Genomic DNA, 115,343 nt, shown 5'->3' on the forward strand with positions numbered 1-115,343 from the left:
AAACATAGAACACCACCTGAAAAAGTATTTTAGATAGTTTTCCTCTGAACTGATAAACGTTACCGCCTTATTGCATATACGAAGTACCCTGAAAGGGTCAACATCCAACTTATTCGTAAACTGTTTATCAGACAGAGGCATCAGTCTTTCGATAACGAGGTCATAAAAATGCCTCAAGGAGAAATCGATGTCACTCTATCTAATACAAACATTATACAGAAACATTCTGTATAATGATACAGTTAATAAAGGGTTATAGGTTACCTTTATCAACCTAAATATATTATATAAGGAATTATAAAAATGAAGTATATTAGACCAACAGCTAAAGTTGTAAAAAGAATCAAGTGTGAAAAACCTGATGCGGCATACTGTGGATGCGCGTGCTAGTTATTTGATTAAATGTGAAAGAGGTGAAATCGTGTTAAAGAAAAAAACAAAACAAAATATTAAGAAAGACAAAAAGAATAAAACATATGAATTACCATCTATGTTAGATAAAAACGAACACAGTAAACTATAATACATCAGTGTACAAGAAATGGTTAGTATATAAGAAACTAACCATTTCTTGTAATATTTTGGAGGAGAGTATGAATTATAACTTAAAAAAATACGTTAAAAAAAGATTAATGATAGTATTATATTAGTTCCTATTGATGATAATGTTGAGAGAAATTTTATTGAATTGAATGATACTGGTGCTAACATTTTTGAAAAATTAGAAAATGGGTATTCAATAAATGATATTATAAATGAATTGAAAAAAATTTACATAGAAGAAACTGAAATCATTAAAAATGATGTCGAAGACTTCTTGTTATCGTTATTTAATTATGGAATTTTATCGTTAGAAGATCATGATATTGGTAGATATGATGAATTCGAATATGATATCACGGATGTATATAGCAAAATGCAAACATATTATTTTAAGAATAATATACCTTTTAAATTCTTTTTAGAATTAACTTATAATTGTAATCTAAGATGCCCTCATTGCTATATTCAGGAAGATCTAACAAAAGAAAACGATTTTATAGATAAAAATATTGTATTTAAAACTATAAATCAAATTGAACAATTAGATGGTGTGGAATTGATCATAACAGGCGGGGAAGCAACATTGCATCCAGATTTATTTGAGATTTTAGAATACGCTACTAGCAAAAATCTTCTTGTGACATTACTCACTAACGGATTAAACTTATATGATGAAGAATACTTCGAGAGATTGATAACACTTCCATTAGTTGATATTAGGATCTCGTTATACGGAATAAGCAAAATTCATAATAATTTTGTACATAAAACACAAGCTTTCGAAAGGTCATTCGAGGTTCTTAAAAAATTGAGAAAACGAAAGGGCTTAGGTACAGGAGTATATGTACTAACTAACTTTAATATAGATTGTCTAGATGAAGTGGTTAAGCTTGCAGAAACAAACGGCGTACCTATAGTAATCACCCCTACAATTATGGCTACCGCAAAGGGGGATAAAAAGCCTCTAGATTATCGCTTAAGCTATGACCAATTAAAATATTTTACAGGAAAATACTTAAAAAATTTGAATGGTTCTATATGTACAGCTGGTATTAGCCGATTCAGAATTACTCCAATGGGAGATGTTAACCCTTGTGAAATGATGAGGCATGTTAAAATCGGTAATATACATGATAATGATTTATTTGAAATTATGGAAAGTAAGTCAAGAAAAGAGTGGATTACATATTTTCATAAAATGAATAATGAACATGAATGCAACAATTGCAGTAAAAAGAAATTTTGTAACTATTGCCCTGGGTTGTTTCATGTCGAAAATGGTTCGTTTTTAACAAAAAGTTCTTTTGTATGTATGTTTACAAATCTTAAAAATGAATATGTACTTTCGATAGGAGAATAGTATGGAGATGCTAAAAGATATAAAATTTAATAATACTTTTGTTTTTCAAGGATTAGAAAAATATTTTGGATTAGATTGTGAATATTCTTATGAAGATAAAAATGATCCATATATTGTACTTTTTGTTACAGATGAATGTAATTTAGATTGTAAATATTGTTTCTGTAAAAATAGTACAAGTATTAAGAATCATGTTCCTAAATATTCTTATCAGGATTTAGTTGAATTTTTAAATGTAAATAATTTTGATAATGGAACAATACGTTTCTTTGGTGGAGAACCATTACTAAATAAGAAATGGATATTTGGATGTATTCAATATATAAAACAAAAGGGCTTAAACTTTAAGTACAACATTTTTACTAATGCAACACTAATTGATAAGAACTTCATAGAATTGTGTAAAAAAGAGGATGTTATACTGTTCTTAAGTATAGAACCTAACATTGCCATTAGTAGTAGAATCGATAAAGAGGGAAATAATATTTATAATATTGTATGTGAAAATATTAAAATATTAAAAGAAAATAATTATTTAAATAAATGCATAATAAGAGCAGTTTACGATATTGATAAGAGTATGGATTTATTTGAGTTTGCAAAACAAATTATCGATTTGGGATTTCCAATGATTTCAATAACAATTCCTTGGACAACAAAAGGGACAAATATTATATTAAATGATGAAAAACTATTAATATTTAGGGAGCAATTAGAACAATTTGTTAAGCACTACATTGAAAATATATTTAACAGAAATTTTAAGTATATAGGTATTCACCCATTTTGTTCTTATATCAATTCCTGGTTTTCAGACGATGTATATTTAGATATTAATTCTTGTGGAGCAGGTAAGGACTTATATAGTATATCTACAGATGGAAATATATATCCATGTCATTCTTTTAATGGTATTGAAAGTTTTATAGAAGGAAATATAAAAAGCAAGGATAAAGTCAGGAGAATATTTGATGATATTAGTGCTTTAAATATAGATAATTGTACTAATTGTATACTTAAGTATACTTGTAGATCAAGATGTTTAGCTGATTCATATTATTATAATGGTAGTATAGTAAAACCTAATTTATATAAATGCTTTATAGAGAAAGAGATAGTTGCTGCTAGCGCACATATTTATCAAAATATAAAGAAACATACTAAATTACTAAATGTATACAAAAGATTGGTATCAAGGGGGTCAAATTATTATGGCGGAAATAACTGATGAGATAATTATTTTACATAAAGTAACTAGTATTGAAGAAATGACTATTATAGATGAATATTGTAAAGAATATGATTATAAAAAATATGTTGGGAATTCCAACTTAAATGAAACAAAATGCTATATTATTAAATATGATAATTCACCAATTGGATTTTGTGGATATTCAATTAAAAGCGTAAATGATCAAATTATTACTTATCCATATATATACATAAAAAATAAAATAGCTAATCTATCTATCAGCAGTATGTTTAAACTTATATCTCATATATTTAATGAAGAAAAATGTGATAAAATATTATTTACCGTATATTCGAATAATAAAAATATGATTGGTATTTTAAAGAAATTCCAGATTAAATGTGAAGGAATTTTTAAAAAATCAGTTATAATAGAGGATACATTATTGGATAAATATATTTATTCTATTCTATTTAGTGAATTTGAAAAATATAAAAATTTGGTGGATAATTTTATATGGAAGAAATATTCTTTTTAATATTTATATTTATATTTATTTTTAATAACAAAAAAAAATATATTATATTATTTTCGATTGCATTAATAATTATTACAAATTATAAGCTTGATATAAGTTTTTATAAAATAGTATTCTTTTTATTAGGTATTATAATAGCGCCTATGGTAACCAATTTAACGTATTTGTTAACATATAAAAAAATTCTACCTTTAAATAAAAAGTATTTTAAAAAAGTATATATTAAATTAGATATAATTATAGATGTATTATTTGAGGAAATAATATGGAGAGAAATTTTCATCAGATATATAATTAATAAATTTAAAAATGTATATCTAGAATTAATTATTATTTGCTTTTTAAGTTTTCTATTTGTAATAGCACATAAAATAAGAAGTAAATTTCAATTTACTGAAATGTTTTTATATACTTTATTATTATCTTTTTCATCTTTGCTTTTAAATGGTATTAATTTTGGATTGCATTTGGGAAGAAATAATTATGTCTCTTTTTTAGAAAGTGTGTGGAAAGATTATGAATAGTTTTAAAAATATAATATTTGATAAAAGCTTAATTAAATTTAATTGGAATTCCATTAATTTTAAAATGAAGAATGCAAAAGTCATTAAGATTAAAAAAGATCAAACTAATGTATATTTAAAATATAGCGTAGAAGGATATTGGATTAATTGTGTATTCGGAATAATTGAAATTAATACCCAGTTACAGGATGCTTTAATACACGCATGTAATTATTTGTTTAAAAAATATGTTGATGTTTTTAAAGTTACAATTTGCATATGGGAAGATGACCAAGCTAGTAGAGACTTTTTAACTAATATAGGATTTGAGCAAGAAGTAATAATTCGTGATTATATTATATTTGAAAATAAAAAATATAGCATAATTATTATGTCGATTTTTAGGGAGGACAAAAATGATCAAATTAGTTAATGTAAATAAAAAAATAGGTAATGAATACATTCTTAAGAATGTTAATATAAGTTTCAATAATGGAAATATATATGCACTAATTGGACCAAATGGAGCGGGAAAAACTACAATTATAAGTATATTGTCAAAATTAATGGAACCAGACACAGGTGATTTAATATATGAAAACGGGAGCAAGAATGTTTATTTGTTATTATCCGGTGAAAGAAATCTATATTATAAAATAACTGTGAAAGAGAATATTTATTATTTTGGAATTATAAGAGGTCTTTCTAAAAAGCAAATCAAAAATAATATAGATACCTATAAGGTAAAATGTGAAATAGAACAATTATTTAATAAAAAAGTTGAAACTTTATCCTATGGGCAAAAGAGAATTGTTGCCACATTCATAGCTATGGTTTGTGGTAGTAAATGTATTATTTTAGATGAAGTAACAGAAGGATTAGATGTTGAATCAAAAACAATTTTGTCTAAAATGCTACTTGAAGTTAAAAAAGATAAAATTGTGATATTGGTTTCTCATGATTTGGAATTTATCGCAACTTGTACTGATTTTAATGTTTTTATAAAAGATGGAACGATAATTACAGTTAATGATAAAGTAGATGAACTAAAAACATTATATAATCAATATATGCAATCAAAGGGGGAGTTACAATGAGGTATATAAGAGCAATATTTGAGGAATATAAAATTAATATTCTAGAGTCTTTTAGCTATAAATTCGGGATTATTTCTGACATTCTAGTCTTTGGAATACTTCAAGTTTTCTTATTTTTTGCTAACACAGGTTCATCATTATCGAATACTTATAATTACAATAATAGTAAAGAACTTCTGCTTATTGGGTATATAACATGGATGCTTTCCTGCACGTGTATATCAAATATAGGTGGTGAAATTAAAAATGAAATGGCAATAGGAACCTTCTATCATAAAATAAATGTTGCGATACCTATACATATATTATATATTGGTAAGTTACTAGCTTCTATTACTATGCAAGTAATAACAATTAGTACATTAATAATAATGTCAAATATTTTATTTGGTGTAGAGCTTAGTTTTAATTTTTATATAATTATTACTATACTGGTATGTATGAGTGGTATGTATGGCATCGGGTTAGCAATAGGTGGTTTCGCGGTGTATTATAAACAAATAAGTAGTATAATATTTATAATTCAATTGCTTTTATTATTTTCAACAGATGTATTAACAAAAAGTTCAATGTCATTATTCAAGTTTATACCATTAACATTTTGTATAGATCTGATTAGAAAATTAGCTTCAGGAGTGCATTTTAGCTCTTATGAGTACCTACTATATATTATTATATGCTTTATTTTTTATTTATTAGGAGTTTTCGTGTTAAAATTTATGATAAAGTGCGCAAAAAGAAAAGGAAATTTACTACATTTTTAAATTTAAATAATATAATTAAAAGGAATGTATATATGAAAATAATGAGTATTTTACATGGTTCTTCATTTGGTGGAACAGAGCAACATATCCTTAATTTATTACCAGGGCTATCTAAAGGAGGAGTTGATTGTTGCGTATTAACGGATCAGCAGGATTTAATTAGAAAACTATGTACTAAGGGTATCGAAAATAGACATATAAGTTTTAATAATCCATATAAGGCAATTTTAGAATTAAGAAAATATATTGATAATAGGTGTGATATTGTGCATGCCCATAGAGTGGATAGTCTTGCATTTGTAGTTTTTGCACTAACAAATATAGACATCCCGATTATATGTACTATACATAGTATCTATAAAGATGAAATATTGCAAGTTACTGATCCTAAAAGTGGAAAAGTAATCTCTTTTAGTAGTAACTATTTGTTAAATAGAGTAAATACAATAGTAGCAATTTCAAACGCAGTAAAGCAGTCACTAATAAATGCAGGCATTAATGAACATAAGATTAAAGTTATATTTAATGGTGTAGAAAAATCGTCTTGTGTAAAAACTTCTAGCAATTATAACTATACTATAGGTTTTGTCGGAAGATTGCACTATGAAAAGGGTCCAGATATTTTAATAGATGCTTTTAAAATCTTAAACGATAAATACCCTAACTTAATGAGATTACATATTATTGGAGATGGTCCAATGAAGTCACAATTGATAGGATTTGTTAAAGCAAATGGTCTTGAGAGTTTATGCAAGTTCGAGGGTTATGTTTCAAATCCAATAGAAAAGTATTGTAATTTAGATGTCCTTGTATTACCATCAAGAGAAGAAGGAATGGGTTTAGTACTGCTTGAAGCATTTAGTACTAAAGTACCTGTAATCGCAAGTGAAACTGGAGGAATTAAAGAACTGATTAATAATAATACGGGAATTCTTTTTGAGTGTGAGAATAGTAAAGCATTGGCTGAAAGTATAGAGTTGCTGTATAAATTTCCTGAGATATCAAAAAAACTAATTCAGAGTGCTTATGAATTATGGAAAAATAATTATACTGTGAATCATTTTGTACAGAAACATATAGATTTGTTAAATTGTATATAGTGAATACAAATAATGTTCTTTATTATATCAAGCAAAATAGTTTACTTTAGATAAATAGTAGTTTGTATTATTGTAATTGTATATTAATAAAAATGAGGGCAAGGAGAGATATTTAATAAATACACTCTTTTTATCATGCTGAAGTAAATGGTGGTTTATGTGTAATTAGACAAAGAATGCACCATTACTGGCGGTACATACCTGATTATTTAGCAACACTGGTTTGTGACATTCCTCAGGAAGTATTTCTGACCATTGTAGTAATTCTTTTATGAAATACAGGCGTATATCCTCCTGATGTTTCTTATTTTAGTGAGCAGATTTCCTGCTGTAGTTTATACAAATATTTTCGGCTATTTGGTTTTATCTTTCTAAATAGTCCACCCATTCAGCTTTTAATTCCTCATAATTTTTTTGAAATACATCTTCACATTTTTCCATGTAGTACAGTAACTTAATACGGTATCAAAAGAATATGATATATCTGTGTATTTATATACTTCCCCTCTCAAGATATTAAATAGAGTATCTTTAGAAAACTTCTTTTAATCTCCTTTGGATATAAATGTACGATATCTTTTTTCAAGTAAGCATAGTAGTAATATACAATAGCTTACCTTTACTTATATTTATTTCCAATATTTACGTTGATGAGCTCTCATCTTTTTTATTTGGAACCTTTTACGTTGTAGAATTTTATTATAAGCAGCAACTTTAAAAGATAAGATAATTTCTTGTTGGTTTGTCAAACATATGTTACACCATACTTCAAGAAATTCATGAGAGTAGTTCTAGGAGATTTCCATCCTAGAGGTCTCATTGGAAAGTTATTATAATCCCTTCGGTTATATATACTTAGCTGCTTTGAGAAGTCATCAAAAGAAAAGAAACTGTGTGTAGCATAGAATCTTTCATTATCTTTCCGATGACTGCGTTCCACTTTACCATTATGTCTTGGTGTGAATGGACGGATTAATTTATGCTTAATTCCTAAAGATTGTAGCTTTTTTTCAAACATGGAAGGGTCTGTCTTATTACTTCCAAATCTCTTTGTGAATTCAAAGCCATTGTCTGTTTGTATACACTCAATGGGCATAGGGAAGGCCTTAATCAAATGCTCAAGGAATTGAGTAGAAGTATAAGTGCTGGACTCGTTAAACGCCTCTACAAAACGAAATCTGGAGTATTCATCAATAGCAGTGTATTGATAGAATTTCTGTCCTTTCGCATCACCAACGATACAGGCAGTTGGAACGTGTTTCACATCGACTTGTACACGCTGGCCAGGATATTTCATTTGCTCATAAGGCTTGGGAATATATTTTGGGTTAGGTGGTTTAACAGCCATTAACTTTTCTTTTCTAAGAAAGCGATATAAACCCGGAATAGAACGTTTGTATCCACGTTGCATGAGCTTTACCCAAAAGACAACAAGGCCTTCATGTGGATTACGGCGCCGCATATCATGAATAAGTTTTATTTCAGCCTCGGTATGTTGATTGGGGTGTGAATGAGGTCTACGTGATAGATCTCGTAAAGACTCCATAGAGCCATCAAAGCGACGTTTCCAACGGTAGATGTATTGTCGGTTGGTCTTATATTTGACAGCAGCTTTGGTTACACCAAATTTTTCAGCATATTTAATTAATGATAGACGGTATCTCATATCTTGTGTTATACTAGCCATACGGAAACGCTCCTTTGTTGATGTTTTGGTTGTGGTGATTAAAATATAACACAAAAGAGATGTTTCCGTATTTTATTTTCTTTTAAATGTAACACATGTATTGTAATCCTACACAACTTTAAAAGATAAGATAATTTCTGGTATTGACATTGTGCAAAAATGTTATTATAATGAGGATAATATAAAGATTATTATTCAATTTATTTATATAAAGTTATTATATAATCGCAAATAAGTTTATAGTGCATAAATACGGAATTAAATATTTACACTAGTTTGTGCATTTTTATTTTGCATGTTATCCATTAGGCTGTTTAATACATATTACATACTGAGTAAGGAGATCCATTATAATGAAGCTTACTTTTTATTATCCAAAGTTATTTGCATTTCGCATGTAATTGATTATTTAAGATACCTTTTAAATAATTATTACAATATATATCAATAAGGAGGATAAGTATGAAGAAAATGTGGAACAAGATAGTAATGATCTTATTTGCTATGACATTACTAGCAATTTTTACCGTAGGATGCAGTAAAAAGGAAGATAAGACAAAATCTACGGATGCAAATTCAACCCAATCAAATGAAAAAAAGGAAGAAGCGGGGGCAGGAGAAGAAGCAAAAGAGAAGACAACGAAAGAAAAAACAATAGTTACTGTTTACACAGGCCGTGATAGTGCAGTTCTTGAGTATATTGAACCATTATTTGAAGAAGCACATCCGGAATATGATGTAGAATTCCTAAATATGGGTGCTCAAGAGATTTTAGAGCGTGTCCGTGGTGAAAAAGAAAATCCCCAGGGTGATTTCTGGTGGGGAGGTACACAAGCAGCATTTGAAATAGCTTCATCGGAAGATTTACTAGAAGTATATCGTCCAAGTTTTGCAGATAGTTTTCCTGAAGAATATAAAGATGCTGGAGATCGCTGGTATGGTGAAATTCTTCTTCCGGAAGTAATTATGTACAATACCGACATGTTAACCGGTGATGATATTCCAAAGGACTGGGAGGATTTACTGGATGCAAGATATAAGGATCAGATATTGATTCGTAATGTTCTACCTTCCGGAACTATGAGAACTATTTATAGCTGTATGATTGCAAAAGAAGATGCATCCAATCCTGAAAAAGGTTATGAATGGCTTAGAAAGCTGGATGCCAATACCAAAGAATATACCCAGGACCCTACCAATCTTTATTTAAAGATGACTCGTCAGGAAGGTTCTTTATCCTTATGGAATTTACAAGATATTATGATTCAGAAGATGACCAATAATCAACCATTTGGTTATGTAATGCCAGAAAGTGGTGCACCAATACTGGTAGATGCCGTTGCAATTGTAAAAGGTGCTAAGAACTTGGAAGGTGCAAAAGCTTTTTATGAATTTATTTTTAATGATAAGATTCGTCTGGATTTAGCAGAGAATATGTTCCAGATTCCAGCTCAGGCTAATATTCCAAAAGAACAGCTTCCTCAATGGATACAAGATTTGGATTTAAGAGCCATGGAAGTGAATTGGAAGGTTATTGCTGAAAAAGAAATGGAATGGATGACTTATTGGGACGAGAATATAAAAGATAAAAATTAATACTGATACATATTGGAGAAGGGCACATAGGTTAACCAGCCCGCCCTTTTCCCTTTATAAGGAGAGAACACCATGGCTGATGTAATATTAGAACATGTGAATAAAAAATTTGGTAAGTTTACGGCGGTACAGGATGCAGACTTTCATATTAAAAGCGGAGAATTCTTTACCTTTCTCGGTCCCAGTGGTTGCGGAAAGACTACTACATTGCGGATGGTAGCAGGATTTAGTTATCCAAGCGAAGGCAGAATCCTATTTGACCAAAGGGATGTAACCACCCTTGCACCAAACAAAAGAGACATTGGTATGGTTTTTCAGAATTATGCATTATTTCCCCATATGACAATTGGAGAGAATGTTGCTTTTGGCTTAAAAATTCGTAAAATAAATAAGCAGGATATTAAGAAACGTGTTGCAAGAGCTTTGGATTTAGTTCATTTATCCGGATATGAAAATCGAAAAGTTCATGAAATATCAGGTGGGCAGCAGCAAAGAGTGGCATTAGCCAGAGCATTGGTTATAGAACCTAAGATTCTGCTATTAGATGAACCTCTCTCTAATTTAGATGCAAAATTAAGAGATGATACAAGAAGTGAAATTAAAAGATTACAAATGGAGCTAGGAATAACAACCATCTATGTAACACATGATCAGTCAGAGGCAATGGCAATTTCTGACCGTATCTTAATTATGAAAAATGGTATTATGCAGCAAATTGGTACACCTTATGAAGTGTATGCAAAACCAAAAAACAGTTTTGTTGGGGAATTTATTGGAAAACATTCTATTTTTATAGCTTATATAGAGAAAATTGAAAATGATAAGATATATATCAAATTAAAAGATGGAACAAGTTTAGTAGGGTTGAAAGAAAATGCGGTTTCGGATATTCAATTAAAGCCCACAAAAGAAGTTTTGGTAGCTATACGTCCGGAGTGTGTAGAACCTTACCTTAATCAGGAGATAAATAGATTGGATACGAAAGTGATCCATTCCGAGTTTACGGGAATGAGTGCTAATTACCAGCTTGACTTAGCAGGAGATACTCTTAAGGCAACGATTATAAATCAAGGGGAAGTTCTTAAGAAGAAAGGTGAAAGTCTGGCTGTACATATACCGGTAAAGAGTTTGTACTTCTTAAATAAGGAGGTCAACCATGAAGAAAGATAACAGTAGTTTTTCTGTTACTAAACTTCCCATTAGCGCAAGACCTTGGTTTATATATATTATATTGGCTCCAATCTTTTTTATCTTATTAGGTTATGTTGTATATCCATTATATCGTGTATTTATTGACAGTTTTTATGTAGATGGAAAGTTTAGTCTGGAACTTTATAAAAGATTTTTTAGTTTATCCAGTATGACCAATATACAAGCTACCTGGAATAGTTTATACATATCTGTTTTAAGCGTAATCAGCTGTGGTATCGTCGGCACCGCTTTGGCTTTTCTTTTAGAAAGCTATGAATTTCCAGGTAGAAAGGTACTAAAGGCTTTTGCTGTAATTCCCATGGCTCTGCCATCCTTAATCGGAGCCATTTCTTTTGATTTCTTATATGGAAGCACCGGAATTATTCCAAGGGGATTAAAAGAAATATTCGGACTTGCAAATGTCCCATTTTATCTAAAGGGAATAGCAGGAGTTATTGTAGTACATACCTTTACTATGTATACCTATTTTTATTTGCCAATATCGGCGGCTTTACGTAACAGGGACAGTTCACTGGAAGAAGCGGCACTAAATTTAGGTGCCTCCAAAGGACAGGTTTTTCGCAGAGTGACCCTGCCGATGTTAACACCTTCTTTAATAGCAGCCTCTTTACTGGTTTTTATGATTTCTATGGCTTCCTATACAGCGCCTTTAATATATGGAATCGATAGAACTTTAACAATGCAGATTGTATTATCCAGAACCAACGGAGATTTGGGAATGGCATCTACTCAATCTACAATTCTAACTGTTATTTCGGTAGCCTTTTTGATCATTATGCGTTTGTATGAGGGAAAACGAAATTATGCCAGTGTAAGTAAAGGGGCAGCAGTACATAGAAAAGAAGTAAAAAGTCAATTTAAAAAGACATTGGCTATTGTAGCCTCTATTATTGTTGTGATCATTCTGCTTTTACCTATTTTAACTATTATATTAATTTCTTTTTCTGAAGATGGAACTTGGACATATCAAGTTTTGCCGCCGAAATATACAATTACCCATTATGTTGAATTGTTTACTAATGCTAAAACCTGGAGGCCTATTAAGAATAGTTTAATTATGAGTTTAATTGCTACTACAGGTAATGTAATTTTTGGTGTCATGGTTGCTTATGCAGTAAACAGAGTAAAATTTAAAGGAAAAGGAATCATTGATAAATTAATTATGGTACCTTGGGCACTTCCTGGTACAGTAGTGGGTATTAGCCTTATCGCAGCATTTAATGTTCCCTCTGTATTTAGCTTTGGTAAAGTTATTGTAGCAACTTTTTGGATTATACCGTTAGCTTATTTTGTAAGACATTTGCCATTGATTTACCGATCTACCTATGCGGCTTTTTCCCAAACAGATACATCCTGTGAAGAAGCAGCCAGAGGCCTTGGGGCAAACTGGTGGTATAGTTTTTGCAGAGTGGTTCTTCCAATGGTAGCAGGAGGAATTGCATCTGGAGCCATCTTAGGCTTCGTACAAGGAATTGGTGAATTTGTAGCTTCCATATTGTTGTACACTCCAAGAAGTGTTCCTATATCCGTAGCAATTTATCAAAAAATGTATTCCTTTAATTTTGGAACGGCCTGCGCATATGGTGTATTGCAAATTGTGTTAGTTGCTATTTTATTACTAATATCTGAAAAACTAAAAGGTGATTCGAAAATATCTGCAATCTAACTTCATCGGGGAAGTCCTCCCATCTGTAACAGGGGGCAAGGACTTGCCTGTTTTATCAGGAGTTAGAGTGATAGCTATATAATTGAATTTAGAGAAAGAAGGTAGTTCATGAATATGAATTCTTATGAAGAAATGAAAGAAAGGGTAAGGCTTGAAGACGGAGATAAGTTTCCGGCAAAGTCTTTTACAGAACTGGTTTTAAAACCTGCATATGATAATGCAAAAGAGAAGTTATTGGATCCCATGATGGAAGTAAACTATGCACATTTGATTATGCTGTATGAACAAAAGCTATTAGGTAAGGAAGATGCAAAAAAGATTGGAAGAGCTTTAGAGGAACTAGATTTAGACCGGTTTCGAAAGGGAGATTATACCGGAGAATACGAAGACCTGTTTTTTGAAGTTGAAGATGCATTGCTAAAATCTGCTGGTGATATTGCTGGAAACTTGCATCTTGCACGCAGCAGAAATGATATGGGAGTTACCATGTATCGAATGGTAATGAGAGAATATTTGCTGGAAGTAATGAAATCTTTACATAAGCTGATAGAGACCTTTACCTGTCTGGCAGAAGAACATAAAGATACTGTTATGGTAGCTCATACCCATACACAGCAGGCACAGATTTCAACATTAGGTCATTATATACTTGCAGTTTGTCAAATACTAAGCCGTGATATGGATAGGCTGAAACATGCATTTAAGACAGTAAATAGAAGCAGCATGGGAGCCTGTGCCATTACAACAACAGGATTTCCAATTGATAGACAGGTAATGGCAGATTTGCTTGGATTTGATGAAATGGTTGTAAACAGTTACGATGCCATCGGTGGCGGAGATTATTTAGGTGAAACAGCAACTGCTATTATGCTGGCGGCTATTGACGCAGGAAAGGTAGTTCAGGACTTTCTTTTGTGGGCCACACAGGAATTTAATGTTTTACGAGCCGGGAATCCTTATGTACAAGTAAGTTCCATCATGCCTCAGAAACGAAATCCGGTTTCCATTGAACATTTAAGATCCCTCCTTTCCACATCCATAGGTAATTGTCAAACTTTATTAACCATGTTGCATAATACGCCTTATGGAGATATTGTTGATACGGAAGATGATGCACAGCCATATGGCTGGATGGCCTGTGAAATCTTATCAAAATCATATATCTTGTTTTCAAATGTAATGTCAACTATTGAAGTGAACAAAGAAGTATTGCTTCAACGTGCCTATAATGGTTTTGCCACCATTACAGAATTAGCGGATACCTTGGTAAGAGAAACAGGTGTGCCATTCCGGAAAGCTCACAGTGTGGCAAGTAAACTGGCAGAAGAGTATGTGGCAAAAGGTAAATCCATTCAGGATATGGATGAAGAACATGTTAAATCAGTATTTGAACAAGTGACCGGTTCAAAATGGGAAATAGATTATGCAAAAATAAAAGAAAGCATTGATCCAAAGCATTTTGTAAATATACGTAATATAAAAGGAGGCTGTGGGCCTGAGGCAATGGAGGATATGCTTAAGGAAGCTTATAAAACCAATGATTCACATAAAGAGTGGATATCTAAAAAACAAGAATTAATAATAAATGCCCACAATGACTTAAGAAATCGTATTCATAGCTTATTGGACAAATAAGCTAGTAAAATACTTATAAAAAGGCAGATATTTTATAGTTTGAAAATTATACTTTGGCAGGTGTTATAATGAAATATATAATGGGAGTCGATGGTGGAGGTACACATTCCAGAGTACTGGTAACAGACTTAAATGGTAATGAAATATATCAGGGAATAGGTAAAAGTACAAATATAGAAAGTAATTCTTTGGAAACTGTACAGAAGAACTTCAAGGATTTGTTTCAGGAATTCCATAACAAATCTGATTATTCCAAGGAAGAGTGTATTTCCATCTGTGTAGGTACAGCGGGAGCAGATACCCCGGAAGCAGTGGATTTGATTACCGGCTTAATTAGTAATTTAGGTTATACCTGTTTCATAGAAGTTTTAAACGATTCAGAAATTGCTTTAGCTGCTGAAACAAAAGGGAAGCCCGGAATTATAATTATATCCGGTACCGGATCCATTGGATTTGGTGTAAATGAATTTGGAGAAAAGTGGAGAGTTGGTGGTTTTGGGTACCTGGTAGGGGATGAAGGCTCCGGTTATTGGGTAGCTCGCAAAGGTATCGGAGCTGCTTTACAAGATTTTGACCATTCAGGGGATAAAACCATGTTAACAGAAATGTTAAAGGAACATTTAAAATTAGAACGTTTTGATAAAATTCTGGATTTTATTTATAGTGCTAATAAAAGTGAAATAGCTAAATTGGCAACTCTTGTTATACAAGGATGTGAGCAAGGAGATATTGTATCAAAAGAAATAATGGATAGCGCGGCTGCTTACCTTGCCAGGATGGTAATTACATTGGCTAGGGAATTGCAAATGACGACCCAATCCTGTCCGGTTATATATGGTGGGGGTTTTTTAACCAACTCAATGTGTTTGTGTTCTTCTATAAGTGATAGGATACTCACCAAATATCCCTTATTAAAACCTTTTCTGTTAAAGAATGAAGCACAATGGGGTGCTATTTATATAGCAGCAAATAAGGCAGGAATAAAGATTTAATAGTCTTTATTCCTGCCTCTTTTCATAAACATCTTTCATACATTGCATTTTTGCAAATTGTATTATAACTATCTTTCACAAGTACCTGTTACAAATATCTTTTACAGAATCCTTTATAAAGTATCTTTTACAACACAATATTTTAATATTCTTTGCTGAATACCTGCACAACCGCCTAAAATTACTGGCTGTTCCAGTTCAGAACTTTTCATAAAAATAGGGTTAGGTGTTTTATCTGTTACTTTATTTAAGATTTGCTCCATGTAATTATTTCCGCTTTTCATAACACCGCCGCCAAGAACAATTAAATCAGGATCAAACAGGGTGTTCACATTAACTAACGCCATAGATAATTTATCTATAAATTCTTCTACCATATTTACTGCCCAAGGAGCGTTTAATTCAGCATAACGGAACACATCCCGTGCTGTTATGGAAGCCAGTTCTTCTGTGTTAAGGCTGTCTTTTAGTATTTCTTTGGCTCTTTCTCCCAATCCATAACCTCCGATGGTGGATTCTAAAGCACCGAAACCTGGGTATCTATGTAATAAATCGCTTCTATCAAACATTCCATAGCCCAATTCCCCGGCTCCATTATGAGCACCCCGTAAGATACAACGATCAAGAATGATTCCCATACCAATACCGGTTCCTATGTGAATATAAATTAAATTGGAGCTTGTACGGCCATGGCCAAACCAAAGTTCTCCAAGGGCTTCTAAGTTAACATCGTTTTCTACAAGTATTGGATATGGATATTTTTCTTGAAGATATATACCAAGTGGAAGGTTGTCCCATCCTACACTAGGGGCAGCCAACACCTTATTGTCTCGTACAACACCAGGAACCCCTACAGATATTCCCCGTAATATTCGATTTTCCACAAAAGGGAACATGTCATCGATTAAGGATTCAACCAGTTTAATGCAGCTTTCCCCTGTACAATGATGGTTGTTAATAGTTTTGATTTCTAAGATATTTCCTAAAATATCACAAAGAGCAACTGATGCCTTAGTACCGCCGATGCCTACAGATATAATGACATTATGAGAATTATCAATTTCAATTAGCGGTCTTCTTCGTCCGCCGCTAAATTCAAATTCTCCGGACATACGTAAAAGCTTATCTTCCATTAGTTCATCAATAATACGAACAATGGTGGATAAGTTCAGATTTAAATCGGAAGCTATGGCAGAACGGGATACTATACCATTTTGCCGAACATATTCTAATATTGCTGTCCTGTTAATATCACGCATTTCTTTTGGAACGATAGATTTAAGTACAGACATAAACTTCTCCTATTAAGATTTCTATATACTTTCCCTAATTAAAATCAGGAAAATACCTGCCAATTTCAGTGTTTAAGAAAATTATAATATAACTCCATTTAGAAGTCAAAGGAGAAGATTTTATCTCATTAGCCTGTTCAAATCTTCATAAAAAGCAGGATAGGATATATTTACACAATCAGCTCCCAGCACATCTACAGGACTATCTGTAACAAGTCCTGCAATAGTAAATGACATGGCAATTCGATGATCTGCTTTACTATCAATAGCAGCACCATGAAGAGGTAAGCCCCCATTGATAATCATGCCATCTTCAGTTGCTATAATATCTGCCCCCATAAGTGATAAATTATTAACCATAACGTCAATTCGGTTAGATTCTTTCACTTTAAGTTCGACCGCATCTTTAATTACGGTTTGCCCTTTTGCGAAACATGCCATAATAGCGATTATCGGAATTTCATCTATTAAGGTAGGTATAATGGGGCCGCCTATTTCAGTTCCTTTTAATTGGCTGTAACTTACTATAATATCGCCTACAGCTTCCGTATCTGTGTTACGGATATTTTCAATTGCTATATCAGCACCCATCTGTTTGCACACGCGAATAATACCATCACGGGTGGGATTAATACCTACATTTTTAATTACCAACTGAGAACCGGGTACTATCAATCCAGCAGCAATAAAATAAGCGGCGGAGGAAATGTCACCTGGTACTTCAATCTTCCTGGCTGTTAATTTTGGGTTTGGCTGGATGGTGGCAGTAGTATCACTAATTATTAAATCAGCACCAAGCATTTTTAACATAAGCTCCGTATGATTTCTGGATACATTAGGTTCTGTTACGGAAGTAGATCCTTCGGCATATAGTCCTGCTAACAAAACGGAAGATTTTACTTGAGCTGAGGCTACCGGTGAATCATAGTGGATACCATGTAAATGGACATCTTTTCGTCCTGTAATATGAAGAGGGGCCAGACCTCCACCCGGTATACTCTCTACCTTTGCTCCCATCTGGGATAGTGGAGTAATGATTCTTCCCATAGGACGCTTTTGTATGGAAGCATCCCCTGTAATTACAGTATCAAAGGTCTGTCCGCTTAAGATACCGGACATAAGTCGCATGGTAGTTCCGCTATTGCCCACATCTAAGGTCTTTGCAGGCTGTTTTAAACCATGTAATCCTTTTCCCCGCAGGGTAACTTTATTTTGTTCAGGATTGTTTTCTATGGTAACTCCCATTTGGCGAAAACAATTTATAGTAGATAAACAATCTGCTCCTTGCAGAAAATGGGTAATTTCTGTGGTACCTTCTGCTAAAGAACCAAGCATAACTGCTCTATGAGAAATGGATTTATCCCCTGGGACTGTAATTTCACCACGTAAAGGCTTTATTTTATTGGTCATATTAGCTCCTATCTTCCTTTCCTGCTCATTCTTATCTTTCATATACAGTATAACGATATTTCTTTAGCAATTCAACCGCCTTTATTAGTGCCTCTCTTTCGTAGAACTCAATACGGAGAACACCTTGCTGGAATTCCCTGTTGTGAATGATTCCGATATTCTTTATACTGATTTGGTTTGAGGCTAATAAAGTGGCAACGGTAGCAATGGAGCCGGCCTCATCATAAATATCAATATAGGTCTCATATACATTTGCCAGTATACCCGAGGACTTATTGGGAATGGAGTCACGGTATTCGCCTGCAATATCAAATAGATCATAAATATATTTTTCGTTCTTTTCTTCCAATGCATAATATATTTCTTTTAAAGAAGCAATGTATTTATCTAAAAAATTTTGAATACTTTTTGTATTGGTCAAACAGATATCCTGCCACATAGCAGGAGAGGAAGAAGCAATACGGGTAATATCTTTAAAACCGCCAGCAGCCAGTGTCCTCATATTCTCCTCGGAATCATCGGATTCTTTTACTAGATTTACAAGGCTTGTGGCTATTAAGTGGGGTAAATGACTAATGGCAGCAGTAATATTATCATGTTCTTTATAGTCTAATACTAAGGGAATAGCACCCATGGATCCTACCAGATGATATAGGATTTCTGTAGTAGCAGGTGGTGTTTCATCAGTAGGAGTTAAGATATAGTAAGCATTTTCAAGTAATTTGCTATGAGAGTTCTCATAACCTGTTTTTTCAGAACCGGCCATAGGGTGACCGCCTATAAAATTGCTCTTTAATCCTATTTCCTCAACTGCCCTATGAATGCAGCCTTTAACACTGCCTACATCTGTAATGATACAGCTTGGTTTAATAATATCTTTTAATTGCTCTAAATATGTAATGTTGGATAACACCGGAGCACATAAGAAAATAATATCGCAGGAAGAGAAACCTTCCTGTAAATCCTTATAAACAAAATCCAGCACATGATCCTTTAGAGCATCTTCCAACCCTTTTCCCATATCACCAGTGGAATAATGATAGGATAGCAGAGTAAAGGTTGGATGAGCCTCTTTTATAGCCCGTGCAATTGACCCGCCAATTAATCCAAAGCCGATAAATCCAATTGTTAAATCATTCATTTTTTTCACCTATTCCATATCATAATTGTCTCAGATATGTTACTTTGTTTTCATAATGATTTTAAAATTTCTTACCCATTAATTTTGCCAATGGCCTGATTTCACCACATAATTCCTCAAATTGTTGAAAGGTAAGAGACTGTGGTCCATCGGATAGGGCACATGCGGGATTAGGATGGGTTTCTATCATAAGTCCGTCTGCACCTGCTGCTATAGCACTCATGGCAAGAGGTTTTACATATTTTCTGACACCGGTTGCATGACTGGGGTCTACAATAATAGGCAAATGACTTTTATGCTTTATAACCGGAACAGCACTAATATCTAATGTGTTACGGGTAGCTGTTTCAAAGGTACGGATTCCCCGTTCACATAATACAACATTAGGATTACCTTCTGCTATTATATATTCAGAGGCATTTAACCATTCATCAATAGTAGCAGAAAGACCACGTTTTAATAAAACTGGCAGACCTGTTTTTCCTGCTTCTTTTAACAAATAGAAGTTTTGCATGTTACGGGCTCCAATTTGAAGCATGTCTACATATTTAACTGCTGCTTCAATGGCAGCTAAACTGGTTACTTCACAAACAACAGCCAGACCTGTTTCATCTTTGGCTTCTTTCATAAGTTTTAACCCATCTTCTTCCAGACCTTGGAAAGCATATGGAGAGGTTCTTGGCTTGTATGCACCCCCTCTTAATATCTGGGCTCCGGCTTTCTGAATGGCCTTGGCAGTTTCCATTACCTGATCTTCGCTTTCTACAGCACAAGGTCCTGACATAATAATTAATTCATCACCCCCAATGGAGGCATTTCCTACTTTGATAATGGAAGGCTCCGGGTGAAATTTTTTATTTGCTAATTTGTAACTTTCAGTAACAGGAACAACTTTATCTACATCCTCGGCAATTTCTAAATTTTGATTCTGAAGTTTGGTTTTATCACCCACAACACCAATGATTGTAACTTCTTTACCATCAGAAAGATGAGCAGTCAGTCCATTATCTTCAATGATACGAATAATATTTTGAATTGACTCTTTTTTTGCTCCCGGTTTCATAACAATAATCATAATAACCTCGATTCTGGCGTTTTAACGCCTAATAAAATTAAGGAGAAAAATAATACTTTTTCAGCCTAGAATAATCTTTATTCTCAAATACTTGCAAAATAGCCACTCTAATCTTAAACCTTGTACAATCCTTTTTATGTTTATTTAATCAGATTTATTTTCTTTTTTAAAAATTAAAATAATAATCCCACCATATAATAGGGGTTTTAGAAATGTAAGATTCAAAATTTTTGACAAAATTATTGTACAATGAAATTTTATATATGTCAACACTGTGTTACTTTAAAGCGTTACGATTTAAAGTATAAAAGAAAGAGAGTATTTTAATAATTCGACAATATACTTAATATTATTGAAAAATACAGATATTTTCCATGAGAATACATTAGTATTTCAAAGTATATTGAAAATTATTTGTTAATCTCTTATAAAAGTATTGTAAAATCAGACATTTTTTAGTAAAATATAAACATGGATATTATATTTGGTGTGCAATCCATAATATTCAGTTAATAAGCAAGACAAAAATATTAAGTAATGGAGGAAAAAAGAATGAATGTTTACACTTCAGAAAAGATTCGAAATGTTGTATTGTTAGGCCACGGTGGCTGTGGCAAGACTACTTTAGTCGAAGCCATGGCCTACTCAACAGGAATTACAAAGCGTCAAGGTAGAATTGAAGAGGGGAATACCATAAGTGATTATGATAAGGAAGAAGTAAAACGTCTTTTTTCAATTAGTACTACAGTAGTACCCATTATATGGGAAGATATTAAGATTAACATTCTTGATACACCAGGATATTTTGACTTCGTTGGAGAAGTAGAAGAAGCAATGACAGCAGCAGATGCAGCAGTAATTGTTGTATCCGCCAAATCCGGAGTTGAAGTTGGTACCAAAAAAGCTTGGGATTGCTGTGAAAAGCATAATTTACCGAGAATGTTTTTTGTTACTGATATGGATGATGATAATGCAAGTTATCGGAAAGTTGTTGAAGAATTAACTGAACTTTATGGAAAGAAAATTGCACCATTTCACATACCAATTCGTGAAAATGAAAAATTTGTTGGATTTGTTAATGTTGTTAAGATGGGCGGAAGAAGATTTACAACTTTAGGAAAATATGAAGAATGCTCAATTCCTGATTATTCTATGGAAAATCTGAATAAATTCCGTGAAACTTTGTTAGAAGCAGTTGCTGAAACAAGCGAAGAATTAATGGATAAATATTTTAATGGAGAGGAATTTACTCAGGATGAAATTTCTCTTGCACTTAGAAATAATGTTATTGATGGCAGTGTAGTACCGGTTCTTATGGGATCGGGACTTAATGCACAAGGCCCTGTTATGCTCCTTCAAGCAATTGAAAAATATTTCCCAGCTCCAAATAAAAGTGAAATTAAAGGATTAAATACGAAAACTAATCAACCTTTTGAGGCAAATTACAATGAAAGCCTTCCTATGACTGCCAGGGTATTTAAGACCATAGCAGATCCTTTCATTGGAAAGTTCTCACTTATAAAGGTTTGTTCAGGAATCTTAAAATCAGATTCCAATATATATAATGCAGAAAAGGATACCGAAGAAAAACTTTCCCGCCTTTATGTACTAAGAGGAAAAGAGCAAATTGAAGTAAGTGAACTTCATGCCGGTGACATAGGAGCTATTGGCAAATTATCCAACACAGTAACAGGAGATACCTTATCTACAAAGGCTGTACCTGTTGAGTATGATAAACATGAGATGCCAAAACCATATACTTATCAACGTTTTATGACAAAAAATAAAGGGGATGACGATAAAGTATCACAGGCACTGTCCAAATTAATGGATGAAGATCTGACTTTAAAGGTCGTAAATGATAAAGAAAACAGACAAACCTTACTTTATGGTATTGGTGAACAACAATTAGAAATTACAGTAAGTAAGCTGCAATCCAAATATAAAGTAGAGATTGAAACCATGAAGCCTAAGGTACCATTTAGAGAAACACTTAAAAAGAAAGTAAGAATACAGGGTAAATATAAAAAGCAATCTGGCGGACATGGACAATATGGCGATGTTCACATTGAATTCGAGCCATCCGGGGATTTAGAGAAACCTTACGTATTCGAAGAGAAGGTATTTGGCGGTGCAGTTCCAAAGAACTATTTCCCGGCAGTTGAAAAAGGGATAGCAGAATGTGTTTTAAAAGGACCTGTAGCAGGATACCCAGTTGTTGGATTAAAGGCAACCCTGGTAGATGGGTCCTACCACCCGGTAGACTCCTCTGAAATGGCATTTAAAATGGCAACCATTCAGGCATTCAAACAAGGTTTTATGAGTGCATCACCAGTATTATTAGAGCCTATCGTTTCATTAAAAGTTGTTGTTCCAGATAAATTTACCGGTGATGTAATGGGTGACTTGAATAAACGCCGGGGCAGAGTATTAGGTATGAACCCTCTTCATCATGGTGGTAAACAAGAAATAGTTGCAGACATACCTTTATCTGAGATGTATGGTTATTCAACTGACCTTCGTTCTATGACAGGTGGAGCTGGTGATTTCTCCTATGAATTCAACCGCTACGAACAAGCACCGTCGGACGTTCAGCAGAGAGTGATTGAAGAAAGTGCTAAGAATGGAGAGAATGAATAAATAATCTCCTCATAATATAATTATAATAAATAAAAGCTGTTACAATTATATTACTAGATTGTAACAGCTTTTTCATGTAACTAAATTTAGTCAGCTTATCTTTCTAATACTATTCTTTCGCAAAGATCATTATAAGATATTCCAATAGCTTTTGCTTCCTGTGGCAACAAGCTGGTTGGTGTCATTCCTGGTAATGTATTCGCTTCTAAACAAAAGGCATTGTTATGCTTATCCAAAATAAAGTCAATTCTTGAATAAAATCCTAACCTTAATGTATCGTGAACGGCTAGTGCTTTTTCCTTTAATAAATTTGATATATCTTCTGAAATATTTGCAGGGCAAATTTCTTGTGTTAAACCAACTTGATATTTGTTTTTATAATCATAAAAGCCAGACAAAGGCTTAATCTCAATTACTGGCAAAGCTGTATTATTAAGAATGCCAACCGAGAACTCTCTTCCTTCAACTTTATCTTCAATAAGGATAGCGTCTTCATACTTTTTAGCCAATTCAATCGCATTCTTTAATTGATTCCCATTTCCTACAATATTAACACCTACACTGGAACCACAACTACAGGGTTTTACAACACAAGGATAGCTTATACCATCAAGAGTATATTCCTTATTTAAACATATGTATTTCCAATCTGGTGTTAAAATATTATTTGCTCGTATTATCTTCTTAGACAAATCCTTATCCATTGCTAGAAGACTTCCAATATAATTCGTCCCTGTATATCGTATACCATTCAATTCAAGTACTGCTTGTAACTGTCCGTTTTCACCGATTGAACCATGCAATGCCAGAAAAACAATATCTGCTTCCTTACATAATTCAATGACACCTTCGCCTATTAGACTGCTTTTATTATTTACGCTATTTTTGATTGATTCTAAATCAGGTTCATGTTCTGGCACGGAGTAAGAAAATCTGTAATCTGACTTATTATTTGTATATACTGGAGAAAATGTACGGTTATGTATTCCTAAATATAAATCAAGTAATAGAACATCGTGTCCTTTCTCAATTAAAGCATTTGATATTAACGTTCCCGAAGCAATTGAAACATCCCTCTCCGGACTAAGGCCTCCTACTAATACGACTATCTTCATACTATCCCCCTGGATCAATATAATTATGACAAAGTCTATATATTAATAACCAATTTATACTTTAGTACCATCATATTACTTTTTTAAAAAAATATCAATACAAATAGGATGCAATAAAACAAACCGTCCCTTGTTAAGTAGGACGTTAAAGGAAGCTTTATTCTATATAGCATAAAGTAAATGATTTTGTATCAAACTTAAAAGAGTAATGTAAAACAAACTCTTGAAAGGGAAAGACATGACTGAATTTTATGGCAGATATAAAAAACGTTCATATTTTGAGGGCTGGTATTTTAAGAATCAAAATGAAAGGGATACCATCTCCTTTATTCCGGCATTTCATATTGATCAGAATCAAAATAAATCCGCATCCATTCAGGTGATTACCAACTGCGCCTCCTATCACCTTGCTTACCCGATTAATGAATTTTCAGTATGGGATAAAAAATTTGGTATACGAATAGGAAAGAATATATTTACCGATAGGGGTATCAGTCTTGATATAAAAAGAAATAATCTCACTTTAAAAGGTAAGCTAAGCTATAGTGCTTTTACACCATTAAAATATGATATTATGGGACCTTTTCGGTATGTTCCCTTCATGCAATGCCGTCACAGTGTTTTCAGCCTTACACATAATGTAAATGGTACGATCGTAATGAATGGCAGAAGTATGAGCTTTCATCAAGGTATGGGCTATGTGGAAGGAGATCGGGGGACGAGTTTTCCCAAGAACTATCTTTGGACACAATGTAACTGGTATGATAGAGGAAATAATACAGTTATGGTATCCATAGCGAATATCCCCATAGCAAATTTCGCTTTTACAGGGTGTATCAGTGTTATATATTATGGTGGGAAAGAATATCGGCTTGCTACTTATTTAGGGGTAAAAATAAAGAAATACAATAAAAAAGAACTGTGGATACAGCAAGGTAAATATGATTTATATGTACAATTGCTTGAAGAAAATCCTTATAGTCTAATGGCACCGGAGAAAGGGAATATGATTCGTACTGTCCATGAAAGTATCAATTGTAAAATACGGTATCGCTTTATGGTAGAAGGTAACGTGGTTTTTGATTATACAGGTAATGGCAGCTTTGAAAATGGAATTATGGAGTAAATGGACCAGCTCTGTATTACGATATGTTCAAAGTATTATCTATGTATTCAATCTGAGCAGTTAATTCTTCCATGGTAGCAGCTCCTGGTTTCTGCACTCATTTCCTGTGAATTCACCATAATTAACTTATTAATTTTTTCATATTACTTTGTATATATTTAATGGCTCATAAAAATGTTAGAGAGGCTGTTATAATATCATTCCGAATTTATGTGATTTTAACAGCTTTTTACATATGACTAAACCGATTTCCTCATATATAAACTTTTACTGTGAAGGCTGATATATCAATTTTTACTTAACACACCATATTCCTTAAGGTGCAAAGGAAGTTGATCAGGGATAATAACACAGGAAATAAATTTTTATAAAAATGAAAACTGTCTCATTGCATAAAGAGAAAAGATAAATTATTATTTACCTATAGGAGGTATATTGGTATGGCAAATGAACAAAGCAAAGATTTCAATGCAATGCTGCATAATAGTAAGGATATGCCTAAAGTGCAACGTATTACTGATGAAAAAAGCATTGAAAAGTATGGTGGGGAGAGGATGTATTTTGCCCCGCCTATTGATTACGACCGAGTAATGAAGACAGTGCCTTTGGGAAAAGTTATTACAGTAGGACAGATTAGGGATTATTTTGCAAAGACAAACAATGCGGATTTTACAGATCCCATCACTGCAGGAATTTTTGTTTCTATTGCTGCATGGGCAAGTGAACAAAGAGACAATGATAAAACACCATACTGGAGAACACTTAAAGCGGGCGGTGAGTTAAATCCTAAATATCCAGGCGGTGTTGAGGTACAAAAAGAAAAGTTGGAGGCAGAAGGGCATATCGTTATTCAGCGAGGAAGAAGCAATATCAGATATTATGCAAAAGATTACCAAGATAGCTTATACTGTCTTTTTTAATTCGCTAAATTCCAATTTATCAGTGCACAATGTACAGAATAGGAAGCATTGATTCAATGCTTCCTAAAAGAATTATTGGAATTGTACTATTACTTATTTCATAAACTAAAAATCTTATAGCCAATATACATTAGTTTACTTTTTAATATTTTGGTGATATGATTCCATAAACAAGATAAGTAGACTTAGTTTAAGTGATATAATTCCAAAACAAGATAAGCAAACTTTACTGTTTAGCTTTAGCATAGATTAAAAAGATTATTAACAAATCATATGTGTTATGGTTCTGAAAATATCAAATCATTCGGAACATGGAGGTAAACATGATAAGACCGGAACATGATAGGTTAACACAAGGAACAGAATCAGATAAAAACGAAAAAGGCCGTCTGAAAATATATTTTGGTTATGCAGCAGGAGTTGGTAAAACCTATGCAATGTTAGATGATGCAAGAGAACTGCAAAAGCATGGTGTAGATGTGGTGATAGGGTATATAGAATCCCATACCCGTCCGGAAACATTGCAGTTATTAAAGGAGCTGCCTGTACTGCCTAGAAAAGCTGAAAAATACCAAAACGTAGAATTGACTGAATTTGATATAGATGGAGCTTTAAAAAGAAAACCCCAACTTATTATTATAGATAACTTATCACATACCAATATGCCTGGTGCTCGAAATAAAAAGAGGTACCAGGATGTGGAAGAACTTCTGAATGCAGGCATTGATGTTGTTACTTCTATGAGTGTCCAACACCTGGAAAGTCTGAAAGATGTTGTGGAGAATATTACTGGTATAAAGGTTAGGGATACCGTACCAGATAACATTTTTGAATATGCAGATCAGATTGAATTGGTGGATATAGAACCAGAAGAGCTGTTGTTCCGATTAAGAACGGGTAAAGTATTCAAGGAAGAACAAGCCGATAAAATTACACAACATTATTTTACGAAAGAAAATTTAAGAATACTACGTGAATTAGCTATGAGAAAAGCTGCCGATAGAATTAGCCATGATAATCAAAAGGAATCTCATTCATCAGAAAAAATGTCTAATTCTAAACTATTAGTTTGTATCAGCAGTTCACCTACTTCAGCCAAAAGTATACGCTGGGCTTCAAGAATGGCAGAATCCATGCATGCACCTTGGGTTGCTGTATATATAGATAAAGAAGAGAGTATTTTTGATAGGGAGGAACAGAAGAAAGCGCTACAAGCCAATATGGAACTGGCAGAGCAGTTAGGTGCTGAAGTTGTTACTCTAAATGGATATGACGTGGCAATTACCATATCCGAATATGCTAGGCTATCAGGTATTACCAATATTGTTATTGGAAAAAGCAGAAATAGAAAGACCATAAAGAATTTCTTTGAAATGGATTTAGAAGATAAACTGATTTCTTTGATGCCTAATATTGAAGTACACATAATACCAAATAGTAATATTTTAAGATACTATAAAAAGCCATGGAAAATATCCTTCCTTAACCAGTCTTTTTCTTGGCGGGATTCTATAATAACCAGTGTTTTATTAATAGGTGCCAGTGGATTATCATTATTTCAAAAAATTCTGAATATAGAAGAGCATAATGTTATTCTAATATTTATTTTATCTGTATTGATTATATCAAGAGTAACAAAAGGCTACTTTTACGGAATATTTGCCTCTATAATAAGTGTTATTATGTATAATTATATATTTGCAAAACCATATTTTGCATTTACACCCTTACGTAAGGAAAATTATATTACTTTTCTTATAATGTTATTAGTTGCGTTAATAACCAGTGCTGTGACCATACGTGCTAAGACCCAGGCGATCTATGCAGTTGACAGGGAGAGGCGTACGGAAATCTTGTATGAAATTAATAAGAAGCTTCTGGTAACAAGAGGTCTTGAGAATATAGTACAATTAACCAATGAATATATTACGAAAATATTTAGCCGTTCAGCTATTATTTATACAGAGGATCCGGATAAAGGCGGAGCAGGTTCCATTATGGCTGTAAATGAAGATATAAAATATATGGATACGGACTTTGAACGGCAAGTTGCCCATTGGGTGTATGTCAATCAAAAAAGGGCAGGTGCAGGAACGGATACCTTTTCGCAAGCAGTTGCTTTTTACATGCCTGTCTTATCGCAGGGAAATGTTTTAGGTGTAATTGGATTATCCTGTTTGAACAAAAATTATTTAACACAAAATAACCGCTCATTTTTAAGAATGATTGCTTCTCAAGTTGCTATGGCTTTAGAGCGGCAGAGGTTATCAGATGAACAAAGATTAATTTTAATACAAAGAGAAAAAGAAAAGATGCGAAGTAATTTGCTAAGAGCTATATCCCATGATTTAAGGACGCCTTTAACAAGCATATTAGGTGCAAGTTCCACTATTCTTGAAAATAGTGAAACTATTGAGAAGGAAACACAAAACAAATTGCTGTCCAATATTAAAGAAGAATCTCAGTGGCTCATTAGAATGGTAGAAAATCTTTTGTCAGTAACCAGAATCAGTGAAGAGACCTCTGAGGTTAAAAAGACCCCGGAAGCTGTGGAAGAAATAGTGGCGGAAGCAATTAGCAGAATAAGAAAGAGATTTAAAGACAGCAACATAAATGTACAAGTTCCAAAAGAACTTCTATTTGTTCCTATGGATGGAATATTAATAGAACAGGTACTTATTAATCTGATTGAAAATGGAATGAAACATTCCAGTGAAAACCCCACTATTGATGTAGTAGTAAAAAAGGATAAGGACTTCGCAATCTTTGAAGTAAGTGATAATGGTTCCGGTATTAAAGAAGAAAACTTCTCCTGTCTATTGGAGAGTTATGTACCCAATAGAAAGCATTCCTCAGATTCATCAAGGGGAATGGGAATTGGACTTTCCATATGTATGTCTATTGTAAAGGCACATGGGGGAAAGATGGAATTTGAAAATAAACAAGGTGGAGGAGCTGTATTTCGATTTACATTACCCCTGGATGGAGAGAAAAATAATGTCAAATAAATTATTAATATTATTAATAGAAGATGAAGTTCCAATACGAAATTTTATGTCTGCAATTCTGAATTCGAAAGGGTATCGTGTAATAGCAGCTGGCAGCGGAAAAGAAGGTTTATCTATGATAACTTCCCATTGTCCGGATCTGATTTTGCTGGACTTAGGCTTACCGGATATTGATGGAATAGAGGTGGTTAAGAAGGTCAGGTCATGGAGCGGTACTCCTATTCTTGTTGTATCTGCCAGAGGGCAGGAAAGGGAGAAAGTAGAAGCCTTAGACTTAGGGGTAGATGACTATATTACAAAACCTTTTGGTACTTCGGAACTACTGGCAAGAATCCGAACAGCATTAAGACATAGTAACAGGACAAATGGGGAAAACCTAATGGAACCGAAGGAGTTACGTATTGGAGATCTTACCATTGATTATACGAAGAGATTGATTAAAGTGAAAGAAAAAGAAGTCCATCTTACTCCTATTGAATATAAGATTATGATGATACTTGTAAAGAATCTGGGTAAAGTTCTTACTTACCAATACATTATTAATGAAATCTGGGGGCCTTATATGGAAGAAAATCAGACGTTAAGGGTGAATATGGCTAATATTCGCCGAAAGATTGAGGAGAATCTGGCGGAACCTAAGTATATCATTACGGAGGTAGGAGTAGGCTACCGAATGGTGGATGAGAGGGTGGACTAAGACCTGCGGGGCTTACACATGGAATTATTTTCATGGGAAAATCAGCATATCTTCCTTTCAGAAAATAAAAATTATTGTCGACTATTACAGAAAAGTAGGTTATACTTAGGTACATGCAATGAACCGGGCAATTAGAATACACAATTTAAATGTTAATTCTAACTAACAAAAAGATTTATCTTGATTATAAAGATAGTTTTAATAGATGGGATTTTTCTCCCAAAGGAGATAATTAATGATTAAAGATTTTTTACCAATTAGTAAAGAAGATATGGATAGACGCGGATGGGATCAGTGTGACTTCGTGTATGTTTCGGGAGATGCTTATGTTGATCATCATTCTTTTGGACCGGCTATTATCAGCAGGGTGCTGGAAAGTCATGGATATAAGGTGGGAATTATACCGCAGCCGGATTGGAAAGACAGTAATAGTATAACTGTTCTGGGTACACCAAGATTAGGCTTTTTAGTCAGCGGAGGAAATATGGATACTATGGTTAACCATTATACCGTTGCTAAGAAACGAAGACATAAGGATTATTATTCACCAGGCGGGGAAATGGGCAAGAGGCCGGACAGAGCTACCATTGTATACTGTAATTTAATTCGAAAGGTATATAAACATATTCCTATTATTGCGGGGGGAATTGAGGCCAGCTTACGAAGACTGGGTCACTACGATTACTGGAGTGATAAAGTAAAACGTTCCATTTTGCTTGATTCACAGGCGGATATTATCTCCTATGGCATGGGAGAACGTTCCATTGTTGAAATTGCGGAAGCATTAGAAAGTGGTATTGCAATTGAGGATATTACCTTTATAAATGGTACCGTTTATAAAGCCAAAGATTTATCCTCCGTATATGATGCAGTTACCTTACCCTCTTTTCAGGAAATATTAGATAGCAAAGAAGAATTTGCAAAAAGCTTTTATACACAATATTGTAATACGGATCCATATTCAGGGAAAAGGTTAGTGGAGAAGTATAAAGAAAATGAATATATAGTGCAGAATCCACCTGCAAAGCCTTTGTCCCAGGGGGAAATGGACAGGATATATTCTTTACCTTTTATGAGAGACTATCATCCTTCTTATGAAGAAAAGGGCGGTATACCGGCAATTGAAGAATTAAAGTTCAGTCTGGTTCATAACCGGGGATGCTTTGGAGGTTGTAATTTCTGTGCATTAACCTTTCATCAGGGAAGAATTATTCAAACCAGAAGTCATGAATCTATATTAGCGGAAGCAAATCAGCTAATCTGGGACAAGGATTTTAAAGGCTATATTAATGATGTTGGTGGTCCTACTGCTAATTTTAGATTTACGGCATGTGAGAAGCAAAATACTAAGGGGGCATGTATTAACAAACAATGTTTGTTCCCTGCTCCTTGCAAAAATCTAAAGATAAATCATGAAGACTATTTATCGTTATTAAAAAAATTAAGGGAATTACCAAAGGTAAAGAAGGTATTTATCCGTTCCGGTATTCGCTTTGACTATTTAATCAACGATAATGATGATACCTTTATCAATGAACTATGTGAACATCATATTAGCGGCCAGTTAAAAGTTGCTCCGGAGCATATTAGTGATAAAGTGCTGGATCTGATGGGAAAACCAACGAATTCTGTGTACAAACGGTTTATTACCAAATACAAAAAGATTAACGAAAACATTGGCAAAAATCAGTTTGTTGTACCTTACCTTATGTCTTCCCATCCAGGTTCAACTTTAAAAGAAGCCATAGAGTTAGCTGAATATATTAGAGATATTGGATATATGCCGGAACAGGTGCAGGATTTTTACCCAACTCCTTCCACTATTTCTACTTGTATGTATTATACCGGATTAGATCCAAGAACCATGAGACAAGTATATGTACCTAGAACACCTCACGAAAAGGCAATGCAAAGAGCATTGATTCAGTATCGTAACCCTAAAAATTATGATTTGGTAGTGGAGGCTCTTACTTTAGCCAATCGAACTGATTTAATTGGATTTGAAAAACATTGTTTAATCAGACCGAAATATAATGGAAAGAACGGATACGGGAATAGATCTGAAAGCAAACATACTGGCGGTAATAAGCATGGTAGTGAACATTCAACTAAGGGAAACGCCAATAAAAGGGGAAAAGCAAATAAACATTCATCGGATAGAAATACAAGCAAAAATACCGGTAAATATAGTAAAAATAGTAGGAATAATGATGGAATAAAAAAAGCAGGAAGAGGAGTTCAAAAGAACAACAAAGCTAAGGCTATAAAAAGATAACCAGAATAAGAAATTAGAGACATGTTTTTTCATACATGGTCTCTAATTTTTTTTGTATACTGTTATTTCAACATAGTGAACTATGCCAGGCGGTGAAAGTCTGACTGTGATACACCAGTGACCATATAACCAAACTGGTATGTTCTGTAAGATAATTAAGCAGATGGGTAAAATCCTCCGAACTTACCAATAGCTCAAAAAGCAGCAGCATATAATGGCCCGTCAGGCATATGTTGGCTTTGTCAAATCCTGCTGAGCTGGTAATGTCAAGCCACATTCTTATTCTATGTTTATTGATAGAAATAATATGTACAACTTAGTATGTACAAGTTGTAATAAAAATTATTTTTCAAATAAATTAGTAAATAAAAGAGGACAAAATTGTTCAATACGTACAACTTATATTTAAGTTGTACGTATAAAATTATATAAAAGTTATAAAAAAATAGAATAAAGGTATTGACAAGTTGAATAATCCATTATATATTATACATATAAATCAAACCTGTAAAGTGTAAAAAAACAAAATAATACACAAGGGATACTCCGATTATAAATACAATAAATAATTGAAAATACTATAATATATAATGAAAAGAAATGTTATTTAGTTAAAATGTACAATAACATGTATAAAGCATGAGTTGTATATACAAGTTATTTATTTAATAGTACGTATTACATGTTCTATTTTAATTAAAAGGAGGAAGTAAAAATGAAAAAAGTTACCAGAAAGCTTGTAAGTGTATTATTAGCAGCGACAATGATTATTTCTTTGGTTGCTTGTGCTAAGAATGAGACACCAGCTACAGAGCCTGCAAGTACCTCAGAGAAAACAGAAAAAGAAGAGTCCAAAAAACCGACCCAAGAGACCAAAGTTAAAAAGATAGGTGTAGCCATGCCTACTCAGTCTTCTCAACGTTGGATCCAAGATGGTGATAACATGAAGAAGCAACTGGAAGCTTTAGGCTATGAAGTTGATTTGCAGTATGCAGAAGATGATGTTCAAGCGCAAGTATCACAGATAGAGAACTTAATCACAAATGGAGCAGATTGTCTAGTTGTGGCAGCAGTTGATTCTTCTGCTCTCGTTAATGCACTTGCAGAAGCAAAAACAAATAATATTCCAGTTATCGCTTATGACCGTTTATTAATGGATACAGATGCAGTTTCTTACTACGCTACTTTCGATAATGAAGGCGTTGGCCGTGTTATTGGTGAATATATCGAAGAGAAAATGAATTTAAAAACAGCAGCAGATGAAGGAAGAACCTACAATATAGAATTTTTTATGGGCTCCCCAGATGACAACAATGCAGTATTTTTAGACAATGGTATTCATAAAGTATTAGATCCTTATTTGGAGAGCGGCGTTTTAGTATGCCAATCAGGGCAGACTACATTTGATAAGACAAATACATTGCGCTGGAGTCAAGAAACAGCTCAAAAACGTTGTGAAGATATTTTATCCGGATTTTATGGAGATGGTGAACATTTAGATATTATTGCAAGTGCATTTGATGGCCTTAGCTACGGATGTTCTGCAGCCTTAGTCGGAGCTGGATATACACCTGGTGAAGGATGGCCGTTAATAACCGGACAGGATGCTGAACTTATGGCAACTAAGAATATCATCGCCGGAACACAAGCAATGTCTATTTTTAAAGATACCCGTGTATTAGCAGAAAAATGTGTTACTATGGTTCAGGCTGTTTTAGAAGGTGCAACTCCTGAAATTAATGATGAAACTACATATAATAACAATGTTCTTACTGTTCCTTCCTACTTATGTACACCGGTAGCTGTAGATGCAGAAAATTATGAAGAAATTTTAATTCAATCCAGTTACTATACTGCTGATCAATTGAAATAGTTAATTACCATTTGTAATGACAAAGGTGACAACTTGTTTGTCACCTTTCTTAATAAAAAGTAAAGCTAAAGGAGCTGAAAGGATGTCTGACATTATATTGGAAATGAATCATATCACCAAAGAATTTTCTGGTGTTAAAGCTCTCGATGATGTAAATCTAAAGGTAAAACGGGGAGAAATACATGCTTTGTGTGGTGAAAATGGCGCAGGTAAGTCTACTTTGATGAATGTATTGTCTGGTGTTTATCCTTATGGTACCTATTCAGGTGACATTGTCTATAACGGTAAAGTATGTCAATTTCACAATATAAAAGAGAGTGAAAGTAAAGGCATAGTTATTATCCATCAGGAACTTGCTCTAATTCCTTATCTGACCATTGCAGAAAACTTATTTATAGGTAATGAAGTTACATCTGCAAAAGGAGTTATAGATTGGACACAAACCAATATAAAAGCAACTGAGATGTTAGCAAAAATAGGCTTGCAAAAAGAAAATGTAAATACTCTTGTTAATTCGCTTGGTGTTGGAAAGCAGCAACTAGTTGAAATTGCAAAGGCTTTAGCCAAGAAAGTTGACCTGCTAATATTAGATGAACCAACAGCATCATTAAATGATGAGGAAAGCAAACAGTTGCTTGAGATTATTTTAAATCTTAAAAAACAAGGTATTACTTGTATTATGATTTCTCATAAATTAAATGAAATAGGATATATAGCAGATTCTATTACAGTTATCCGTGATGGAAAAACTATTGAAACTTTAGAAAAAGGAAAAGACGAATTTACAGAAGACAGAATTATAAAAGGAATGGTAGGACGTGAACTAACCAACAGGTATCCTTTAAGAAATTGTAAGATCGGTGATGTTTTGTTTGAAGTTAAAAACTGGAATGTTTTTCATGAAGAAGATGAAAAAAGACAAGTTATAAATAATGTATCTTTTCAGATACGTGCAGGAGAAGTTGTAGGATTTGCTGGTCTTATGGGAGCTGGTAGAACGGAACTGGCTATGAGTCTATTTGGTAAAGCTTATGGACAAAAAATATCTGGACAAATGAAGTTACATGGAAAAGAAATTCATTTAAAAAATATACGTGATGCCATTGATCACAAGATTGCCTATGTTTCTGAGGATCGAAAAAACTATGGATTAATTCTAATTGATAACATAAAAGAGAATATGACTCTTGCTGCATTAAAAGATTTTTTTTCAAAAAAGGGTATTATTGATAAGAATGAAGAAGTAGTAGCAACTAATAAGTATGTAAAAATGATTAATATTAAAGCTAACTCCATCGAGCAAAAAGTTGGCTTTCTCTCAGGTGGTAATCAACAAAAGGTAGTTCTATCTAAGTGGATGATGACTTTGCCTGATGTGTTGATACTGGATGAACCTACAAGGGGAATTGATGTAGGTGCAAAGTATGAAATATATAATATTATTAATGAGCTGGCTGAGGCGGGAAAAGCAATTATTTTCATTTCTTCGGAGCTACCTGAAATTATTGGAACATGTGACAGAGTATATGTGATTAATGAGGGTAAAATAGCTGGTGAATTAAAGAAAGAAGAACTAACACAGGAAAAAGTTATGAAATGTATTGTAACGCATAATGGAAAGGGGACCAACTAATGGAGAAGAAACAAAAAATTAATATAGACATGAAACAATATGGCATGATTGTTGCCTTAATTGTAATCTTTATTATATTTAATATTTTATCTTCAGGAAAAAATGCCACATCAATGAATATTAACAATTTAATAATGCAAAATAGTTATGTCATAATCCTGGCAGTTGGTATGCTTTTGTGCGTATTAACTGGTAATGTTGACTTAGGTGTAGGTTCTAGCGTAGCACTTACGGGAGCGATTTGTGCTATATTTGTAATTGATTATAAAATGCCGGTTGCCTTGGCATTCTTAATTGTTCTTTTCATTGGATTATTCATAGGCATGTTTGAAGGCTTTTTCATAGCAGCCCTTGGGATTCCGCCTTTTATTGTAACACTGGCCACAATGTTAATGGGACGTGGCTTAACATACATAGCTTTAAAGGCACAGACAAAAGGCCCTTTGCCGGTAAATTATACAAAGATAGGTGCAGGCTACCTGCCAACAATTAACTTAGGTACCAAAGATGCACCTCTGGATTTATTATGTATCCTCATAGCAATAGTTACTACCATATTTATTATTCTCAGGGAAATAAAATCAATTCAGACAAATAAAAAATTCAATTTTAATACACTGCCATTATGGCAGGTAATATTAAAGTTTGCAGTAATAATAAGTATTGTATGGTTCTTCTTTTTAAAATTAGCTACATATCGAGGTATTCCGATAGTTTTAGTTTTAATGACTGTTCTAGTTGGAATCTATCATTTCATAACTAGTAAAACAGTAGCAGGACGCCAGATATATGCCCTTGGAGGCAATGCTAAAGCAGCAAGATTATCCGGTATAAATATTAAGAAAGTATACTTTTTGATCTATACTAATATGGGACTCCTTTGTGCGGTGGCAGGTATTGTATTATCTGCAAGAAATGCTTCGGCAACGCCAAAAGCTGGTGATGGATTTGAAATGGATGCCATTGCATCTTGTTATATTGGAGGTGCTGCAACTACAGGTGGTATCGGAACTATTGTGGGAGCAGTTGTAGGTGCATTTATTATGGGTATCTTAAATAATGGAATGTCCTTAATAGGATGGTCAACAGACATTCAAAAAGTAGTAAAAGGTTTAGTTCTGCTTGGAGCAGTAACTATAGATTTATTATCAAAACGAAAAAACAATTAACTTAATAAAATAAATGATAAAATGTATCAAAATAATTAAAAATAACTTCCATGTAATTACTAGTATAGAATGAGGAGAGAAGAAGTATGAGTGAAAAGATACCAAAGTATATTGAATTAGTGAATTGGGTCAAGGAAAAAGTGGAATCGAGAGAACTTAAACCAAACCAGAAACTATATTCTGAAAATGAATTAAGTGAAATGTTTTCCATGAGCAGGCAGACAGTACGACATGGAATAAGCAAATTGGAACAACAAGGAATCGTAGAGCGTAAACAGGGCAGTGGTACTTATATATGCGGAAGAAAGTCAACGAATAATACAAAAACAATGCGCATTGCAATAGTAACTACATATGTGGACTGTTACATATTTCCTAAAGTTATAAAAGATGCAGAGAAAGTGATTTCTGAAGCTGGATATATTACCCAAATTGCATTTACGAATAATACCATTGAGAGGGAATCTTCAATCTTAAAATCCTTCCTGAATAATAATTTAGTGGATGGGATTATCATCGAACCGACAAAAAGCGGAATACCAAATCCAAATCTGGATTTATACCAACAATTAATTGAAGAACAGATACCAACTATTTTTATTAATAGCTATTATCCTTGTGTTGATTTACCACATGTAGCGATGGATGACAAAAAGGCAGGTTTCCTTGGGACCAATTATTTAATTGATGCCGGACACACAAAAATAGCTGGAATATTTAAAGCAGATGATAGACAGGGACACTTCAGGTATGCAGGCTATTTAGAAAGTCTGAGCGATGCAGGAATTCCTATTTGTGATGAACATGTTTTATGGATTGATACGGAAGACATTCATCATTCTGAGTTCAATGAACAGCGAATATTAAAGAGGCTTGAAGGCTGTAGTGGGTGTGTTTGCTATAATGATGAAGTTGCTGTTTCTGTAGTTGATATATGTACAAAACATGGTATATCCATTCCTGAACAATTATCCATAGTAAGTATTGATGATTCGGATTTGGCTGCCTTATGTGAAGTTCCGTTAACATCCGTTGCATATCCAATAAAAGAGCTGGGAAAAACTGCAGCAGAAAACCTGCTTCGTCTCATTGAAGATAATAATTACAATGCAAATTGTGAATTTACTCCAAAGATTACAATTAGGGAATCTGTTAAACAGATAATAGATACTAAGTAGTCTAAGGGAATTTTAGCTTGAAATCAACATCTATTTAGGTATTATGACAATCAAATGGAGGAATGAATTATGCAAAAAGAAAAAAAATATACATTTTGGTTTGCTACAGGTTCACAAGACCTGTATGGTGAAAAAACATTGCATGAAGTGGAAGAGCATTCTAAAAAAATAATAGAATCCTTAAATACATCCGGCAGGTTGCCTTTTGAATTGATATTAAAACCAACATTAATTGATTCAGCTTCTATAAGAAAATGCTTTAACGATGCTAATATAGATGAAAATTGTGCAGGAGTCATCACATGGATGCATACATTTTCACCTGCTAAAATGTGGATTCATGGTTTGCAGGAATACCGAAAACCATTACTCCATTTTCATACCCAATTTAATAGAGAAATTCCATGGGATACTATTGATATGGATTATATGAACACGAATCAATCTGCTCATGGTGACAGAGAATATGGTCATATTGTTAGCCGTATGGGAATTGAAAGAAAAGTTGTAGCTGGTCATTGGGGGGATGAGGAAGTTCAGAATAAAATAGGCAGTTGGATGCGATCTGCTATTGGAGTAATTGAGAGCAGTCATATACGAGTACTCAGAGTTGCAGACAATATGAGAAATGTTGCTGTAACAGAAGGTGATAAAGTAGAAGCGGAGATAAAATTAGGCTGGGAAATAGATGCCTATAACATATCGGATATTGCAGACTATGTAAAAGAGGTTTCAGATGCCGATGCAGAACAACTTATTGATGAATACTACTCCTCTTATAACATAATTCTGGATGGAAGAGATCCAAAAGAATTCAGAAATCATGTAAAAAAGCAGGCACAAATTGAAATTGGATTTAGGAAATTTTTAATAGAAAAAAATTATCATGCAATTGTGACTCATTTTGATATGCTAGGTAATCTAGAGCAACTGCCAGGACTTGCAATTCAAAGATTAATGGCAGAGGGATATGGTTTCGGAGCAGAAGGAGATTGGAAGACTGCAGCCATGGTTCGTCTTATGAAGCTTATGACAAGGGGAATACCCTATGCAAAAGGTACCTCATTTATGGAAGATTATACTTACAACTTAGTACCTGGAAAAGAAGCAATTCTTCAGTCTCATATGTTGGAAGTATGTCCTTCCATTGCAGAGACCAAACCAAGTATCAGAGTTACACCGCTATCCATGGGAAATAGAGAAGATCCGGCTCGTTTAGTTTTTACATCAAAACCAGGGAAAGGTATTGCATGTTCTCTTATTGATTTAGGAAATCGCTTTCGGTTAATTGTAAATAATGTTACTTCACTAAAACAGGAGAACCATATGCCGAATCTACCGGTAGCAACAGCTTTATGGAGACCAGAGCCAGGATTATTAGCTGGGGCTGAAGCCTGGATCTTAGCTGGAGGTGCACACCATACTGCATTCTCATTAGACTTAACAGCTGAGCAAATGGGAGATTGGGCAGCTATGATGGGAATTGAATGTATTTTTATAGATAATGATACAACCATAAGAAATTTAAAAAATGAATTAAGATGGAACGAGGCAGCTTACAAATAAGATTCCTAGGGAGGTTTCAAGTGATGAACAAAAAATATTCCATTGGTGTAGATTATGGTACTTTATCAGGAAGAGCAGTATTAGTTGGTGTTGAAACTGGTGAAATAATTGCTCAGGCAGTGAAGGAGTATACCCATGGTGTAATGGATGAATGTTTACCAGATGGTACAAAATTAGGTCCAGACTGGGCGCTGCAACACCCTGAAGATTACTTGGAAGTTTTAGAAGAAACAATTCCAGCTGTACTAAAGGAAACTGGAATCTTAAAGGAAAATGTAATTGGCCTGGCAATTGATTTTACAGCCTGTACCATACTTCCCATTGATGAACAGGGAATCCCTTTGTCTATGAAAGAAAAATACCAATCTGTACCTCACAGCTATGTTAAGTTGTGGAAACACCATGCTGCACAAGCTGAGGCAAATAAATTAAATAAGATTGCAGAAGAACGGGGAGAAGATTTCTTGGCTAGATATGGAGGAAAAATATCATCAGAATGGATGATTCCTAAAATTATGCAGATTCTTGATGAAGCTCCTGAAATATATGATGCAACAGACCGTTTTATGGAAGCAACAGATTGGGTAACCATGACTTTAACAGGTGTAGAAAAACGAAATAGTTGTACGGCCGGCTATAAAGCAATATGGAATAAAAAAAATGGCTATCCATCCAAGGAATTTTTTAAAGCCTTGGATCCAAGACTTGAGAATGTTGTAGAAGATAAATTAAGCACAGATATTTATTCTCTGGGTGAAAAGGCAGGAGAACTTACAAAGGACATGGCGGAAAGAATTGGTTTATGTGAAGGTACTGCTATAGGAATTGCCAATGTAGATGCACATGTGTCTTTGCCGGCAGTTGGAATTACAGAACCTGGAAAGATGCTAATGATTATGGGAACTTCCACCTGTGATATCTTACTTGGTACAGAAGAAAAAATTGTACCAGGAATGTGTGGAGTTGTGGAAGACGGTGTTTTACCAGGGTACTTTGGATATGAATCAGGTCAATCCTGCGTTGGAGATCATTTTCAATGGTTTGTAGAAAACTGTGTACCCGAAGAATATTTTAAAGCTGCAAAAGATGCAGGAATGAATATACATCAATACTTAACATCTAAAGCCAGCAAGTTAAAGGTAGGGGAAAGTGGTCTTCTGGCACTTGACTGGTGGAATGGAAACCGCTCTGTATTGGTAGATGTTGATCTTACTGGACTGATGATTGGAATGACGTTATCAACTAAGCCAGAAGAAATGTATAGAGCTTTAATTGAGGCAACTGCTTATGGTAAAAAGATCATAATAGAAACCTTTGAAGAAGCAGGTGTACCTATTTATGAATTATATGCCTGCGGAGGTATTTCACAGAAAAATCCTATGTTGCTGCAGATTTATGCAGATGTAACTAATCTGCCAATTAAAATATCTGCCTCTGACCAAACACCTGCTCTTGGGGCGGCCATGTTTGGTGCTGTTGCTGCTGGAACTGAAAAAGGCGGCTATGATTCTATTTTTGAGGCTGCAAAAGTAATGGGTAAAGTAAAGAAAGAGTACTATACTCCTATACCTGAAAATGTAGAAACATATAAGAAGCTATATAATGAATTTAAAATCCTTCATGATTATTTTGGCAGAGGCGGCAATGAAGTAATGAAAAGGTTAAAGGCAATAAAGGCTGAGGCAAAGAGGAAATAGATTACGGGAATAGGAAGAGAAAGTAGGTTGTATTTATGTTAAAAGAATTAAAAAAACTTGTATATGAAGCAAATATGGAACTTCCTAATAGAAAGTTAGTTACCTACACATGGGGTAATGTTAGTGGCATTGACCGTAAAGAGGGTCTTATTGTAATTAAACCAAGCGGGGTAAATTATGAGGAATTAAAACCAGAAGATATGGTAGTATTAGATCTTAATGGAAAACCTGTAGAAGGCAAATACAAACCCTCTTCCGATACAGCAACTCATATTGAACTTTATAAGGCATTTAAAGAAGTGGGTGGAATTATACATACTCATTCTCCATGGGCTACTGCATGGGCACAGGCTGGAAGAAGCATTCCCAGCTATGGAACAACACACGCGGATTATTTCTATGGTGCCATTCCCTGTGCCAGAAGTCTTACAGATGAGGAAATTAATACAGAATACGAGAAGAATACCGGACTTGTTATTGTTGAAACAGTAGGAGATACCAACCCTATGAATATCCCAGGCATTTTGTGCGCTAACCATGGACCATTTGCCTGGGGAAAGGATGCAGCGGAAGCGGTGCATAACGCTGTTGTATTAGAGGAAGTAGCCAAAATTGCATTTCATACAGAAACATTAAATCCAAAAGAATCACATATATCACAAACACTTTTAGATAAGCATTATCTAAGAAAACATGGTAAAAACTCTTATTATGGGCAGTAATAATAAATAGCCTGCAATAGTATTATAAAAGAAAAATCATACCATTTTTTAGATACTATTGAATTGAATTATGAGTGTGTACCTGTTATACTTGAAAATAAGAATAGTATTACAGTAACAATAATTAAGTATGATAGGAGGGGCTATATGAAAATAGAAAAACAATCATTTGGAAAGACAGCATCAGGAGAAGAAGCATTATTATATACTATTACAAATAAGAATGGTATGTCTGCAAGCTTTACTGATTTTGGAGCAATTATTGTGAAAATAATGGTGCCTGACAGATGGGGAAAGTTAGAGGATGTAGTTCTTGGTTATGATGATTTAGGGCCCTATGAGCATAACGAACCTGGGTATGGCTCATTTATCGGCCGCAATGCCAACCGTATTAAAGATGCTGTAATTCGTATACATAATAAAACATATGAATTGGAAAAGAATGATGGGCAGAACAACTTGCATGGCGGCTCCGTAGGTTATAATAAATATATGTATAAAACTAAAGTACTATCGAAGGAAAACTTAGTATCTATTGAATTTTATAGAGTAAGCCCGGACATGGAACAGGGTTTTCCGGGGGAACTAAAGGTCAGTATAACCTATACTTTAACAGATGAAAATGAACTTATTCTTAACTATCATGGGGTATCTGATCAGGATACGGTAGTCAATTTAACCAACCATTCTTATTTTAATTTAGCCGGCCACGGTTCCGGGACGGTATTAAACCAAAAAGTGATGATTTTGGCAAATCAATTTACACCTACAGATAATGAATTAATTCCCACCGGAGAAATATGGGATGTATCAGATACTCCAATGGACTTTCGGACATTAAAACCAATAGGACAGGATATATTTAAAGAATATCCGCCTTTAAAACAGGCAGGTGGATATGATCATAATTATATACTGAATAAAACAAATCAGGGGAAAACAGTAGAAAAAGCTGCTGAACTGGTTGATGAGAAAAGTGGTCGTGTTATGGAAGTATATACGGATATGCCGGGTATACAATTGTATACTGGTAACTTTATTACAGGAACAGAAACTGGTAAAGAAGGCATAGTTTATGTAAAAAGAGGAGGGGTCTGCTTTGAAACCCAATATTATCCTAACTCCTGCAATACACCAGAATTCCCTTCCTGCATATTAAAGGCCGGTGAAGTATATGAACACTGTACTATATATAAATTCTTAGTAAGTAAGTGAAAAAGCCGCTAGACGGTGAAATGCACCTCAAAATTAGATTTATTTATCTAAAATTTGGGGTGCATTTTGTGTCAGCTTAAAGAAAATTCTCAGGTTAAGAATAATCATTGCTTTAAAATGACTATTGAAAAATATATATGGTTATGGGACACATATATGGTTAATTACATGCTTTGATAAATTCTTTAAAAAGGTTAGCTGCATCTTCATTTGTTTTAAATAAATGTTCCGGATGCCATTGAACACCTAAAAAGAACTTCTTGTCTGGATGGTAAATAGCCTCTATTAAGGAATCTGTTGCTTTTCCTGCTGATTTTAAACAAGGTGCCAAATCTTTAATAGCCTGATGGTGGAAACTATTTACCTGAATATACTCTTTTGGATTAATATAATGGAGCAAACTTCCGTTTTCAATAATAACATAATGTGATAACACAGAGTTACCGGAGGTTTGTGAGTGAGCTAGCTGTACAGGGGGTGAAAACTGGGCTGAGAGATCCTGATATAGGTTTCCTCCCAAGAATACATTCATAATTTGCATTCCCCTGCAAATACCAAGAACAGGCTTATCGGTATCAATAATGCCGGAAAATAAATCTTCCTCCATCTTATCCCGTTCCGGCACCACAACTCCACATTGTGCTATGGCTTCCTCCTGATATCGAAAAGGACTAATGTCAGGTCCTCCCGTAAATAAAAACCCATCACAAACACTTGCTGCTGTTTTTAAAGATTCCTTGTCTGTATGCAGAGGTAACATAATTGGTATACCGCCGAATGCGTAAATAGCTTCCAGATAATTTGGACCAACCCAAATTCTGTTTTTTTCATAATCATACTGTGGTGTAAGACCGATAATAGGTTTCTTCATAGTAGCCTCACTTTCTGCTATATCTAAAATTTAATTTCATAATGGAGTATGTCTCAATAAAGAACTACTTTATCCATATCTTTTCCATTTTTAATAAACATTAATATATTAGTGAATAATACATTCACATTTTATCCGGCATATAAAGCTTTATTGATAGCTGCCGGTTTAACCTCATCAGGGACGTTCCCCGCTTCTGCAAGTCCTTACTCCCACTTCTGCAATGGGGGTAAGAACTTGCCTGTTTCAGCAGGCGTTAGGGCACCTGCTGAAATGTCGCTTAGCGCCAATGAGGTTATGAGCAAATAGCGTAAGTGGATAACTTGCCTCCAGGCAAGAGGGAATATCCCCTTTGATTAAATATAACATATACACATTTTACCACGTTGTATTTCTATTTACTATATGTTATTGAAAAATCATGAAACATTCTACAAATATTTTAATTAAAATAATTGTATTGATAAACAGTATCAATTTAAAAGTGAAAATCTGATTTGATAAATATAAAAACATATTGACATAATATATTTGCATGTGTATAATAAAGCTGAATTGATAAATGATTTTAAGAACGGAGGATATTATGTTAACTGAAAAAAATCATATGTTTTCAGAAGAAATGATACTTAAGCTTTTAAAAGAAGCTATAGGAGTTCAAAAAGGAGAGGTGGTTTTATTACAGTTTTGGGGAAAAGAGACGGATCGTGAGCTTCTGCATAGATTTAGTAACCAGGTTGCGGCATTGGGAGCATCACCAATGGAATTCCAACATGATAGAAGTAACTATTCAAAGCTATTTAAAAATATGAAAGAAGGATGTTTCTCAGACAATTACTATAAGATTTTTGAAGCTGTAGATATTGTAATTGATATCTGTATGTACAGACCGGTCATGCCTGCACCTGACTTTCCAAAAGAGAATATGGAAATGTACCGCAGCTTTATGGGAAAGCTTTTTCAGACATTTATTCAGAAGAAAAAATTAGTTCAGTTGCGGATTCCTACTATGGAGAATGCCATGGAATCGGGATTGTCCTATGAAGTATATGAAAAGATGATGATAAAAGCTTACGATATAGATTATTTGTCATTAAAAAAGAAATGTGAAGATTTTATAGAGGGAATTGGCAAAGGAACAGAAGTGACTATATATTCCGGAGAGCAGAAAAAGCTGACCATGTTATTAGAAGAACGTAATTGGGAGATAGATGCGGGAGATGGTGATCTGCCATGCGGAGAAGTAAGTATTGCACCGGTAGAAGAGAAAACAGATGGTGAAATATTCTTTGAAAGTTTATATTATGAAGATATAAATACGGGGGAGAGAAAGAAAATTAAGAATATTACCATTGCTGTTAAGGAAGGAAGAATGTTAACTTCAAATTCCGAGGAGTTTAATGAATATCTGGGAAGCCTTCCCATGAATGGAAATGTAATTTGTGAATTCGGAATAGGGATGAATGAGGGAGTAGATCAAATAACCGGCTATGAATTGTTAGATGAAAAAATGCTTGGAACTTTTCACATAGCTATTGGTAACAATACTATGTTTGGCGGTAAAAATGATGCACCATTGCATCAGGACTTTGTGGGGACAGGAAGAGTCTTTATTGACAACAAACAGGTTATATAGAGAGGCAGAGCCTTTAAAGATTGTGGCTGCCGGGGCATCCATGCCATATATGGAGATGCTTATATAGCAGCATGAAGTTAAATGGGTTGAAAGAAAATATATAAAGAGAAAGGATGCCACGAAATCCTCCTTTCAACCTAATAGATTGTGGCAATGAAATATCTATAAGCAGAGTAATATATCTTCTGCATATGATATGAAATAGGTGTAAATATGAAAACAATAGAAGTAATCAAAAAAGAATATCTGGATTTTTCTACAGAAGAGGCAGAGAAGTGTAAGAAACAAATCCAAGTGCTGAAACAGGAAGATAAAGAGGATGAAGCTAATCTGGAAAAGGTGAAATTAAATATTTACGAAATTTTTGAAACTTTAATAGCAGCCAGTGAAAAAAAGGTTCTAAATCAAAAAAATATGACGGAAGAAGAAAAAGCAACTGCATTTTGTGAAGATTTTTTTGGCTACTTTGATAAGATTCCTATTAATTGGAGAATAAATTATGAAAAGGCAAAAGAATATAATGATGTAACTCAGTATGTTACAGAAGAAAATAAACTATTTGTGGCAGAACAGTTGAAAAATCAATTTAGTTGTATTATAAAATAATTCAGGCACTGGGCAAATAGGGCGGCAAAGTGAACTGGCTGCCATACTGTTAAAAGGTGCTAAAGCGCCGGAATCGAGGTTATTATGAAAGTGGACAATGTAAAGCTATTTAAGTGTCTGGGTGACAAATCAAGGTTGTCTATATTATCTAATTTGATAAATGAGCCCATGTACGTAGAGCTGTTAGCAGAAAGACTGAACCTGACACCATCTACCGTTTCCTTTCATCTAAAGAAAATGGAGGAGGCCGGTTTAGTACATTCTAAAAAAGAACAATATTACATGATATACGAAATTGACCAACAATTGCTTAATATGTCATTGATGGATTTTGTCCATCAGGAAAATTCTGAGGAGAAAAAGCAGCGGGAAAGAGAAGAAGAATATAGGAATAAAGTAATCGGTAATTTCTTTCAATATGGTAAATTAAAATCCATACCGGTTCAAAGAAAAAAAGCAAGAATTGTTTATGAAGAAATTCTAAAAGCCTTTGAACCAAATAGAAAATATACGGAGCGGGAAGTAAATATTATCATTGCTGATTACCATGATGATTTTTGTACCATTCGAAGAGATATGATATCTGAGAATTTACTGGAGAGAGAGGGTAATATATATTGGGTAAAAGGTAATAATAATAAGAGTTCTCTTCAATATTATTTGCTCTAAGTAATATTTACTTTCTAAACATGTCATTCTGAGCCTGAAAGGCGAAGAATCTTTCTAATGTGGGATTCTTCGCCTTTCAGGCTCAGAATCATAATATAAATAACGCAAAAAGTCTTTGACTACTTGTCAATCTATAAATAGTTCTGCTATAATGAAGAACAGAATTAGGAAATTAATCTGGAGGTTTTGAATGTTACAAAAATTTTATCCTAGCGAAATTGCAGATTCTGCATATGCCATTGATTATAAAAGTTTATACAAACAAGGATATCGTGGTCTGCTATTTGATATAGATAATACTTTAGTAGAACATGGTGCCCCTGCCAGCAAGAGAGCCATTGAACTGATCAGTAAGTTAAAAGAAATTGGCTTTAAAGTTTGTTTAATATCCAATAACCAGGAAGAAAGGGTATCCAGTTTTAATAAAGATATTAAAGTGCATTTTGTTTATGATGCTCACAAACCTTCCAGAAAAAGTTATTGTAAAGCAATGAAGTTAATGGGCACAAAGCCTAGTAATACAGTGTTTATTGGGGATCAATTATTTACTGATGTATATGGAGCAAACCGTGTAGGTATTAAAAGCTATTTTGTAAAGCCAATCGGACCCAAAGAAGAGATACAGATTGTTTTAAAACGTTATTTAGAACGAATTGTTCTTTATTTTTATAGACGTCAAAACAAACTAGAAGCAAATTAATTGGTACAAAACCAGAGAAATGAAAGTCAGGAAACATATATGAATAATATTATTTTAATTGGCTTCATGGGCAGTGGCAAAACCAGTGTGGGAAGACAGTTAGCCAAAAAGTTACAATATTCTTTTTGCGATACAGATGAGTTAATTGAAAAGGAAAATAAAACTAGCGTACGAAATATATTTTCAGCATATGGGGAAGAATATTTTCGTAAATTAGAAACTGCCACAATTAGTGATTTGTATAAAAATATGACAAGAACCGTTCTATCCACAGGAGGTGGTTTGCCAATTACAGAAGGTAATGACCGGCTGTTAAGACGTTTGGGACATGTTATCTATCTAAAAGCTTCTCAGGAAACATTAATGAAACGGTTACAAGGAGATACTTCCAGGCCATTGCTTGCCGGGGAAAATGTAGAAGAAAAAGTTTATGATCTTTTACAACAGAGGACGCCCATTTATGAAAAGGCTGCACATTTTTCAGTTTCAACGGATCATAAAAATTTTAACGAAATAATAGATGAAATAATAGGGTTATGCAATATTCAATTAGATATATTTTGCAGCTAACATTTATAGATTTATTTTAATGTGATTGTTTGCTATGTATAAAGCAACATAATATTTTATATAGAATGAAGCTGGGAAATATCTCGGAAAGGGAAGATATGAAACTATTAGTCATTAATGGCCCTAATATTAATTTTTTGGGAATCAGAGAAAAGGAAGTATATGGGAAAGAAAACTTTGAATATCTTTTAAATCTGTTAAAAGAAAAAGCACAAAAAGAAGCTGTTTTTATTAATACTTATCAAAGTAACTGTGAAGGGGATATTATCAACAGAATTCAGGAAGCCTACTTTGATGGTACGGAAGGAATTATTATTAATCCCGGAGCATATACCCATTACAGCTATGCAATTCGTGATGCATTGGCATCTATTGAGGTTCCAAAGATTGAAGTACATATCTCCAATGTGCATAAGAGGGAAGAATTCAGACATGTTTCAGTAACTGCACCGGTATGTACAGGGCAGATAGTTGGTTTAGGGTTACAAGGATATATATTGGCAATTGATGCAATTATAAAGATTCTAAATGATAAGCAATAAGTATTAATTTAATCATTTTTAAAGTGATTATCGTAATATTGATCTTCTCATTAAGCCTTACTAAAAAATCCTGGCAAAAGCCCATGAATTCAAGTGTATAAACAACCACTTTGCTTTTCTGCAAAGATTTTTTAACAAGTTTTAAAACCAAAATTAGTATAAGATAATTCATGTTAAAAGTCCTATATTAATTTGAATAAAAAAGTCATACACTTTTTAACATTTTTAATGTTCTTATAAAAAAAATAGTTGAAAAAAATTGTCGGATAATATAAACTATAGGTTAGTGAATTTAAGGAGGAATATCAAGTATGATATCAGCAGGCGATTTTAGAAATGGCTTAACAATTGAATTGGAGAATAACGTTTATCAGGTTATAGAATTCCAACATGTAAAACCAGGTAAAGGAGCAGCCTTTGTTAGAACTAAATTAAGAAATATAAAGAATGGCGGAGTAATAGAAAAGACTTTTAGACCAACTGAAAAATGTCCACAAGCTCATATTGAACGTTCCGATATGCAGTATTTATACTCAGATGGTGATTTATATTATTTTATGGATGTTACTACATTCGATCAAATTGCATTAAATGAAGAGGCAATTGGCGACACCCTAAAATTTGTAAAAGAGAATGACATGGTTAAAATGCTTTCTCATAACAAACAAGTTTTTGCAATTGAGCCACCATTATTTGTAGAACTGGTTATTACTGAAACAGAGCCTGGCTTTAAAGGTGATACAGCAACAGGTGCTTCAAAACCTGCTGTAGTTGAAACCGGCGCAACTGTTTATGTACCTTTATTCGTAGAACAAGGTGACAAGATTAGTATCGATACAAGAACTGGTGAATATTTAAAGAGAGTTTAAATAAATATCAATTTTATAAAAAGCGTAAAATCAAGTGAAAACCAGTGTTTTCAATGATTTTGCGCTTTTTTAAATCAAACAAAAAGTAATGGAAATCTTATTGATGTATGGCAAGGAAATGGTTCTAGCGGAGGAATTTGAAACTGGTGTAGAAATACCTGACATTACCTTTAACATTACCTTATAGTCAATTAGACTATTTTAAAGTTTAATCAAATAAGCTTTTTTATAATCAAAAGCCTTCAGCATCTATATTTAGCATTCAATGTAAATATAGATGTTGATAACGCTCTGGCAAAGGATAGTCTTTTACATGTTCGAAAGTTAGTATTTCTTGAAGTCCAGGGGATGAAAGTTCTATTGAAATCCTGTCTTTACCCACCGGTATGTGTGGTCCGATAAATGGATTAATTTCTATATTGATGATAAAATACCAAGTACGATAGCCATTCGGGCGTTCTATATTCAAAATTTTTATGAAAGAACTATCATATAATGGTGTTTCAGTCAAAATATTTTTATAATAGTTTTCAATTGCTGTATTAATCGTAGGAGAAAGAGCAGTAATGATAACATCTTGATACAATATATCCTGTGATTCTTCTTCAGCTTGCTTAGCGGTGGTATTAACAATTGAATTTTTTACAGAGAAGACAACTATAATTAAAATAAATATAGTTACAACCAATATGATCTTTTTTTTCATAGACTCACTCTATTTCACTGTTTTCCTTTATGCAGTATATTAATGCTAATTTAGAAATATTATAACTTTATCGATCCTTATGACTTTGTTTAGAATTGGATTGTCAATGCCACTAGTTATATTATTTATACTTTAGCTTTAATAGTTATATATTTTAAAGGGTTCGGGGATGCAATTTTAACCAGGAGATGGAAGTGATATTTTAGAAAGGCAGCATAAGCTTCCTAACAAAATGAGGTAATTGGTAGCCACTTTCCTGATGGGACAAGTATTTTTAATTTAATAATTTACCGTTTTTAAATTATTAAATAGATCATTTACGTTATCTGTTTCTAAAGGCTTTATAGTTGTACTCTTATAACCAAGTATGTTGGCTATTTTAATGTTTAACTCCGGTTGAAAATCGGAAAACATATTAAACATGAGCGGCTTATAATATTATTGAAATATTATAAACATTGAAAATTAATTTTTTGTATGCTATCATAAATAGAAAGAAAATAAAACATGACAAAAAAACAACAAACAATAAAAGTATATAAGTATTTGAAGAATTGAATAGTTCCCAATATCCAATCATAAATTTATAAACAGTATATAAAAACATAAAGCTTGTAATAATGGAATAAGAATGGATTATTAAAAAGCGCTAAAGCGCTAGAAATGAGGTTAATATGAAGCATGTAACGGAAAGATTTATTAAATATGCAAAAATAGATACCCAGTCAGTAGATGAAATGGAATCAGTACCAAGCAGCGAAAAACAAAAAAATTTAGCCAAGGTATTAGTTGAAGAATTAAAGGAGTTAGGTGCTTCTAATGTTCGTACAGATGAACATGGTTATGTATACGCAACCATACCTTCCAATATAGATAAGAAAGTACCTGTAATCGGATTTATTGCCCATATGGATACATCACCTGCAATCAGCGGTAAAGATGTAAATCCCAGAATAGTAAAGAACTATAATGGAGAAGACATTATATTAAATGACGAACTGAAAATTACGTTGGAAACTTCTCAATATCCTGCAATTAAGCAATATATTGGACAGGATTTAATCGTTACAGACGGAAATACCTTATTAGGAGCAGATGATAAAGCAGGAATTGCTGAAATCATGGTTATGGCGGAGACTTTGCTTAGTAATCCCAATATCAAGCACGGTACCATTCAAATTGGTTTTACTCCGGATGAAGAAGTGGGAAGAGGCGTTGATTTCTTTGATGTAGAAGGTTTTGGTGCAGATTTTGCCTATACCGTAGACGGCGGGGAAATTGGAGAACTTGAATATGAGAACTTTAACGCAGCCGGTGCCAAATTATTCATACAAGGAACCAGTATTCATCCTGGTTCTGCAAAGGACAAAATGATCAATGCCCTGTTACTTGCCATGGAGTTTCAAGGAATGCTTCCGGTGCAAGAAAATCCTATGTATACGGAAAAATACGAAGGATTCTATCTGCTGGAATCTTTGGAGGGCGGAGTTGATTCTGCAAAAGCTTCTTACATCATTCGTGACCATGATAAGGTGAAATTTCAGCAAAAGAAAGATAACTTCCTTAAAATCGTAAGTTATCTCAATGATAAGTACGGAGAAGGAACCTTTAAAGCTTCTATAAAAGATTCCTACTATAATATGAAAGAAAAAATCCAGCCACATTTTCATTTGATAGAGAATGCAAAAAAGGCAATGGAAGATGCAGGCGTTACACCAATTATTACACCAATTCGCGGCGGTACCGATGGTGCAAGATTATCCTATATGGGATTACCCTGTCCAAATATATGTACCGGCGGTCATAATTACCACGGAAGATACGAATATATACCCATCCAGTCCATGGAGAAGGTGGTAGAAATATTACTTAATATTGTTGGTATATATACTGAATAATTATGATGTTTTTTATGAATATGTAAATATATATGCAATGATTTAAGAGGGCAAAGAAACTTTATTCTTTGCCCTTTTTATACTATCTTCCATTAAGAACTAATATATATAATTAACCATATTATAACATTGTCTTTGGATAAGAAACATATGTCAATGTGTACCAAACGAATGTCATTGTATATAAAACAAATGTCATTGACTGTAAAACACACTTTTTAATTTCTGAATCATGAATTGCTGGAAAAACACAATAATTGTTAATAAATATAAATATGAGATTTAATTTAAAATTAAAATTTACCTTAGTAAGCAGTAATAAGTCCAGTGAAATAGCGGACTAAAGGGGAGTGTTATATTAAATTTCAGAAGATTTAATTATGAAAGATTGTGTATAAAAATCATTTTATTACCAACTAGAATAGCACCCTTACAAAAGAATTGCATAATAATATTTATTAAATATAAAGTAATTTCTAAAAAATCATTGATTTTTATTTTAAAGTGATATATTATAGACGACAACACGAAAAAATATACATTTCAATGGGAAAAAATCCAAATCATTTGAAATGAAAATGAATATAAGAATATGGATAAAAAAAATCATTTATAAAACCTGTAAAATATATTTTATTCTAATAGCAGCGTAAAATAAAACGGTAGAAAAGAGGTAGTATATGAATAGTGATGCGGTAAAAACAGGTATGCAGCAGGCTCCACATAGATCCTTGTTTAATGCGCTGGGATTAACTAAAGAAGAATTACAAAAACCACTTGTTGGTATTGTAAGTTCCTATAATGAAATAGTTCCTGGTCATATGAATCTTGATAAAATCGTGGAAGCCGTAAAATTAGGAGTAGCCATGGCCGGAGGTACACCAATTGTATTCCCTGCTATTGCAGTTTGCGATGGTATTGCCATGGGGCATATTGGAATGAAATATTCCCTGGTTACCAGAGACTTAATAGCGGATTCCACTGAAGCAATGGCAATAGCACATGGATTTGATGCCTTGGTTATGGTGCCAAACTGCGATAAAAATGTACCGGGGTTGTTAATGGCAGCAGCAAGAATTAATATTCCTGCCATTTTCGTAAGCGGAGGGCCTATGTTAGCCGGGCGTGTAAAAGGAGAAAAAACAAGCTTATCCAGTATGTTCGAGGCAGTTGGTGCCTATAGCGCAGGAAAATTATCAGAAGAAGAAGTGGAAGAATATACTTGCAAAACCTGTCCAACAGCAGGTTCCTGCTCTGGAATGTATACAGCCAACAGTATGAATTGTCTGACAGAAGCCTTAGGAATGGGGCTAAAAGGAAATGGAACCATTCCTGCAGTTTATTCTGAAAGAATCAGACTTGCAAAACATGCAGGCATGAAGATTATGGAGCTTTATGAAAAGAATATAAGACCAAAAGATATCTTAACGAAAGAAGCCTTTCTGAATGCATTAACCGTTGATATGGCTCTTGGATGCTCCACTAACAGTATGCTCCATTTACCGGCTATTGCACATGAAGCAGGAGTTGACCTAAATGTAGATATTGCAAATGAAATCAGTGCTAAGACTCCAAACCTATGCCATTTGGCACCGGCAGGTCATACCTATATGGAAGATTTAAATGAAGCCGGCGGTGTATACGCAGTTATGAACGAACTAAACAAAAAGAAACTGCTACATACAGACTTAATTACAGCTACTGGTAAAACAGTAGGAGAGAATATAGACGGTTGTGTTAACCTCAATACAGAAGTTATTCGTCCCATTGATGCTCCATATAGCCAGACAGGCGGTATTGCTGTATTGAAAGGAAATCTTGCACCTGATTCCGGTGTGGTAAAACGTTCTGCGGTAGCTCCTGAGATGATGAAACATGAAGGTCCTGCCAGAGTATTTGACTGTGAAGAAGATGCAATAGAGGCTATTAAAGGCGGTAAGATTATTCCGGGAGATGTAGTGGTTATTCGTTATGAAGGTCCAAAGGGCGGTCCTGGTATGAGGGAAATGTTAAATCCTACTTCAGCTATTATTGGCATGGGATTAGGTTCTACCGTTGCATTAATCACCGATGGACGTTTCTCAGGAGCCTCCCGGGGGGCTGCAATTGGTCATGTATCTCCGGAAGCGGCAGTTGGAGGCCCCATTGCTTTAGTAGAAGAGGGAGATATTATTGAAATTGATATTAATACCAATTCTTTGAATGTGAAAGTTTCCCAGGAGGAATTAGAAGAGCGAAGAGCAAAGTGGCAGCCGAGAGAACCAAAGATAAAGACCGGTTATTTAGCACGTTATGCTGCCATGGTTACTTCAGGTAACCGGGGAGCTATATTAGAAATCCCTACAATGAAATAGAAGATATATCTATCTATGGCACACCAGCTTCTACGAATAGAAGCCAGGATGCCATAGATTTTATAGGAAGATGGAAATATAGATAAAAAGTTTTTAAACGGCAAATTGTGTTGGTGTACAAATTGCTGTCAATATTAAAGGCGCGAAAGAGCGCTAGAATCGAGGTCAGAATGCAGTTAACAGGTTCGCAGATATTAGTGGAATGTTTAAAAGAACAGGGCGTTGATACTATATTCGGGTATCCGGGAGGATCTGTTTTAAACATATATGACGAATTATACAGACATCAAAGTGAAATCAGACATATTTTAACTTCCCATGAGCAAGGTGCTTCTCATGCAGCAGATGGATATGCCCGTTCTACCGGTAAAGTTGGTGTGTGCCTAGCTACCAGCGGACCAGGTGCCACCAATTTAGTGACTGGCATAGCAACTGCATATATGGATTCTGTTCCTATGGTAGCCATTACAGGCAATGTTTCTGTTAATCTACTGGGGAAAGACAGTTTTCAGGAAGTAGATATTACAGGCATTACTATGCCTGTTACAAAACACAACTTTATTGTTAAAGATGTAAATAATTTAGCAGAGACTTTACGAAGGGCCTTCGAAATTGCACAGTCAGGAAGACCGGGACCAGTTTTAGTGGATATTGCAAAAGATGTGACAGCCAATAAAACCGAATATACCAAAGTTCCGATTAAGAAAATCAGGAAAAAATCAGACACCATATTAGAAGAAGATATTCAAGCCGGATTAGAGATGATTCGGAAAGCCAGAAAACCAGTTATCTTTATAGGGGGCGGTGCTGTTATTTCCGATGCCGGAGATGAAGTAAAAGAATTCGTGTCAAAAGTTCATGCACCAGTTGCAGATACTCTGATGGGTAAAGGTGCATTTGATGGAGAAGATATTCTATATACAGGTATGTTAGGTATGCATGGAACAAAAGCGGCTAATTTAAGTGTAACCAAGTGTGATCTGCTGATTACTATAGGTTCCAGATTCAGTGATAGAGTCACCGGAAATATCTCCAAGTTTGCAAAGAATGCTAAAATACTTCAAATTGATGTAGATCCCGCAGAAATTAATAAAAATGTAAGTATTCACCAAAGCATCATCGGTGATGTGGAAGAAGTTTTAAAAAGATTAAATGCAAAATTAGAACAACAAGACCATGAATCATGGGTAAACCAGGTTTTAGAAATGAAAGAACAATTCCCATTAAAATATAATCCTGAAATATTAACAGGACCCTATATTCTGGAAAAGATTTACGAATTGACACAAGGTGATGCAATTATTACAACAGAAGTAGGCCAGCATCAGATGTGGGCGGCACAATTTATAAAATATAAGAAACCAAGAACTTTTATTTCCTCCGGCGGTCTTGGAACAATGGGGTATGGTTTGGGAGCTTGTATTGGAGCTAAAGTCGGCAACCCGGATAAAACAGTTATTAATATAGCAGGAGACGGCTGTTTTAGAATGAATATGAACGAGATCGCAACTGCCACCAGATATAATATACCAATTATAGAAATTATTTTTAATAATCACGTTTTAGGAATGGTAAGACAGTGGCAGTCCTTATTCTATGGTAAAAGATATTCACAGACTACCTTACATGATAAAGTAGATTTTGTAAAGGTGGCAGAAGCTATGGGAGCAAAAGCTTATCGTATTACAAAAAAAGAAGAAGTAGAGGTTGTTTTAAAAGAAGCTCTTTCTTTAAATACTCCTGTTGTGATTGAATGCCATATAGAAAGTGATGATAAAGTTTGGCCCATGGTTGCACCGGGAGCACCAATTGAAGAAGTGATTACAGAAGAAGATCTGGAAGAAAAAGAAAAATAAAAGAAAAAGAAATATAAAAAAAAGAAAAGAGAATATAAATAGTACAAATACATTATAGAAATAGGGAAAGGCAAGGCAGGGAAATTTAATTAGATAAGTATAAAAGTAAAAATAAATCAGAGAATTATTCTTTTCTGTTTCTTAATAATATGGTTTTAATTGCAATGATAAGTAATATATGGAAAATTTATTAAATTTAATAATAAAAGATGACTAATACCATATTGACTAAAATTTAACCAAGTTCTATAATGTGTTAAAGTGTTCAAGCGTTAAATGGATAATGTAAAAGTTATGATAGAGATAAAAGGAGGATATTCAAATGGGTAGAGTTTATAATTTTTCAGCAGGTCCTGCAGTATTACCTGAAGAAGTATTGAGAGAAGCAGCAGAAGAAATGCTTGATTACAAGGGCACTGGTATGTCGGTTATGGAGATGAGCCATAGATCAAAAGCATTTGAAACAATTATTGAAGAAGCAGAACAGGATTTAAGAGACTTGATGAACATACCGGATAATTATAAGGTATTATTTTTACAAGGCGGTGCTTCACAACAGTTTGCTATGATTCCTATGAATTTAATGAAGAATAAAGTAGCAGATTATATTATAACTGGCCAATGGGCAAAAAAAGCTTATGAGGAAGCCAAAAAGTTCGGCAAAGCCAATGCAATTGCATCCTCGGCAGATAAAACTTTCTCCTATATTCCGGACTGTTCAGACCTTCCAATAAGTGAAGATGCTGATTATGTCTACATATGTGAGAACAATACTATATATGGAACCAAATATAAAACCTTACCTAATACCAAGGGAAAAATCCTTGTAGCGGATGTATCCTCCTGTTTCTTGTCAGAACCGGTTGATGTAACAAAGTACGGTATTATCTATGGGGGAGTTCAGAAAAATGTAGGCCCCGCCGGTGTTGTAATTGTTATTATTCGGGAAGATCTGATTACAGAAGATACCCTACCTGGTACACCAACCATGCTGCAGTACAAAATACACGGGGATAATAAATCTTTATATAATACACCTCCTGCATACGGAATCTACATCTGCGGCAAAGTATTTAAATGGCTTAAGAAAAAAGGCGGTTTAGCTGCCATGAAGGAATATAATGAAAAGAAAGCAGCCGTTCTTTATAATTACTTAGATCAAAGTAAATTATTTAAGGGAACTGTAAGAAAAGCAGATCGTTCCTTAATGAATGTACCTTTTGTTACTGGCAATGAAGAATTAGACGCCAAATTCGTAAAAGAAGCAAAGGCTGCAGGATTTGAGAACTTGAAAGGCCACAGAACCGTTGGTGGTATGCGTGCAAGTATTTATAATGCAATGCCAATAGAAGGTGTTGAAAAATTAGTGGAATTTATGAAGAAATTTGAGGCAGAAAACATAAAATAATGCAATTAAAAAGGCGTTAAAGCGCCAAAATCGAGATTAAGTTAAAAATCAATGTTTCAACCGGCAATTTGTACTGATGTACAAAGCTGCCATTCTATTATAAGGCGCTAAAGTGCCAGAAAAGAGGTTGTTATGGTAAATTATAAATGCTTAAATCCTATAGCTGCTGTAGGTGTGAATTTATTCACCGATGATTATAAACAGGTAGATTCCGTGGAAGAAGCGGAAGCGGTTCTTGTTAGAAGTGCCTCCATGCATGAAATGGATTTGCCTGCTGACCTAAAAGCAATTGCCAGAGCCGGCGCAGGAGTAAATAATATTCCTCTTGATAAATGTGCAGAAAAAGGTATTGTTGTATTTAATACTCCCGGTGCCAATGCCAACGGTGTAAAAGAGTTAGTAATGGCCGGTTTAATGTTGGCCTCACGTAATGTAGTAGGGGGTATTAATTGGGTTCAATCTATAAAAGATGATCCGGACGTGGCTAAATTAGTGGAAAAAGGAAAATCCCAATTTGCAGGAAGAGAAATTCTTGGGAAAAAGCTAGGTGTTATTGGACTTGGAGCCATAGGGGTTTTAGTTGCTAATGCAGCAAACGGATTAGGTATGGAGGTATATGGATATGATCCTTATCTTTCATTAGAACATGCATGGAATTTATCCAGAGATATAAAATATGTAAAAACAAAGGAAGAAATCTATCATACCTGTGATTATATTACCGTTCACGTTCCTTTATTACCGGATACCAAAGAAATGATTAATAAAGATACTATGGCCATGATGAAAGATGGAGTTGTTATCTTAAACTTTGCAAGAGATTTATTAGTAAATGATAATGATATGGAAGCTGCCCTTAAGAGAGGTAAAGTGAAATGCTATGTAACAGACTTCCCTAATGAAAAAACAGCAGGAATGGAAGGAGTTATAGCAATTCCTCACTTAGGTGCATCAACAGAAGAATCCGAAGATAACTGTGCTGTTATGGCTGTAAAACAGCTGAAACAATATATGGAAACCGGTACGATCAAAAACTCCGTAAATTATCCTAATTGTGATGCGGGAGCATTGCCATCGGGAAAACGTATTACCATAAATCATAAAAATATTCCTAATATGTTAACACAGTTTACAGGTGTTCTATCTTCTGAAAATATTAATATTTCTAACTTGATCAATAAGAGCAAAGGCGATTATGCTTATACCGTAATTGATATTGAAGAAGAGTTGTCAGCTGCCATTGAAGAAAAAATTAGTGAAATAGAGGGTGTTCTGAAGGTTAGGGTAATATAACTTTATTTTATTAGTTAATACATGAATAATAAAGGGATTTTGTACTTTACAAAATCCTTTTTTCGTTAAGAACTATATGTAACTTGCATATTTGTATAAATATAGTAAAATAAATATAAAAGTAAGGAGAATATACCATGGCAAATATTAGACCTTTTCAATGTATAAGACCTAATGAAACAGTTGCAAGCAGGGTGGCTGCTTTACCTTATGATGTATATAATCGTGCAGAGGCAAAAGCAGAGGTAGAGAAGGAACCATTATCCTTTCTTAAGATTGACAGGGCAGAAACCCAGTTTGATGACAGTGTAGACATGTATGATACTCGGGTATACCAAAAAGCAAAAGACTTGTTAGAGGAAAACATTAGGGCCGGTATTTTTATAGAAGATAAACAGGAATGTTACTTTATATATGAATTAATAATGAAGGGCAGAGCCCAAACCGGCCTTGTAGCATGTGCTTCCATTGATGATTACTTAAACAAGGTTATTAAAGAACATGAGAAAACAAGGGAAGATAAAGAACTTGACAGAATTCGTCATGTAGACACCTGTAGTGCCCAGACGGGACCTATTTTTCTGGCCTATCGCTCCAATAGTAAGATAAATGCTGTAATTAATGAAGTGAAAAGGTCAACACCTTTATATGGTTTTACAGCAGTGGACGGTATTACCCATAATGTATGGAGAATAGACGGTTTGGATAGAATTGGAATAATCCAACAGGAATTTAACGCTATAGGTAATATTTATATTGCTGACGGACATCATAGAGCCGCATCTGCGGTAAAGGTGGGCTTAAAAAGGAGAGAGTCCTGTGAGGAATATGATGGAACAGAAGAATTTAACTATTTTTTATCGGTGCTATTTCCGGAAGACCAGTTAATGATTTTACCTTATAACCGTGTGGTAAAAGATCTGAATGGACTTAGCATTAAGGAATTCCTGGATAAAGTATCTGAAGGTTTCACGATAGAGGAACTTGGTAAGGAAGCATGGAACCCAGATAGTAAAGGCAGCTTTGGAATGTATCTTAAAGATAGATGGTATAGGCTAGTGATCAAAGAAACCGTTTGTAGTAATGATCCGGTAGAGTCTCTGGATGTTTCCATATTGCAAAATTATCTCTTATCACCGATTTTAGGAATAGGCAATCCCCGTACAGATAAAAGAATTGATTTTATCGGAGGTATTCGGGGATTAAAAGAATTGGAAAAAAGGGTAAAGGAAGATATGGCAGTGGCATTCTCCATGTATCCTACCGGAATTGATGAATTATTTGCAGTGTCGGATGCAGGTAAATTAATGCCCCCAAAATCCACATGGTTTGAACCGAAATTAAGAAGCGGTTTATTCATACATAGAATATAAAAGAATCATGATAATCTACAGGGGATTCTTGGTAATAGATAAAAAATTATTACAAATTCCCGAATTGCCCAACTTCTTACAAAGCATGAAAACTAATACAATTTGTTACCATGGTTTGTAAAGAAGTTTTGGCGCATAATAACTGGGGTTCAGATTTATTATTTATATAAATATTAATTGTACCAGTACCATGTATAATACCGTTCCGGCACCTATACTTAAAAGGGTATTCTTTTTCCACAAATGTAATAGGGCAATAACCCCTACGGATATTATTTCCGGCAGACCAAAGGGAGCTGCTTTAAAAGATATATCTTTTAAACAGTAAACAACAAGCATTCCAATCGTAGCATATGGGAAGACTTTGCCAAGATAGGTTATGTATTTGGGGGTCTCTTTATGGTCAGGAAATATAAGAAAAGGCAATATTCTGATAAAAATAGTGGTAATACTGATAATTCCAAAAAAGTGAATGGATTGCCTAGTTGTAAATGTCATATTAAATTCCTCCCTTGGATTTTCTTTTGTAAGACGGTAACTAATAAAAGGATTAGGAGCATGGAGGGGATAATGAAGCTATCTGCTCCAAACAATAATCTGCAAAGCATTGAAGAGCCAACACCTATGAGAACAGGTATGTGGTTTTTTGCAGATTTCCATTGATCAATAAATATTACTACAAATAAGGCGGTAAGTACAAAGTCAATTCCTTTCGTATTAAAAGTAATTAGGCCTCCTACAACACTGCCTATTAAGGAACCGGTTATCCAGTATATATGGTTTAATAAAGTTATAAATAGCATAAACCAACCTCTATCCACTCCTTCAGGAGGCTGGGCAGAACATAAGATGGAAAAGGTTTCATCCGTTAACCCAAACATTAGATATGGTTTCTTTTTTTTCATGCCTTTAAACTTAGATAACATGGAGATTCCATAAAATAAATGTCTTGCATTTACCATTAAGGTCATAAGACAAGTATAGAAAGGATGAAAACCGGCGGCAATCAAGCTGACTGCAACAAATTGCATGGAGCCGGCATATATGAATAAACTTACTAATACAACCCAGACACTTGAATATCCTTTACTATTCATCAAAATGCCAAAGGCTGTTCCCAATACAAGGTAACCGGTTAAAACAGGTATGGTATGAGGAAATGCTGATTTTAATGCTTTTTGTTTTGTGCTCATAAATATAGTCTCCTTTGTATAATCATGCATTATTTTAATGATAGTATAAATTGAAGTATTTCGCAATATTAATTTAGATGAAAGCAAGGCTGCTTTTCCTGTTTTTTAAAACTGTTACTTTGCAAATAATTCAAATTTAAAAAATTAAAAACTTTTTGCTAAATTTATGGAACTATACCATAATTTACTTCGTCTAATGTATATCAAAAAATATATAAGAAATTTGATTTAGAAATTGAAGGAGGAAACAAAATGGTAAAGAAAAAAATAATACCTTTGGCTTTAATTGGCTGTATGCTATTTACCGGTTTACCAGTTAACGCTGCTGGAATAGCGGCGGTGGAAGGAACACAAGCCAGAAATAGTGTCACAGAGCCCACGGATAAAAAACTGGAATCAGTTATTAAAGTTGTAAAAGCAAAGCTTTTTATTCCAAAAGAAATGATCAAATTTGATTATTATTATAATACTCAAAATGCTTATGAAAATGCTTATTGGTATTTAAACTGGAGTAATGAGGATTATTCTCAAAATATTACGGTTAGTGTTGACCAAAACGACAACATTATAAGGTATAATTTCAATGATAATAAGGATGGTAGGTCAACTCCTAAGTATTTAAAATCAGAATTGCAGTCTACTGCAATGGATTTTATTAAGAAAATTGAACCTAAAGTTGCAGATAAAATAGAATTTGTGAAAGCAGAATCCTATGGAAGTTATTCCAGTCAATATGTTTATACTTTCAGACGTGTGGAAAATAAAATTCCTATGCCAGATAATACCGTTACTGTAGGTGTAAATTTTGAAACAGGTAAAGTAACTTCTTATGAATTAAATTGGCTGTTTGATGTAAAGGTTCCCTCTGCCGATGTAAAAATTTCCGAAAAAGAAGCTTCCGAGAAATTAGGCAAAAAAGTAACCATGAAATTGTCTTATCAGAATGCATATGAAACAGATGATAAAGGTAATACAACCATTAAGGCATTCCTTGTGTATTCACCGGAATTATCTTACGCTTCTGTAGATGCAAAAACTGGTGAAATCTATACAACCCAAAATCAATGGGTGAATACTACTGAGAATCAATCAAAGAAAGAAGCTGCTGCTGATGCAGCTGGTAATGGAGGCCTTTCTGATGAGGAAATAGCAAAAATTGAGGATTTAAAGGGATTAATCAGTAAAGACAAAGCAATTAAAGCAGTAACCGGTAATTCCAATTTGTTATTAGATAAAAATGCAAAGTCTGTATCTGCACGTTTATACAAATATAGAGATTATCATTATATAAGAGAAGATGGTAAAAGCGCAGAAGATAAATACGTATGGAATATTTATTTTTCAGATCCAAGAGAAGTAAATAATGAGAAAGGCGGAGATACTTACCGTCCACATGCCAGTGCCACAGTTGATGCAAAAACCGGTAAATTAATATCATTCTCCTCCAGTGTAAAAGACGCCTACTATTATGGATTGGAAGGAAAAGAATTACCTAAGATTAATTACAGTAAAAAGCAAGGACAGACAATTTTAGAAAAATTCTTAAAGGATCAGATTCCAAACCTATTTGAAAGTTCAGTTCTAGCTGCAAATGAAGGTTCCTATATAATCGGCTATAAGGGAGAAAAGGAAATTTACGGCGGATATTATTACAATTATGATAGAGTTCATGAAAAAATAAATTATTCCTATAATGGAATACATGGCGCTGTAGATGGTATAACTGGTAAAATATATGAATTCTCTTATAACTGGGATGAAAACATTCAATTTGAATCACCAAAGAATATAATATCTCCGGAGAAAGCTTATGAGTATTATAATTCAATGGATACCTTTGGACTAATATATGAAATTAATAATATTCACAACTATAATGGCAAGGCTAAAGTAGAACAACAGGCTGAGGGGTATTCCGTAAAAAGTGAAATCAGATTAGTGTATAGAAATGATTTATATCCACCATATGTATCACCTTTTACAGGTAAACAATTAGACTATGATGGAAAAGAATATAAAGATAATGCAGGTAAATATTCCTACAGTGATATTAAGGGACACAAATCAGAAAAGAATATTCTTCTATTGGCAGAACTGGGAGTTGGCTTTGAAGGTGATAAATTCTTACCGGATCAGGCAATCACCGGCAAGGAGTTAAATGGATTCCTTACTAAATTGAACTATTATTATGATAAGCAATATGAACTAAACAATAATAATTCTTCAATTACACGTATCGATGCTGCAAAATTCACAGTGCAAATATTAGGATATGATAACATCGCAAAAGTAAAAGGTATTTACAATACTGCTTTTGTTGATCAAAGCCAAATTACAGAATCCAATATAGGATATGCAGCCCTTGCTTATGGCTTAAACCTTATTACTAAAAACGACAGGAATGAATTCAGACCCAATGAAAAGTTAACACGTGCAGAAGCTGCAGACATGGTATTAACTTTACTTTCTGCAAATAAATAAATTTTATAATTAAATATTAGGCATCTGATGCCGGAAGAGGCGAAGAATCTCATGAAGCTTGGGATTCTTCGCTTTCTTGTATGTTAAACCCTATCAAAGACAGTGGGTCTTTACAATGTTTGAAACCGTTTCTGTCTTAATTATGTAATTCAGCACTGTGCCTGAGTTGAATCAACTTCTATATTTATTATAATTGTACTTTTTCTTCCCAGGTTTTTATGATAAAATAGTAATATATAGTTATCTCAACTTATGAAGAGCAAAAGGAGAAATATAATGAATAATTTATTTAGTATGGACAATGGCGTTTTTAGCTTCTTAGGAAAGATGTGGGATATATTGGTTATCAGTATTCTGTGGTTATTGTTATGCCTGCCTATTATAACTATAGGTCCTGCTACCACGGCATTGTATTATACTGTAGTAAAAGTAATCAGAAGAGAAAGAGGATATTTATTTCGGGAATTTTTTCATTCTTTTAAAATGAACTTTTTAAACGGTATGGTTCTTGGCATTATTTTAATGGCATTATATTACATATTGTATATAGATCTGAATTTTGCCAAAGCTATGGAAGATGCCAATATGAGATTTATTTTCTTAGCTGTATTTTCAGCATTTTCTTTTATCATGCTGTGCGGTACAGTTTATGTATTTCCACTATTATCAAGATTTACTATGGGTAAATTGCAGATACTGAAAACAGCTTTTCTTATGTCTGTAAAACATTTGCCAACTACGATTCTTATGCTGCTTATTGTTGGATGTTTTGCTTTTATTGCGTGGATGCAGCCTATATTCCTATTCTTTTCTTCAGGAATCTGCCTCTTATTATGTTCTCTTCCATTAGAAAGGGTATTTAAAAAATATATTCCCAAATCGGAAGATGGAGAAGGTCCCAAAATAGATGAATGGTATTTGGAATAAGACCGCAGAAATAAGTATTGGTTAAGCTTTGTAATTAAAATAGCAGGAGGATTCCAATGGAAGCACTTTACAAGTTGATGGATTGGGAAGGGGCTAAAACAATCATTCACTCAGAACATGATGATCCACATAGTATCCTGGGTGCACATGAAACAAAGTATGGAGTTTTGATTCAGGCATATATTCCCACTGCAAAAGAGGTAGCTGTTAAACTAAAGAGCAGCCAAAATACCTATGTCATGGAGAATGTAAGATTCTCTAAGAAGAACGAAAGCGTAGAACTTTTTGAAGAAGAGGGCTATTTTGCTGTTTTACTGCCTATTAAAAAAGTGGAACCATATACTTATCTGGTAACTTATGATAATAATACAAAGGAAGAATTATTTGATCCTTATTCTTTTGAACCGGTTTTGGATGGGTTGGATATGAATCGCTTTTCCAACGGTATCCACTATGAAATTTATGAAAAACTAGGTGCCCATCTTATGGAGAACAACGGAATATCTGGTGTTCTGTTTGCTGTTTGGGCACCTAATGCTATTAGAGTCAGTGTGGTAGGTGATTTTAATTACTGGGATGGAAGAAGACATCCCATGAGGCGTTTGGGGGATTCTGGTATCTTTGAATTATTTATCCCGGGAATAAAGTCAGGAGAACTATATAAATATGAGTTAAAGGGACAGGGTGGACTTACCTTTCTTAAGGCAGATCCATATGCGAATGCTGCAGAGCTCCGCCCCAATACAGCTTCCATTGTATGTGATATAAACCAGTATACATGGAAGGATAAAAAATGGTTAAAGGATAGGGAAGAATGGGATTTTAAGAAGGAACCTATGACCATATATGAAGTCCATTTAGGCTCCTGGATGAAACCCAAGCCGGAGGATGGAAGGGAATTTTATAATTACCGGGAGATTGCTCCTAAACTGGCAAGTTATGTAAAAAACATGGGATATACCCATATTGAATTATTACCTATTATGGAGCATCCATATGACGGTTCCTGGGGGTATCAGGTAACCGGATATTATGCACCTACTGCAAGATACGGTACTCCATATGACTTTATGTATTTTATGGATTATATGCATCAGAAGGGAATTGGTGTTATCCTTGATTGGGTACCTGCACATTTTCCAAGAGATGCTTTCGGTTTGGCTAATTTTGACGGAACCTGTTTGTATGAGCATTTAGATCCGAAGCAAGGATCCCATCCTCATTGGGGAACTTTAATCTATAATTACGGAAGGCCTCAGGTATCTAATTTTCTTATTGCCAACGCATTGTTCTGGGTAGAAAAATATCATGTAGATGGTATCCGCATGGATGCAGTTGCTTCTATGCTCTATCTGGATTATGGAAAGAAAGATGGGGAATGGGTAGCTAATATCTATGGCGGCAATGAAAATTTAGAAGCAGTAGAACTATTAAGACATCTCAATTCTATCTTTAAAAAACGAAAATACAAAGCCATATTAATTGCAGAAGAGTCCACCGCCTGGCCAAAAGTCACAGAAGAGGCAGAGAATGGCGGGCTGGGATTTGATATGAAATGGAATATGGGATGGATGAATGACTTCCTGGGTTATATGAAATGCGATCCATTGTTTCGTAAAGGCAGACATGGGGAACTTACCTTCAGTATGATCTATGCATATAGCGAGAATTTTATATTAGTATTTTCACATGATGAGGTAGTTCATGAAAAAGGCTCCATGATTAATAAAATGCCGGGAGATACAGAGCAGAAGTTTGATAACTTACGTGTGGCTTACGGCTTTATGATGGCACATCCCGGCAGAAAATTGTTATTCATGGGACAGGACTTTGCCCAATGGAATGAGTGGAATGAAAACAAAGATCTGGACTGGGAACTTCTGAGTGAAGAAAACCATAGAAAACTAAACCGCTATGTAAAAGAGCTGAATAAATTATATACCAAATATCCTGCTTTGTATCAACTGGACTTTGAATCAGAGGGATTTGAATGGATTAGTTGTATGGATGCAGACCACAGTATTATAGTATTTGCCAGAAAAACAGAAAGGCCAGAAGACACCTTATTGGTTCTTTGTAACTTTACACCTGTAGTATATAAGGATTTTCCAATGGGTGTACCTTTTGCAGGAAAATACAAAGAGATTTTTAATAGTGACAAAGAAATCTATGGAGGACATGGTAATGTTAATCCAAGGTTAAAGACTTCCAAGAAAAAAGAAGCAGACGGCAGGGAGAATTCTATTCATGTGACAGTTCCCCCTCTTGGAATATCCATATATACTTGTATGCCCACAGATATGCAGACAAAAGAGGGAGTATCCAATCTATCCGGAATAGAGGGAGTGAATAAGGGGTAATTATTTTTATTGAAGTCAGAAAGGATTTATAGCATAATGAGATATTTACCTATATTAGAGGCTGGAACAACTAAGGAAACTTTCCTTGATTTTGATAGATTTATTAAGGATATAGCAGATAGAGGACTGGACTTTTTAATAAAATTATTGTTTGTTACGGTAATGATCTTTATTGGAAAAAAGATTATTAAGTATGTCATCCGTATTTTGGAGAAGTTCTTTAACCGGTCCAAAATTGAAATTAGCGTTTCAGGATTTTTACTTGCATTGGTTAAAGCCATACTACACACGATCTTATTTACCCAAGGTATTATCTTTTTGTTTGGAATAGAAAGCGGAACCATAGTAGCAATTATTGGTTCTGCTGGTTTAAGTATCAGTTTGGCTTTACAAGGCGGGCTATCTAATTTTGCAGGGGGCGTTTTAATATTAATTTTAAAGCCTTTTCGTGTGGGGGATTATATTATAACTACCGGAACGGTTGGAAATATGACTAATGAAGGAACGGTAACCGCTATTGATATTTTTTATACCAAGATTCATACGGCAGATAATAAGCTGCTGGTTATGCCAAATGGTGCCCTTTCCAATTCGAACATTATTAATGCGTCCAATGAAGCTACAAGGCGCTTGGATTTGACAGTTTCTATTGAATACAGGGAGAACATCCAGAAAGTAAAAGAAGTAATTATGGATATCCTGAATCAAAATGAAAAGATAATAAAAGATAAGGATATTAATGTATTTGTGAATTCTTTGGATATAAATTCTGTTAGTATAGGAATTCGGGTATGGGTTTTAAATGATGATTATCTAAAATTAAAGTGGGAACTCCTGGAAGAAATCAAAAATGCTTTTGATAAAAATCAGATTACCATACCTTTTAATCAATTGGAGATTACAATGCGTAAATAACAATATCTTCTAAATAAAATATAATTATAACTTCTGCTTATAAATATAAGTTAATAAAAAGTATAAAGAAAATATTAAAAAATTATAAAAAAGTCTTTTCTTTTTTTAAGAAACGTGATATCTTATTTATAGGCGAAATTTCGTTAGAGCAAAGGTGTTCTCAAATTCTATTGAGAGCACTTTTTTCATTCAAACAGCTATGATATATTTCGAAATGTATTTCTACGGATCAAGATTGACATAGTAGTTTAAATTGTTTAAAGTATAACAGATAACAGGAAATGGAAGGAGTTTAATTCGAATGGCAGGAAAATTAACTGAAATATTTGGTATTGACGTTTTCAATGATGCAACTATGGTGGAACGTCTTCCTAAGAAAACGTATATTGCATTAAAGAAAACAATTGAAAACGGTGAGGATTTAGATCCGGCAGTTGCAGAAGTAGTTGCCAATGCAATGAAAGATTGGGCTATTGAAAGAGGTGCAACTCACTATACTCACTGGTTTCAACCAATGACAGGAATTACTGCAGAAAAACATGATTCCTTTATCAGCCCTACAGTAGACGGCAAAGTAATTATGGAGTTTTCCGGTAAAGAATTAATTAAAGGCGAACCGGATGCTTCCTCCTTTCCTTCAGGCGGTCTTAGAGCTACATTTGAAGCAAGAGGCTATACGGCATGGGATTGCACTTCTCCGGCCTTCCTAAGAGAAGATGCTTCCGGAGTCACCCTTTGTATACCAACTGCCTTTTGTTCTTATACAGGTGAAGCCCTGGATAAGAAAACCCCTTTACTCCGTTCTATGGAGGCTTTAAGTAACCAGGCTGTTCGTATTCTTAAATTATTTGGTCACAGTGATGTAACTTATGTATCATGTTCGGTAGGTCCTGAACAGGAATATTTTTTAATAGATAAAGAAAAGTATTTAGCAAGAGAAGACTTAATATTTACAGGAAGAACTTTATTTGGTGCAATGCCCCCAAAAGGACAGGAATTAGATGACCATTATTTTGGAATTCTGAAAGAAAGAGTTGCTGTCTTTATGAAAGAATTAAATGAAGAGTTGTGGAAGTTGGGAGTTTTGGCAAAAACACAGCATAATGAAGTGGCTCCTGCACAGCATGAGTTAGCTCCTATTTATACAACTGCCAATATATCAACAGACCACAACCAGTTAACCATGGAATTAATGAAAAGAATTGCTAATCATCATGGTCTAACATGCCTTCTTCATGAGAAGCCATTTGCAGGTTTAAATGGTTCCGGAAAACATGATAATTGGTCTATGGTAACCAATACAGGCAAAAATCTTTTATATCCGGGAAAGACACCCCATGAGAATGTACAATTTTTATTATTCTTAGCAGCAGTATTAAAAGCAGTAGATGAACATGCAGATCTACTTCGCCAGTCAGCCTCCACACCAGGAAATGACCACAGATTAGGAGCAAATGAAGCTCCTCCTGCAATTATTTCTATCTTTTTAGGTGACCAGCTGGCAGATGTGCTGACCCAATTAATTGAAACAGGTGAGGCCACCAGAAGTAAGCAGGGAGGAAGAATCAGCGTAGGATCTCATGCAATACCATCCATCAGAAAGGATGCTACGGACAGAAACCGTACTTCACCTTTTGCATTTACCGGTAATAAATTTGAATTTAGAATGGTTGGTTCTTCTATGTCAATTGCAGGGCCAAACACTGTATTAAATACAATTGTTGCAGATGTGTTATGTGAAATGGCAGATGAATTAGAGAAAGCAGATAATTTTGATTTAGCAGTCCATGATCTAATTAAGAAAACAGTAACAGAACACCAAAGAATAGTATTTAACGGTAATGGCTATTGTGATGAGTGGGTGGAGGAAGCCAGGAGAAGAGGATTACCCAATATTAGATCCATGGTTGAGGCAGTAAGTGCTTTAACAACAGAAAAATCAATAAAATTGTTTGGAAAGCATCATGTGTTTTCAGAAGCTGAGCTTCATTCCCGGGCAGAAATTGAATATGAAACCTATTCAAAAGCCATTAATATTGAAGCAAAAACTATGATTCAAATGACAAATAAGAAATTCATTCCTGCAGTAATTAAATATGTAACAAAACTGGCAGAATCTATTTCCACTATTAAAGTTGCATGCCCTCAGGCAGATATAAGTGTTCAGGAAGATTTATTAATGAGAACCTCTTCTTTATTAGCAGAAGCGAAGGAGGCAGCGTATAAACTTACATCTTATGTAGAAGAGGCCGGCTCTAAAGAAGGAAAGGAACAAGCTTTCTACTTTAGGGAAGTGGTATTTCCTGCCATGTCAGAACTAAGAGCACCTATTGATGAATTAGAATTAATCGTAGATAAGGAATTATGGCCGGTTCCAACATATGGAGATATATTATTTGAAATATAATAGACAGTATTTTACTACCTTGCTGAAAAAGCAAGGTAGTTTTTTATGTAATTCTTTGCAGAAACTCCTAGACATTTTAACCAATATAATGGATAATAAAGATAATTGATGGTACAACCATAAGATTAAAGTAATTGAAAAAAAGTTCGATATATGTATGTATAAGGAGTAATTATGCGAAATATAAAATTAGTAATAGAATATGATGGTTCAAGGTATGATGGATGGCAAAAGCAGCAGGGGAATCCCAAAAGCATTACGATTCAGGATAAGATTGAAAGCGTATTAAGCAAGATGGAAAATGAACAGATTCAGTTAATAGGTGCTGCAAGAACAGAAGCAGGGGTACATGCTTATAACCAGATTGCTAATTTTAATACCAATACGGACATGAAATTATATGAAATAAAACATTATCTAAATCGTTTCTTGCCAAGAGATATTGCAGTACTTGAGGTATCTGAGGTTCCTGAAAGATTTCATAGCAGTTTTAATGCAAAAGCTTTTCGATATGAATATAAAATATCTATGGGTGAAGTTCCTTCCGTATTTGAACGTAAATATAACTATTATAGCTTTCATAAACTGGATTCCTTGAAAATGAGACAAGCTGCAAAGCATTTCATAGGAAAGCATGATTTAAAAGCCTTTTCTGATAATAAAAGAATGAAAAAGTCTACAGAAAGAACCATTCATAAGCTAGATATTTATTCAGATATAAATGAAATTGTAATTACCATTGAAGCAGACGATTTCTGGCCTAATATGGCTAGAATCATAGCAGGAACTTTAATGGAAGTAGGAGCGGGTAATATGGAACCTGATTTTATAAAGGAAGTCATTGATTCTAAGGACCGTGAAATAGCCGGTCCTACAGCGGAAGCAAGGGGGCTTTTTTTACAGGAAGTTATATATTAGATTTTGTGTAAAGATCAAAAAGCTTAAATTGAACCAGAGGGAAGTTTGAAGAAAAAGCATCTATACACTTGGAAGAACTTCAAATAATTCTAAATGAATAATGGAAGGAATGGAATTATCATTTGAACTTTTTCATCCATTATTTAGGATGCCGCAATGGATCATTTTGTCTGTAAGGTCTAAAGAATTTATTTCTTTAAATCGGAGATTTTGTTATGTACAAAATTTTCAGATTTTGAAAGGAGAAAAGGGGAAATATGAATATTGAACGAATTTCTAGCGAGCAAGCGGTTGTAGGAATGATTTCGGCAACAGATATTTTTGCAAAGAACAAATTGTTAATTGAAAAGAATACAGAGCTTACAGAGCGTAGTATTATTCGTTTAAAATTATATGGTGTAAGGGAACTGAAAGTTTTTGCTTCCAATGAAAAGAATGCCTATGTACAGGAAGAGGAAGAGCATATTCCTCAAGATGAGCCGGTTAGTGAAGATAATATGTCCTACCATGAAAAAGTTCGGAGAACTAAGGAATTTATATGTTTTCAAGATTCTATTGTTAGCTATGCAAATAGCTTAAAAAATTATTTGGACACAATTATAAAAGACAATGAACAATTGGACACAGAGAGGCTTGTTTCAGAGATAGAAGCAATCTTAGTGGAAAGTCGCAATGGTCTGCATGTAATTGACATGCTAAATTGTATGAGGACATATGATGACGATACTTACATACATTCCGTTAATGTAGCCCTGCTTTGCTATATAATGGGGGGATGGATGAGATATTCGCTTTCTGAGACCAGATTATTAGCTTTATCCGGGCTGTTGCATGATATCGGTAAATTAATGATACCTCAGGAACTTATTACAAAACCTTCTCAATTAACTCCCGAAGAATATTTACGTGTAAAAGAGCATACCAATAAAGGCTATTTTATCTTAAAGCACCAAGACCTTGATGTCAGAGTTAAGCGTGCTGCATTAATGCATCATGAAAAATGTGACGGAAGCGGCTATCCATTGGGATTAACCAGAAGTCAAATAGAACCTTTTGCAAAAATAGTTGCTATTGCTGATATTTATGAAGCTATGACTGCAAAAAGGGTTTACAGAGGACGCATATGTCCCTTTGAAGTAATAGCCATATTTGAAAAGGAAGGACTTCAGAAATATGATCCGGTCTATCTGTTAACTTTTTTAGAAAGGGTAATTGAGGCTTATATCAATAACTGGGTACTGCTTAGCAATGAAGAAAAAGCAGAAATTATTATGATTAATAAATATGACTTAGCCAAACCAGTTGTACGAACTCAAAACTCTGATTTTATCGACTTATCGAAGGAACGGGATATTGATATTTTAGCAATTATTTAGCCTTAGATATAAAAAAGGCGGTTAGGTGAAATACCTTTTCCACAAACAGGCTATTATGCAACTTTAGAGATAATAAAAAAGCTGATTTCACGAAGAATCTGTTAAGTAGAGCATTTACCGGATTCTTTATGAAAACAGCTTTCTTTTTATGAAAATCTCCTTTCACGGTACAGCCTTTGGAGTACGTGAAAGGAGATTAAAGCTTTTTAGGATTGAGATTCCTTTACCAAAACTTTAATAATATCAGCTACATACAGTGTATGAAAATCTTTATCGGGATAAACATCTGGCATGATAGATTTATCAATGAAACTTTCTTCTGAATATGGCTGTGCAAATAATTTTTTACAGATTAACACAGTATTAGCTTCTTCAAAATAAGGTGTTCCAATATCGTATGCTAAAGTAAGCTCCGATTTCTCAATTTTATTTTCATCCCTTCCGGATACTCTGCCTAAATAAGCTAAGGTCTTTCTATAAGATTCATCATAAAAGCTTAAAGAAAATGTATCTGAAAAGTCTACAAATTCCTTCGTATAACGTTGAGGTCTTATAGTTACAAAAGCAACGTTTTTACCCCACATAATGCCAAGGCCTCCCCAGGAAGCAGTCATGGTATTAACTGTTCCTTCCTTTTCAGCAGTAACCAACATCCATTCTTTTCCGATCATTTGAAATGGATTGCCTTCTAACTGAGCAGCAGTAATTTCTTTAAATTCATTCATTTTTATAAATCCTTTCTGCATGTAATCTCTTCGCATAATGAATAGGGTATATCATTATGCTTTGAATCATACATTTCTTACTTAAAAACATTTTAACATTATTATATGTTTAATAAGGTAAAATTGAAAGGGGTTAAAGTATAAAAGTATAATAAAACAGAAGATTAAAAACATTTATTCTACGGTTACTGATTTTGCTAAATTACGAGGCTGGTCAACATCCAGGCCCCGCCCGACGGAAGTATAGTAAGCAAGCATCTGCAACACTATAGCTGCCGTAAATGGGGCAAAGTCACCTGCCAGATATGGTAATGCAAAGTGATAATCACAAATGGAAGAATCAATTAAATCACTTCCATTCGTAATTAATATAACCATGGCACCACGTGCACGTACTTCACGAATATTGGATATCATTTTGGAATAAACATTGGCCTGAGTAGCTAGAGCGATAACCGGAGTCCCCTCCGTAACCAGTGAGAGAGTACCATGTTTTAATTCTCCGGCAGCATAAGCTTCCGAATGGATATAGCTGATTTCTTTTAATTTAATGGAACCCTCGCAGGAAAGTGCATAATCTAGCCCCCGCCCTATAAAAAATAAGTCTTCACAGTCTTTCAGATTCCTACTGATATCTTCTGCCAGTGAATGAAAAGTTAAAGTCTTTTCAATGGCAGGTATGATTTGCAGCAGATTCTCCATCTCTTTTGAACAATCTTCTTCCGAAAGTCTTCCTTTTTCTAAAGCAAAGGCAAATGCAAGGAGATAAAGACAGGATAATTGACAGGTGTAGGCCTTTGTACTTGCAACGGCTATCTCAGGACCGGCGTGGGTATATAAAACGTAATCACTTTCTCTGGCAATAGAGGATCCCTTTACATTTACTATGGATAAGGTTTTGGCATTACCTGCTTTAGCAAGTCTAAGAGCTGCTAAAGTATCCGCCGTTTCTCCGGATTGGGATATGGTTATAACTAAAGTATTTTTGTCCATAATAGGGTTTTGGTAACGGAATTCAGAAGCTATCTCAACTGTTACCGGTATACGAAGAAGTCTTTCAAACATGACTCTGCCTATTAAGCCTGCATGCATGGCAGTACCGCAGGCAGTTATAATGATTCGGTTAACGTTATCAAGGATGTTATGGGGTATACCATCCTTGGACAAATCAGGCAGGTTCCCTTCTCTAACCCGGGGTATTATGGTAGAACGTAGTGCTTCCGGTTGTTCATGGATTTCTTTTAACATATAATTGGGATATCCCCCTTTCATAGCAGAAGATATATCCCAATTCATATAAAGCATTTTAGGGGTAACTACTTTATCATTTATATCAAAGACGGTTATCTGATCTTTTGTCAGGGTTGCAATATGCTGTTCCGGCAACACAAAGTATTCTTTGGAATACTTAATTAAGGCAACCATATCGGAGGCAATAATAGAACCTTCTTCACAATGACAGGCAACCAAAGGACTTCCATTCCGCAGACAATATATTACACCCGGTCTATCTTCCAATAGGATACAAAAGGCATAAGCTCCTTCCAGAAATTCCATTGTTTTTTTTAAGGCTTCCATAGGATTTCCCTGATATAAATGATCTATTAACATAGCGGCTATTTCGGTATCAGTCTGGGACACCGGGTGTTTTCCTTCTGCGGCCAGCATTGTTTCAAGTTCATGATAATTCTCGATGATTCCATTATGAATTAAAGTAACTTTTCCAAAAGTATGAGGATGGGAATTGATATGGGATACACCTCCATGGGTTGCCCAGCGGGTATGTCCTATTCCACAGGTACTATGAAATTTTGGAGCAGCTTCTACTTTTTTTCGTAGGGAAGAAACTTTTCCGGTAGTTTTAATTGTATGAATTACATTATCGTTGAAATATGCCATTCCTGCGCTGTCATAACCACGGTATTCCAAGGATTCTAAACCTTCCAGTAATACATTTTTTGCCTGTGATTGTCCCGTAAAACCAATAATTCCACACATAATTATGTCTCCTTTTTATTCAATTTTCAATGTTCTTATACCTATCTCAATTAAAAACTCTGACAATTCCTTGCAGAAAAGCAAGGGTTTATATGCTTGAATTTATGGATTACAAGGATTTTTTTGAAAGGTTTTAATGAGAGATAGTAAACAGATGAATTCACAACACAACTAAGCTTCGGTTAAATGAGATCTTATTAAAAAGATTACTAATAATAGATTATGTTAATAATCTATATCCGAAGTCATTGAAGTATCTAATTCATTTTCCGGTTATGCTGCTTTTGTCCCATGGTTACCCATTGCTTTATCAACATATTACGTGTCCGGAAACACGAGAGAGCATCCGCCGAATACTTCGATAACCCTCTACCTCGTTAACCTCTAAAAAACTGACCCAATAGAGGTACATGGCGCTAATTTAAACATTTCTGTTAATCCAATCTTGGGTTGATTGTGTTGCTAGTTGCCCTGTTATAAAACTAGTATATGTAGATTTCCTCCTTACTGTGCTTTATTAAGTAAATGTAGCATTATAATTATCTTTTTCATGTTTAATTGATAATTAATTCTAATATTTACGGTTTTATAACTATGTAATAATATCATGTATAGGAGAAAAAGTCAATTTTCAAATTTATATGAATACTAGCCATGAACCCGGTGAAAAATGAAACAACCATAATCTTGTAAAAGTTAAACCTCAGAATGGGTTGTGGGAGGATTTGCCATTCTGAGGTTCTTGAGGGAGTACAAGATTTAAGGGATAACAAATAAAAATGTTATCTTAAATCTATATAAGAATATGTTATATTATGAAACACCGATATCATAAAAAGCAATTCCACATACACCGGGACCGGCATGAGTTCCTACAACAGAACCGATAGGACTGATTAGTCCGTCTTTTAAATCAAGCTTATCTTTAGCATATTCCAAAAAGGCGTTTAAATTCTCTTTTTTACCGGTATATCCGAGACAATAATATTTAGAAGTATCCATTCCGCCGTACTGCTCTATGAATTTAATCATTTTACTAAAAGCACCGGTAAGTCCCCGAGCTTTCCCTGCCACATCTACTTTCCCGTTTTTTACTTCTACAATGGGTTTTATATTCAGTATGGTTCCTGCTAAAGCACTGACACCGGATAGTCTGCCTCCCTTTTTCAGGTATTCCAATGTTTCCACCAAGGCAAATACATGAATTTTACGCTTATTTGTTTCTAAAATTTTTACGATTTCTTCTGCTGAATATCCTTTCTTTTGCAAATCAACCCCTTCTCTGACTAAAATCTGTAATCCCAAAGTAACACTTAGGCTGTCAACAATATGGATGTTATCATATTCACACATATCTTTTGCAATAACGGCACTTTGATAGGTACCGCTAAGATATGAAGAGAGGGTAATAACAACAACAGAATCCTGATTGTTTTTTGCCTCCTCAAACAGAGGTATAAATTGTTCCGGGATTAGCTGACTGGTAGAAGGAAGGGAATCAGAATTCACTAATTTATTATAAAATTCATCGTTCTGAAGATCGATGCCATCTTCGTATTCTCCATCTTTAAATATTACTTTTAAAGGTAAAACTGTAATTCCTAATTCTTTTGCTTGTTCTTGACTTATATCTGATGTGGAATCCGTTATAATTTTAATCATAATTACCTCGATTCTGGCGCTATACCGCCTTGATTAAAAAAATTATCCAATGTGCTTAATGCCTGGGTTAGTGCAGACATTTCTTCCTCAGATAATTCTTTGGAAACACTGCTGACCAAATCTCTATGAAATTCTTTATGTTTTTTGTATGCCTTTTCTGATAAGGGGGTAGGAGTTACCATCACTTTTCGTTTATCAGCAGGCATTTTTGTCCGTAAAAGGTATCCTTTTTGTTCTAAGGTTTTAACAGAAGTGGTCAGAGTGCTGGCTGTGACTGCCAGTCGGTTTGCTATTTCAGCCATAGAATTTGAGTTATGTTCCAAACTTTCATAAACCGCTTCAATAACATGCATTTCAGTAATTGATAAATTACGAAATTCACCTTTTGCAAGACTTGCTTCTTCTAAACGTAATATATTATTAAATACGTTGACTAAAAAAGTATTAAGTTGTTCTTCATAAACTCCCATAGAGACCTCCATCTAAAAAGAAATACTTTGAACCTCAAATTAATTACATTGTATCAGTAATTTTGTATTACGTCAATGATAATTTGAAGTTCAAAGTATGTTGTAATATTTGTATTTATATAATTTGCATATTTTATAAATTGGATTCCAATATATATTAATTATTGACAATTAACAGTTATTTCATGTAAGCGTTCTATAATCGGCAAATGCTGGGTACATAAGGATTCACATTTACCGCAGCTAATACACTCAGCAGCTTTTGAAACAGACATGCCCCAATGACCTTTAATCCGGTCTTTCATATTATTGCCTAGGATATGTTCATTATAGGCATCCATGAATTTTGGTATATCAATATCCTTTGGACAATGTTTGCAGTATGCACAACCGGTACACAGATTATTTAAGGCAATACCTTTGTTTTCATACTCCGTACAGATTTCCTTTGCCGGTTTTTCAACAAGATTCTCCACTGCCTTACAGGCGTCATCAACATGTTCTTTTGTTGTAAAACCATTTAATGTAATAGTAATCTCTTTATGGGAGGCTACAAAACGAAGAGCTGCCTGTGGAACAGTTAAGTCTGTTCCTTCTGCCAGGTAAGCAAAAGTCTCTGGGTTGCTTGGAATTAAACCGCCGCTTAAAGGATTCATAACAACAACGCCCATTCCTTTTTTATAAGCGGCTTCAATACCTGTTTGACGGAAACGGTAATTCAAAGCATTGTAGCCGATTAACATTCCCTTGAACAAATCCTTATCAACCGCTTCCTCTAAATCATTACCCTGCATATGAGAAGAGAATACAATGTTACGAATCAGGCCCTCTGCTTTGGCCTGTTCAAAAAATTTATATAATGCATCGCATTGTTTCTCAAAAGCATCTAAACTTAAAACGCACCATAAGTGATAAAAGTCCAGATAATCCACTTTTAAACGGGTTAAGGTTGTTTCTAACCTTTTACGGAAATCCTCAGCGGTACATTTACCCCCAACAGTACCCATATTGGTTTTGGAGGAAACATAATAGCTGTCGCGGGGTAACTGGGATAATGCCATTCCTGTTATAATCTCACTTTTATCATCACAATAAAAGGGAGCGGTATCAAAGTAGTTTATACCCTTTTCGTGGGCATATAAGACTATTTCAGCACATTTTTCCAGATTACCTGCTTTAATATCTTCGTCGTCGTAACGCATGCACCCCATACCGATTGCAGATACTTTCATTTGAGTATCGCCATATTGTTTGTAATACATATTCATACCTCCTGTAATTATGTAAATGCTTTTTTACACCCATTGCTATCATATCTTCTTGCAAATGTATGCCTGTTTACAGATATGATGCTGCCACTGATAAACAAATTGAAGGTAATTTATGATAGTTACTCTATAGATATATTTACTTCAATCTTTGGCTAATATATTAATATTCAGTATAGCAATAAATAATCAAAATCTCAAGAAAAAGCAGGCATATTCTTTGGGTAAAATTTAAGATACAGAGCAAATTGGGATTATATAAAATGTCTATATAGCAATCTCTATTTCTTGCATTTATGTGTATAATAAAGTAAAATGTTTGATATAAGCATACAAACTTCCAAACTTCGAAAGGAACTTAATTATATATGAACAATAAAGTAAAAAAAGGCAGTAAGTATAAAAAAGACAAATCACAGAATAAAAAAGATAATTCACAGAATCAAAATATAACCATTACAGACTGGTTTTATATGACTCCAAGTGAAATCAATGGGAAAAGTATTGCACAATTAATTGAAGAAGAATGCAATACCTCTGTAGAGTTTTGGGAAGAAATGAATATTCTACAGATAGAGCTATCCAATAAAGTAACTATAGATTTCGAACCAATGAACTTGAATTTTAAAGATCCTTCGGATATGGAATTTATAAATAGTCGAAATATTCATACTATATTTTCCGTATATATAGCAAGTGGTGTTTTGGAAGAAGAGTTTAAAAATATCCTAAAGGTAATATTGGATCGGTGGGAGGGCTTCTTATGTGCAGACAGCCAGGACTTTCAACCGGCCTATAGTTTAAATGATCTATAAGAGGAATTGAATTCATTAATAAGGGAAGGAATGGGTTATGGAGAAAATTATTGAGATTACAGGTCTAAAGAAATCCTATGGGGATGTTAAGGCGGTTAAAGGAATTGATTTTTATGTGGAGAAGGGTTCCCTCTTTGCTTTCTTAGGCCCTAACGGTGCGGGTAAATCAACTACCATTGATATGATCAGTACATTATTAAAACCTGATGAGGGAAAAGTTATTATTGATGGACATATTTTGGGTAAGGAAGATGATAAGATCCGTTCCATTATAGGAATCGTATTTCAGGACAATCTGTTGGACAGATTACTTACGGTGAAAGAGAACATGATGATCCGCGGCAGCTTTTATAATCTTTCAAAAGAAGAATTAAGAGCAGCTGTAAATCATGCGGTAAAAAGTGCTAATGTGGAAAGTTTCTTAAACCGCCCTTATGGTAAATTATCCGGCGGACAGAGAAGAAGAGCTGACATTGCCAGAGCGTTGATTAATAAACCTAAGATACTCATTCTGGATGAACCTACTACCGGACTGGATCCCCAAACCAGACAAAGCGTATGGGAAACCATCCGAAGTTTGCAGAAAGAAGAAGGGATGACAATATTCCTGACTACCCACTATATGGAAGAAGCAGCCAAGGCAGACTATGTGGTTGTAATTGATAATGGTGAGATTACGGCTAAAGGAACGCCGGAACAGTTAAAGGAACAGTACAGTAATGACTCCATGACCATACATACAGCAAATATAGAAGAAGTTACAAAGGTAGTAAACCAATTAGGATTTTCTTACGAAATAAATGGGGATACAGTAAATATTCCGCTGGAATTCACATTACAGGCCATACCCATTGTAGAGCAATGTAAAGACAGCATGTTAGGTTTTCAAGTTACAAAGGGAACCTTGGATGAAGCATTTATTCGTATTACGGGGAGGGAAATGAGAGAATGATTCAGTTTGTAAGGCGTAATTTATTAATATTTTTTAGAGACAAAGCTTCCGTATTTTTTTCGCTTTTATCTGTATTTATTATAATTGGTTTATATTTCCTGTTCCTGGGTGATCTGCTTGTTAAAGGACTGGAAGGAGAGGGAATGACCGGTGTCAGATATTTAATGGACAGTTGGATTATGGCAGGATTATTGTCTGTTACCCCAATTACTACAGTGCTTGGAGCATTGGGAATCATGATTGGAGATAAAGAATATGGACTATCCAAAGACTTTTCCGCATCTCCAATAAAAAGAAGTAAATTAACATGCGGTTATATTCTAAGTGCGGCAGTTATCAGTTTTATTTTAACGTTATTTACCTTAGTGCTGGCAGAGATTTATATTATTTATAACGGAGGAGAATTATTATCCTTTGAGGCATTGTGGAAGGTGCTGGCATTAATTATACTTCAGATTTTATCTTCCGGTTTTATCTTATTCCTAGTTGTATCTTTTATGAAGACTGCAAGTGCTTTTGGTGCTCTAAGTACAGTCCTTGGTACTTTAATAGGATTTTTAACGGGAATTTACATACCAATTGGAAACTTACCGGCATCTGTTCAAACTGTAGTTAAAGTATTTCCACCTGCCCATATAGGTATGCTGCTTCGTAAGATTATGATGGAACAAGCGGAAAAGATTACATTTGCAGGTGTTCCAAGAGAATTTGTTGATGCATTTCGTTTTGAACTAGGAGTATCCTTTAAAATAGGTAATACGGTGATAAATCCTGCCATTAGTATTCTATACTTAGTAATTGTAACAATTATATTCTTTCTATTAGCAGTTTGGCGGTTATCAAGGAAGGACAGTTAAAACTGGAGGTTATTTCAGGAAGGTGTCATTTCCAATATTCCCATGGTAGGCTTTAATAGTTACATTGAGTAGAAGGCTTGTAAAAATAGTATAATTGATATCATAAATGTGTTCCTGTATAAAGATAGAAAAGGTGATCAGATACTATATATCTGTTGCTTGCGTGTCAGTACTTAAAAAAAGCATCTTACTTGGTGGTATGTCCCCTGTCTACTTGACAGGAAGCATACCACCAAGTAAGATGCTTTTTTTAGTCCATTATCTATGTAAGACAATTTTACTGCCGTAAAAATGCTAACAATAAAGTTAATACTTCAATTGTACTCATTGGCACTCTTTCAAACTGAAGGAAACACAGATAAAGCCTACTTTTCTATTTTGAATATACATTTAGTATAATGGATAAAGGGAACGAATAATTTTTCTTTAAGATTAGTCTAACATCGAGTCTATTTTAATTATTAATAAACCAATTTAATCTTCAATAAAATTAAGAAAATAAATCCCAAATATACATATTATTTTAGTTAATCAAACCAGTTATATTGCAGTATTAGCCATTGGTATGACTATTATATTAATTATAGTAAGCTGACATCTGAGTATATTTATAAATTCCTGTTTATATTTGTTAAAAATATGTAAAACCTTATTATTAGGTTGATTTCTTTGGGTAATAATGATAAAATTAGTTAGTGGGTAAGAAAATATTTGTATAGGTTGCACTAAAGATTAAATGAATCTATAGAACATTTGTGTCATATGAGGGGGAAAGTTAAAAAAGTTATTATTAGCTTTCGTGACACTGCTTTGTCTAGCCAGAAAGAAATCAAATGATTATAAAGGTGGTGTAAAATGAAAACAGTAGGTTTAATTGTGGAATCAGAACCGCTTCTTTTCTATAAGAATGCAACGGTTATTGAGAATTTTATTCATATATTAAAAAAAGCGGAGGTTAATCTGATTGTTGTAGTGCTTGGAAGCCATAAAAAACAGATAGAATCCTTGTTTAATAATAAAAAAGTAATTACTATTTATAATCCTGGTACTACGGGAAGTGATTTAATGTCTAATGTAAGGGAAGGTTTAAGGAAAATCCTATATATTCAGAATGGTGAGCAAAAAGATGAATTACCATATGAAGCATTGTTTATTCTACCGGGGGATAGGTCTACGGTAACCCCCAGTGTTTTAGTTAAAGAACAACTTCTGATGAAATACTGTGATGCTAAGATATTATTTCCAACCCTTCAGGGTAAAAAGAAGTACCCTCCATTGATTCGATTTAACATATTGCAGGATATTTGTGATTATAACGGCGGGGATGGACTAGAAGGGGCATTGGCACAATTCGAAGAGGAAACCGTATATATGGAAGTGTGTGATTAAGAACATATACTGGAAACAGATATTAGAAAATACATAAACCATAACCAGAATGTCATTCTAAAAGCAAATTCATCTAATCTGGAGAGAATATCTGTTAACAGGGATTTGGCATGGTAGGGCTTTTTGAATGACACTTTTATTTCTGGAAAACCGAAAATGTGTAGTCCAAGATATACTTGATATAAACCATTCATTGGATTATACTAAAATAAAAAAGGAGAAGATACGAAGTTGTTAAAGAAAAAGAGGAAACCTAATCCCATAAACAGTAAGAAAATATGGCTGCTTCTCCCTGTTTATGTGATATATATTATAGTTTATGAATTTTATTTAGGTGTTAATTTATTTGAGTTATTAGGGAATATTATTTTTCCGGGAAAGAAAAAAGAAAATAAAATATAAAATTATGGGGTATAGAAAAAGAATTATATAATCCGTATTTATGAAGGAAATAAAAGAAGAAATTTTAACAACAATTAGTTGGGAGTATGATATATGATAGATGAAAAAAGATTTGCAGTGCTTATAGATGCGGATAACGTATCAGCAAAATATATCAAATATATATTGGATGAAATATCAAATTATGGTGTGGCAACTTACAAAAGAATATATGGTGACTGGACGAAGTCTAGTACTTCTTCGTGGAAAGACGTATTATTAGAGAACTCTGTAACTCCGGTGCAGCAATATAGCTATACTGTGGGAAAGAATGCAACGGATTCCGCAATGATTATTGATGCCATGGATATTTTATATTCTAAAAATGTAGAAGGATTTTGCATCGTATCCAGTGACAGTGACTTTACAAAATTATCCTCAAGATTACGGGAGTCCGGAATGTTAGTTGTTGGTATGGGGGAAAAGAAAACTCCAAAACCCTTTATTGCGGCCTGCAACCAATTTAAATATCTGGATGTTCTTGCTGAAACCGAGAAAAAGACTATGGAAATTGGCAATTTAAATGCCAAAGCTTCCGGTCACGATAGGAAACAGGATATTAAGAAGAATATAGAAAATGATAATCCTTCCGTAATACAGGAAAATGATATTGTAATAAAAGAAGAAAATAGTAACTCCGTCAATAATAAAGATCTTAAGAATGGACAGGATGGTACTGATAATGTAAAATACATGACGGACATTAATGTAATTAAAGCTGCAATTATAAAAATGATGAATGAAATTGATGCGGAAGATCAAAGCATGAATATGGGGGAATTAGGAAGCCGCTTAGTAAAGCGTTACCCTGATTTTGATATTCGAAATTACGGAGATACAAAACTTTCTAAGTTCTTAAAGAAGTTTGATTTCTTAGAAATCAAAAAGAAGGGAAAAGAAGGAACTTCTATGTGGGTATCCCTAAAATCAGAAGGTGATCAGGAGCAGGAAGAAAAAGCAGAGAAAAAACAGGATAAAAAAGCGGTTAATAAGCCATTTCATAAGAAAAAGAAGAAGAAATATTACAAAAAGAAATAAAAGGCATAAAGCACCAGAATGAAGTAGTTAAAAACAAGTTTTAAGTGGGCATTTGTGCTGGCGTACAAAGTTGATGACATTATTAAAAGGCATTAAAACGCCAGAATTGAGGTTATTATGAAGAATATTAAAGAGCATATTAAGCTGAATCAGTTTAAAACTGTATATTTGCTCTGTGGGACAGAGGTCTATTTGAAAAAATTATATAAGGATAAATTAAAAACGGCAATCCTTGGTGACGGTGATCAAATGAACTATTCCTATTTTGAAGGAAAAGGAATTGATACAGCCGAAGTAATATCTGTTGCCAATACTATGCCGTTTTTTAGCGACAGAAGGCTTATTTTAATTGAAAACAGCGGATTTTTTAAGAATCAGAGTAACTTAGCAGACTATATGGGCTCCATTCCGGAAACCACACATATTGTTTTTGTAGAAAGTGAAGTAGATAAAAGAAACCGTTTATATAAAGCGGTTAAAAATATAGGAACCATTTCAGAAATGAACGCTATGGATGAAAAGAATCTTAAACTTTGGGTAGCAACTTTACTGGATAAAGAAAACAAGAAAATCACAGAGGATACTATTCTTTATCTATTGAATAAAGTAGGATCTGATATGGAAAATATTCAAAATGAAGTGGAAAAGCTTATCTGTTACGCTTATGACAGAGAGATTATAGCGAAAGAAGATGTTGATGAAGTATGTACTGCTCAGATTACCGGAAAAATATTTCTTATGGTGGATGCCATCGGCAGCAGACAACAGAAAAAAGCATTGGATTTATACTATGACTTATTGTCTTTAAAGGAGAAGCCAATGTCTATATTATTCTTAGTCACAAGACAATTTAATATCCTTGTTCAGGTAAAAAATCTGCTTTCCTTAGGATATCATAATGACGTTATTAGTCAAAAAACAGGGTTAATGCCTTTTACCATTAATAAATATGTAAACCAAAGCAAGAATTTTACTATGGAAACATTGGTAAATGCTTTAAAAAGCTGTGCAGACATTGAAGAGAGGATTAAGACCGGCAGATTAATTGATAAAATCGGAGTAGAATTACTTATCGTTAAGTACAGTTCTGCTGCATAACTGAATGAATAAATAAAATGCATAAAAGAAGATAAAAGGCTTGACATCCCCAGGGTATGATTTGCTATAATAGTCAAGTAACTTTGGAGAAGTATCGAAGTGGTTATAACGGCCCCGACTCGAAATCGGGTTGTCCAGAAATGGGCACGTGGGTTCGAATCCCACCTTCTCCGCTCTTAAGTATTAGGCTCAAGTCTTAGGACTTGGGTCTTTTTTTGTCGAGTCGATGGAATTTATATGAAAATAGATTTATTAAAACTTGAATTGCATTTGTATGCCAAAGAGGAGCAATGCACATAGCGGCAACAAAGCAAAGACTAACCAAGTTCGGGTTAGTCTCTATATTAGATTACTTCACTGAGAAGTGTACTTGTTAAGTTGATTGAACCGCCCCTTGCGGAACTGCATGAGGGTGGTGTGAGTAGGAGAAAATTTCTCCTACTCGATTAACTATCATAATATTCCATTTACTAGACAGAATACGACATAATATGATATCCTAATATAGATTCATGAGAGACATTGTAGAAAGAATTATTTTTCAAAGTGAAACTTTTCTATTTGAATAGAGAGGAGTTTCGAATACTTTCATGGGTTAGAAAAAGGAATAAGGAGCTTCCTATGATTATACCTGACAAACAGATACATAATAATTTTAAACAGTATGAGTCAGTATTTTTACAATACAGCTCGATGGAAAGGATATACACTGAAGTGATACCTTACCATGAGTTTAAAAACAGCCCGTATCAAGCTTTCTATGTTCTTGAAGGTGCTATGAGTTTAAAAATTACAGGAGCGGATGGAGAAGAGAAGATATCAGCGGTTGTAAAACATGGAAGTTTTTATACACAGAGTTCAAAAACAATGTTACCAAGTGCACTTAGTAGCTTTATGAGTTGTCCAAGCCCCAAAGTTCGAGTGCTTTTGTTTACGAAAGAAGAGTTTAAACAATTAATTAGTGAGCAGATAGAAATCGCTCTTTCGTTAATTCATTTTTATGAGGACTTAACTACATCCTTACAGTGTGAGCTAAAGGATATTCTTTTTTTTGATGGAAAGAAAAGAATATGCAATCATCTATATGCTTGTTATCTTGCAAATAATTCCCTCGAAATCAAGACGACTCAAGAAATGATTGGAAAACACATCGGATTGGACCGTACCAATGTTTCAAAACATTTATCGGAGCTTAGGGCTTTGGAGATAATTGAAACAAGGAGAAATCTAATTCATATTTTGAAATTAGAACAAATTATTGAGATTTCAAATAGATAATCTGAAAAATAACAATAATAGTTGCGCAATATATTAAGTTTATTTATAATTTATCTGCACTATGTAGTAAGCACGACATACAATCACCTTTCTTTTGTAGATAATGTAGATACATCAGCGAAAATTATGTTAAAAAAATAACAATAATTTGGCCGCTTAGATAGTCTTAAGTTTTTTCTTATTCACACATAAGACAGTTGAAGACTTATCTTACTTGATGTAAATTTACGTATGATTAGAAAGGAAAATGGACAAATGAAACAATGGACAAAGAAATTGTTGGCATTCTGCATGGTAGCAACATTAGTATGTTCAATGGTTGGATGTGCGGGTAAAAAGGACCCCTCAATTCCACCAACAGCGGGTACAGCAGAAGGAGGAACAAACACAGAGGCTCTTTATAAAGCAGGTACTTATACTGCAAGGAAGCAAGGCAATGGAGGAATGATTTCGGTCACAGTGGAATTTAGCGAAACAGAAATTTTATCTGTCACAATTGGTGAAAATCAAGAGACGGAAGGTATTGCAACTCCAGTATTTTATAAATTTCCAGAGCAGATTGTAAAGGGACAAACCCTTAATATTGATGCAATCAGTGGAGCAACGATTACAAGTGATGCTGTTATAGAAGCAGTTTCTGACTGTGTTGAGCAAGCAGGTGGTGATGTAAATGAGCTTAAGAACAAAAAAGTAGCATCTACTATTGCAGGTGAAGATATCGAAAAAACAGCAGATATTATTATTGTCGGTGGTGGTGGAGCAGGTTTATCAGCAGCTGTTAGCTCATCTGACCTTGGTGCATCTGTTATCTTAATCGAAAAAGGTTCTGCACTTGGTGGCAATACATTACGCGCAGGTGGTGCGTATAATGCAGTAGATCCAGAACGTCAAGCTGCGCTAGCAATGGAAGGGTCTCAGATTACAGAATTAAAAGAAATTGCAGCTCTGGATGAAACTACAATTGCAGAAGAATATCGTCCTACCTTAGCTACATTAAAAGAACAAATCAAAGAATACTTAAAAGGAGATATGAGTGTACTATTTGATAGTGTAGAGTTACATACGTATCAAACATACAAAGGTGGCAAACGTACTGGATTAGATGGTTCAGAAATTTATGGAGATTTCAACCTAGTTCAAACATTAACCAAGAATTCGTTAGATGCGTTGAATTGGTTAGTTTCTCACGACGAAGAAGTGGGAATTTCCGATGAAATCGGTACTGTACTTGGAGGTTTGTGGCCTCGTATGCATAGCTTAAGTACAAGCGTTGGTCATGGTTTTATTACACCACTTCAAAAAGCAGCTGAGGCAAATGGTGTGGAGATCATACTTGAAACTGCTGGTAAAGAATTAATTATGGAAAATGGCCGTGTTGTTGGTGTAATTGCGGAACAAGCAGACGGTACAAAAGTAACACTACATGCCAATAAAGCTGTCATCATGGCAACTGGTGGTTATGGAGCAAATCCGAAAATGGCTATGAAGTATGATAATTATTGGGGCTGTCTCAATGAAAATATGGCAACAACGAACACAGTATTGGCAATTGGTGATGGTATCGTAATGGGTGATGCAATCGGAGCAAACCTAGTAGGTATGGGTTTTGTTCAATTAATGCCAAGCTCACAACCTGTCACTGGATCTTTATCCGGTGGTTTATGGACAAGTGCTGAAAATCAAGTATTTGTGAACCAAGAAGGAAAACGTTTTGTATCTGAGTATGAGAGCCGTGATATTATGGCAAAAGCAGCACTTGAGCAGACAGATGCCATGTTTTATATTATTTGTGACCAATCCACTGCTGGTGATCCACAACCAGGTGGACAAAATGGCTGGGGAAATGATATTGATAAGCTAATAGAAGATGGTAGTGTTTTAAAAGCAGATACGTTGGAAGAGCTAGCTAAGAAAATTGGTTGTGACCCAACATCATTCGTAAAAGAAATTGAGCGTTATAATAACTTTTGTGAAAATGGAGTAGATGAAGATTTCGGTAAAGTTAAGTTAGGAGAGAAGATCGATGTTGGTCCTTTCTATGCAACTCCTAGATCACCGTCCATTCACCATACGATGGGCGGTCTTCAGATTAATGAAAAAGCACAAGTGTTAAATATAGATGGCGAGGCTATTCCTGGATTTTATGCAGCTGGTGAAGTAACTGGTGGAATCCATGCTGGTAATCGTGTTGGTGGTAATGCGATTCCTGATATTATGGTATTTGGGTATATTGCAGGTGAGAATGCGGCTGCTGAAAAATAAATATTGATTGAAAAAGGTTGTTGCAAGGCTATGGAAAGTAGGTTGTAGCAACCTATTTTCATTAGTTTATTCAGGCTCTGTGTCAATAGTTGGGGTGTTCCGTCGGGACTCGCCTCTTTACTAGATATAGAGCTGTTTTCATGTTTTTCTCTATAATATCTGTTTTAAGCATGACAAATAAAACCTTGTGCCAGTCTTTTTTTATTTATTGAATTAGTATGGTAGGAACAGACGTAGCAGTGGAGCGGAAGACGGTAAGAAAGAATAACGGCGTTGTATTGGATACAATTTTAATGTATGAAAAAGAAAATCCATATCTATACTTCAATTATTATTTTGAACAGTATAAGCAGGGTGCGACAGAATCAGAAATCATAGAAGATATGCTTAAGGATGCAAATGTGATTAAGGAAGAAGCAGGAGAGCGGCTACAAAACGCAACAGAGGTTTCAGTCCTTACCTTCAGCAGATGTTAAGTTTCTGCTGAAACTGCCATGTAGTGGCAATGAGGTTATAAGCAAATAGCGTAAACGGAAAAACTTGCCTGTAGGCAAGTGGGAATACCCGTTTGTCTATTACATATTTGTATTTTAAGTACAAATGTATAGACTTTTCCATTGTAATATATTTGTACTTGGTATTCATGGTGCTAACCGAGTAGGTGGTAATGCTGTTGTAGATATTGTTGTATTTGGACGTATTGCTGGTGAAACAGCTTCTAAATAATAAAATATAGATAAAGTAGATCGAATGATCACAAACAAGGGCAGCAGTCATAAGACGGTTGCCCTTGTTTTGGGTATGCAAAGCATTGGCACAATCTAACGAGGGAAAATCAAATCAAGATAACTAGAGACATAGGCAAGCTAATAGAATTTAATAGATAATTTCGATACGTGATACATTTACATTGAATCAGTAGATTTATGAGTGGAGATACTTTATAATGGATAAAAAATAGTAGGAGGCTTGACTTGAAAAAAGGAATTTATTTGAACGATTCCATTCATGGATTAATTTCATTAACTGAATATGAAAGAAGAATTGTTTCAACAATTGGTTTTAACCGTCTCCATGATGTATATCAAAATTCTACGGTATATCTAACATTTCCAACCAATCGGACCAAACGATTTGAACACTCCGTTGGTACGATGAAACTTTGTTCTGATATGTTTTTTCAATCGTTACTGAATACAACAGATTCTATGTTGAGTGAATTCTTTGAAATCTTTGAAAGAGAATATGCCACGATTTTAGATAGATTAAAACAGCAGATGGATGTTTGTGAAGAAAAATTAGGTAGCAGACTCCCGGAGGCGATGCCACAGATTGAACTAGATAAGTTGAGACATTCCCTTATACCGAACAATATCCCTGATCAGTATAAAGTTATTTACCTTATCCTCATTCAATCAATCAGGGCAGCAGCATTGTTACATGATATCGGACATCCTCCATTTAGTCATATAGTGGAGTTTGCGTTGAAAGATGTTTACCTGGAGTATAAAGACAAAGCAGTTAGTGAAGATGAAAATGCAAAAGAATTTGTTTATATTATGTCGAAATACTTTGAGGGTAATAAGAAATTACACGAACAAATGGGTGACGAGATCAGTGAGGGTATTTTAAGCAAAATTATTGTGCCAATTTCAGAGGATGATGAGAAATACGATGAGAATTTATTTGAACTTCTTATATTAGAAAGTGTAAAAAGAATTTTTGAAGAAGATGGGGCATTCGGGTATCTTCATAGGATTATTGATTCTAGTTTGGACGGAGACCGCTTGGATTATGTGACGAGAGATGTAATCAATTCGGGAAAGGATTCTGGAAAGATAGAGTATAGCAGAATTATTAATGATATGCAGTTGATTGTGGAGAACGGAGAGATTTTTTTCTGTGTTCCATTAAAAGCAGTAAGTTCAGTGGAGGATTTTGTTAAGCGTAGATATAATAGCTATAAAGATATTATATATCATCATAGAGTCATCCAATCTGATTATATTCTGGAAGGAATTGTGAAAGATTTGGTAAAGAAATATTTAAATGAAACAGTATCGGAAACACAGCGTGACAGCGAAGTACTGATACCATTTGATATCTCAGGACTTTGGTTTCCATTGGGGGATAAAAAGTCAGCAATCAAAGCAAATGCACTTTCTCAATGGAATGACTCCTGGTTAATGACCGTATTGAGGCAAATTTATTATACGGAATATTATCATAATGAAGAGATTGAAGAAGGCACTGGGGGTTTTGTGTTGGCACAACGTCTGGCGGAATTGCTGCGTAATAGCAAGCGGTATCATTCCATGATTAAACGGAGTGAGAATTTTAAGATTATTGACGACGCTGTGAAACTAGAGATAATGAAACAAAAAGACGAGATTGAAGCGTTTCTAGAAAAAGAAAAAGAGCTGTCTTGTAGGGAAAGATCCACGGAGCTGATTCATCAAATGTTAGAGAATACTATGAAAAATTCTTCTGGCTTTGTTTTGTCCTTTATTTGGAGATATAGTAAGGAAATGAAAATCGAAGCCTTTGAACAGATGGTTAGAGAAATCGTGGAAATGGAAACAAATCATATAGTTACCGGTCTTAAGACTTATGATACGGTTACTTTATTTAAACGGATTTCGATTGGATTAGATTCTCCAATTTATTTCTATAACCATAAGGGAACAATTTGTACATTAAAAGATATCAGTGGAATTGCTGATATTTTACAGCTTGATTCCGATTATCTGCCGGTCTTCTATATTTACATTTTAGCAAAAGATGAGGACGGGGTTCTAAAGGAGAAAAGAGAAGAACTGTTAAGTTGCATCGGTAAACGAATTGGAGTTGAGATTATGAAAAGATTTCTGATATAGTATAAAAACAGATTGATTGTCAGAAAGAAAACCCGTATTAATTTATTTTTATGAATTTATTACATTATTTAAAATAGTATAATTGGAGGTTATATGTATGACTATAGATGTGCAAAAGTGTTTGATAGAAAAAGAATATTTCCCTGATGTAATGGGAATTTGGGAGGGAATATCATGACAAAACATCATATCTATACAATGAGTGTGGCTAGTGTTTATCCCCATTATGTTACCAAGGCAGAAAGAAAAGGACGTACTAAAACAGAAGTTGATGAAATCATCTGTTGGCTGACAGGATATAGCCAGGAAGGGTTACTGGAACAACTAGAAAAGCAGACGGACTTTGAGACTTTCTTTGCGAATGCTCCGCACCTGAATCCATCCAGGGTTTTAATCAAAGGTGTGGTTTGCGGGGTTCGAGTGGAAGATATTGAAGAACCAACTATGAAGGAAATTCGTTATTTGGATAAGTTGATAGATGAATTAGCAAAGGGGAAAGCGATGGATAAGATTTTACGGAAATAATAATTAAAAAAGTAATCCATCAGTATTCAATGAAAAAACAATTAATAAGATAAATATTGTATCTTTAGGCCTTGAAGAAGGCTACGGAGCATATTTAAGCGAAGAACTCATAGTTATTGACAAAATAAATATTTTAGAAGATAAAGATGCAATTAGGAAAAACACAATTTCATTATTAGGACATGAACTCGGTCATAATTGGTTTAAGGGAGCGGATATAACAACATGGGAAGATTGGCTAAATGAAACAGGCGCGGAATGGGCAGAATTATTAACAAGAAGGCAAATCTTCATAAGGTTGTTCATGGTCTAGGTATTGATTATAAAACAAATAATAGTATCTCATAATGGAAAAACCTTCATTGAACGTGGTTTATGTGGTGGATTTGCAGTAAAAATAATAAAGAGCAAAAAAGTTAGTATTTACAGGTACCATAATAAAGTGTGTTTTACTTCTAGCCCCACAAATGGTAATATATACCTATAAGATAATAGGGGGGGTTAAGTTTGAAAACAATTACTAATATATTATTTACTTTTTTAGTATACTTTTTGTAAGTTGTATATTAATTAATCCATCAAAATGTTACCAGAGTCAGAAGCTAAAATAACTATTGGTAAAAAAATATCTGCTACAAGTTTAGATATTGATTCGCAATATTACACATTTACTTTAAAAAGCAAAATGAAGGTAAAGATACGTGTTATGGTGAAGGAACGACCTACGGAAGACGAAGAAGATTATTATTATGCTGATGAAAACCTTATATACTTTAGTCTTTATTATGAAGATGATGAGTCTGAATTTTTAAATGGGAGGTTAATGCAGGAGAAACAAAAGCGAAGACGGTTATATTAGATGGGGGAACATATACAATTGATATTTTTGGATTTTCTGATGGATTAAATTATACTTTTAGTACAGAAAATGTAACTACATAAACTAAAAAAAACTCTATGGCTGGCGGCGAACTGAGTTTGCTTGCAGGGAACAGTAAGAAAATAACTGTTAAATCAGCAGAAGGTGGTAAGTTTGTAGGAGAAGTTACATGGACTTCGTCAGATAAAAAAATTGCTATAGTTGATAAATCAGGAAATGTTACAGGTATAAAGCAAGGAAGCTGTGTCATTAGTGCGAAAATAAATAATTCGAATACAGTGAAATGCAAAGTTACAATTAAGGCTAGGCCACAGTTATATATTACAGAAGCAAGTTTCGATAAAAATTTTCTTGGGGGTGTAGAACCATATATAACCCTTCAGAATAATTTTGGAAAAACAATTAAATATATATATCTTGACTGTTACTTTTATAATACGGTTAATGACCCTGCATATTGCGAAATTAAGAGAACTAATTTTTGAAGAGATGTATAAGAGATTCCAATAGTACTACTATTTTGTTACAAGGCTTAACGTCCCATATCTGGAGAATGACTTAGCCAGGTCAAAAGGGGATCAGATGGAATTCAATTATAAAAACTTGGCTTACGGATGATATAACAAAATTATCCGAAATGCGAAAGGGGTTATATGAAGAAAAGTTTTTCAAATTATAAGTTTGCAGCATTTATGATTGTTGTTAGCATTTTATTGATTGGATGTTCTAAGAAAAATGCCAACACAATAACGAATGTTAAGTTAACAGAACGTGAGAAGATTATTTCTAGCTTTTGGGGTGATATGTGTACTTTATTCGATTTTATGTTTAATGATACCATAGGCGGTATGTCACTTTGTCTAGAGGAATGGGTAGCAGGAGAAAGGTTAAAAGAAGATATCATCTCTTATGGAGGCACTTCAGATTATGAAAGTTTGTATGTTATTTCTAATCTAATTAAAGATGATGGTATTGAGGGGCCAGGTGTTGAGTGGAAATTCATTAATGTAAATAAAGCAGCCAGAATAACATCAGGAACTCACAAGTTTTATTTTCCAGACAAGAAAAACTGGATAGGCAGTACGCATAGTATATTATCTGAAACTGGAGAAGAAAAAATCAAGGTAGAGCCAGGCGAAGAGTATATTCTGGTGGCAAGGCTGTTTGATTTAAATGGAGATGAATTAAAATTTGGTTCCATTGATACACAGAATATGAAGGAGGATATACTAAAAAGCTCTGACTATGCCATAGTGTTACGATTACATCTGTATCAAAGTGAAGAGGAAGCGAATAATCTGATTGAATCAACTAAGTAAAGTTAGGATAATAGGATGAGAAGAAGAGCTTTCAGTAGATTACAACTTAAGATTTGGTGAGATTACGTTGTAGTTGCGGACTTTGTTGTAATCATAAAACCTTAATTCACAATTAGGCATAAAATTCATTCGATTGTGTGTCAGCTTTAGTTATATAAATAAAATTGAATCGATAATAAAGAATTATTTTATACACTTACAAAACAGTGCTACTTAATCTAATTAGGTGGCACATTTTTATTTAGACATGCTCTGTCATTAGGAATTATATTAAAAGAGACACAAATGAGTGTTGGATTGTTTCAGGCTTAAAAGAAGAATTACCACCACCAATAGAGAGATATATGCTATTTCAAAAGGTTATACATGTAAGGGGTATGCAACTCAAGCTGTACAAGGTCTAATTAAATACTTATTTGAACACTAATACTAATGTGTTGAATGCCACTGCATTAACATATAATATCCCTTCAAATAGGGTAATACAGAAATGTGGTTAGATTAATAGATAGTATTGAGATTGAGGGGCAGGGATTTAATAACAAACTTAGTAAAAGTGAATGGAATAATATAACAAAAGAATAGAATTGACCGTTTTGATTAGGACACCTTTGGACACGCTAGTCTTTAATTCAATAATAGTAAGTAGCTTTACATAAGACACTTCCCGACTCCATCGTGGCCAAGTAAAATGCTTGAATCAAGTAATTAACCCAATTATACAGGTGTTCAAATCCCACCGTCTCCGTTTGTAATGATTAGTTCCAATCCGTTTGGATTGGAACTTTTGATTGATAAATTTAGTGAGGATAGCAAATAAGTTAAACGTGCTCCTTTGGAGGTGTAACGAAGGTTTTACTAAAATTGGATAGAGTATGTATAATTTAGTTATGATAAGTTAGGAGGTACTTATAGACAAATTATACGTAGATTATATATAATGAAGGTATGAATTAACATAGAGATAAATTTGAAATTAAATATTAGTTATATTAGAGAGGTATTGAAATTGGAATATATGGGGGATTCTAATTAGTAGAATGAACGATTTAAAGTAAATTATAATGTTTGAGGATACCAAGGCCTATCGATTGTGTGATAAAGCGAATGATATACCATGAATATGTTAAGGGAGAGATCAGATGAAGAACAAAAACGTAAAAGTACTACTATCTACAACCATTGGTTTACTTGTCGTGTTAACTACAATAACCACTATATTATTGATTAAGGTTATCCGACTAGAAGATAATATTGGGATAAAGGTAAAAACAGAAGTAGATTCTGTAGATTTGGACGCATACTTAGAAGATAAATACGTAAAGGTAAGTAAAGAAGTTGACCCAGATTGGGATAAGTGGAAGGATGTACGTTATTATTATGGATTTGATAGCAATGAACAACCAGTGTTTAATACAGTGAATGGAGTATTAGAATCAGACACCATGATATCTGTACGAGGTGGAAAAGGAAGATGGAACAATCGCTTTGTGTCTGGAGGGCATGTATTTGAAGGTTGGTCAGGGAATGAGCTGAGTCGATTAACATTAATGATGGGCAAATTTCATGAGACATTTGCATGTATTCAAACTTATTCACCAGCAGGATTATATGAGCAGGAACGTCGATTTGGTTGGGTGAAAATTGGTTCAGATGAGAAGAAAAAGGGGGTAGATATCTCCCAAGGCTGGACTAATTTTTACACCCCTTTAACATTACAAAGGAGAAGTGCAGCACCTAAAAGAGTGACAGATAGTGATTTAAATCCTCAATTATCAAAAGCAAAAGTTCCAGTGGGAACTATGTATTATGATATAACCTTAGAAAAAGTACGGGTAATGACAGCAGATGGTTGGAAAAGTTTTGTAGTAGAGTAGAATGTGATGGGTTCAAGGTAAATTTGTGGAGGTTTTTATGGAACGTATTTTGATTATAGGTGGCAATGGTTGCGGAAAAACGACATTGGCACAAAAATTAGCCCTCAAATTGGAACTTCCATTAATTCACCTTGATGTTCTATATTGGAGAGATAATTGGAAAAATGCTTCAAAAGATGAATTTGATGAGTTGCTAATGAAAGAGCTTTCAAAACCAAAATGGATTATAGATGGAAATATGAATCGTTCAATACCTCTTAGACTAAAGTATTGTGATACTGTGATTTACATGGATTTCTCACGAACTATGTGTGTTTATGGTGCTATAAAAAGAGTGGTAAAAAATTATGGGAAAAGCCGCTTTGATATGGGAGGTTATTGCCCTGAAAAATTCAATAAACAAAAAATTGAGTTTATAAAGGCTATTTGGAACCATGATAAGACGAATAGAAAACGGTTTTATGATATGCTTAATAATGAAAGTGCTGTAAACAAAATAGTATTGAAAAATCGCAGGCAAGTAAATAAGTTTTTGCGGAGATTTTGAGTTTGAAAGCATTGATTTTACTACAAAATCAGTGCTTTTTTTTATTTAAAATCACGTAAAACCTTTTTGGCATATTACAAATGGATACCAGTAACAAAGGTGTCCTTTATTATTATAAGAGGAGCAGTAAAATTGAAAGAAATGATAATGCAGTCATTACGTTTAAAATAAATAGAAGCCAGCGACCAAGATACAATTACATGGTGGATAAAGATGGAATCAGAAATGAAAAAATAGAAAATTTTAAATATAGATTTGCCCACAGGTAAAAACCTGTGGGCTTACTTTATAACTGTATCATCAATAATGAAATGGTAAATTTATGTATAAATTCTAAAAGACATATGCTATAATTGTAGTTAAAAAGGTGAGGAGTGATAATTTTGTTCAAAAAAATAGCTATTGTCCTTCTGCTGGCAGCTTTACTATTTTCTCTATGCTCATGTTCTTTTGATGATAGTAAAGCAAAGGACAATTCATTCACTGTTTTGTCAAGCAGTGAAAATAAGGATTTAGAGCAAATGCTTTTGGAATTTGCCAAAAAAAATAAAATTGATTTAAAATTTGAGTACACAGGGTCTTTAAATATTCCTTCCATGATAAAGTCATCACAAAAGGATTATGATGCTGTATGGTCTTCAAATAGTATATGGAATGCTTCCATCTCAAACTCCGTTTTAAAAAATTCAAAATCTATATCTGTTAATCCTGTGATATTTGCGGTAAAGGAAAGCAGGTATAAAGACTTGGGATTTAGTAAAGACACAGTTGTAAATGACTTGGTGCAGGCAGTAGAAGCAGGAAATTTAAAGTTTCTAATGCCGTCGGTTACTCAAACAAACAGCGGTGCATCAGCTTACATAGGATTTTTAAACTGTCTGGCAGGTAATCCTCCGGTTTTGACAGAGGAAGACTTAAAATCAGAAGATCTTCAAGAAAGTTTAAAGACCTTGTTTAAAGGAGTAGTCAGAAACTCCGGCAGTGATGAATACTTAATAGACATCTTCAATGATGGCGACTACGATGCACTTGTGAACTACGAATCTTCGCTAATAGAACTGAACAATCAGTTAATAAAAAGTAATAGAGAACCCTTAAGATTCATTTATCCCTCTGACGGAGTTTCCGTTTCGGACAGTCCCTTTGCGTACATAGATAACAATAATGATAATAAGCTGGAAATTTTTAATAAGCTTCAAAGCTTTTTATTGTCAGCGGACACCCAGCAAAAGCTTGAAAGTATGGGTAGAAGAACCACCTATGGAGGTCAGGTATCAAACCATGAGGTTTTTAAGGAATCATATGGAATTGATAAGAATGCGTATTTGTCGCCTATTAAATACCCGGCGAGCCCTGTAATTAAAAGTGCACTGAATCTTTACCAGGATTTATTCAGAAAACCTTCTGTGGTAGTTTTTTGCCTTGATTATTCAGGTAGTATGTATGGGAAAGGAAATGAACAACTTGTTGCGGCAATGGAAATGATATTGGATTATAAGCTGGCATCAGAGGATATGATACAGTTTTCGGAAAGGGACAAAATATTTGTTATTCCATTTGCAGAAGAACTTAAATGGGAGGATTCAACTTTATCTGGAACGGATACAGCTGACCTGATATCCAGAATAAAGGATACGGAGGCTGGGGGAGGAACGGATATATACAAGCCGGTGGAGCATGCCGCCACAATACTAAAGGATTTTGATACTGATTTATATACAAAATCCATTGTTTTAATGACAGATGGTGCATCAATCGGAGGTTTCCGTAAAGGTAACTCTTACGATATACCTGTGTTTTCAATTATGTTCGGTGAGGCAAATCCGAAGCAGTTGGATGAAATCAGCAGACTTACAAAAGGCAAGACCTTTGACGGCAGAATAGACCTTATTAATGCCTTTAAGGAAATAAGAGCATATAATTAGAGGAGATTCAATATGAAAGAAATATTTCTTGGTGTTGTTTCCGCAGTAGTATTCCTTGCAGTCTGGCTTATAGGCGACAACATTGCAATATCCATCTTAAGCAGTGCAGGTTGCCTGATAATAACCTTATTTACAATAAAGACTCTGGAAAAGGAAAAGAAATTGAAGATTGACTTAAAAGATGATGAAAATGCTTACGATAAGGTCCGTAAATCAATTATTGATTACAGTTCTTCCATTTCAAGGTATGGGGATAAATTTAGGAGCCTGAATGTAGAGAGGGATATTATATCTCCGGACATTATAATCATGATGGATTCAATCCATAAAACGTGTTTAAAAATATCAGATGCACTTATGGAAGACAATTCTCTCTACACGAAGCTGAATGATTTTTCCTCATATTATTTGCCCGGGCTGATTAATATTTTAGATACCTATGAAAACTTGGCCGAAGGCTCATTTAAAGCAGATGAAGCACAAAAATTTGCCTCGCAGTTTTACCAATTTCTAACTCAGATAACAGATGCCTTCGATAAAAAATATTACAGCCTTTTCTCAAAGGATGTTCTGGACAGTAAGGCTGAAATGGCTGCTATGACGGCTTTATTCAAATCAGAAGGACTTATGGATAATAAAGATTTTATGGGAGGATAGTTTGAATTATTAAAAAACATAATTCAAACGATGAATTTGTGCTTATGCCCAAATTCACGGATACTGGAAGATGGAGGATTAATATGAAAAATATAATAAAAGGAGTAATTGCTTTTGTGGCAGTTATTGTAATAGGTATAACCGTATCAGTTATAATGAAGCCGAGGGATAAGGCGGTTACCGTGATGGGCGCAGTAGGAGGCGGTAAGGAAAACTTTCTTGCAGACCCGGATATTTTGGCAATTTTACATGATAAATACAATATAAACTTGAAGGTTGACAACTGGAGCAATAACAAGCTTATTAAGGATACTATAGAAACAAAGGAAAAAAAGGACTATGATTTTGTTTTTTTCAGTGACGAAAGATTTTATGAATATTATAAAAGACCTGCAGCTGCCGACGAGGCTCCAAGGCTAAAAACACTAAAATCCAATATTGTCCTATCAACTCCCATAGTGATTTACAGCTGGGACACCATATGTGATACTCTAATATCAAATGGTTTAGTGGAAAAAATTCAGGATACTTACTACATTGTTGATATGCCGGCGGTTTTGTCATACATTGAAAACAATACAAAATGGTCGGATATAGGCATAAAGGACATATACGGTAAAATTAATATTGCCAGCACAGATCCGGTGACATCCTCACCTGGTACAACATACTACGGCTTGCTGGCATCAATTATGAACGAAGGATATGTGGATGAAAGCAATATTGACAATGTACTTCCAAAACTCAAGGATTTTTACAAGCTTTCAGGCTTTATGAACAATACTCCCGCCGATTTATTTGACTTGTATCTTAGAATGGGAAAGGGTGCTTATCCTATGATAGTGGATTATGAAAAATCCATTATTGATTTTGCCAATAACAATCCTGACGGCTTTAATAAGGTCAAGGACAAGGTAAGAATACTGTATCCGAATCCAACTATATGGAATTCTCATTGTATAATGAGCTTTTCAGAGAATGGCACATCCTATGTGGATGCTTTGGCTGACCCGGAAATTCAGAAAATTGCATGGGAAAAATACGGCTTCAGAACCGGTGTGGTAGGCGGCGAATACGATGTTAATTCAGTGCCAGTAAAAGGAATTCCTCAGGAAATAACCTCCGCAACAAAGGGGTTGCAGAAAGAAATTTATGATAAAATAATTGAAGCACTTAAAAATTAATAATAAAATTATTAATAATATAAAGGAGACTGAAAATGGAAGGAATTAGATTAGATTTTGGAAATGAAGTACAAACATTACCTGAAAAAAATCAAACCGAAGAAGGCGGTATGAGCCTGGCATCTTTAACCCCCCAGGAACAGAAGCAGGTTTTGGAGTTTGTAGAAAAAATTGATGTTACAGACAGCAACTCTATTGTTACATATGGTTCTGGTGCGCAAACGAAGCTTGCAAAGTTTGCGGACGATACATTGAAAAATGTTAAAACAAAGGACTCTGGTGAGGCGGGCAAGTTGCTTTCTGACCTAGTTGTTACCATAAAAAATTTTGATTACATAGGCGAAAACAAGGGCTTTTTAGGCAATCTGTTCGGAAAGGCAAAAAATGAAATTGACAAGTTGATTGCTCGCTACAGCGATGTTGAAGTAAATATTGACAAAATAACCAATATGCTGCAATCTCACCGTCATACCATGCTTAAGGACATCGCCATGTATGATGAAATGTATAAAACAAATTTGGATTATTTCAAAGAGCTTACCATGTACATTGTAGCAGGTAAGGAAAAAATTAAAGAAATGAACGAAAAAGTAATCCCAGAGCTAAGAGAACAGGCTACTAAATCAGGTGACGAAGCAGAGGCTCAAAAGCTGAATGATTTGGTTAATGCGGTAAATCGCTTTGAAAAGAAGGTTTATGACCTGCAGCTAAGCCGTCAGATATCACTTCAAATGGGACCGCAGATACGCTTAATTCAAAACAACGACGCCCAGCTGGCTGACAAAATACAATCTTCAATTGTAAATTCCATACCTCTATGGAAAAACCAGATGGTTATATCCCTAGGTCTTGAAAATGCAAAGGCTGCTCTTGCTGCCCAGACAAAGGTTACAGACATGACAAACGAGCTTTTAAAGAAAAATTCCGAAATGCTTAAAGCAGGTACTCTGGATGTGGCCAAGGAAAGCGAGAGGGGAATCGTGTCCATGGAAACAATAAAAAAGGTAAATCAGGATTTAATTGAAACAATTAACCAAGTACTTGAAATACAGAAAAAGGGTAAGGAAGAAAGGCTAGCCGCCGAGTCAGAGCTGATTACAATAGAATCAGAGCTTAAGCAAACTCTCGTAGCTATAAGATAGTAGACAATGAAAAATGAAGATATATTGTAAAGGGGTGAATAAATTTGAGTAAGAAAGTGGTTAATATTATATTTGTTATTGGAATAATTGGAATAATTTTTATGGGTATTTGGACAATTTCTTTAACTAAATCACTAGATACTGCAACGGGCATGAAAAGAGCAAGTAAAGGTATGAGTAGCAATCAAATTTGGAATGATAAATTTGATTCTGCAAAGAAACAAAGGAACATAGCAATTAGTGGACTTATTGTATCAGTAATATTATTTGGTTCAGGTACATATTTGAAGTACTCTAAATCAGAAGATAAGAATGGAGACTTAATTTCAGAAATTAATAAAGTTAATGATTCAACACAAATAAATGCATCTGATAAACTTGTTGATCTGAAAAAGATGTTTGATAATGGATTAATAACGCAAGAAGAATACGATAGTAAACGTAAAGAAATATTAGACAAAATATAAATAAAGCAAGAAACAGAAGGATGAAAAACAGGCTCTGCGTCAAGTGTGAACTGACCCCAAAATGTTGGACAATAATTTATTAGGCGACTTGGATATGGTATAATAAAGTAGACACATAGTTAAGAGAATATTGTGAAAGGTGGTCTGCTTTATGGCAAGAAAGAGCTTTGATAAAGCATTTAAAATTGCTGCAGTAAAACTGGTTCTTGAAGATGGCATGTCTGTTTCAGAAGTTTCGAAAGAACTTTCCATTCATTATAATTCTTTATATCGTTGGATAAGTGAATATGAAGAATACGGAGAAAGTGCGTTTCCTGGACATGGAACCGCACTTTATTCATATCAATACGAAATCAAAAAACTAAAACAAGAGAACCTGGAACTTCGCAAGGAGCTAGAACTATTAAAAAAATTCCGGGCCTTCTTGAAGAAAAAGAATACATAAGATTCCGTTATATCAAAGAGCATCAAGATTCTTTAAACATCAAGAAGGCTTGTAAAATCTTAAATGTATCAAGAGCTGGTTATTATAAGTTCTTAAATCATAAGCAATCGAAAAGAGACATTGAAAATCAAGTACTTAGCGAAGAGATTAAACGAATTTTTGAAGAACATAAAGGTCGATATGGTTCTTTACGTATAGCCAAGGTGTTGACCCAGAAAGGCCTGAACGTTAATCGGAAGCGGATTTCCAGGCTTATGCGACTTATGGGGCTTTGCCCAAAAGGCTCACGTTATCGTTACAAAAAATATAATCAGGCTAATACACCAGAACATCCAAATCTATTAAATCAAGTATTCAAGTCCAATACCAAAAATCAGATATGGGTAGGTGATATTACCTATGTGCCAACTAAGAAAAGGACTTTATATTTGGCAGTGTTTATCGACGTTTTTTCAAGAAAAGTTGTTGGGTGGGCAATGGATACAAAAATGAAAGGCCAACTGGTTATCAATGCGTTTAATCAAGCATATGGAAAAGAGCAGCCTAAGCCGGGCCTTATTGTCCATACGGATCAGGGGACACAATATACCAGTGGAAACTTTCAGTCTCTTCTAAAAGCACGAAAAAGTATTCATAGTGAAAGTAGAAAAGGAAATCCCTATGATAATGCTCTCATGGAATCGTTTTATAGGACTATAAAAAGAGAGCTTATTCAGGATGCTCATTATGAGACTCCTGAACAAGCTCAAGATGATATTTTTAAATACATTGAATTATATTACAATACTAAGCGGATTCATTCTGCTCTTGGGTATATAACTCCTTCTCAATTTGAAGAACAAAATTCATAAAATCCACTTAACTTTATGTCTACTAAACCTTGACAACTCTAACCTCCAATGTTATTTTTTGTCTAACATTTCGGGTGCAGTTCAGTGTTGGGGTAAGGTTCCTTTGGAACCCGCCTAAATACTAGATGCAGGGCTGTTTTTGTGTTTTGATTCTAAAAATTTATTTTTGGGCAGGCGAAATAGACCTCGTGCCAGTCTGTTTTTATTTAATTACAAGAGTGTAAAATACGTGTACGAAAACGTTCAAAGTTTCGAATACCGTAGGATATACGCTTTAAAACTTTAATATAAGGCTGCCACATGTCACAAACAAAGTATTTTACACGATATCGCTCATTACGATTCATCTCGCGAAAATAGGCTGAAAGATGTGCTTGCGTACGATCAGGGAGGATATCCATAATGGAAGGTTGTTTAGGATTCACGATGATGTATTGATATTTTCCAGTCTCAGCATTGCCTTTAAATTCATCAATAGATATCGCCTCCTTTAAGGAAGGACAAGAGTAATGAATGGTATTAGGGATTCTTGGTGTTACTTGTTAAGTTGATTGAACCGCCGTGTACCGAACGGTACTCACGGTGGTGTGAGAGGTCGGAAATTTCTCAGTTAGGGAAATTTCCTCCTACTCGATTGTCTAAAAATCATTTGTGCAGGATGTGTAAGCCTTCGGGATGATTACTGTATGGTTTCCCGGTTAGCCAGTATGCTGTTCCGATATTTCAAGGGCGTAATCTGAAGGTGATTCTTAAAATGTTTGTTGAAGGAGGAGGCATCTCTGAAACCGCAGGAGTATGCTATCTCGGACACGGAAAGATCGGATTCCAGTAGCAGCTGCCGGGCGATTTTGATGCGGTACTGGATCAGATATTTCTGTGGAGACAGGGAAGTGGCATTGATAAACAGTTTATAGAGATAGGTACGGTCTATGCAAAGGAATTTTGCAATGTCGGCAACACGGATATCATAGGTATAATTATTGTGGATGTAATCCACAGCCCTGGTAATATAATTTTCATAGACAATCCCTGAGGGTGCTTGTTCAGGACGACAGATATGGGAGAAGCAGCGGTAAAGCAAGCTGAGATAGAGCAGCTCATTTCCCTGGCGCTCGGTGAAAGCAAGGATTAAAGAGGACAGATCCTTCCATAGCATGCCGTTGCTGTAGTCCTTTAGAATCAGACTGGTATGGGAAAGGCCGCTTACTTTTAATAGGTTGGGTACATCATACCCATCAAAGCCGATCCAGCAATATTCCCAGGGATTCTGGTCATCAGCGCAGTACAGGGTTGTGACTCCCGGATGGATTAAAAAGCCCTCCCCTTCTCCTACATGATATACTGACCCATTCACATGATAAGTGCCCTGCCCATGTAAAACAAAATGGATTAAATAATGAGGGCGGATGGCAGGACCAAAGGAATGGGATGGTTTGCATTGTTCATGACCGCAATGATATAGTACCAGAGGCCTTCCGGGGATATTATTATTGTCTTGTACTGGTAATGGTTTCATGATACTTCCTCCTTCTGCACGATGGCGGTTACAGATAACGGATGATTTGGTTGACCAACATATTTTTGATTGCAAAATCAACATAATGACAATTTTACGAAACAAATGACATAGATTACAGCATAATTACATTATATAATAGACAGTAGCATATTACAAATAATAAGGAGAAAAAATCATGGTTAAAATAACTTTTCTAGGTGCCGGAAGTACGGTATTTGCAAGGAATGTTCTGGGAGACTGTATGTGTACGCCAAGTCTTTGCCAGGCGGAGATTGCTCTTTATGATATTGATGCCAATCGGTTGGAGGAATCGGAAATCATACTAAAGGCAATCAACAAAAATGTTAATTTATCAAGAGCACAGATTAAAACCTATCTGGGAGTGGAGCAGAGAAAAGAGGCCCTTAGGAATGCGGATTTCGTAATTAATGCAATCCAGGTGGGAGGTTATGATCCCTGTACCATTATGGATTTTGAGATTCCCAAGAAATACGGCCTGAGACAGACCATTGGGGATACTTTGGGAATCGGAGGAATTATGCGGGGGCTTCGAACAATCCCGGTGATGAGGGATTTTGCAAGGGATATGGAGGAAGTATGTCCGGACACCCTGTTCTTGAATTATACGAATCCAATGGCAATACTGACTGGATATATGCAAAGATATACAAAGATCCGTACCGTCGGTTTATGTCATAGTGTCCAGGTATGTTCCGAGACCCTGCTAAAGGGACTGGATATGGAAGATAAGCTGGAGGGCCGCAGTGAATTGATTGCGGGCATCAACCATATGTCATGGCTTCTGGAGATCAGAGACAGGGATGGAAAGGATCTGTATCCGGAGATCAAGGAGCGTGCCCTGAAGAAGAATGCAGGCGAGAAGCATAATGACATGGTGCGTTATGAATATATTAAGCACCTTGGTTATTATTGCACAGAATCCAGCGAGCACAATGCGGAATACAATCCCTTCTTTATTAAGTCAAAATATCCGGAGTTGATTGAACGGTTTAATATTCCGCTGGATGAGTATCCAAGAAGATGTATTAAACAGATCGAGGGCTGGGAGAACGAGAAGAATAACATTCTTCAGAATGGAAAGATCACTCATGAGCGGTCCCACGAGTATGCTTCCTATATCATGGAAGCGGTTGTAACGAATCAACCGATTAAAATCGGCGGTAATGTATTAAATACCGGACTGATTGATAATCTTCCTGCGGATTCTTGTGTGGAGGTTCCCTGTCTTGTAGATGCCCGGGGAATTCATCCCTGTCATGTGGGTAGATTGCCAGTGCAGCTGGCGGCGATGAATATGACGAATGTCAATGTCCAGCTGATGGCCATTGAAGCGGCGCATACGAAGAAGCGTGAGAATATCTATCAGGCAGCGATGCTGGACCCTCATACCTGTGCTGAGCTATCCATCGACGATATCGTTGCTATGTGCGATGAATTAATTGAAGCTCATGGAGAATATATGAAGGATTATTTATAATTGACAAAAGAGTGAGCCAGGTTTTTCGCCAGAAAAAGAAGTGCACTCAGAGATGAGTGCTATTTGATGCTTTTGGTAACCTTTTTACATAAACATAAACTTAATATAAAGTATATAATATACTTAGCAAGACAGCCGGAGGATAGACATTACCTATTCGTCTCGGTGCAAAGTTATTAAATTATTAAAATAGTCGTCCTAAACTTTATCAGTTTTTTGGAGACTGTTTCAAATTCTGTATTTTAGATATTTTGGAGCCTTAATTATTCTAATAAATCCATGAAATGCAGTAAAGGCTGGAACCCTTTCCTTGACTGCATTTCATGGATTTTTGTGCGTCATCATTAAGCCCCAAATGAGATGTTCTGTAAAAAGAGTTTACACGAAACTATAAACAGACCCATTTTTCGCAATCTTTAACGAGTGTAATGACTGCATAAGCATAATGTTTCACGCTTGTATTCCTGTTGGATCCTGTCCATCGCTACCCGCACAAACTGCTTTTCATGCTCCGGAATGTAGCGGTGAAATCCCGTAATTCTTCCAAGACAAGCTGATCCAACTGGCTCTCCCGAATAAAGTGGAAGTTATTAACTTTTGACTGATGGCCGCCAGATGATTTTTCATTTACACTATAATATAGGAACCCAATATTCGATATTGCTATTACCATCTTTATCTAGAATCTCTCCATATTTAGCAAAATCATATTTGGCATTTTCATTTAATTGGCAGGTTGATTGAGGAAACCACTCTTTGTATATATAATCAACAATCGGCTGTAAAGAATCTTGATTGCGTCCTCTAAAAGAAAATACCATGTATCTGCTAGGTAACAATTCTTTTGTTTCCATCCCTTTGGGAATTTCTGAAAAATTGGATACCGTTGCCGCTGCATAATAATCAAAACCAGGCTGCTCGTTTTCATAAGAATAATTAACGTAATCGTTAAGTCCAATAAGAAAGTTCTCATCTACGCGACTTCGTATTTTCTTTTTATTTGAGTGAAGTTTTCTCCAACACTTTCCTATAACAGAAAAACCTTTTTGTGTATCTGCCTTATATCCGACTAACAATAGTCTGTCTATTTCTACTTCCTTAATCTCCATAACCATATCTCCTCTTAAATGTTTCTTGCCATCTACCGTGAATTTCAATTGCAAAGGATAAAATTTTTTTTTCTTTCTCAATGCTTGCGGAGTGCAATTAAATAGTGCCTTAAAGGCTACTGAAAACGATTGTTGTGTTTCATATCCCGCTAACAATGCGATGTGTATAATAGATTGATTAGTAAAAATAAGTAGTCTTGCTGATTCGGTCAACCGCCGCCTTTGTACATACGAATGAATAGGTAAACCCACAATACTAGTAAACATTCTATGAATGTGATATTTTGAATATCCAACTTCATTTGCTATGCTTTCTAAATCCAGCTTATCTTCTAGGTGGGTTTCAATATAATCGACTATCCTCGCTATATTTAGTAAATTATATTCCAAGTTTACACCTCCTAAAACTATTATAAAATAAGTTAGTAAATCATTTTTCACATTTCTTGCTATTTTTAATTATACATTTTGTCTGTTGGTTGTCTATCTCCTTCTTTTAGTATTCGGTTACTTCCTTATGCACCCTGACCATTAACACCATGCTTTCCGACAAAAAGATGTTTTATTCTAAAGTGGAATTGCAAGGGTAATGAGATTGTAGACAAAAATAAAACAAAGTTAAGTTTGGCGTTCAACAGTTAGCCTTAGTAGTTTTTAACGATACATTACAATGGGTAAATATTGCTTGTAAAAATGATATTGCAGGAGGAAAAAATGGGATTATTTTCACTAAGTACCCATCAAACTATCATTTTTTAGGGTTGCTGTTAAAGAAGATCATGGCAACGTTGGTAAAATTACTTGTATTCGTCAATGAAGTTTTACATCAGGACATTTTTGGACTCATCTAAAACACTTTTACCTATCATTATCACTTTTTATGATATAATATACGCAACTAAAACGGACATAATATGTATGTGACAGTTGGTTGTATCCTTTACGATTTAAGGGTAATATTGAATAAACGAGGTGTGAAAAGTATGAATAGTTCTAATAATAACATTTCCGCAAATCTGCGTTATCTACGAAACCGCCGCCGTTTGTCCCAAGAGGAAGTCGCCGAGCAAGTTGGCGTTACGCGGCAGGCTGTGGCAAAGTGGGAGAAAGGGGATTCTCTGCCGGATATTCTCAACTGTGAAGCGTTGGCAGATTTATTTGATGTATCCCTGAATGATTTGGTGCGCTATGACCCGGAACAGGAGGGGGTTCCGATTGGCCCTAAAAACAAACATATCTTTGGCACGGTAACCATAGGCGAAAGAGGGCAAATCGTATTACCTAAAAAAGCCCGGGACACACTAAAGCTTAAAACCGGCGATACGCTGGTTGTTCTGGGAGATAGCAGCCCTGTAAGTGCCGGAATTGCACTCGTAAGCAGTGATACTTTTCTGCGGATGACCGGGGAGGTTTCTAATGTTTTTTTCAAAGGTAAGGAGGATAAATTATGAATGCATTATCCGTGCAAGGTATAACGAAACATTATTCAAGTTTTACATTGTGTGATATTACGTTTTTCCTGCCACAGGGCAGAATTATGGGGTTGATTGGGAAAAATGGTGCAGGAAAGACCACCACCTTAAAGTCCATGCTGAATCTGGTGCGTCCGGACAGTGGAATAATTGAAATGTTTGGCCGTAACTTTATGGAAAATGAAGAAGTTTGCAAGCAAAACATAGGTGTGGTTTTAGGTGAGATTGATTTCTACAAGCATAAAAAGTTGGCCGTTATTACGGCGGTCACAAAGCGTTTTTACCAGAACTGGGATGAGGAAGCCTATCAAAAATATTTGGAGGTTTTTGGCCTGGACCCGCAAAAACGTGTAAAAGAGCTTTCCTCCGGCATGAAAGTTAAATATATGTTGGCTCTTGCACTATCCCATCATGCCAAGCTGTTGATTTTAGATGAGCCCACAAGCGGGCTTGATCCAGTATCTCGCGACGATTTGCTGGGGTTATTTCGGCAACTTGTGAAAGACGGGGAAAGAAGCATTCTTTTTTCTACCCACATAATATCGGATTTGGAAAAGTGTGCCGATGATATTACTTATATCAAGGATGGTAAACTTCTAAAAAGCGCTGAAAAATCCGTCTTTATCCAGTCCTTCCAAAGTCTGAAAGAGCCGGGTGAAATTAGAGAACTGTCTTTAGAAGAGATAATGCTGCGCACCGAAAGGAGACACTATGATATTTAATCTTCTATACAAGGAATTACGGCTGGCCGCCCATCCGAATCTTTATATCTTTACATTGCTTGGAGTGCTGGTTATAGTTCCGGCGTATCCTTATGGCATGGTATTTCTATTCGGTTGCCTTGCTCCGTATCTTACTTTCATGTATGGCCGGGAAACAAACGATATTTACTATACCGCTTTGCTGCCAGTGCAAAAAAGGGATACAGTGAAAGCCAAGTGCCTGCTTATGGTTTTGGCCCAAATGACGCAACTGCTTATTTCTCTACCTTTTGCCGTACTGCGCGTTCATGTTTTGCCCAATGGTAATCCGGCTGGTATTGAAGCAAATTTGGCCTACTATGGTTTTGGACTGATGATATATGCAATTTTCAATGTAATTTTGCTGACTCAGTTTTTCAAAACAGCTTATAAAGTGGATAAGGCGTTCCTTCTGGCTATCATACCGGCTTCTATTGCAGTGATTATCATGGAGGTACTTGTTCATTTTCCAGGGTTTAAATGGCTTGACAGCGTTGCGCCGGACATGATGTTGCGGCAACTGCCCATACTAGCTGTTGGCATAATAGTATATAGTATCGGAATGATAACTGCTTACCGGGTTTCTGTAAAGCGTTTTGAGCAGGTTGATCTATAAATTTTTGCCTGCATTAAAGTGCAATCTATTGTACTAATAACAGTATAACAAAAGGTAAAAAGATTTATTGGTTTCAAAGCAAAGACCCCCAGACAGTAATAGTTGTGATAGTATAACATATAAAATTAAACAGCTAAACTTAAGGAAGAAGGTTTAAAATATTAAGGAAAAAAATATTCTTTTAAAAGTTAGTTACTATCATAATTATAAACTGGGGAGATACATTTCGCATATGTTCTAAATAAAAAAACTAAATAGATCGGTTGGTGTCTTTATTCGGCTATTGACATAGAAATATCATTCATTTATAATAGGTACGGAGTATTTGATTCAGGATATTAAAAAGTATTAGTTTTAGTGTGGATTAAGGAAAATATAGTAAAATAAATACTTGGAGAGATTCTGATAATTAGTAAATGAATTACCGATTCGAAATCGAGATGTCCAGAACTGGGCATGTGAATTCGAATCCAACTTCTTCCGTCATGGGGCATTAGCGCAGTTGGGAGCGCACCACACTGGCAGTGTGGGGGTCAGGGGTTCAAGTCCCCTATGCTCCATTTTTTTAGTTAAATAAAATCAAGGGTTATAGAGATAAAGATCGGCACTCAGAAATGAGTGCCATTTTGATACTTTGAAATCTATTAAAAGAATGAACTTTATATATGTTGGCAGTAGGTGACCAATATAATAATCTTGCATATACTAAAGTATATATTAAAGTTATGGAAATGGAATTATTTATGGATAATTTTCAAGTTGGTGACCCGAGAAGGGAAAACGAAAGACGAGATATGCGGGAAAGACGAGATATGAGGGATATGAGGGACATGCGAGATATGAGAAATATGAGAGAGATGAGAGAAGAATTTAATAGAAGAATGGAATTTGACAGAAGACACGAAATGGAAAGAAGAGAAGAATTCGACAGAAGACATGATTTCGACTTAAGATTTCCTTTTTGGTGGTTTTTCTTATAATAAAGAAAAAGTAATCACTAATTCAGAAGCTACCAACTATTGATATAGTTAGTAGCTTTTTTAATATCCAATATTACACAATATGCAACATACGAATTATGAAACATATCATAATAACAAGAAAAAATATAGGTGTTTCTATGTTAAGTGAAAGATATACAGTTTCTCTTTTTGGAATTGATTCCAAATATTATACCAATGAATATGTTGCATATCTGTGGGAACAAAGTGCAAATAGTGAGTATGAGAATAGCGGAATATTTGTAACAGCTTTAATAGATATTAACAGGTTGGTATGTGGTGAAATTAGAGGGTGCGTGTTAGGAGAAACAGCGCATGTAATAACAAGTACAAGAAATCCTGCAGAAGTTCAAAGTGAGGAAGAATATTACACTGCATTTATAAATGTGGTGAGCGAAGTAAGACAGAGAATTGGAAACCCCAATATGACTCTAATTATAGAGAGGGTTGAATTTTATTTTTTTACTCAGCCATGATTTGAAAGCAGAAAGGCAAATTTGGTATGTGGGTTAGGTGGTAATGAAAATGCAAAATTCTGGTTAAGTATTCTGAATGAAATAAAGAACCTACATATAGATAGCAAAATTATTTACTGGGCTTGACAGATAAAGCAGTTTTTTGTGATTATCATATAAACTACCAACATTCGATATGCTTTGGTTAATAGCTTTTTATTAAATAATAATTATGAAAAGTAGACGACATGTTCACAAATTATGCAGCTAAAATTATTTAGCAGGTATTACTGCAATAAAGAGGAGGAGCCAGCAGGCAATTCCTGCTGGCTATTTATGAAAAAGGAAGTAACTATGTAGAACTCTATTAACTTATTGTATCGTTCATATATGTACTATATTTGAATGGTTATTAAAAAGTTTATGAACAGTTAAAATAAAAGTAGTACGAGATAGGCACTTACCCCCCGGAAGTGCCTTCCTTATGCAAAGAAAAAGGTGGAATAAAGAGAGGTTTGAGCAAGACCAGCCGCAATGTTTTTGTGTTTCCCCTTATTACCATTTTTAGATAAAACAGGTATACGTATTTTCTTTTGTTTGTTATAATAATAACATTATTTAATATGCAATAAGGCAAATTTTTAACCCTCTAAAAGAAACTTTAATTAGGTATCAACCGTAATTTTTGAAAGGAACTTGCAAGCAAGGAAAGGGAACCATGAATAACGCAGGATGCATCCAACTAAATATTGATGAGGCTATTAATAAATACTCCGATTTGGTCTACAAATTAGCATATTGCCGCACAAAGAATAAATATGACGCGGAAGATATATTTCAAGACGTGTTTTTGCAATTAGTTAAGTATCAACTAACGTTTACTGGGGAAGAACACTTAAAAGCGTGGCTAATCAAAGTTACAATCAATTGCTGTAATAAGTACTTTTTAAGTTTAAAAAACAGGCCCTATGAGTTAATACCGGAAGATCTGGTATATCTTACTCCTGAAGAATCCGAAGTTTATCAAGCTGTGTTATCATTGCAAAAAAAATACAGGACTGTTATTCACTTATTTTACTATGAGGAATTAACGATCAAACAAATATCAGATGTATTAGGAAAAAAAGAAGGTACAATTAAGTCACTCTTATCCAGAGGCAGAAACCTTCTTAAAATGAAACTATTAGATGGTTTTAGTGAGGAGAGTGATATACATGTTAGAAAAATATAAAAGTGCAATGAAGAAAATGGATATTCCCAAAGAATTAATTGAAAAGACTTCTGAGAAGATGATACAACAGCAAAAGTTATTAGAGCAGACAAATAGGAATAAAAAGAAGCCTTATTTATATCTTTCTTTCGCTTGTTCTTTTATTCTTATTATTGCTATTTTTTATACAATACATAACAAATCCAATGATAGTATCATATTAACAGAATTAATACCGAATGGAACCATACAGACCGTCAATGTCAATGATGGGATATTATACTTTAACAATCTCTCAGAAGAGGCTGATAATATAAAAGTTAATCAAAACTTTGGTATCCCTGACTCTTTGAAAAAAGAATGGACAAAAGAAGAATATATGTCCTATTTAGGGAAAAAAATTGAATTATCTTATCTTCCGGATGGATTTATTATGGAAAAAGAGTCGATTCACGTTTACAAAAATAAGGAAGGTATTATCAAATCAGATGAATATTATGCAGCATATACTGCCAATGAAAATCAAAGAATCGAATTATCTGTCAGAAAAGGAAAACTTCCAAGTAAATCTTACCAAGGTTTGGCTAAAGAGTCAGAAATAAAGCAAACTAAACTTTCCATTGTGTATATAGAAGGCTTGAATAGTTATCAGGCACAGTTTTTATTAGATGACATTGGCTATTATTTATCGGTAGAAAATATAACTCAGGAAGAGTTTATAAAAATTCTTTATTCTTTTTTTTATTAAATGCAACCTTTTCATATTTTTTATACTATTCCTATATAGGAGGAGTTTAAAATAAAGAATTATATATTAAATACCTTACTAAATATTTTAGAGGAGACGATTATGAAGAAAAAAATAGCCTTATTGCTTTGTTTTGTTTTTGTAATGCAACTACTGCTTGTAAGTTGTAAAAAAACACCTGACGTTGATGTAAGTCAATCAAAAGATAATGAAATTACAAAAGGCTTAGATGAAGATTCAATTCAAGACAAGAGGGTAGAGGATAAAATCATCACTGTAAATGATTTAAAGAAAAATTATTCTACTACTGAGACCTATACAGAACCATTATATGGATTGTCCAAAAACGAAGTCATCTCTTGTCCTATTGAATTTACTTTGCCAGAGAGTGCTGAAATTACGGATTATGCTAATGTGTATGTAGATTCTAATTTAACAATACCGGCCGGAGCAGAAGCTTCC

The 115,343-nt window shown here is 34.4% G+C and carries 96 protein-coding genes, 2 tRNA genes and 1 pseudogene (1 of these 99 running past the window's edge); 81 read left to right on the top strand and 18 right to left on the bottom strand.

The features are described from left to right. Positions 1 to 682 precede the first annotated feature (682 nt). Genes BM183_RS03110 through BM183_RS03145 form a run of 8 tightly spaced genes read left to right on the top strand, consistent with a single transcriptional unit; the run spans position 683 to position 7,097 of the window. Complete coding sequence (locus BM183_RS03110; protein WP_479688677.1) at positions 683 to 1,903, top strand: PqqD family peptide modification chaperone; 1,221 nt, start codon at positions 683 to 685, stop codon at positions 1,901 to 1,903. Position 1,904: 1 nt separating this feature from the next. After that, the gene (locus BM183_RS03115) at positions 1,905 to 3,131 is read left to right on the top strand and encodes a radical SAM/SPASM domain-containing protein (RefSeq protein ID WP_091684323.1); all 1,227 of its coding nucleotides are present in this window, start codon (positions 1,905 to 1,907) and stop codon (positions 3,129 to 3,131) included. After that, positions 3,115 to 3,633 (top strand): GNAT family N-acetyltransferase, encoded by a 519-nt coding sequence (locus BM183_RS03120; protein WP_091684324.1) that lies wholly within the window; start codon positions 3,115 to 3,117, stop codon positions 3,631 to 3,633. The genes BM183_RS03115 and BM183_RS03120 overlap by 17 nt, the downstream gene beginning before the upstream one ends. Continuing rightward, entirely contained in the window at positions 3,612 to 4,157 is a 546-nt protein-coding gene (locus tag BM183_RS03125) for a CPBP family glutamic-type intramembrane protease (RefSeq protein ID WP_091684325.1), read from the top strand. The genes BM183_RS03120 and BM183_RS03125 overlap by 22 nt, the downstream gene beginning before the upstream one ends. After that, the gene (locus BM183_RS03130) at positions 4,150 to 4,569 is read left to right on the top strand and encodes a GNAT family N-acetyltransferase (RefSeq protein WP_091684326.1); all 420 of its coding nucleotides are present in this window, start codon (positions 4,150 to 4,152) and stop codon (positions 4,567 to 4,569) included. Before BM183_RS03125 ends, BM183_RS03130 begins: the two co-directional genes overlap by 8 nt. Beyond that, positions 4,553 to 5,233: an ATP-binding cassette domain-containing protein gene (locus tag BM183_RS03135; protein ID WP_091684327.1), complete on the top strand. Its 681-nt coding sequence runs from the start codon at positions 4,553 to 4,555 to the stop codon at positions 5,231 to 5,233. The genes BM183_RS03130 and BM183_RS03135 overlap by 17 nt, the downstream gene beginning before the upstream one ends. Further along, positions 5,230 to 5,997 carry an ABC transporter permease gene (locus tag BM183_RS03140; protein WP_091684328.1) on the top strand — a complete coding sequence of 256 codons (768 nt, stop codon included), beginning with the start codon at positions 5,230 to 5,232 and terminating at the stop codon, positions 5,995 to 5,997. Before BM183_RS03135 ends, BM183_RS03140 begins: the two co-directional genes overlap by 4 nt. Before the next feature lie 32 nt (positions 5,998 to 6,029). Next, positions 6,030 to 7,097: a glycosyltransferase family 4 protein gene (locus tag BM183_RS03145; protein WP_170847874.1), complete on the top strand. Its 1,068-nt coding sequence runs from the start codon at positions 6,030 to 6,032 to the stop codon at positions 7,095 to 7,097. A 745-nt stretch (positions 7,098 to 7,842) separates the two neighbouring features. Here the strand turns inward: BM183_RS03145 and BM183_RS03150 are convergent. Then, positions 7,843 to 8,784 carry a DDE-type integrase/transposase/recombinase gene (locus BM183_RS03150; protein WP_091684330.1) on the bottom strand — a complete coding sequence of 314 codons (942 nt, stop codon included), beginning with the start codon at positions 8,782 to 8,784 and terminating at the stop codon, positions 7,843 to 7,845. A 462-nt stretch (positions 8,785 to 9,246) separates the two neighbouring features. Here BM183_RS03150 and BM183_RS03155 point away from each other — a divergent pair, with 462 nt between their 5' ends. The 5 genes from BM183_RS03155 (at position 9,247) to BM183_RS03175 (ending at position 15,885) form a co-directional block, all read left to right on the top strand. Next, a complete protein-coding gene (locus BM183_RS03155) occupies positions 9,247 to 10,380 on the top strand; it encodes an extracellular solute-binding protein (RefSeq protein WP_242960828.1) in 1,134 nt (377 codons plus the stop codon). A 72-nt stretch (positions 10,381 to 10,452) separates the two neighbouring features. Beyond that, positions 10,453 to 11,550, top strand: coding sequence for an ABC transporter ATP-binding protein (locus tag BM183_RS03160; protein WP_091684331.1), 1,098 nt, complete (start codon positions 10,453 to 10,455; stop codon positions 11,548 to 11,550). Then, positions 11,537 to 13,258 (top strand): ABC transporter permease, encoded by a 1,722-nt coding sequence (locus tag BM183_RS03165; protein WP_091684332.1) that lies wholly within the window; start codon positions 11,537 to 11,539, stop codon positions 13,256 to 13,258. Before BM183_RS03160 ends, BM183_RS03165 begins: the two co-directional genes overlap by 14 nt. Positions 13,259 to 13,366: 108 nt before the next feature. Further along, the gene (gene argH, locus BM183_RS03170) at positions 13,367 to 14,893 is read left to right on the top strand and encodes an argininosuccinate lyase (RefSeq protein WP_091684333.1); all 1,527 of its coding nucleotides are present in this window, start codon (positions 13,367 to 13,369) and stop codon (positions 14,891 to 14,893) included. Positions 14,894 to 14,961: 68 nt separating this feature from the next. Further along, positions 14,962 to 15,885, top strand: coding sequence for a BadF/BadG/BcrA/BcrD ATPase family protein (locus BM183_RS03175; RefSeq protein ID WP_091684334.1), 924 nt, complete (start codon positions 14,962 to 14,964; stop codon positions 15,883 to 15,885). Between the two features lie 113 nt (positions 15,886 to 15,998). Here BM183_RS03175 and BM183_RS03180 read toward each other — a convergent pair whose 3' ends face one another. From BM183_RS03180 to aroF, 4 genes are all read right to left on the bottom strand, one after another. After that, positions 15,999 to 17,177 (bottom strand): ROK family protein, encoded by a 1,179-nt coding sequence (locus tag BM183_RS03180; RefSeq protein ID WP_091684335.1) that lies wholly within the window; start codon positions 17,175 to 17,177, stop codon positions 15,999 to 16,001. 120 nt (positions 17,178 to 17,297) lie between these two features. Next, positions 17,298 to 18,587 (bottom strand): 3-phosphoshikimate 1-carboxyvinyltransferase, encoded by a 1,290-nt coding sequence (gene aroA, locus BM183_RS03185; protein WP_091684596.1) that lies wholly within the window; start codon positions 18,585 to 18,587, stop codon positions 17,298 to 17,300. 31 nt (positions 18,588 to 18,618) lie between these two features. Beyond that, the gene (locus BM183_RS03190) at positions 18,619 to 19,728 is read right to left on the bottom strand and encodes a prephenate dehydrogenase (RefSeq protein ID WP_091684336.1); all 1,110 of its coding nucleotides are present in this window, start codon (positions 19,726 to 19,728) and stop codon (positions 18,619 to 18,621) included. A 61-nt stretch (positions 19,729 to 19,789) separates the two neighbouring features. Continuing rightward, a complete protein-coding gene (gene aroF / locus BM183_RS03195) occupies positions 19,790 to 20,803 on the bottom strand; it encodes a 3-deoxy-7-phosphoheptulonate synthase (RefSeq protein WP_091684337.1) in 1,014 nt (337 codons plus the stop codon). Between the two features lie 552 nt (positions 20,804 to 21,355). On the opposite strand from aroF, the gene BM183_RS03200 reads away from it, so the two are divergent. Continuing rightward, on the top strand, positions 21,356 to 23,443 hold the full coding sequence (locus tag BM183_RS03200) for an elongation factor G (RefSeq protein ID WP_091684338.1): 2,088 nt from the start codon (positions 21,356 to 21,358) through the stop codon (positions 23,441 to 23,443). Positions 23,444 to 23,538: 95 nt separating this feature from the next. On the opposite strand, the gene BM183_RS03205 is transcribed toward BM183_RS03200, so the two are convergent. Then, positions 23,539 to 24,558 (bottom strand): D-alanine--D-alanine ligase family protein, encoded by a 1,020-nt coding sequence (locus BM183_RS03205; RefSeq protein WP_091684339.1) that lies wholly within the window; start codon positions 24,556 to 24,558, stop codon positions 23,539 to 23,541. 238 nt (positions 24,559 to 24,796) lie between these two features. On the opposite strand from BM183_RS03205, the gene BM183_RS03210 reads away from it, so the two are divergent. From BM183_RS03210 to BM183_RS03270, 13 genes are all read left to right on the top strand, one after another. Further along, on the top strand, positions 24,797 to 25,684 hold the full coding sequence (locus BM183_RS03210) for a tocopherol cyclase family protein (protein WP_091684340.1): 888 nt from the start codon (positions 24,797 to 24,799) through the stop codon (positions 25,682 to 25,684). Positions 25,685 to 26,124: 440 nt separating this feature from the next. Then, on the top strand, positions 26,125 to 26,604 hold the full coding sequence (locus tag BM183_RS03215; protein ID WP_091684341.1) for an MGMT family protein: 480 nt from the start codon (positions 26,125 to 26,127) through the stop codon (positions 26,602 to 26,604). A gap of 323 nt (positions 26,605 to 26,927) precedes the next feature. After that, on the top strand, positions 26,928 to 29,612 hold the full coding sequence (locus BM183_RS03220) for a sensor histidine kinase (RefSeq protein ID WP_242960829.1): 2,685 nt from the start codon (positions 26,928 to 26,930) through the stop codon (positions 29,610 to 29,612). Continuing rightward, complete coding sequence (locus BM183_RS03225) at positions 29,602 to 30,309, top strand: response regulator (RefSeq protein ID WP_091684343.1); 708 nt, start codon at positions 29,602 to 29,604, stop codon at positions 30,307 to 30,309. The genes BM183_RS03220 and BM183_RS03225 overlap by 11 nt, the downstream gene beginning before the upstream one ends. A gap of 235 nt (positions 30,310 to 30,544) precedes the next feature. Next, positions 30,545 to 32,584 carry a YgiQ family radical SAM protein gene (locus tag BM183_RS03230; protein WP_091684344.1) on the top strand — a complete coding sequence of 680 codons (2,040 nt, stop codon included), beginning with the start codon at positions 30,545 to 30,547 and terminating at the stop codon, positions 32,582 to 32,584. Between the two features lie 715 nt (positions 32,585 to 33,299). After that, positions 33,300 to 34,457, top strand: a complete 1,158-nt coding sequence (gene chvE / locus BM183_RS03235) for a multiple monosaccharide ABC transporter substrate-binding protein (protein ID WP_091684345.1) — start codon at positions 33,300 to 33,302, stop codon at positions 34,455 to 34,457. A gap of 82 nt (positions 34,458 to 34,539) precedes the next feature. Beyond that, on the top strand, positions 34,540 to 36,090 hold the full coding sequence (mmsA, locus tag BM183_RS03240; RefSeq protein WP_091684346.1) for a multiple monosaccharide ABC transporter ATP-binding protein: 1,551 nt from the start codon (positions 34,540 to 34,542) through the stop codon (positions 36,088 to 36,090). Then, positions 36,090 to 37,259 carry a multiple monosaccharide ABC transporter permease gene (gene mmsB / locus BM183_RS03245; protein WP_091684347.1) on the top strand — a complete coding sequence of 390 codons (1,170 nt, stop codon included), beginning with the start codon at positions 36,090 to 36,092 and terminating at the stop codon, positions 37,257 to 37,259. The genes mmsA and mmsB overlap by 1 nt, the downstream gene beginning before the upstream one ends. A gap of 86 nt (positions 37,260 to 37,345) precedes the next feature. Then, positions 37,346 to 38,437, top strand: a complete 1,092-nt coding sequence (locus BM183_RS03250; protein WP_091684348.1) for a GntR family transcriptional regulator — start codon at positions 37,346 to 37,348, stop codon at positions 38,435 to 38,437. A gap of 69 nt (positions 38,438 to 38,506) precedes the next feature. Beyond that, positions 38,507 to 40,003, top strand: coding sequence for an L-arabinose isomerase (araA, locus tag BM183_RS03255; protein WP_091684349.1), 1,497 nt, complete (start codon positions 38,507 to 38,509; stop codon positions 40,001 to 40,003). Positions 40,004 to 40,026: 23 nt separating this feature from the next. Continuing rightward, the gene (gene araB / locus BM183_RS03260) at positions 40,027 to 41,700 is read left to right on the top strand and encodes a ribulokinase (RefSeq protein ID WP_091684350.1); all 1,674 of its coding nucleotides are present in this window, start codon (positions 40,027 to 40,029) and stop codon (positions 41,698 to 41,700) included. Positions 41,701 to 41,735: 35 nt separating this feature from the next. Continuing rightward, the gene (locus BM183_RS03265) at positions 41,736 to 42,422 is read left to right on the top strand and encodes an L-ribulose-5-phosphate 4-epimerase (RefSeq protein WP_091684352.1); all 687 of its coding nucleotides are present in this window, start codon (positions 41,736 to 41,738) and stop codon (positions 42,420 to 42,422) included. A gap of 147 nt (positions 42,423 to 42,569) precedes the next feature. Next, on the top strand, positions 42,570 to 43,637 hold the full coding sequence (locus tag BM183_RS03270; RefSeq protein WP_091684354.1) for an aldose epimerase family protein: 1,068 nt from the start codon (positions 42,570 to 42,572) through the stop codon (positions 43,635 to 43,637). Between the two features lie 160 nt (positions 43,638 to 43,797). Here the strand turns inward: BM183_RS03270 and BM183_RS03275 are convergent, their stop codons facing one another. After that, a complete protein-coding gene (locus BM183_RS03275; RefSeq protein WP_091684355.1) occupies positions 43,798 to 44,508 on the bottom strand; it encodes a gamma-glutamyl-gamma-aminobutyrate hydrolase family protein in 711 nt (236 codons plus the stop codon). Positions 44,509 to 45,094: 586 nt separating this feature from the next. Between BM183_RS03275 and BM183_RS03280 the strand changes: the two genes are divergently transcribed. From BM183_RS03280 to efp, 7 genes are all read left to right on the top strand, one after another. Then, positions 45,095 to 46,144 (top strand): aminopeptidase, encoded by a 1,050-nt coding sequence (locus BM183_RS03280; protein ID WP_091684357.1) that lies wholly within the window; start codon positions 45,095 to 45,097, stop codon positions 46,142 to 46,144. A 213-nt stretch (positions 46,145 to 46,357) separates the two neighbouring features. Then, the gene (locus tag BM183_RS03285; RefSeq protein WP_091684358.1) at positions 46,358 to 46,750 is read left to right on the top strand and encodes a hypothetical protein; all 393 of its coding nucleotides are present in this window, start codon (positions 46,358 to 46,360) and stop codon (positions 46,748 to 46,750) included. Positions 46,751 to 46,834: 84 nt separating this feature from the next. Further along, positions 46,835 to 47,419, top strand: a complete 585-nt coding sequence (locus tag BM183_RS03290; protein WP_091684360.1) for a DUF2087 domain-containing protein — start codon at positions 46,835 to 46,837, stop codon at positions 47,417 to 47,419. 190 nt (positions 47,420 to 47,609) lie between these two features. Beyond that, the gene (locus tag BM183_RS03295) at positions 47,610 to 48,119 is read left to right on the top strand and encodes a YqeG family HAD IIIA-type phosphatase (protein ID WP_091684362.1); all 510 of its coding nucleotides are present in this window, start codon (positions 47,610 to 47,612) and stop codon (positions 48,117 to 48,119) included. Positions 48,120 to 48,158: 39 nt separating this feature from the next. Beyond that, the gene (locus BM183_RS03300; RefSeq protein WP_091684598.1) at positions 48,159 to 48,689 is read left to right on the top strand and encodes a shikimate kinase; all 531 of its coding nucleotides are present in this window, start codon (positions 48,159 to 48,161) and stop codon (positions 48,687 to 48,689) included. Positions 48,690 to 48,787: 98 nt separating this feature from the next. Next, positions 48,788 to 49,231, top strand: a complete 444-nt coding sequence (gene aroQ, locus BM183_RS03305) for a type II 3-dehydroquinate dehydratase (protein WP_091684600.1) — start codon at positions 48,788 to 48,790, stop codon at positions 49,229 to 49,231. A gap of 311 nt (positions 49,232 to 49,542) precedes the next feature. Then, complete coding sequence (efp, locus tag BM183_RS03315) at positions 49,543 to 50,100, top strand: elongation factor P (protein WP_091684365.1); 558 nt, start codon at positions 49,543 to 49,545, stop codon at positions 50,098 to 50,100. A 262-nt stretch (positions 50,101 to 50,362) separates the two neighbouring features. On the opposite strand, the gene BM183_RS03320 is transcribed toward efp, so the two are convergent. Then, on the bottom strand, positions 50,363 to 50,806 hold the full coding sequence (locus BM183_RS03320; RefSeq protein ID WP_091684367.1) for a DUF3888 domain-containing protein: 444 nt from the start codon (positions 50,804 to 50,806) through the stop codon (positions 50,363 to 50,365). Positions 50,807 to 51,480: 674 nt separating this feature from the next. Between BM183_RS03320 and pepT the strand changes: the two genes are divergently transcribed. The 6 genes from pepT (at position 51,481) to BM183_RS03350 (ending at position 60,988) form a co-directional block, all read left to right on the top strand. Beyond that, positions 51,481 to 52,704 carry a peptidase T gene (gene pepT, locus BM183_RS03325; protein WP_091684369.1) on the top strand — a complete coding sequence of 408 codons (1,224 nt, stop codon included), beginning with the start codon at positions 51,481 to 51,483 and terminating at the stop codon, positions 52,702 to 52,704. 680 nt (positions 52,705 to 53,384) lie between these two features. Then, the gene (ilvD, locus tag BM183_RS03330) at positions 53,385 to 55,058 is read left to right on the top strand and encodes a dihydroxy-acid dehydratase (protein WP_091684370.1); all 1,674 of its coding nucleotides are present in this window, start codon (positions 53,385 to 53,387) and stop codon (positions 55,056 to 55,058) included. Between the two features lie 170 nt (positions 55,059 to 55,228). Beyond that, positions 55,229 to 56,914, top strand: coding sequence for a biosynthetic-type acetolactate synthase large subunit (gene ilvB, locus BM183_RS03335; RefSeq protein WP_091684372.1), 1,686 nt, complete (start codon positions 55,229 to 55,231; stop codon positions 56,912 to 56,914). 322 nt (positions 56,915 to 57,236) lie between these two features. Next, positions 57,237 to 58,322 carry a 3-phosphoserine/phosphohydroxythreonine transaminase gene (gene serC / locus BM183_RS03340; protein WP_091684374.1) on the top strand — a complete coding sequence of 362 codons (1,086 nt, stop codon included), beginning with the start codon at positions 57,237 to 57,239 and terminating at the stop codon, positions 58,320 to 58,322. 132 nt (positions 58,323 to 58,454) lie between these two features. Next, complete coding sequence (locus tag BM183_RS03345; RefSeq protein ID WP_091684376.1) at positions 58,455 to 59,615, top strand: phosphoglycerate dehydrogenase; 1,161 nt, start codon at positions 58,455 to 58,457, stop codon at positions 59,613 to 59,615. A 137-nt stretch (positions 59,616 to 59,752) separates the two neighbouring features. After that, positions 59,753 to 60,988, top strand: coding sequence for a DUF1015 domain-containing protein (locus BM183_RS03350; RefSeq protein ID WP_091684377.1), 1,236 nt, complete (start codon positions 59,753 to 59,755; stop codon positions 60,986 to 60,988). 162 nt (positions 60,989 to 61,150) lie between these two features. Here the strand turns inward: BM183_RS03350 and BM183_RS03355 are convergent, their stop codons facing one another. Beyond that, the gene (locus BM183_RS03355; RefSeq protein ID WP_091684379.1) at positions 61,151 to 61,486 is read right to left on the bottom strand and encodes a branched-chain amino acid transporter permease; all 336 of its coding nucleotides are present in this window, start codon (positions 61,484 to 61,486) and stop codon (positions 61,151 to 61,153) included. Next, positions 61,483 to 62,181, bottom strand: a complete 699-nt coding sequence (locus BM183_RS03360; RefSeq protein WP_091684381.1) for an AzlC family ABC transporter permease — start codon at positions 62,179 to 62,181, stop codon at positions 61,483 to 61,485. The genes BM183_RS03355 and BM183_RS03360 overlap by 4 nt, the downstream gene beginning before the upstream one ends. A gap of 252 nt (positions 62,182 to 62,433) precedes the next feature. On the opposite strand from BM183_RS03360, the gene BM183_RS03365 reads away from it, so the two are divergent. The 7 genes from BM183_RS03365 (at position 62,434) to BM183_RS03395 (ending at position 73,565) form a co-directional block, all read left to right on the top strand. After that, positions 62,434 to 64,662: a YcdB/YcdC domain-containing protein gene (locus BM183_RS03365; RefSeq protein ID WP_091684383.1), complete on the top strand. Its 2,229-nt coding sequence runs from the start codon at positions 62,434 to 62,436 to the stop codon at positions 64,660 to 64,662. 276 nt (positions 64,663 to 64,938) lie between these two features. Next, positions 64,939 to 65,589 (top strand): YesL family protein, encoded by a 651-nt coding sequence (locus tag BM183_RS03370; protein ID WP_170847875.1) that lies wholly within the window; start codon positions 64,939 to 64,941, stop codon positions 65,587 to 65,589. Positions 65,590 to 65,645: 56 nt separating this feature from the next. Beyond that, positions 65,646 to 67,949, top strand: coding sequence for a 1,4-alpha-glucan branching protein GlgB (glgB, locus tag BM183_RS03375; RefSeq protein ID WP_091684386.1), 2,304 nt, complete (start codon positions 65,646 to 65,648; stop codon positions 67,947 to 67,949). A gap of 36 nt (positions 67,950 to 67,985) precedes the next feature. Further along, entirely contained in the window at positions 67,986 to 68,864 is an 879-nt protein-coding gene (locus BM183_RS03380; protein WP_091684388.1) for a mechanosensitive ion channel family protein, read from the top strand. A gap of 301 nt (positions 68,865 to 69,165) precedes the next feature. Continuing rightward, positions 69,166 to 71,271 carry a glutamine synthetase III family protein gene (locus BM183_RS03385; protein WP_091684390.1) on the top strand — a complete coding sequence of 702 codons (2,106 nt, stop codon included), beginning with the start codon at positions 69,166 to 69,168 and terminating at the stop codon, positions 71,269 to 71,271. A gap of 174 nt (positions 71,272 to 71,445) precedes the next feature. Next, a complete protein-coding gene (truA, locus tag BM183_RS03390; RefSeq protein WP_091684391.1) occupies positions 71,446 to 72,189 on the top strand; it encodes a tRNA pseudouridine(38-40) synthase TruA in 744 nt (247 codons plus the stop codon). A 257-nt stretch (positions 72,190 to 72,446) separates the two neighbouring features. Continuing rightward, entirely contained in the window at positions 72,447 to 73,565 is a 1,119-nt protein-coding gene (locus BM183_RS03395; RefSeq protein WP_091684393.1) for an HD-GYP domain-containing protein, read from the top strand. A 206-nt stretch (positions 73,566 to 73,771) separates the two neighbouring features. On the opposite strand, the gene BM183_RS03400 is transcribed toward BM183_RS03395, so the two are convergent. The 5 genes from BM183_RS03400 to BM183_RS03420 all read right to left on the bottom strand — a co-directional run bounded on the left by BM183_RS03400 (position 73,772) and on the right by BM183_RS03420 (position 79,682). After that, positions 73,772 to 74,290: a flavin reductase family protein gene (locus tag BM183_RS03400; RefSeq protein ID WP_091684602.1), complete on the bottom strand. Its 519-nt coding sequence runs from the start codon at positions 74,288 to 74,290 to the stop codon at positions 73,772 to 73,774. A gap of 174 nt (positions 74,291 to 74,464) precedes the next feature. Then, positions 74,465 to 76,288 carry a glutamine--fructose-6-phosphate transaminase (isomerizing) gene (gene glmS, locus BM183_RS03405; RefSeq protein ID WP_091684394.1) on the bottom strand — a complete coding sequence of 608 codons (1,824 nt, stop codon included), beginning with the start codon at positions 76,286 to 76,288 and terminating at the stop codon, positions 74,465 to 74,467. An 813-nt stretch (positions 76,289 to 77,101) separates the two neighbouring features. Then, the gene (locus BM183_RS03410) at positions 77,102 to 77,950 is read right to left on the bottom strand and encodes a DegV family protein (RefSeq protein ID WP_091684396.1); all 849 of its coding nucleotides are present in this window, start codon (positions 77,948 to 77,950) and stop codon (positions 77,102 to 77,104) included. A 2-nt stretch (positions 77,951 to 77,952) separates the two neighbouring features. Continuing rightward, positions 77,953 to 78,420 (bottom strand): MarR family winged helix-turn-helix transcriptional regulator, encoded by a 468-nt coding sequence (locus tag BM183_RS03415; RefSeq protein ID WP_091684397.1) that lies wholly within the window; start codon positions 78,418 to 78,420, stop codon positions 77,953 to 77,955. Between the two features lie 161 nt (positions 78,421 to 78,581). After that, on the bottom strand, positions 78,582 to 79,682 hold the full coding sequence (locus tag BM183_RS03420) for an aldo/keto reductase (protein WP_091684399.1): 1,101 nt from the start codon (positions 79,680 to 79,682) through the stop codon (positions 78,582 to 78,584). Positions 79,683 to 80,056: 374 nt separating this feature from the next. Between BM183_RS03420 and BM183_RS03425 the strand changes: the two genes are divergently transcribed. The 24 genes from BM183_RS03425 (at position 80,057) to BM183_RS03535 (ending at position 104,513) form a co-directional block, all read left to right on the top strand. Continuing rightward, the gene (locus BM183_RS03425) at positions 80,057 to 80,503 is read left to right on the top strand and encodes a hypothetical protein (protein ID WP_091684400.1); all 447 of its coding nucleotides are present in this window, start codon (positions 80,057 to 80,059) and stop codon (positions 80,501 to 80,503) included. Positions 80,504 to 80,540: 37 nt separating this feature from the next. After that, positions 80,541 to 81,455, top strand: coding sequence for an ABC transporter ATP-binding protein (locus tag BM183_RS03430; protein WP_091684402.1), 915 nt, complete (start codon positions 80,541 to 80,543; stop codon positions 81,453 to 81,455). Beyond that, positions 81,452 to 82,312, top strand: coding sequence for an ABC transporter permease (locus BM183_RS03435; protein ID WP_091684403.1), 861 nt, complete (start codon positions 81,452 to 81,454; stop codon positions 82,310 to 82,312). The genes BM183_RS03430 and BM183_RS03435 overlap by 4 nt, the downstream gene beginning before the upstream one ends. A gap of 855 nt (positions 82,313 to 83,167) precedes the next feature. Next, positions 83,168 to 83,701 (top strand): NTP transferase domain-containing protein, encoded by a 534-nt coding sequence (locus BM183_RS03440; RefSeq protein WP_091684405.1) that lies wholly within the window; start codon positions 83,168 to 83,170, stop codon positions 83,699 to 83,701. 495 nt (positions 83,702 to 84,196) lie between these two features. Continuing rightward, entirely contained in the window at positions 84,197 to 85,180 is a 984-nt protein-coding gene (locus tag BM183_RS03445; RefSeq protein WP_091684407.1) for an NYN domain-containing protein, read from the top strand. Between the two features lie 117 nt (positions 85,181 to 85,297). Next, positions 85,298 to 86,278: a DNA polymerase III subunit delta gene (gene holA, locus BM183_RS03450; RefSeq protein WP_091684409.1), complete on the top strand. Its 981-nt coding sequence runs from the start codon at positions 85,298 to 85,300 to the stop codon at positions 86,276 to 86,278. An 85-nt stretch (positions 86,279 to 86,363) separates the two neighbouring features. Further along, a tRNA-Ser gene (locus tag BM183_RS03455) sits at positions 86,364 to 86,451 on the top strand. 448 nt (positions 86,452 to 86,899) lie between these two features. Then, a complete protein-coding gene (locus tag BM183_RS03460; RefSeq protein ID WP_091684410.1) occupies positions 86,900 to 87,556 on the top strand; it encodes a Crp/Fnr family transcriptional regulator in 657 nt (218 codons plus the stop codon). 315 nt (positions 87,557 to 87,871) lie between these two features. Beyond that, a complete protein-coding gene (locus BM183_RS03465; RefSeq protein WP_242960831.1) occupies positions 87,872 to 89,818 on the top strand; it encodes a flavocytochrome c in 1,947 nt (648 codons plus the stop codon). A gap of 218 nt (positions 89,819 to 90,036) precedes the next feature. After that, positions 90,037 to 90,294 (top strand): DUF5688 family protein, encoded by a 258-nt coding sequence (locus BM183_RS03470; protein ID WP_091684414.1) that lies wholly within the window; start codon positions 90,037 to 90,039, stop codon positions 90,292 to 90,294. 124 nt (positions 90,295 to 90,418) lie between these two features. Beyond that, complete coding sequence (locus BM183_RS21215) at positions 90,419 to 90,544, top strand: hypothetical protein (protein ID WP_276326317.1); 126 nt, start codon at positions 90,419 to 90,421, stop codon at positions 90,542 to 90,544. Positions 90,545 to 90,792: 248 nt separating this feature from the next. Beyond that, positions 90,793 to 92,694 carry an HD domain-containing protein gene (locus BM183_RS03475; protein WP_091684415.1) on the top strand — a complete coding sequence of 634 codons (1,902 nt, stop codon included), beginning with the start codon at positions 90,793 to 90,795 and terminating at the stop codon, positions 92,692 to 92,694. 174 nt (positions 92,695 to 92,868) lie between these two features. After that, a complete protein-coding gene (locus tag BM183_RS03480; RefSeq protein ID WP_091684417.1) occupies positions 92,869 to 93,219 on the top strand; it encodes a DUF2200 domain-containing protein in 351 nt (116 codons plus the stop codon). A 583-nt stretch (positions 93,220 to 93,802) separates the two neighbouring features. Beyond that, complete coding sequence (locus BM183_RS03485) at positions 93,803 to 94,078, top strand: hypothetical protein (RefSeq protein WP_091684418.1); 276 nt, start codon at positions 93,803 to 93,805, stop codon at positions 94,076 to 94,078. 119 nt (positions 94,079 to 94,197) lie between these two features. Then, a complete protein-coding gene (locus BM183_RS03490) occupies positions 94,198 to 94,584 on the top strand; it encodes an Ig-like domain-containing protein (protein ID WP_170847876.1) in 387 nt (128 codons plus the stop codon). Positions 94,585 to 94,752: 168 nt separating this feature from the next. Beyond that, positions 94,753 to 95,418: a hypothetical protein gene (locus BM183_RS03495; RefSeq protein ID WP_091684421.1), complete on the top strand. Its 666-nt coding sequence runs from the start codon at positions 94,753 to 94,755 to the stop codon at positions 95,416 to 95,418. A 1,142-nt stretch (positions 95,419 to 96,560) separates the two neighbouring features. Beyond that, positions 96,561 to 97,295, top strand: coding sequence for a hypothetical protein (locus BM183_RS03500; RefSeq protein ID WP_091684422.1), 735 nt, complete (start codon positions 96,561 to 96,563; stop codon positions 97,293 to 97,295). Between the two features lie 37 nt (positions 97,296 to 97,332). Continuing rightward, positions 97,333 to 97,842, top strand: a complete 510-nt coding sequence (locus BM183_RS03505) for an AAA family ATPase (RefSeq protein ID WP_091684424.1) — start codon at positions 97,333 to 97,335, stop codon at positions 97,840 to 97,842. Between the two features lie 374 nt (positions 97,843 to 98,216). After that, positions 98,217 to 99,767, top strand: coding sequence for a substrate-binding domain-containing protein (locus BM183_RS03510; RefSeq protein ID WP_242960836.1), 1,551 nt, complete (start codon positions 98,217 to 98,219; stop codon positions 99,765 to 99,767). Positions 99,768 to 99,779: 12 nt separating this feature from the next. Next, on the top strand, positions 99,780 to 100,424 hold the full coding sequence (locus BM183_RS03515) for a 5-bromo-4-chloroindolyl phosphate hydrolysis family protein (protein ID WP_091684428.1): 645 nt from the start codon (positions 99,780 to 99,782) through the stop codon (positions 100,422 to 100,424). Between the two features lie 83 nt (positions 100,425 to 100,507). Continuing rightward, the gene (locus tag BM183_RS03520) at positions 100,508 to 101,608 is read left to right on the top strand and encodes a hypothetical protein (protein WP_091684430.1); all 1,101 of its coding nucleotides are present in this window, start codon (positions 100,508 to 100,510) and stop codon (positions 101,606 to 101,608) included. Between the two features lie 35 nt (positions 101,609 to 101,643). Next, entirely contained in the window at positions 101,644 to 102,750 is a 1,107-nt protein-coding gene (locus tag BM183_RS03525) for a toxic anion resistance protein (protein WP_091684431.1), read from the top strand. Between the two features lie 44 nt (positions 102,751 to 102,794). After that, positions 102,795 to 103,217, top strand: coding sequence for an SHOCT domain-containing protein (locus tag BM183_RS03530; RefSeq protein ID WP_091684433.1), 423 nt, complete (start codon positions 102,795 to 102,797; stop codon positions 103,215 to 103,217). Positions 103,218 to 103,368: 151 nt separating this feature from the next. Then, positions 103,369 to 104,513 (top strand): IS3 family transposase gene (locus BM183_RS03535; RefSeq protein ID WP_139221473.1). Its coding sequence is split into 2 segments (ribosomal slippage): positions 103,369 to 103,630 and positions 103,630 to 104,513, totalling 1,146 coding nucleotides; the frame shifts between segments, so codons are not numbered across the junction. 206 nt (positions 104,514 to 104,719) lie between these two features. Here the strand turns inward: BM183_RS03535 and BM183_RS21445 are convergent. Both BM183_RS21445 and BM183_RS03545 read right to left on the bottom strand, forming a co-directional pair. Continuing rightward, positions 104,720 to 105,043 (bottom strand): annotated as a pseudogene (locus BM183_RS21445) (transposase); the annotation flags it as partial. A 149-nt stretch (positions 105,044 to 105,192) separates the two neighbouring features. Then, positions 105,193 to 106,029, bottom strand: coding sequence for an AraC family transcriptional regulator (locus BM183_RS03545; RefSeq protein WP_091684434.1), 837 nt, complete (start codon positions 106,027 to 106,029; stop codon positions 105,193 to 105,195). A 178-nt stretch (positions 106,030 to 106,207) separates the two neighbouring features. Here BM183_RS03545 and melA point away from each other — a divergent pair, with 178 nt between their 5' ends. Further along, on the top strand, positions 106,208 to 107,530 hold the full coding sequence (gene melA / locus BM183_RS03550; protein ID WP_091684436.1) for an alpha-glucosidase/alpha-galactosidase: 1,323 nt from the start codon (positions 106,208 to 106,210) through the stop codon (positions 107,528 to 107,530). A 632-nt stretch (positions 107,531 to 108,162) separates the two neighbouring features. Here melA and BM183_RS03555 read toward each other — a convergent pair. Further along, positions 108,163 to 109,029, bottom strand: a complete 867-nt coding sequence (locus BM183_RS03555; protein ID WP_091684437.1) for an AraC family transcriptional regulator — start codon at positions 109,027 to 109,029, stop codon at positions 108,163 to 108,165. A gap of 593 nt (positions 109,030 to 109,622) precedes the next feature. Between BM183_RS03555 and BM183_RS03560 the strand changes: the two genes are divergently transcribed. From BM183_RS03560 to BM183_RS03600, 9 genes are all read left to right on the top strand, one after another. Further along, positions 109,623 to 110,090: a helix-turn-helix domain-containing protein gene (locus BM183_RS03560; protein WP_091684439.1), complete on the top strand. Its 468-nt coding sequence runs from the start codon at positions 109,623 to 109,625 to the stop codon at positions 110,088 to 110,090. After that, complete coding sequence (locus tag BM183_RS03565; RefSeq protein WP_091684441.1) at positions 110,087 to 110,833, top strand: ABC transporter ATP-binding protein; 747 nt, start codon at positions 110,087 to 110,089, stop codon at positions 110,831 to 110,833. Before BM183_RS03560 ends, BM183_RS03565 begins: the two co-directional genes overlap by 4 nt. After that, a complete protein-coding gene (locus tag BM183_RS03570; protein ID WP_091684442.1) occupies positions 110,823 to 111,467 on the top strand; it encodes an ABC-2 transporter permease in 645 nt (214 codons plus the stop codon). The genes BM183_RS03565 and BM183_RS03570 overlap by 11 nt, the downstream gene beginning before the upstream one ends. Before the next feature lie 487 nt (positions 111,468 to 111,954). Then, a tRNA-Ala gene (locus tag BM183_RS03575) sits at positions 111,955 to 112,027 on the top strand. Between the two features lie 105 nt (positions 112,028 to 112,132). Continuing rightward, positions 112,133 to 112,447: a hypothetical protein gene (locus BM183_RS03580; RefSeq protein ID WP_091684444.1), complete on the top strand. Its 315-nt coding sequence runs from the start codon at positions 112,133 to 112,135 to the stop codon at positions 112,445 to 112,447. A gap of 140 nt (positions 112,448 to 112,587) precedes the next feature. After that, positions 112,588 to 112,944: a hypothetical protein gene (locus tag BM183_RS03585; protein ID WP_091684446.1), complete on the top strand. Its 357-nt coding sequence runs from the start codon at positions 112,588 to 112,590 to the stop codon at positions 112,942 to 112,944. 697 nt (positions 112,945 to 113,641) lie between these two features. Then, complete coding sequence (locus BM183_RS03590) at positions 113,642 to 114,154, top strand: RNA polymerase sigma factor (protein WP_091684448.1); 513 nt, start codon at positions 113,642 to 113,644, stop codon at positions 114,152 to 114,154. After that, a complete protein-coding gene (locus BM183_RS03595) occupies positions 114,138 to 114,881 on the top strand; it encodes a hypothetical protein (protein WP_091684449.1) in 744 nt (247 codons plus the stop codon). Before BM183_RS03590 ends, BM183_RS03595 begins: the two co-directional genes overlap by 17 nt. A gap of 102 nt (positions 114,882 to 114,983) precedes the next feature. After that, a protein-coding gene (locus tag BM183_RS03600) for a transglutaminase domain-containing protein (protein ID WP_091684451.1) crosses the window boundary here: on the top strand, positions 114,984 to 115,343 show its 5' portion. It continues 1,947 nt past the right edge of the window; only the first 360 of its 2,307 coding nucleotides appear in the window; its start codon is at positions 114,984 to 114,986; its stop codon lies beyond the right edge, outside the window.

It is taken from the genome of Anaerocolumna aminovalerica (assembly GCF_900115365.1).
Classification (GTDB): Bacteria; Bacillota; Clostridia; order Lachnospirales; family Lachnospiraceae; genus Anaerocolumna; species Anaerocolumna aminovalerica.

What these genes read in the sequence shown, in the direction of transcription:
- BM183_RS03115 (WP_091684323.1), top strand. Translation starts at nt 1,905, where the DNA reads ATGGAGATGCTAAAAGATATAAAATTTAATAATACTTTTGTTTTTCAA.
- BM183_RS03120 (WP_091684324.1), top strand. Translation starts at nt 3,115, where the DNA reads ATGGCGGAAATAACTGATGAGATAATTATTTTACATAAAGTAACTAGT.
- BM183_RS03125 (WP_091684325.1), top strand. Translation starts at nt 3,612, where the DNA reads ATGGAAGAAATATTCTTTTTAATATTTATATTTATATTTATTTTTAAT.
- BM183_RS03130 (WP_091684326.1), top strand. Translation starts at nt 4,150, where the DNA reads ATGAATAGTTTTAAAAATATAATATTTGATAAAAGCTTAATTAAATTT.
- BM183_RS03135 (WP_091684327.1), top strand. Translation starts at nt 4,553, where the DNA reads ATGATCAAATTAGTTAATGTAAATAAAAAAATAGGTAATGAATACATT.
- BM183_RS03140 (WP_091684328.1), top strand. Translation starts at nt 5,230, where the DNA reads ATGAGGTATATAAGAGCAATATTTGAGGAATATAAAATTAATATTCTA.
- BM183_RS03145 (WP_170847874.1), top strand. Translation starts at nt 6,030, where the DNA reads ATGAAAATAATGAGTATTTTACATGGTTCTTCATTTGGTGGAACAGAG.
- BM183_RS03150 (WP_091684330.1), bottom strand. Translation starts at nt 8,784, where the DNA reads ATGGCTAGTATAACACAAGATATGAGATACCGTCTATCATTAATTAAA.
- BM183_RS03155 (WP_242960828.1), top strand. Translation starts at nt 9,247, where the DNA reads ATGAAGAAAATGTGGAACAAGATAGTAATGATCTTATTTGCTATGACA.
- BM183_RS03160 (WP_091684331.1), top strand. Translation starts at nt 10,453, where the DNA reads ATGGCTGATGTAATATTAGAACATGTGAATAAAAAATTTGGTAAGTTT.
- BM183_RS03165 (WP_091684332.1), top strand. Translation starts at nt 11,537, where the DNA reads ATGAAGAAAGATAACAGTAGTTTTTCTGTTACTAAACTTCCCATTAGC.
- argH (WP_091684333.1), top strand. Translation starts at nt 13,367, where the DNA reads ATGAATATGAATTCTTATGAAGAAATGAAAGAAAGGGTAAGGCTTGAA.
- BM183_RS03175 (WP_091684334.1), top strand. Translation starts at nt 14,962, where the DNA reads ATGAAATATATAATGGGAGTCGATGGTGGAGGTACACATTCCAGAGTA.
- BM183_RS03180 (WP_091684335.1), bottom strand. Translation starts at nt 17,177, where the DNA reads ATGTCTGTACTTAAATCTATCGTTCCAAAAGAAATGCGTGATATTAAC.
- aroA (WP_091684596.1), bottom strand. Translation starts at nt 18,587, where the DNA reads ATGACCAATAAAATAAAGCCTTTACGTGGTGAAATTACAGTCCCAGGG.
- BM183_RS03190 (WP_091684336.1), bottom strand. Translation starts at nt 19,728, where the DNA reads ATGAATGATTTAACAATTGGATTTATCGGCTTTGGATTAATTGGCGGG.
- aroF (WP_091684337.1), bottom strand. Translation starts at nt 20,803, where the DNA reads ATGATTATTGTTATGAAACCGGGAGCAAAAAAAGAGTCAATTCAAAAT.
- BM183_RS03200 (WP_091684338.1), top strand. Translation starts at nt 21,356, where the DNA reads ATGAATGTTTACACTTCAGAAAAGATTCGAAATGTTGTATTGTTAGGC.
- BM183_RS03205 (WP_091684339.1), bottom strand. Translation starts at nt 24,558, where the DNA reads ATGAAGATAGTCGTATTAGTAGGAGGCCTTAGTCCGGAGAGGGATGTT.
- BM183_RS03210 (WP_091684340.1), top strand. Translation starts at nt 24,797, where the DNA reads ATGACTGAATTTTATGGCAGATATAAAAAACGTTCATATTTTGAGGGC.
- BM183_RS03215 (WP_091684341.1), top strand. Translation starts at nt 26,125, where the DNA reads ATGGCAAATGAACAAAGCAAAGATTTCAATGCAATGCTGCATAATAGT.
- BM183_RS03220 (WP_242960829.1), top strand. Translation starts at nt 26,928, where the DNA reads ATGATAAGACCGGAACATGATAGGTTAACACAAGGAACAGAATCAGAT.
- BM183_RS03225 (WP_091684343.1), top strand. Translation starts at nt 29,602, where the DNA reads ATGTCAAATAAATTATTAATATTATTAATAGAAGATGAAGTTCCAATA.
- BM183_RS03230 (WP_091684344.1), top strand. Translation starts at nt 30,545, where the DNA reads ATGATTAAAGATTTTTTACCAATTAGTAAAGAAGATATGGATAGACGC.
- chvE (WP_091684345.1), top strand. Translation starts at nt 33,300, where the DNA reads ATGAAAAAAGTTACCAGAAAGCTTGTAAGTGTATTATTAGCAGCGACA.
- mmsA (WP_091684346.1), top strand. Translation starts at nt 34,540, where the DNA reads ATGTCTGACATTATATTGGAAATGAATCATATCACCAAAGAATTTTCT.
- mmsB (WP_091684347.1), top strand. Translation starts at nt 36,090, where the DNA reads ATGGAGAAGAAACAAAAAATTAATATAGACATGAAACAATATGGCATG.
- BM183_RS03250 (WP_091684348.1), top strand. Translation starts at nt 37,346, where the DNA reads ATGAGTGAAAAGATACCAAAGTATATTGAATTAGTGAATTGGGTCAAG.
- araA (WP_091684349.1), top strand. Translation starts at nt 38,507, where the DNA reads ATGCAAAAAGAAAAAAAATATACATTTTGGTTTGCTACAGGTTCACAA.
- araB (WP_091684350.1), top strand. Translation starts at nt 40,027, where the DNA reads ATGAACAAAAAATATTCCATTGGTGTAGATTATGGTACTTTATCAGGA.
- BM183_RS03265 (WP_091684352.1), top strand. Translation starts at nt 41,736, where the DNA reads ATGTTAAAAGAATTAAAAAAACTTGTATATGAAGCAAATATGGAACTT.
- BM183_RS03270 (WP_091684354.1), top strand. Translation starts at nt 42,570, where the DNA reads ATGAAAATAGAAAAACAATCATTTGGAAAGACAGCATCAGGAGAAGAA.
- BM183_RS03275 (WP_091684355.1), bottom strand. Translation starts at nt 44,508, where the DNA reads ATGAAGAAACCTATTATCGGTCTTACACCACAGTATGATTATGAAAAA.
- BM183_RS03280 (WP_091684357.1), top strand. Translation starts at nt 45,095, where the DNA reads ATGTTAACTGAAAAAAATCATATGTTTTCAGAAGAAATGATACTTAAG.
- BM183_RS03285 (WP_091684358.1), top strand. Translation starts at nt 46,358, where the DNA reads ATGAAAACAATAGAAGTAATCAAAAAAGAATATCTGGATTTTTCTACA.
- BM183_RS03290 (WP_091684360.1), top strand. Translation starts at nt 46,835, where the DNA reads ATGAAAGTGGACAATGTAAAGCTATTTAAGTGTCTGGGTGACAAATCA.
- BM183_RS03295 (WP_091684362.1), top strand. Translation starts at nt 47,610, where the DNA reads ATGTTACAAAAATTTTATCCTAGCGAAATTGCAGATTCTGCATATGCC.
- BM183_RS03300 (WP_091684598.1), top strand. Translation starts at nt 48,159, where the DNA reads ATGAATAATATTATTTTAATTGGCTTCATGGGCAGTGGCAAAACCAGT.
- aroQ (WP_091684600.1), top strand. Translation starts at nt 48,788, where the DNA reads ATGAAACTATTAGTCATTAATGGCCCTAATATTAATTTTTTGGGAATC.
- efp (WP_091684365.1), top strand. Translation starts at nt 49,543, where the DNA reads ATGATATCAGCAGGCGATTTTAGAAATGGCTTAACAATTGAATTGGAG.
- BM183_RS03320 (WP_091684367.1), bottom strand. Translation starts at nt 50,806, where the DNA reads ATGAAAAAAAAGATCATATTGGTTGTAACTATATTTATTTTAATTATA.
- pepT (WP_091684369.1), top strand. Translation starts at nt 51,481, where the DNA reads ATGAAGCATGTAACGGAAAGATTTATTAAATATGCAAAAATAGATACC.
- ilvD (WP_091684370.1), top strand. Translation starts at nt 53,385, where the DNA reads ATGAATAGTGATGCGGTAAAAACAGGTATGCAGCAGGCTCCACATAGA.
- ilvB (WP_091684372.1), top strand. Translation starts at nt 55,229, where the DNA reads ATGCAGTTAACAGGTTCGCAGATATTAGTGGAATGTTTAAAAGAACAG.
- serC (WP_091684374.1), top strand. Translation starts at nt 57,237, where the DNA reads ATGGGTAGAGTTTATAATTTTTCAGCAGGTCCTGCAGTATTACCTGAA.
- BM183_RS03345 (WP_091684376.1), top strand. Translation starts at nt 58,455, where the DNA reads ATGGTAAATTATAAATGCTTAAATCCTATAGCTGCTGTAGGTGTGAAT.
- BM183_RS03350 (WP_091684377.1), top strand. Translation starts at nt 59,753, where the DNA reads ATGGCAAATATTAGACCTTTTCAATGTATAAGACCTAATGAAACAGTT.
- BM183_RS03355 (WP_091684379.1), bottom strand. Translation starts at nt 61,486, where the DNA reads ATGACATTTACAACTAGGCAATCCATTCACTTTTTTGGAATTATCAGT.
- BM183_RS03360 (WP_091684381.1), bottom strand. Translation starts at nt 62,181, where the DNA reads ATGAGCACAAAACAAAAAGCATTAAAATCAGCATTTCCTCATACCATA.
- BM183_RS03365 (WP_091684383.1), top strand. Translation starts at nt 62,434, where the DNA reads ATGGTAAAGAAAAAAATAATACCTTTGGCTTTAATTGGCTGTATGCTA.
- BM183_RS03370 (WP_170847875.1), top strand. Translation starts at nt 64,939, where the DNA reads ATGAATAATTTATTTAGTATGGACAATGGCGTTTTTAGCTTCTTAGGA.
- glgB (WP_091684386.1), top strand. Translation starts at nt 65,646, where the DNA reads ATGGAAGCACTTTACAAGTTGATGGATTGGGAAGGGGCTAAAACAATC.
- BM183_RS03380 (WP_091684388.1), top strand. Translation starts at nt 67,986, where the DNA reads ATGAGATATTTACCTATATTAGAGGCTGGAACAACTAAGGAAACTTTC.
- BM183_RS03385 (WP_091684390.1), top strand. Translation starts at nt 69,166, where the DNA reads ATGGCAGGAAAATTAACTGAAATATTTGGTATTGACGTTTTCAATGAT.
- truA (WP_091684391.1), top strand. Translation starts at nt 71,446, where the DNA reads ATGCGAAATATAAAATTAGTAATAGAATATGATGGTTCAAGGTATGAT.
- BM183_RS03395 (WP_091684393.1), top strand. Translation starts at nt 72,447, where the DNA reads ATGAATATTGAACGAATTTCTAGCGAGCAAGCGGTTGTAGGAATGATT.
- BM183_RS03400 (WP_091684602.1), bottom strand. Translation starts at nt 74,290, where the DNA reads ATGAATGAATTTAAAGAAATTACTGCTGCTCAGTTAGAAGGCAATCCA.
- glmS (WP_091684394.1), bottom strand. Translation starts at nt 76,288, where the DNA reads ATGTGTGGAATTATTGGTTTTACGGGACAATCACAGGCAAAAAATGTA.
- BM183_RS03410 (WP_091684396.1), bottom strand. Translation starts at nt 77,950, where the DNA reads ATGATTAAAATTATAACGGATTCCACATCAGATATAAGTCAAGAACAA.
- BM183_RS03415 (WP_091684397.1), bottom strand. Translation starts at nt 78,420, where the DNA reads ATGGGAGTTTATGAAGAACAACTTAATACTTTTTTAGTCAACGTATTT.
- BM183_RS03420 (WP_091684399.1), bottom strand. Translation starts at nt 79,682, where the DNA reads ATGTATTACAAACAATATGGCGATACTCAAATGAAAGTATCTGCAATC.
- BM183_RS03425 (WP_091684400.1), top strand. Translation starts at nt 80,057, where the DNA reads ATGAACAATAAAGTAAAAAAAGGCAGTAAGTATAAAAAAGACAAATCA.
- BM183_RS03430 (WP_091684402.1), top strand. Translation starts at nt 80,541, where the DNA reads ATGGAGAAAATTATTGAGATTACAGGTCTAAAGAAATCCTATGGGGAT.
- BM183_RS03435 (WP_091684403.1), top strand. Translation starts at nt 81,452, where the DNA reads ATGATTCAGTTTGTAAGGCGTAATTTATTAATATTTTTTAGAGACAAA.
- BM183_RS03440 (WP_091684405.1), top strand. Translation starts at nt 83,168, where the DNA reads ATGAAAACAGTAGGTTTAATTGTGGAATCAGAACCGCTTCTTTTCTAT.
- BM183_RS03445 (WP_091684407.1), top strand. Translation starts at nt 84,197, where the DNA reads ATGATAGATGAAAAAAGATTTGCAGTGCTTATAGATGCGGATAACGTA.
- holA (WP_091684409.1), top strand. Translation starts at nt 85,298, where the DNA reads ATGAAGAATATTAAAGAGCATATTAAGCTGAATCAGTTTAAAACTGTA.
- BM183_RS03460 (WP_091684410.1), top strand. Translation starts at nt 86,900, where the DNA reads ATGATTATACCTGACAAACAGATACATAATAATTTTAAACAGTATGAG.
- BM183_RS03465 (WP_242960831.1), top strand. Translation starts at nt 87,872, where the DNA reads ATGGTTGGATGTGCGGGTAAAAAGGACCCCTCAATTCCACCAACAGCG.
- BM183_RS03470 (WP_091684414.1), top strand. Translation starts at nt 90,037, where the DNA reads ATGGTAGGAACAGACGTAGCAGTGGAGCGGAAGACGGTAAGAAAGAAT.
- BM183_RS21215 (WP_276326317.1), top strand. Translation starts at nt 90,419, where the DNA reads ATGTATAGACTTTTCCATTGTAATATATTTGTACTTGGTATTCATGGT.
- BM183_RS03480 (WP_091684417.1), top strand. Translation starts at nt 92,869, where the DNA reads ATGACAAAACATCATATCTATACAATGAGTGTGGCTAGTGTTTATCCC.
- BM183_RS03485 (WP_091684418.1), top strand. Translation starts at nt 93,803, where the DNA reads ATGTTACCAGAGTCAGAAGCTAAAATAACTATTGGTAAAAAAATATCT.
- BM183_RS03495 (WP_091684421.1), top strand. Translation starts at nt 94,753, where the DNA reads ATGAAGAAAAGTTTTTCAAATTATAAGTTTGCAGCATTTATGATTGTT.
- BM183_RS03500 (WP_091684422.1), top strand. Translation starts at nt 96,561, where the DNA reads ATGAAGAACAAAAACGTAAAAGTACTACTATCTACAACCATTGGTTTA.
- BM183_RS03505 (WP_091684424.1), top strand. Translation starts at nt 97,333, where the DNA reads ATGGAACGTATTTTGATTATAGGTGGCAATGGTTGCGGAAAAACGACA.
- BM183_RS03515 (WP_091684428.1), top strand. Translation starts at nt 99,780, where the DNA reads ATGAAAGAAATATTTCTTGGTGTTGTTTCCGCAGTAGTATTCCTTGCA.
- BM183_RS03520 (WP_091684430.1), top strand. Translation starts at nt 100,508, where the DNA reads ATGAAAAATATAATAAAAGGAGTAATTGCTTTTGTGGCAGTTATTGTA.
- BM183_RS03525 (WP_091684431.1), top strand. Translation starts at nt 101,644, where the DNA reads ATGGAAGGAATTAGATTAGATTTTGGAAATGAAGTACAAACATTACCT.
- BM183_RS03545 (WP_091684434.1), bottom strand. Translation starts at nt 106,029, where the DNA reads ATGAAACCATTACCAGTACAAGACAATAATAATATCCCCGGAAGGCCT.
- melA (WP_091684436.1), top strand. Translation starts at nt 106,208, where the DNA reads ATGGTTAAAATAACTTTTCTAGGTGCCGGAAGTACGGTATTTGCAAGG.
- BM183_RS03560 (WP_091684439.1), top strand. Translation starts at nt 109,623, where the DNA reads ATGAATAGTTCTAATAATAACATTTCCGCAAATCTGCGTTATCTACGA.
- BM183_RS03565 (WP_091684441.1), top strand. Translation starts at nt 110,087, where the DNA reads ATGAATGCATTATCCGTGCAAGGTATAACGAAACATTATTCAAGTTTT.
- BM183_RS03570 (WP_091684442.1), top strand. Translation starts at nt 110,823, where the DNA reads ATGATATTTAATCTTCTATACAAGGAATTACGGCTGGCCGCCCATCCG.
- BM183_RS03580 (WP_091684444.1), top strand. Translation starts at nt 112,133, where the DNA reads ATGTTGGCAGTAGGTGACCAATATAATAATCTTGCATATACTAAAGTA.
- BM183_RS03585 (WP_091684446.1), top strand. Translation starts at nt 112,588, where the DNA reads ATGTTAAGTGAAAGATATACAGTTTCTCTTTTTGGAATTGATTCCAAA.
- BM183_RS03590 (WP_091684448.1), top strand. Translation starts at nt 113,642, where the DNA reads ATGAATAACGCAGGATGCATCCAACTAAATATTGATGAGGCTATTAAT.
- BM183_RS03595 (WP_091684449.1), top strand. Translation starts at nt 114,138, where the DNA reads ATGTTAGAAAAATATAAAAGTGCAATGAAGAAAATGGATATTCCCAAA.